Raw genomic sequence first — 115,343 nt, forward strand, 5'->3', positions numbered from 1 at the left:
CGGTGCTACGAAGTTGCCCACCAAGCGCCGCAACAGCGTCTGCGTTAGGTGTCGGATCTGAGACGTTGGTGCCGCCCGGCGTTGGCGGTGGCAAAGCAGCATAGTTTTCGGGTTCCTGCAGGGGTTTCGTCGGCAGAATAGAAAATTCATCCGGGCCTGCCTGGCTGGACCGCAAGTTCATCAACTGGGGATCACCGCCCCGCGAACAGGCAGTCAGAAAAATACCGGCGCAAAGAATGGCCAAAAGCTTCACGGAAAAAAATCGCATGTGACGAAAAACCCTCGTTTCCTACCGCTTCTTAGCCCATCTGGAAACGCGCGTCACGGGGTCTTCTTCGATGAAGAGAAGAGAACCAAACCAATCGCGCCCGCAAAAACGAAAATGTCAGCCACATTAAATGAAAACGGGTTCTGGATGCCGCAACACGACATGTTCAGAAAATCGACCACCGCCCCATAGTAAATGCGGTCAATGACGTTGCCCAACGCGCCGCCAACCAACAGCCCCGCGGAAACATTTGCCAACCGGCCAAGATTTTCTTTGCGGACCCAGACTATGACCCAAGTCGAAATCACAAGGCTGAGAGCAATCAACACCCACCGCATTGATGTGCCATCAGACCCAAACAAACCAAAGTTAATGCCGGTGTTCCAAGCCATCTGATAGACCAGATAGGGCGGCCAAATCTGAACCACGCCGACGCGATCCAGATTGAGGACATAAAGCGCATGATACTTGCTGCCCTGATCAAGCACCAAGGCCAAAACGGCGGCTATCAGTATCACACGCATGTCAGATCAGTGCCGGAAGTGGCGCATACCGGTGAACACCATGGCAAGCCCGGCGTTGTTGGCAGCGTCGATCACTTCGTTGTCGCGCATTGATCCGCCGGGCTGGATCACACAGCTGGCACCAGCGGCGGCGGCTTCCAGCAATCCGTCCGGGAAAGGGAAGAAGGCATCCGACGCGACTGCCGAGCCTTTGGCAAGGCTTTCCGGCAAACCAAGTTCGTCTGCCATGCGTTGTGCTTTGGCGGCGGCGACATTGGCGCTGTCTAGGCGGCTCATTTGTCCGGCGCCGACACCGACGGTTGCCTGATCTTTCACATAGACAATCGCATTGGATTTAACATGCTTGCCAACTTTCCAGGCGAACAGAAGATCGCGCAGTTGCTCATCCGTCGGCGCTTTTTCTGTCACGACTTTCAGATCTTCAAGGCCGATAAAGCCCACATCCTTATCCTGCACGAGCATACCACCGGACACTTGCTTATATGCGGTCAGCGGCGCGCGGGTGTCAGGCAATCCATCGGTCAACAACAGACGCAAATTTTTCTTTGCTGCAAAAATCTCGCGCGCTTCATCGGACGCGCCGGGCGCAATCACGACCTCGGTAAAAATTTCGACGATCTTGGCGGCTGTGTCTGCATCCAGCGGTTGGTTCAGCGCAACAATTCCCCCGAAAGCCGAGGTGCGGTCGCAGTCAAATGCCTTTTGATAGGCTTCGGCAAGCGTCGCTCCTTGCGCGACGCCGCAAGGATTAGCGTGCTTGATGATGGCAACAGCGGGGCCGTCCGCTGGATCAAATTCAGCGACCAGTTCAAACGCCGCATCAGTGTCGTTGATGTTGTTATAGCTCAGCTCTTTGCCCTGAAGTTGGGTTGCTGTCGCTACGCCGGGGCGGTTCGACCCGTCCGTATAGAACGCGGCTTTCTGGTGGCTGTTCTCGCCATAGCGCAAGGTCTGTTTCAGCTCGCCTGCAAAGGCGCGGCGGCGGGGTGCTTCCAGTTCAAGCGCATCCGCCATCCATGTCGACACGGCGGCGTCATATGCGGCGGTCCGGGCATAAGCGCGCTGAGCCAGCTTCTTGCGAAATTTCGGGCAGGTTTTCCCATCGTGCTGGTCCATGTCGCCCAAAAGCTTGTCATAGTCCTGTACATCGACCACCACATTGACGAAAGCGTGGTTCTTGGCAGCCGCGCGGATCATCGCGGGACCGCCAATGTCGATATTTTCGATGCAGGTGTCATAATCGGCACCCTTGGCGACAGTTTCTTCAAACGGGTAAAGGTTCACGACCAGCAGGTCGATCGCGCCGATCCCGTGTTCCTTCATCGACGCCACATGCGCATCATTGTCGCGCAGCGCAAGCAGGCCACCATGAACCATCGGGTGCAGGGTCTTGACCCGTCCATCCATCATTTCGGGAAAGCCCGTGATGTCAGCGACGTCCTTCACAGCCACGCCCGCATCACGCAACGCCTTTGCCGATCCACCTGTCGACAGAATCTCGACGCCGCGCTTTTCCAGCGCTTTGCCCAGATCAATCAGGCCAGTCTTATCAGATACGGAAATCAACGCGCGGCGCACGGGATGAAGGTCGGTCATGGCTTATGGGGCCCCCTTGGCTCTTAACTTGGCAGCTCCGCTGTATCGCCACGCTCAAGGTCGCGCAAAACCAATGGGGTTTCCTGCGCTTTGGCCAGCGTCCAGCGGATGCGTGTCGCATAATCCATTGCGACGCCAGATAGAACCACTTGTTTCGTTTTCCGGGGCTTCAAGCGCGTCTTTTCAAGATAAACGCTGCTTTCCAGCGCCAATTCGCCGCGCCCTTCAAAGCGGAAGACCCAAATTTCGCCCGATCTCAGTGCCATGGACACCGCCGTTCCACCCAGATCAAGCGCCGCATCCACATCCGGATGCAAATGAAACCGAATGCTGAACGGAATGCCCTGCAGCGCCACTTGATCCATTGCGCGGTCAAACCGGGCCTGATCGGCGTCGGACACCGCAGCCAGCGTATCCTCGCCAGACACACCGCGTCCGGTATCGCCCATTTCAATGCGCCGCATGTGGGTCAGGCCATGGCTTTTGATATATCCGTCATGGGCGGCCACCACGCCCGAACCGTTGTCTTCGTTCAAACGCTGCAAATGGACCTTGGCCGGGATTGAGGTCAAAAAAACCTTGGCACCACCACCATAGTTACGCGCCGCGCCAAGCTGCGAAGATGACAAACCTGCCAGCCCCAACACGGAATGCGAAGGCGTGGCCCGCCCGGCCTTGTGCCAGTCTGCGCCAAAATGCGCCCCGGACCCGCAATTCACCACCAAAGGCCGCCTGCCCGAGGTCAGTTCAAACGCAAGCGTCGAGGCATGGGCATTGGCAGACGCCATGCCGGCCGGCGGCGGCGCGGTGTCAACGATCAGGCTAGTCCGCCCGGCATTAAGCCGCGTGTAGCCCATCGACAACTCTGTCGTCTGCCCGGCGCGCACGCCCGACGTGGCCAGCGCGTGATCCAATCGCCCCTCAAGCCCGCGCCCACCACCATGGAACCGGGCCAAACCGCCATCGGCATGTCTTAGCGCACGCAATGTCGGCGCGATCCGCTCAATCGCCCCAACATGGTCCGCTGGCGCTTGCCGCCCGCTTTCCGACAATGCCAGCGCGGCCCAGTTCAGAAGCGTGAACACATCCAACAGCTCTTCTGGGTTGCGGGTGGGAATTCCGCCTTCATGGTCAATCTGTTCGGCACATTCCCGCGCAAGCGCCTTCACCGCAGGGGCGACATGACGCTCCATCCCCTCAAGCCCGAGCCCGGCATAGATCAAGCCGGTCAGTGCCTCAAACCGAGGCAACCCCGGCGTTGCGGCATGCCACCGACGCGACAGAAATATGGTTTGTTGACCGAGCGAGCGAAAAAAGGCGCGGCTTTGATCGGAGTCCATTCCGGCGATCAGGAAAATGGCATGGTTGATCCAGCGGATCAGCCGCCGACCTGTCAGATCTGGCGTCCAGCCATCGCCATCGCCTCTGCCGTAATTATCTATCCAGCCCAAGACCCAAGCTTGCGCGCGTTTTCGCGCCTCGCCATCTCCCACGCTGGCCAAATCATCCAACCAGATAAACCCCTGTGTTTCCTCGGAAAAGCCCTGACTGGGTGGCGGCACATCCCACAACCCGGCACTCGGAGAATTCACCAGATGACCGGCGAACAGATAATTGCCCGCAATCAACTGCTTGCCGCGGGCAAAAGCGCCGATGGTACGGGGTTCAGGTTGTGAAACAAAGCCCGTTGCCGGGCGCGCACGCGCTGCCCGCTTAGCCTGTAAGCGATTCGCGAAACGGGTTTTGAACCCGGAAAAACCGTCTTGATGCACCACAGGGACGCCTCGCCTCAATCATCCAACTTCGTTGAACTTCTGCCCCTCTGATGGGAGCTTTCCGGAAAAGCATACAGACCCGCATGACGAGAGTCATCGGTGAATTGCAGCTTCTGTGTCAGGCTTTCCGCAACGCTGTGATAAAGAAACCGTCCATCCCGCCCAGATCAGCGCGATAGTTTGGCATGATCCGCAGTCCTTCGGGGCCGAACCAGCTGACCTCAATGCCGGGAAGGCGCAAGGCATCCAGATCAACCTGAACATCCGGGTGCCGACCCAAAGCGTCGCGCACCTGTTCTTCGCCCTCGTCAATCAACAGACTACAGGTGCAAAAGACCAGTCGCCCGCCCGACTTCAGCAAGCCAAGCGCCCGGTCAATCATGTATTCCTGCAGCTCAAACAGGCCCGGAAACTCGCTGCCATCCTTGGCATGCGGCAGATCCGGGTGCCGTCGGATCGTCCCGGTCGCCGAGCACGGCGCATCCAACAAGATCGCATCAAACTGCGGCACATCGAATTCCAGCGCGTCGCCCACGACCATCTCCGCAGACAATCCTGTGCGCGTAAGGTTCTCAGCCACCCGCTTCATCCTCACCTCGGACACATCCAGAGCCGTGACATCAGCGCCCATTGCCGCCAACTGCATGGTCTTCCCGCCCGGAGCGGCGCACATATCCAGCACGCGATCACCTGTCTGAGGCGCCAGAATCTTCGCAGGCAGCGCCGCCGATGCATCCTGAACCCACCAATCACCGCCGTCATACCCGTCCAGTCCGGTCACTTGCCCGGCATCCTGCAATCGCACCGAACCGGTCGGCAAAAGCACTCCACCAAGCCGCTTAGCCAGCTCCTCGGGGCTGCCTTTGGCGGTCAGATCAAGCGGTGGGGTTTGCGCTTGCAGCGCTTCAATCTCTTCGACCTGCGCTTTGCCATAATCGGCAATCAACGGTTTACGCAGCCATTTCGGCAGGCGCGGTACCGGCAAACCGCCCCATTTTTCCGCTTCATCCGTGATTTTGCGCAGAACCGCATTGACCAATCCTGCCAACCGCTCAGTTTCGCGATTGGCACGCGCCACGCCCACCAGTTCATTCACGACGCCATGTGCGGCGCCGCCGGTGCAGAGCTCTGCCACACCCAAGCGCAGAATATTCAGGATCCGCGCAGGTGGTCGTTTTTTCAGATGTGGGCCCAGCATGCGATCTGACCGATCCATGTTCCGCAGCGCCAAAAGGGTCAGCCGTTGGGCGCGCGCGCGATCTTCTGGCGAAACTTTCGCCAGTCGCTTCGGCAATGCTTCGGACAGCAAACGATGCTCGTCCAGCACATCCCCCAACAGATCCACCGCGATGTGTCGCGGGTCTACAGCCTTGATCATCGCTGTCCCTTTGCGTTTCGTCTTCGCGCGACCTATATCATGGCACAGAAAGCCACAAGGATCAGGGTCATGTCAGACACACCAGCAAAACCTGAAACCAGCCCATCCCAAAAGAAGCGGGAACTTCCCCCGGCTGCGCAACGCGCTTTGGCTGAAGCCGCTGAACGCCGAAAGAAGTTTGAGGCAGAGGCCAAATCCCGCCCCACGGAACTGGGTGGTCGCGACGGCCCGGAACCAGTGCGCTATGGCGATTGGGAAAAGAAGGGCATCGCAATCGACTTCTGATCGCATGGATGCCCTTTAGAGCCGGCTAGTCAGTCGGGTGGTTTACAGTCCCAGAACGTCCATCATGTCGTATTCGCCGGGCTTTTTGCCTTGTCCCCACAGTGCGGCCTTCACAGCCCCACGGGCGAAAATCGCACGATCCGTTGCCAGATGACGCAAAACAATGCGCTCGCCCGGCGCTGCAAACATCACATCATGTTCGCCCACAATGTCGCCGCCGCGTACGGCGTGAAATCCGATGTCGCCCCGCTTGCGCGCGCCGGTCATGCCATCCCGCCCGCGGTCTGAAACGTCGGCCAGATTGACACCGCGCCCATCAGCGGCAGCTTCGCCCAGCATCAACGCGGTGCCCGATGGGGCGTCCACCTTGTGGTGGTGGTGGGCTTCAACAATCTCGATATCGAAATCTTCGTCCAACGCCTGGGCCACCTTGCGAGTCAGCTGCACCAGAAGGTTTACCCCAAGGCTCATGTTGCCCGCACGTACGATGGTGGCGTGGCGTCCGGCAAGCGCAAGTTTCGCCAGATCATCTTCGCTCAACCCAGTTGTGCCGATGACATGAACTGCACGCGCCTGCGCAGCGATCTCGGCCATGGCGACCGTTGCCGCCGGTGCTGTGAAATCGATGACCGCCTGTGCCTTCGCCATAACCTCCAATGGATCGTCAGAAACAGTGACGCCCAGCGCCTGCCTGCCCATGCACGTCCCAATATCCTTGCCGACCCAATCGTGGCCCGAACGCTCCAGTGCGCCGACAAGCCGTGCCCCTTCGTTCGCGTCTATTTCTCGGATCAGCATCTGGCCCATGCGGCCTGATGCACCCATCACCACTATGCCCGGCAAATCGCTCATCTTCGTCTCCTTCACTTCACCGCTGTCTAGCGCGCTTGCCCCATCTTGGCAAAGCCCTGTTGCGAAGCCGCGCAATCGGGCATAAATGGCCCCTATGGCAAAGAACCGTTTTCATGACACAGCCGGCCCAACGCAGCGACAGTTGCGCATCGCCGAGCTTATCCGCCGGACCCTGTCCGAAGCCCTGATGCGTGGCGATGTGCACGACCCCGATCTGGGCCGCATGTCGATCACAATTGGCGAGGTGCGCGTGACACCCGACCTAAGCATCGCCACCGTTTTCGCGTTGCCGCTGGGCGGCAAGGATGGCGACCTTGCGATTAAGGCATTGGCGCGCAACAAAGGTGAGCTGCGCCGCATTCTGGGCAAAGCGCTGAAGATCAAGCACACCCCAGATTTGCGGTTCATGGTCGACGAGACCTTCGACCAGATGGACCAAACCCACCGCCTGTTGTCTCAGGAAAGCGTTCAGCGCGACCTGAAGCCGAAAGACAATGATGACGAGGACGGGTCGGAGGACATCTGATGGGACGTCGCAAAAAGGGACGGGACATCCACGGCTGGCTGGTCGTGGATAAGCCTGCCGGTGTCAGCTCGAACGCTGTGGTCAACAAGGTGCGTTGGGCGATGGACGCCAAAAAGGCGGGCCATGCGGGCACGTTGGATCCGGAAGCCACCGGCGTTCTGGCCGTGGCGTTGGGCGAGGCCACAAAGACCGTGCCCTATATCACCGACGCGCTGAAGGCCTATGTCTTCACGGTTCGCCTGGGTCAGGCGACCAACACGGATGACACCGAAGGCGAGGTCATCGCTGAAAGCGATGCGCGTCCGACAGACGACGAAATTGAAGCCGCTTTGGGGCAATTCACCGGGCAGATCATGCAAGTTCCCCCCAAGTTTTCCGCCGTGAAGATCGACGGCGAGCGGGCCTATAAACTCGCCCGCGACGGCGAGGATGTCGAGATCGCCGCCCGCCCCCTTTGGGTCGAGGAACTGGTGATGTTGGAGCGGCCAGATGCTGATCACGTCACCCTTGAAATGACCTGTGGTAAAGGCGGTTATGTGCGGTCCATCGCCCGCGATCTGGGCGAAGCGCTGAGCTGCCACGGCCATGTGCGCGAACTTCGCCGTATTTGGTCGGGCCCCTTTGATTGCGAAGATGGTGTCAGTCTTGAGCAGGTCGAGAAGCTGGCAAAAACTACCGAGCTTGACGGTTTTCTTCAGCCACTTGAGATTGGCTTGACGGATCTGCCGGAACTGAAGGCAACCGACGAAGGGGCCGCCCGCCTGCGCCACGGCAACCCCGGCATGGTGATTGCATCAGACGTTGAATATGGTGACGAAGCATGGGCATCCCATGGCGGTAAAGCTGTTGCCGTCGGCATCTATCGCGCGGGCGAATTGCACCCGTCACGGGTGTTCAACCAATAATCGTGACCTGCGATACCCTCAGTCGATAATATCTCGCAGGACAGGTGCCGCAGCGGGATTGTCACCGATCGTATAGGCGGCCAACACCTGCGACTGCGCCATATCAGCGGCCTGTTCACTTCGGGCATGAACCAGTGCGATAGGATCGCCTTTTTCGACCTTGGCACCCAAAGGTAAAAGCCCGGTCAAACCAACTACCGGATCAACTTCGTCACTGGACACGCGGCGGCCGCCGCCCAGTTCAACCACTGCCAACCCGACATCTCGCGTTGAAATGGCGCTGACATGACCCGCATCAGGCGCAGGTATTTCACGCTGCAGGGGCGCAGTTGGCAGATGGGCCGCATAGTTTTCGACAAAATCTGATGGGCCACCCAAGGCCGCAACCATCTTGCCAAACAACTCAGCTGCCCGCCCATCGTCGAGCGCTGCTTGCGCCAGTTGACGTGCGCGGGTGCGGTCGGCCTCTATGCCTGCCGTCACCAGCATTTCGCCACACAGTCCAATTACCACCTCAAGCAGCCGAGCGTCACGACGCGCGCCAGTCAAAAACTCAATTGCATTGATCACCTCAACCGCGTTTCCAGCCGCGTCCGCAAGCGGTTGGTTCATATCTGTCAAAAGCGCATGGCACGGCAAACCAGCCGCGCGTGCGACGCCCGTGATCGACACCGCCAGGTCGCGCGCTTTATCAAAGTCCGACATAAATGCCCCATTGCCGAACTTCACGTCCATCACCAGCGATCCCAACCCGGCAGCAAGCTTCTTTGACAGGATCGAGGCCGTGATCAGCGGGATGCTTTCAACCGTCGCGGTCACATCGCGAATGCCATAGAACCGCTTATCGGCTGGTGCCAAGTGCGCCGTCTGTCCGATGATCGCACAACCCACCTCATTCACGACTTTTGAGAACAGATCATTGTCGGGTGTGGCCACATATCCGGGGATCGATTCCATTTTGTCCAATGTACCGCCTGTGTGCCCAAGCCCACGCCCTGAGATCATTGGAACATATGCGCCGCACGCCGCGACGATTGGCGCCAACATCAAGCTGACATTGTCTCCAACACCCCCAGTCGAGTGCTTGTCGACCACGGGACCCGGCAGATCAGACCAGTCAAATACATCGCCGCTGTCGCGCATTGCCAATGTCAGCGCCGCAGCTTCTTGCCGCTCCATGCCGTTCAGAAGCACGGCCATGGCAAAAGCCGCGATTTGCGCGTCGCTGGCGCTGCTGTCAGAAATACCGCGCACCATCTGGGCAATCTCATCAGAGCTCAGAACCAGCGCGTCGCGTTTTTTGCGGATGATCTCGGCTATCAGCATGGTGTGACCTTTCGTTGAAGGTCTAGTGTCCGACCAAATGCCACGCGGCGCAAGGGCTTGCTAATTCGACGCTCCACGTTCAGAACGCACCCATGATTACGCGCGAGTTTCAGAAGGGCGATGCCCATTCCGTTGCGGTCTATTCGGACTGCGAACAATACCGCTACCAGCTGACCCGTGTCTGGGAACCGGCGGGGCGCAAAGCGCTTTTCATTATGCTCAACCCGTCCACAGCAACCGAGGTGCAGAATGACCCGACCGTCGAGCGGTGCGAGCGACGCGCGCGGACTTTGGGGTTCGGCGCTTTTCGCGTCACCAACATTTTTGCCTGGCGCGACACGGATCCTCGAAACATGCGCGCCGCGTCAGACCCGGTTGGTCCGGCAAATGATGCAGCGATTGTTGACAGCTGCCCTTGGGCAGATCAGATCATTTGCGGTTGGGGCACGCATGGCGCTCACCTTGCCCGCGGCGCCCAGGTCGAAGTCTTGCTGCGCCACACCGGCAAGCCTGCCTATCATCTTGGCCTGACCAAAGATGGCCACCCCAAACATCCGCTTTACATTGCCTATGCCCAGCAACCAGAGCCTTGGTTCTGACGTGACTGTTTAGCTGTAAATTACCGGTGTCACTTCGACATAAACGTCTTGCGTTGTGGCACCAGGTGCACCCTTCAGGATGGCGACGATTTCGCCGTTGACCGTGACGATCCCATCCTCGCCTGTTTCAGACGGGTGGACATCATAATCCAAGGTGCCAGTATCCTGAGCGGGGTCCAAAGACACCCGAAGAAAGTCCTGACCGGGAACGAAATCCGTGACCTCGGCGTAGTCGTCGCCCGCATCTGCATCGGAATAGATCCAGAACACATCTTCGCCTTCGCCACCGGTTGCGATGTCGGAGCGATCCAATATCAAGGTGTCGTTACCGATGCCACCGTCCAACCGATCCTGATCACCATCTATGTGCCAGTCGAAATCATGTTGTTCCGCACTGCTGCGTTCCATCGCATGGCCCAGATGATTGATCGTGTCGTCGCCGTCGCCGCCCGACAAAACATCTGCTCCATAACCACCAAACAATTCGTCATTACCTGCACCGCCAACTAGAATATCGTCGTCAGTCGCGGGGTTTTCCATGTCGGCCGGATCTTCATGCTGGCCACCAAACAGCTGATCGTCGCCGTCGCCGCCCAGCAACATGTCATTGCCCGTCCCACCATCCAGAAAGCCATCAAGGCTTTTCGTGCCATCCAGCGTATCTTCCCCGCCACCGCCAAAAGCCGCCATCGCGCCTTCACCTGCGGTGATTGTGTCATCGCCATCATTTCCGAACAGGTATGATGCAGCGTCGCCCGCGGTCAGGATGTCATCGCCATCACCGCCATCAAGCACCTCGACGTCTGATCCATCGTCCGTGCTGACCACTGGCGTTCCATGAAAATCTGTGATTGTACCCGCCCCAGTGCCGTCAATACTGTCGTCGGAAAGCTCTGCGCGGTCATCTGACTCTGTCAGGATCGTCTCATCCACATCGTCAAGGAAATTGCCGATATCTTCGCGGCCATAATGCGAATCTGTCTCGGTACTCAAAAGTCGATCCAGCAATGAGCCGTCCTGATGAGGGCTGGCCCCATCACCCAAGCCGTTATTGGGTTCCAGCACATCGGTCGGCTCACCGATGCTGTTGCCAGCAATCAGTTGGCCGCCCGTGTTCGGCAACAACACCTCGTCATCCTCTGAAACACCGCTAACGCCGGGCGCATCAACAGCGATAAAATCACCGTACCCTGATGGCGGTGGTGGTTCGGTGCCGTAGCCCGCATCCTCATCATCGATGTCCTCAGGCGGCCCCTCTGCAAAGCTGTCCGCCATAAAGGCGACCGGTAGGAGGCCGAGAAATAGTAACGAAAACAACATATAACAGCTCGCTTCCCAAAAAAGCGCGATTGTGTTGGCCGGAAAACAACGGCCAAAGGCAGTGACTACTGCTTGCGATTGTAGCCGTCTGACACCAAACTCCTAGGAAATAGTAATTACAAACTTAAGTTAATGCTTGGTTAACAAATGGTTAACGACACCACGGCATCAAGTTGCAAAGGCTAAGGACATGGCAGAAAGCAAACTGGCAGAGCGTGAGAAAGCACTGTCTTTGGAGGTCCGCGCGCTTCGGGCCGAAGTCGAGCGCATGAACAATCACCGTTTCATAAAACTACACGACAGCCTTTGGAAACTTGGCCTGTTTCAGCTGTACCGCGGGCTTGCTTTCGGCCTTGGCTCCGTGCTCGGTGCGACTCTTCTGGTTTCGTTGCTTGCGTTTATGCTCGCGTCAGTGGATTTCGTTCCTGTCATTGGCGATTGGGCCAAGCAGATCCTCGAAGAGATACAGAACCAATAGCCCAACGCGTTATTTTGTACTTTTTCCTTTGCGTTTGCGGGAGAATCTTCTTATACGCGCCCATCTGCTCGCATCATGCGCGCGGATACCTCCATGGGCCTTGCTGGACGACATCCCGGCCTGCGCCATCAACACTAACCTTTAAAGGAGACCCCGATGTCGATTACGCCTGAAGAAAAAGCACGTCTGATCAAAGAGTTCGGAACCAAGGAAGGCGACACTGGTTCGCCCGAAGTACAGGTTGCAATCCTGTCCTCGCGCATCGCGACCCTGACCGAGCACTTCAAAACGCACAAGAAAGACAACCACGGTCGCCGTGGCCTTCTGAAAATGGTTGCTCTGCGTCGTAAACTTTTGGATTACGCCCGCGCGAAAGATGAGGCCCGTTACCAGGACCTGATCCAACGCCTCGGCCTGCGCCGCTAAGCGTCTTTCCAATATCGAGATGAAGGGGCTGTTTCGCAGCCCCTTTTTCTTTGACAGCATGCTCGCCACCTTTCTGCTTACGTCACGTCCCACTTGATCTGGTTTTGCATGTGGCGCCATGATCTTTGGATCAAGGGAGAACGACCATGCAAGCGACACTGGCAATTCTGATCAATATGGGCACGCTACACCGGCTGTTTCCGTTCTGGCTGGCCGGTATCGTGGCGCTGATCTACTGGTTCTCGCCATGGCTTCTGTTGGCAATCTGCTATGGGGTTTTGGCCCAGTTCTTCGTTGAATACGCCATGCACCGTTTCTTGCTGCATCGCGAACCCCCAACAGATCAGGGCGTCTTTAACGAGCTCTATCGAAGCCATATCGGCCATCATGAGTTTCCCAATGACGCCGAGTTCTTCACCGGCGGCGACCATTGGTATCCGCTTCGCTTTGGTACGATCTCGTTCATCGCGCACAGCCTGATCCTGTGGCCATTTCTTGGGCTTGGCCCGGCAGCATTGACCGCCTATGTCGCACTCTATGTTGGGTCAGTCAGCGCCTATACGTTCTATGAATACTGCCACACGCTTGCCCATGTGAATGTGCCCAAAGGATGGTTCGGCCAACGCATCACGCGTACCCATCTTGCCCACCACTTTCAGGATCACGAAGCGACCTATCACGTCAGTTTCGGGATGAACTGGATCGACCGCCTGTTCGGCACCAAGCACGACGCCCAGAAGGCACGCGCGCGCTATGACCGCGACACTATCTTATCGATGGGTATGGATCCAGAAGACCTGCGACTTGTAACAGCGCGCAAAGCCTTTGGCATAACCAAGGTTCCACGCGGGAAGTTGACCCGGACACAAGCCCCGCAGTCACAATAAGCGCTGGGGTGTGTGCGCAAACAATCCTGTTTCCAAACCCCTGCTTTTCCTATATGGACCGCCCATCTGAGACGTGACGCTTCGACCCCGGCGCATGACAAGGTAGAGGGGTCGGTGGCAATGGGGCCACCATGACAACGGAAGACCCGGAGGGCCGGGAGTGCTTCCAGCTAGGAAAACATAATGTTTGACGTAACTAAAAAATCGATGGAGTGGGGCGAAGAAACCCTCACTCTGGAAACGGGCAAAGTTGCCCGTCAGGCCGACGGCACCGTGATCGCCACACTGGGCGAAACATCCGTCATGGCCAACGTGACCTTCGCGAAGTCGCAGAAGCCCGGTCAGGACTTCTTCCCGCTGACAGTTCACTACAACGAGAAATACTATGCCGCAGGTAAAATCCCCGGTGGCTTTTTCAAACGCGAAGCGCGTCCGACCGAAAAAGAGACGCTGACATCGCGTCTGATCGACCGTCCGATCCGCCCGCTGTTTGTCCCCGGCTTCAAAAACGAAGTGCTGGTGATTTGCACCGTGCTGAGCCACGACCTTGTTAATGATCCTGACATCGTTGCCATGATCGCCGCCTCGGCCGCATTGACCATTTCGGGCGCGCCCTTCATGGGTCCGATTGCCGCGGCACGTGTTGGCTTTGAAGACGGTGAATACGTTCTGAACCCGACTTGCGACGACATGCACCAGCTGCGCAACAACCCAGACCAGCGTCTGGACCTTGTTGTGGCCGGTACAAAAGACGCCGTGATGATGGTTGAATCGGAAGCTTACGAACTGACAGAAGCTGAAATGCTGGGTGCCGTGAACTTCGCGCACAAAGAAATTCAGCCGGTGATCGACCTGATCATTGATCTGGCCGAAGACGCTGCGAAAGAACCTTTCGATTATCAGCCTGCTGACTACTCGGACCTTTATGCCGCTGTTAAAGCCGTTGGCGAAGACAAGATCCGTACAGCTTACGGCAACACTGACAAACAGGAACGCGTTGCGGCCCTGTCGGTTGCCAAAGAGGAAATCGTTGCCGCTCTGACTGAAGAGCAGCAGGAAGACGAGAACCTTGGTTCGGCTCTGAAGAAACTGGAAAGCTCGGTTGTCCGCGGTGACGTGGTGAAAACCGGCAAACGCATCGACGGCCGTGCGCTGGACACAGTGCGCCCGATCGTTTCGGAAGCAGGCATCCTGCCCCGTACGCACGGTTCGGCTTTGTTCACACGTGGCGAAACTCAGGGTCTGGTTGTGACCACTCTGGGCACCGGCGACGACGAACAGATGATCGACGCGCTGACCGGCACCTACAAGTCGAACTTCATGCTGCACTACAACTTCCCGCCCTACTCGGTCGGTGAAGTTGGCCGCTTCGGCTTCACAGGACGTCGCGAAATCGGTCACGGCAAGCTGGCTTGGCGTGCGTTGCAGGCGGTTCTGCCATCGGCCACCGACTTCCCTTACACGATCCGCGTTGTGTCCGAGATCACCGAGTCGAACGGCTCGTCCTCGATGGCATCGGTCTGTGGTGGTTCGCTGTCCATGATGGACGCGGCTGTTCCGCTGAAAGCACCGGTTGCTGGTGTGGCCATGGGTCTGATCCTGGAAGAGGACGGCTCTTACGCTGTTCTGACCGACATTCTGGGTGACGAAGATCACCTGGGTGACATGGACTTCAAAGTGGCTGGTACCGAAGACGGCATCACGTCCTTGCAGATGGACATCAAGGTCGCAGGCATCACGCCCGAGATCATGGAGAAGGCCTTGGCTCAAGCCAAAGAAGGCCGTCTTCATATCCTTGGCGAGATGAACAAGGCGCTGTCCGCTGGCCGCGAAGAGTTCTCGGCACATGCGCCGCGCATCGAAACGATGAACGTTCCAACCGACAAGATCCGTGAAGTGATCGGCTCGGGCGGCAAGGTCATCCGCGAGATCGTGGAAGTGTCGGGCGCGAAGGTCGACATCAACGATGACGGCGTTATCAAGATCGCATCGCCCAACGGCGACGCCATCCAGAAGGCCTATGACATGATCCACGCGATCGTGGCAGAGCCGGAAGAAGGCGCGATCTACACCGGTAAAGTCGTGAAGATCGTCGATTTCGGCGCCTTCGTGAACTTCTTCGGCAAGCGCGACGGCCTTGTGCATGTCAGCCAGATCGAAAACCGTCGCCTGAACCATCCCTCGGACGTCCTGAAGGAAGGCCAGGAAGTGAAAGTCAAACTGCTTGGCTTTGACGATCGCGGCAAGGTACGCCTGTCGATGAAAATCGTTGATCAGGAAACCGGCGAAGAGATCGCTCCTGAGCAGAAGAAAAAAGACGAAGACGCGTAATTCGCTGAACGTTTATTAAAGAAAGCCCCGGTGTTTCCACCGGGGCTTTTTTGTCAATGCTGGAAGAGCGACGCCGCAAAGGCTATCGGCACCAGACTTACTAGGCCACTTTTTTGCGGCGACGTGTCAAAGCCATACCACCAAGCGCTGTCAGCAGCAGTACGCCACCGGCCGGTACAGGAACAGGTGATGGCGTTTCACCGCCTGGCGTTGTTGTCACGTGGCTGAGACGACATTCCACTTCGCAGCCCGAAAGCAGCGAATTTGTTTGCAGATCAGTCCAGACCAGTTTGGTCAGGTCAGCGATGTTCTGGAAGAAATAGTGCGACACAGCCGCAGTTCCGCCAACTCCGAACTTCAAGATGAAATATCCGGGAGTATTCGGGCTAACATCAACGAAGTAATTCCCGACGTCATCACGCGAGAAATCCCCCGTTTCAATTTTGCTCTGAACAGAAAGCGTATTGACATCAACATTTGCGATTGATGCCAATGCGGCAAGTTCCGATGCATCCCCGGAATTGACGCTCGCTGCGCCAAGCAGCGTATCGGGCGTATAAGTCGCAGCGCTAGCTGCACCCACCATACTGAAAATTGACAGTACAGAGGTAACCGCAACACCCTTTAATGTGGTTGCTAGAGACATGGTCCCCTCCTTCAAATTTTAGGTATGTTGATCATAGCGCGCCACATTCTCGCCACAAACAACAATTTAACAAAAGGACCATTCATTGGAGATCGCGGGATACTAATACAATTTTAACAAGTAAAGTTGGGCCCTCAGCGCAAACAAGAGGTGAAATAAGGTAGTTTGCACATCTATGGAGAGCCTTCGCCCCCGCCGACGTCGAGTGATTCGCGCCGACACGGGACATCCAAACCGCATTTCATAAGCACCAGATTTGGGCGACTATTTGCTTCATGTTGAGGCAAGGCCCCGAGGTCGGGACCCTGCATTGTCGTTTGCTTAGTTGCTTCCGCCTTCGATATTGGACGGCGCGAACACTCCACCGAAGCCGGAGTTGTTCGACGTACCGTCATCAGACGGGACTGAACTTTCCTCTTCGTTTTGCAGCGTACCAGGTGCAAACACACCGCCAAAACCGGAGTTGTTCGAAGGCTTCGGGGCACCAGTTGCTCCACCATCAGCACCTTCCGCTGCTGCCTTGGCCGCAGCGTCTTTGGCACGTTGATCCCGCAATTCCTGAATGCGCTTCTGTGTCTCAAGACGCTTTTCTTCTTGCACGTTGGCGATGCACTGCTTGGGGCTATAGACGGTCGCCGTGCCGATCACTGCAATCGTCGCAATGGCGACCACAGCGAGGGTAACAGCCGCCGCATTGCCGGTGAAAAAGCCGGGAAGCTTTACGCCTCCGGTCACATCGCCAACCGTTGCACCTTCCTTGCGAGCCGCGGCAATCACCTCTTTGCGTTTGATGTTTGCCTCGTTGAAAAGGGCTGCAAAGACAGTCAGCACGACGATCATAAACGCCAAGGCCGAAATCGCTGGCGTAATGCCATATCGGACCTTTTGTGCCAGCTCGATGGTCAGCGTGGGATACTCACCGAAGGTAAAGGTTGTGGTGTTGTAGTTCTCGAACGACGCCAAGAACGCCAGCACCGCCGCAGACGCAAGTGCTGGACGCATGAACGGCAGCAAGATCTTGCGGAAGGCTTGGGCATGTGTCGCGCCCAAATCCAGCGCGGCCTCGGTCAGCGCCAAGTCGTAACGCTGCAAACGGGCCACCAGTACCAGCATGCAGTAGCTGGCGATGAAGGTGGATTGACCAATGATGGTCAGAAACAGCCCGTTTGACAGGAAGCTGTCGGCACCCAACCCCAGCATCCTGTTGATGCGATCCCAGAACACGAGCGTCGAGATACCAAGCACAACACCAGGGATCAGGATCGGCGCAATGATGATCGTATAATAGGTCGCGCGCAGCTTCGGCCAGATTTGCGTCAACATAAGCGCGCCCGCCAGTCCCATCGACACTGACAGGATGATCGTGCCAATCCCAACGAGGATCGAGTTCTTGATCCCGTTCAGAATACGCTCGTCCTGAAACAGGGCCGAGAACCATTCGAATGTCAGGCATTCCCACGGCGTTGCCCGCGGAAAGCTGGGCGAGTTGAACGCCGTGATCGACATGATCACAAGTGGGCCCAGAAGGTAGATAAAGAAGATCGCCAAATAGACCCAGATCGAGATACGTATGACAGAATTGTTCATTTGCCAACATCCCCCATGTTCACCTTGAACACCCGCATGACTGCCAGAACCAGCAGGATACAGGTCACAAGAAGAACAACCGCATAGGCGGCTCCTTGCGGCCAGTCGCTGTTGTCATTGAACTGCTGATAAATCAGCTGGGTGAACCACAGGCTCGACGGACCCCCAAGAATCTGTGGGGCGGCCAATGCACCGGCAGACAACATGAAGACCATCGTGCAACCGGAACTGATGCCCGGTTTCGCGTAAGGGATTACAACCCGTTTATGGATACGCCACCACGGCGCCCCAAGGTCGCGCGCCGCCTCGATCTGATTGTGATCCAGACTTTCGATCACGTTATAGATCGGGAAGATCATCAGCAGGATGTAGGCATATCCAAGACCCGCATAAAGCGCGATGTCGTTTCGAATGAAGTCAAAGGGTGTGTCGAATATCCCTGATCCGACCAGCATGGTATTCAGGACCCCGCTTTCCCCGAAAATGATCCTAAGGGCAAAGGCACGCAGAATTTCGTTGATCCAGTAGGGAATGATCAACATCAGCGCGAGTATGCGAATGTGATTGCCCTTGGTTTGGCCCAGATAATAAGCGATGGGGTAGCACAGGATAAGATTGAAGATGGTCACACAAACCGCCGCAACCAAAGTGCGGAAAAAGACCTTCAGATCAACCGCGTTATAATCCTGACCGCCGCCTTCCGGCCCGAAGATCAGGTATTTGTAGTTCTCAAGCGTATAAACGTCTTTCGGTCCGCCGATTTCGGGAGGCGGCAAGTTGGGACGGAAAGAGAAATCGAGCATCGACAGCTGCGGCAGAATGATCAGGCCAACAGTCCAGAACAGGACCAAGCCAAGCATCAGTGACCCCATCAGCGTGCCGTTCCGATTGAAGAATTCCTTCAGGAAACTGGGCATCTGGTTCACTCCTATTCCGCAGCAAGCTCGCCGGCGGGGACCACAACAGCGTTGTCGACCTCATATTCCAGCGTCATGGCTTGTCCGGTATGATCGTCGAAAGATTGACCAAGATTGGGGATCGCGACCTTGATTTCCTTGCCACCATCACCGGCCATGAAGATGTTGAACGTGTTGCCTTCAAATTCCTCATGGGTCACTTGTGCAGTGACAAAATTCGGACCTTTTGAGCCTTTCGGCGCGAGGTCGAGCGCTTCAGGACGAATGAACATCATCGCGTCGTCGCCAACCTTCATTTTCCCCTGATTCGCTGTCGAAATGCGCGACCGCAGATCACCCGACCGGTTAGTGCGGATTAACGCTTCGTTGCCGTTCACCTCAAGAATCTTGCCGCGAAACACGTTGTTCTCGCCAACAAATGAGGCCGCAAACGCAGTTGCAGGATCATTATAGATCGCCTTCCCGTCGCCGATTTGGTCGATCACGCCAGCCCGCATGACCGCGATATCGTCTGACATGGTCAGCGCTTCGCCCTGATCGTGCGTGATATAAATGAATGTAATGCCAACCCGCTTTTGAATTTCCCTAAGCTCGGTGCGCATGTGCTGGCGCAGCTTCAAGTCCAACGCGGACAATGGCTCATCCAACAACAGGACATGCGGCTCGGCGCACAGCGCACGCGCGATCGCCACACGTTGACGTTGACCGCCTGACAGTTCGCTGGGCAACTTGTCACCCTGATCCGGCAGCGCGATCATATCCAGTAATTCGTCGGCGCGTTTGCGGCGTTCTTTCGCAGAAGCGCCTGCAATTTCCATCGAAAATGTAATATTCTCCCAAACCTTCATCAGCGGGAACAGCGCGAGGTTCTGGAAGATCAGGGCCGTCGGCCGCTTGTTCGGCCCGATGCCCTTCATGTTTTTGCCACCGATCAGCACGTTGCCTTCGCTGGGCTCAAGAAACCCCGATACGGCGCGCAAGATCGTCGTCTTGCCACAGCCAGAAGGCCCAAGAAACGAAAAGAAATCGCCCCCATTGATGTGCACATTCGCGTCGCGCACCGCGACGAAATCCCCAAAGCGAATCCACAGATTCTCGAGATCAACGCCAACTCCGGCACTCATATGGTTTCTCCCCGTGCACGGTTTCATCACACCCTTCCATCCGGGTGTGGCACCGTGTTTTTTGTTTCAATCGGTATAAGGTCGCTCCCCCACCAGCAGGTGGGGGAGCGTTAACTCAAGGCGTTTATGCGCTCTTGAACTTGTTGACGAACTCGGTCCGCACGTCCGCATACCAAGGTGCTTCAGCAGGCCATGGGTTCAGATTGGCCAGGCTTTCACCCGGATAAGCTTCCGAGAAGTTCTTCTTGTAGGTGTCACCCGAATAGGTGTCTGCCCCAAGAACCGGCGAGTTATAGCCGTGGCTGTCAATCGCGACGCCGGCAGGTTCCTGACGATAGGCATACTCGATGAACGCATAGATCTGGTCCATGTTCTCGGCGCCCACTGGCATCGACATGCCGTCAACCCAGGCCATCGCGCCTTCAACCGGTGCCTGATAGTGCACAGGCTCGCCCGCAGACTTCAGTGCCAGCGGTGGGCCGTCCCAAGTCTGACCAACCACAACGCCTTCGTTTAGAAGTCCATTCTTCTGGGTGTCGGCGTCGTTCCAGATCAACTTGATCCGATCCTTGCGCGCCACACACCAATCGGTAACCTGACCCCATACGTTACGCATGGTTTCTTCGTCCTCATATGCCGACCAGATCGAGCCCGGCTCCATCTCGCCCGACGCTTCCATGTAAAGACCGGCACCCAGCATCATCGAATGGGCACGGCCCATGGTCTTACCAGCGTTTTCTTCCGACCATACGTCACCGTAGCTTGGTGCGTCACCGGCAGGCAGCCACAGATCGGTACGATAGGCGATACCCTCAGTACCCCAGATATGCGGCAGCCAATGGGCGCCTGCTTCACCGAAGTTCCACGCATCTGTGCCGATCTTAGCCATTGCTGGGTTCACGGCATCAATGTTGACTTTTGACAAATCAAAGGGCTGCAGAAGCTCAAGCGGGCCCCACTGAAGCGACCGGTTATTGGTCGGCGAAATAATATCGAAGCCTTGACCCTTGGTGGCCTTCATCTTGTTGATGATCTCTTCGTTCGAGCCGATGCCGGTATAGTTCACCTTGATCCCGGTCTCTGCTTCGAAGCCGGCGATGAATTCGGGCGGCAGATAGTCCGACCACATAAGAATATTAACTTCGCCCGACGACGCCAGTGCGCGTTTTACATAAAGCGGCGTTGCAAGGGCAGCAGCGCCCATGGTGGTTGCCCCTTTCAGCACCGACCGGCGGCTGAACTTGGTATCAGTTGTCATGTTGTTCTCCCGTTGAGTTTATTTTCTATTTCTTTTTTTGTGCCGCCAGTCTTTGTTATTCTCCCCAGATGAAATAGCGCCAGCTGGTGTCGCCCAATCAGTCCAGTTTGATACAAAACGCTGTTGGCATGGCTCAGGTAGCAGACAGCTCCCCGCAAGATATGCTTGGTTTTTCTGTTCGCCCCCACTCCTCTGCGTCCCAGTATTGGGGCGCCCTTCCCGGCGCGCATGCGCATCATTTATCAAGAAAGAATCGTTTTCATGACATGCGTGTCAGAGATGTAAGACAAGTGTCATGCGCCATGGCACGTTCTGTCAACACCTTGCCAATCAACTCTTTTTTGGCGATCCGCGCATCGACAGCCAGTTCGCAGCGACGATTTTCATCTACAACTCACCAGAAACCTCCAAGAAAATTCTTGCTGGTTCGCTGGTTTTACCCGAACGTCCACAAAGATGGTTGGGGCAACCATCGCGACGACTGCGCGGTAAAAAACAGCTTAATGCGGATCAATCGCCAGGGATGCAAATCGGGAATAACGGCATGAATGCGCAGCGAAATGTTCTATTCATCATCATCGACCAACTGCGCGCTGACTGCTTGCACGGCGCCCTGGCAGAATATGTTGATTTGCCCAATATGCGCGCCTTGATGTCTGAGGCCGTCACCTTCAAACGTCATTTCTCGGTCACCAACCCATGTGGGCCTTCGCGCGCGTCGATCCTGACCGGGCAATATGCGATGAACCATCGGTCGGTCCGCAACGGCACACCATTGCGCCACGACACACCGACCGTTGCCAGCGAAATGCGCAAAGCTGGCTATTTGCCGATGCTGTTTGGCTACACCGATACCTCTCATGACCCACGCGTTCATTCGCCGGATGATCCCGCAATGCACACCTATGAGTTCCCCATGGCAGGATTTTCCGAGCAGGTCGAAATGCGGCTTGAGATGTCTTACCCTTGGCGTTCCTATCTGCTGCGCAAAGGGTATCAGTTCGACAACTACTGGCAGCTCTATATACCCGGTGGCGATGGGGCCCGCCTAAACGCCCCTGCCGTTTATAGAGCCGACGACAGCGATACGGCCTTCTTGACGAACCGGTTTCTGGAGACCATGCCCGCCTATGCTGATGAAAGCTGGTTTGCCCACCTGACCTATATCCGCCCACACCCGCCGCTGGTCGCACCCGCGCCCTATAACGATATGTATGACCCCGAAACCCTGCCGCTGCCGACCCGCATCGGTGATCGCGCGGACGAAGCTGCCGTCCATCCATTCTTTGAGGCTGCGCTTGCGAATACTGCTGCCGCAAGCTTCGTGATCGGTTGTCCTAAAGTCACCCCCACCGATGAAACCATCCAGACCCTGCGCTCGGTCTATCTGGGTCTGGCGACCGAGGTGGATCACCACATCGGCCGGGTGATCGACTTTCTGAAAGACAGCGGACAATGGGACAATACCCTGTTGGTGGTGACCGCAGACCATGGCGAGATGCTGGGCGATCACCATGCATGGGGCAAGCACAACGTCTATGATGCCGCCTATCACACGCCGTTGATCGTGCGGGCGCCGGGTTGCGCCGCCGGACACAAAGTTGATGCCCCGACAGAGTCAATCGACCTGACCCCCACGATTTTGGATTGGGTGGGGCAAGCGGTGCCAAACTCGATGGACGGGCGCTCCCTGCTGCCCTTCCTTCAAGGTAGTACGCCCGATGATTGGCGCGATTATTCCTTCTCGGAACTGGATTTTGCAGAGCCAGAGGCTCCTTCACTTTGGCAAAAAAACCTTAGGACCGATCTCAGCAATTCATGCCTCGACATCCTGCGCGATGACCGCTTCACGCTGGTGCAATTTGCCGCCGATCTGCCACCGCTGTTGTTTGACCACCACGCCAAAGGCGAGATGGCGAATATCGCCGACGATCCCAGCTATGCCGCCGATCTTGCGCGACTAGCCCGACAGATGCTGCGCCATAGGATGCGGAATATGGACCACACACTGTCTCTGGATACGATCACCAGCGACGGCCCAAAAAGGCAACATCGGCATTAGCCCAAGGCGTAATCTGCCACATCCGTTAGACTTTTGCCGCGCGCATGCGGCTCGACGCCCAACCGTTCCATCGGTTGCTCATACCGGTTCAGCCAAATCGTGTGATACCCAAACCAAGTCGCCCCGCAGATGTCCCAGCAGTTCGAGGATACGAACAGGATGTCGCTGGCCGCGCAGCCAAAAGCGTCCGGCCCCATTTGATAGACTTCAGGCGCGGTCTTGAACTTGCCCACGCTGTCGACGCTTAGAACATGATCAAAGAACCCATCCAGTTTCGACGCCCCAAGCGCCGCCTTGATCATCGCGTCACTTCCATTGGTCAGTACACCCATCGGCAGCCCCGCCTCCTGAAGGCGCGTCAGTGTCGCTTGGTTCTCGGGAAACGCTGACAACTCTTCATATTCTGCCATCAGTGCGGTCCGGGCAGCGGCTGTCAGATCAACGCCCTGCGCTTCACACGCATAATCCAGCGCATCACCCGTCACCTGCCAGAAATCCACAAACCTGTCGCAAAGGGTGCGCAGCCGAGTATATTCGATTTGCTTGTCGCGCCACATGACCGCAATGGCCGCGCCTTTGCCGGGAAACAAGCGCTCAGCCAGCGCGCCGACGGAATAAACATCCAATAACGTGCCATACGCATCGAAAATAATGGCTTTGACGGTCATCTGACCTCCAGATTGTTTCAAGACTGGAGTTCATGAAACCACCTTGGGCTTCTTCTGGCCAGAAATATCCTGGGGTGAATGCGCAAAGCGCAGAGGGGCAACGCCCCTCAAAGGCTCACAACGTGAGCTGCCGACATCAGATCAGTCGATTTGGACATCACTCAAAAGCACCGCAAAACTCGCGCCATGCATGTCCCTGTCTTCCCGCGTGCCCTGGATCGCTGGTCGCGGCAGGCTGAACTTCACAACGTACAGATCCTGTATGTCAAATCGTTTCAACGCGGCCGGGTCAGCCTTGAACAACTGCGCCACCTTCGCCGTGTCCAACCCTTCCGAAATTCGGCTGAACGCAGCCTCTGACCCACAGAAAATATCCACCGTCAGCCAAAACGGACCCGCGTTCTTTGACCGAACTTTCTCGGCGATGTCTTTCAGGGCGGTCATTGTCCGACCTCCTCGGTCGTCAGGCGAAAGGCGTCCATGGGGTCCGCCAAGGCAAGAACATGGTTCAGGCAGAACTCATATACCGCACCCCGCGGCATTTCCGGCGGCGAGAACGGAAAGGCGAAGGTCGGCATCTCTTCCTGCTCGGTCAGCGGGTGGTGCAACAGATAGGGGTTCAGCATCTTGGCGACTTCACGCGACAGCGCCTCTGTCTCGGCGGTGACGATGCCCATAACGCCAAGTTCGCTTCCGGGGCGCGCATGGGTGTCCAACGCCCCAAGCGTGGCATCCGCTCCGATGATCCGCAGCTCTATCTGGAAATCGCCGTCGACCCGCGCCGACGCCTTGGCGGTGCATTTGGCGTGAATGTCATCGATCCACTTTCGGATATTTTCGACATAGTGCGCGTCACGCACAAAAACGAGCGACACGGTCTGAAACCCGACCCGCCGTGCGCCTTCTAACTTGACGGTGTAGGGTTGGGTTTGCACCCACTGGCTCCCCGTCACCCGCACGCGACGATCATCAAGCGCTTCGTATTGTGCGCCAGTGACGTCCAGATACCCGCCGGGCTCATACAGCCGGTAAGGGTCGCTGTTCTCATACAACATGTGCGCCGACACCGTGTGGGGCGTGGCGCGCGCATCCTTGCCCATGGGCGTGATGGTGAACCCATCCGCATCGAACTCGATCAAGATCGTGCCGGTGTTGGGACTGGTCGTCGCCAAAGCCCCACATTCGCCAATCTTCGCCCCGTGCCAGACGCCGCCCGCGTGGCATCCGCGCGCCAGCGGCAACGCCGAGATGATGGCGGTGTCCGTGGTCCGCCCCGCAATTACGATATCCGCGCCGGTCTCAAGCGCGGCCTGTATTTGCTCAGCCCCCGCCAGCGCCACGATATTCGTGCAGTCGCAGAGCAGGTCCGCTGCGATTTCGGGCGCTGGGGTCAGTGGTGTTATCCGCCCTTCTTCAAGTGCTTTTGCCATAGCATCGCCATCCTGCCCGCTTTTCAGCACCGCCAAAGACAAACGTTCACCACGCTCGGCGGCGATCTCGCGGGTGATCTCGACCAGCCAATCGACCGCATCATCCGCTCCACAGGTGCCTGCTGTGCCGATGACAAGTGGCACACCTGCCTCGGCCCGCGCGGCCATCAAATCAGCCCATTCGGCCTTTGTGGAATTGCGCGAATATTTCGACGTTCCGGTACCAAGGTAATGGGGCCCCGAGTCGGTCGAGCCCCCATCTATTGCAATAATGTCCGGTTGCGACGCAATCCCTCGGGCCAGAGCTTCCCGGTCATATCCCAGACCCAGCGCACCCGAGGGGATAAGCACTTTCACCATCAGTCCGTGACCCGCTGCGGTTTTTTCAGAACATTGCGCAGGAACATCGGAGCGACGAACCCAAGGAAGGCGACGACCCAAAGCCCGATGGAAATGTTCGACGAGAACAGGAATTTCCAATCCCCGCTCGACAGCACCATGGCGCGACGCAAGGCATCTTCCATATGGCCGCCCAGAAGGATGCCGAGGATAACCGGCACCGTGGGCACATCCAGTTTGCGCAGGACATATCCAAGCACGCCAAAGGCAACCATCAATACCAAGTCGAAATAGCTGCCCGAAAGGGAATAGATGCCAACAAAACTGATCATCGTGACGCCTGGCAGCAGCACCCAAGGTGGCACTGACAGGATTTTCACGAAAATCTTCACCATCGGCACGTTCATCAAAAGAAGTACGAAGTTCGCGATCAGAAGCGATGCGATCAGGCCCCAGACAACCTCGGGCCGTTCGGTGAACAGCATCGGGCCGGGGGTGATGTTAAGCGTCATCAACAGCGCAAGCAAAACCGCAGTCGTGCCGGACCCCGGAACACCCAACGTCAGCATGGGCACCAGCGCGCCACCAGCCGCAGCATTGTTGCCCGCCTCAGGTGCTGCGACGCCTTTTGGAACACCGGTGCCGAAGCCTCCGTTTTCACCGGCAATGGATTTCTCGGACATATAGGCCAGAAAGCTGCCCAAGGACGCGCCAGCCCCCGGCAGCACACCCGCGATGAAACCTACGACAGAGGACCGTAGCATGGTCCAACCAGACTCCATGATGTCCTTAACCGGGATCGTAACTTTTTCAAGCTTCACACCGATCGAGGTGTTCTTGCCGTGGCTTTCGATGAAGAAGAACACTTCGGCAATGGCAAACAGACCGACAATGGCGACCAAGAAGTCAATGCCGTCAAATAGGTGCATGTTGCCGCCGGTCAGGCGCGGCAGGCCGGAGTTGTTGTCCACCCCGATCATCGCGATGCCCAAACCGATACAGGACGCAATTGCAGCCTTGGCTTGGTTGTTCGACGCCATGCCGCCCAGCGTTGCGAAGGCCAACAGGTAAAGTGCGAAATATTCAGCAGGACCAAACAGGAACGCCACCCGCGCCAGCAAAGGGGCCAGCAGCATAAGCCCGATGGTTGCCAGAAACGCGCCAACGAACGAGGCAACACCGGACAGGACCAGCGCGTCACCAGCCCGGCCAGCTTTGGCCATTGGATAACCATCCAGCGTGGTCATCAACGCAGGCTCGTCGCCGGGAATGTTCAGAAGGATCGAACTGATCCGCCCACCATACATCGCGCCGTAGTAAACGGACGTCATCAGGACCAGCGCAGAGGTCGCATCCAGCCCCATGGTGAAGGTCAGCGGGATCAGGATCGCCACACCATTCGACGGGCCAAGACCCGGAAGCGCACCAATGATCGTGCCGATGAAGCAGCCGACCACCGCCAGCATCAAGGTGAACGGCGACAGCGCGATGTCAAAGCCGATCGCGAGATTAGAAAGCAGTTCCATGGGAATATCCTCAGCCGGTCAGGGACTTGGGAAAGGGCACAAGGCCAAGACCCAGCGCGAATTTGAAGATTATGAACAGGCCGATCGACAGGCCGATCCCGGCAAGCACAGCGCGGCTTGCGCGCGGCTCGATCTGATAGCTTAAGATGGCGGCAGTGATCGCGGTTGGAACGATGAAACCAAGCGGTTTCAGCGCATACGCGTATCCAACCAGCACAACGACAGCCAATCCAAGGGATCCGAACGTCGCCAAAGTCGGCCATTCAGGGTCGGGGTCCGGCTTGAAAACCAGAATGATCCCACACAGGGCCGCGACACATCCAACCAGGATCGGGAAGGTTCTCGGGCCTACCGGATCCGCCATGAAGCTGGACTGGATCTGAGTGGCGCTGGCAACATAAGCCAGCGCCACCAGGGTCACGACCGCTCCGAAGATACGGTCAGAGGCCATTACTGGATCACTCCGATCTCTTTCGACAGGGTGCGGATTTCAGCCACGACACCATCGACATAGGATTGGAAATCACCACCAACTTTGGTGAAGGGGGCCAGACCATTTGCGACCATGGCTTCCTGCCATTCGGCGCTGTCAGCAACCTTCTGTAGACGATCGGCCCACATGTTGAAGTCATCATCGCTGATGCCTTTGGGCACATAAAGACCGCGCCAGTTCACGGCAACAACATCGATGCCTTGTTCTTTCGCAGTCGGGATGTCGTCAAAACCCGGCACGCGTTCTTCGGTCAGAACAGCAATCGCGCGCACGTCGCCGGATTTCAGGAAACCCACAACCTCGGACATGTCGCCCGACATGGCTTGGGTGAACCCACCAACGGTTTGCGTGATCGCATCCGCACCACCATCGACGCCGATGTACTTCACGGCAGTTACATCTGTGACGCCAGCGCGCTGCAGAATCATCAATGGCTTCAAGTGGTCAAACCCACCAACAGCAGAGCCGCCTGCAAAGGCGATTGTGCCGGGCTCGGCCTTGATGGCGTCAACCAGATCGGTGAGGGACTGATAGGGGCTGTCTGCAGCGACAACAATCACACCCGGGTCAGCACCGATAGCTCCCACAAAACGAACCTGATCTGCCGTCATACCGGCATAGGCGTTCTGGGCCAGACGGGTCGAGGTCGCAGAAGACGCAGCAACAATCAGTTCGGCGTCGTCATTGCGTTCTGACACAACATGGTTGAAGGCAAGTCCGCCACCGGCACCTGCCATGTTGGTGACCTGAACAGGTTTGTCCACCGCCCCGATGTCATACATGATTTTGCCGATCTGACGGCATGTAAAGTCCCAGCCACCGCCGGGGTTGGCCGGTGCAATACACTCAGCAGCGGTTGCCGCCGTTGTGGCCCCAAGACCCAAAACAGCACTGGTCGCCAGCGCCTTGAAAAGACGTTTTGTCATTGTTTCCTCCCATTTGACACGGGCGTGTTGCCCGCTCATGCTCTAGCCAAACGCCCCAACCTGACACCAACCTGTCACGCACCGAAAAAGGCCCCCGCTCATGCGCTTCCTTCTGATCGAGGACAATTTGAAGCTTGCCGGCGTGATCGTGGAGCGTCTGCAACTTGATGGCCACGCGGTCGATCACGCGGGCACATTGGAAGATGCGGGCGACCTGTCTGCCGTGGCCGATTACGACTTGATATTACTTGATATTATGCTTCCCGATGGGGATGGCCGTGACTTTCTTGAACGTCAAAGGCAGGCTGAAAAACGCACCCCGGTGATTGTCATAACAGCGCGCTCTGCGGTGTCTGATCGGGTCGGGTTGCTCGATTTGGGTGCCGACGATTATATTGTCAAACCCTTCGATTTTTCCGAACTTGAGGCCCGGGTTCGGGCTGTTCTCAGACGTCAGGGGGGCGCGGCTGACAACGCAACCACCTTTGCAGAAACCACACTTGATTCGACGTCGGGCGAGCTTCGCTTCGACGGTCAGACCGTTCCGCTTCGCAATCGTGAACTCCGGCTTTTGGAGGTTTTCTTCGCTGCTCCGGGGCAGGTTTTTTCAAAAACCCACCTGATTGATCGGTTGTTCTCGCTTTCCGATGAAGCGTCGGAAAATGCGATCGAAGTCTATGTCGGGCGGCTTCGCAAACGGTTGGAGGGGTCCGGCGCACGGATCGAAACCGTGCGCGGACTGGGTTATCGGATGGTCGCACAGTGAGGTTACTGGGATCCATCCGCAGACGGCTTTTCATCCAGCTTGCGCTGGTCGCAGCGGTGCTGTCGCTGGCCTTCTTTCTGGTCGTGCGGGGTGTTGCCGAGCGGGCCGCCGAAGGCACGCAGGACGACATTCTTTCTGCATCCGCTACAGCCATCGCTGACAGTTTGCGCAGTGAAGGCGGGATCGTCACGCTTGACCTGCCCTATTCTGCACTGTCCATGCTGGGGTCAATCAACGAAGACCGGGTGTTCTATCGTGTTGTCTCTGAGGGAAATACGCTAACCGGCTATGCCGATCTGCCACAGCCAGAGGTGCCGCCCCGGCTGAGTTTGCCAAGTTTCGAGACGCTCGACTATCGCGGGGACGAGATACGTGCGGCCTCAGTCATTAGACCCGTTGGCACCGGCGCGCAGGCGGCACAGGTTGTCGTTACGGTTGCACAGACCCGTCAGGGCTTAGCTGCCATTTCCCGTCAGATCACCTCGACCGCCACCGGTATTGGCGTGGGATTCTTCCTGCTTGCCACGGCGCTTAGCCTTTGGGCGGCGGGGTCTGCGCTGGCCCCGATAACCCGCATCACGGGCTCGGTCACCCGGCGGGGTCCCAATGACCTGCGCCCGGTCAACGCCAATGCGCCGGATGAACTGGAGCCCCTGATCGACGCACTGAATTCCTTCATGGCGCGGCTCAGGTCATCGCTGTCACGAACCGAAGATTTCATCGCCGAGGCCGCACATCGGGTGCGCACGCCGCTTGCAACCGTTCGCGCGCAAGCCGAAATCACGCACCGCAAGCTGAACAAGCCCGAACACAAGCAAGCCATCCGCGAAATGATCCGTGCGATCGACGAAAGCTCACGCTCTGCCGGGCAGATGCTGGACCACGCGATGGTGACGTTCCGAGCCGACAGTCTGGCGCAGGATACACTCGATCTGCGAGCCTTGATGGTTGAGACCTGCGACCGGCTCGGTCCAACCGCCGACTTGAAGGACATCGCCATCCTGCGCGACATTGGCGCTGGTCCTGTGCCCTTCACGGGCGACGGTATCTTGTTGCAGGCCGCACTTCAGAACATCCTCGACAATGCGATCAAGTATTCGCCCGATGACAGCAACATTACCGCCCGCGTGGTGCTTGATGATGCCATCACCTTGTCATTCACTGATCAGGGGCGGGGATTTGGCGAAACGGATCTTACCGGCTTGACCACTCGCTATACACGCGGCGCCAATGTGGGCGATATCGTGGGGTCGGGCCTTGGGCTGACCATCGCCGACGAGGTCGCAAAAGCCCATGGCGGGCGGCTTGAAATATCCACCAATAAGAAGGGGGAAGGCGCATGTGTTTCGCTGGTATTCCCACGCGACTGATCGCTGCTTTTGTTACCTTCGCCATATCGGCAAGCGCAGCCCTAAGCTTCGAAATTGAAGACCGACGGCTTTATGAGGCAACGGCGGAGCGCACGCGCCTCAACGTCATCTCCACCGCGGATCTGGACGTTTTCGATCCAATCATCCGTGCGTTTCAAACCAGCTGGCCGGGGGTGTCGGTGGACTATACGGTGACCGGCACGTCCGACCTTATGATAGCCCTTTATGATGAAGGTGCTGCGTTCGATCTGGCGATTTCATCTGCGATGGACTTGCAGACGAAACTTGCGAATGACGGTTTCGCACAGAACCACACACCGGGTACATCAACCAACTTACCGGCCTGGGCCAGTTGGCGCGACCAGTTGTTCGCGTTCACTCAGGAACCGGCTGTGCTGGTCGTGTCCGACAAGTTTTTCGGCGAAGATGACGCCCCACAAAGTCGGGATGAGCTAATTGCCATCCTTCGCGCCGACCCGGATCGCTTTCAAGGCAAGATCGGCACATATGACGTGCGCAGCTCGGGCTTCGGCTACCTGATGGCCACGCAAGACAGCAGAAACTCTGACGCGTTCTGGCGTCTGATGGAGGTGATGGGTCGGTTGGATGCGGAACTCTATTGCTGTTCCAGTGACATGATCCGCGACGTCGCTTCTGGCAAGCTGGCATTGGCCTATAATGTTCTGGGCAGCTATGCAGCGGCACAACTCAAAAGCACCGGCGGTTTTCAGATCATTGAGATGAGCGATTATGTGAACGTTATGTCACGCACCGTCCTGATCCCGCAAACCGCTGAGAATGTCGAGGATGCCCGCATAATGCTGGACTTTCTTCTGGGATTGAAGGCGCGCAAAGATCTGGTCGACGCATCCGGTTTGCCCGCAATTGACGCGGCAGCGTTACGTGCAAACCCGTCTCTCAGACCCATCCGTTACGGGCCCGGATTGCTGGTGTTTCTTGATAATCTGAAACGCCAAAGCTTTCTTAGAAACTGGGAAAATTCGCTGCTTCAGAATTGAAAAAGGGCAGAGGTTTCCCCCTGCCCTTGGTGCTTCATTCCGGCATGGATCAGTCGATTACGCGGACGGCCCCTTTGGCAGCAGACGACGCCAGCAGCGCATAGGCCTTCAATGCCTTCGACACCTTGCGCTTGCGCGGTTCGGCAGGATGCCAGCCTTTTTCGTCCTGCGCAGCGCGACGGGCGGCCAGTTCGTCGTCGGACAAGGCCAAATGGATGGTGCGGTTGGGGATGTCGATCTCGATCTTGTCGCCTTGCTGAACCAGCCCGATCGCGCCCCCTTCGGCGGCTTCTGGCGAAACGTGACCGATCGACAGCCCCGAGGTGCCGCCGGAAAAACGCCCGTCGGTTAAAAGCGCACAGGCTTTGCCCAGCCCTTTGGATTTCAGATAGCTGGTCGGATACAGCATTTCCTGCATCCCCGGCCCCCCGCGCGGCCCTTCGTAGCGGATGACGACCACATCGCCTTCCTTCACTTTGCCGGTTAGAATGTCACTGACCGCCGCGTCCTGACTTTCGCAGACATGCGCGGTGCCGGTGAATTTTAGGATGCTAGCATCCACGCCCGCCGTTTTCACGATGCAACCGTCCAGCGCGATGTTGCCGAACAGAACGGCCAGACCGCCGTCCTGACTAAACGCATGTTCCTTCGAGCGGATCACGCCGCCTTCACGGTCCGTGTCAAGTTCCTTGTAACGGTTCGACTGGCTGAACGCCTGCGTGGTGCGCACGCCACCAGGGGCGGCTTTGAACAGGCTTTCAGCGTCGGGGTTGTTGGCGACCTTGATGTCCCATTTGGCAATCGCCTCGCCCATCGTCGAGGAATGCACAGTTGAGCAATCATTGTGCAAAAGCCCAGCGCGGCTGAGCTCACCAAGGATCGAAAAGATGCCGCCAGCACGGTGCACATCTTCCATATGCACATTGGCTATGTTGGGCGCGACCTTGCACAGGCACGGCACATGGCGGCTGAGCCGGTCCATGTCTTTCATGGTGAAATCGACCTCGCCCTCATGCGCGATAGCCAGCAGGTGGAGAACCGTGTTGGTCGAACCGCCCATGGCAATGTCCAGTGACATGGCGTTTTCAAACGCGTCAAAGGTTGCAATCTCGCGCGGCAGAAAACCTTTTTCTTCGTTCACATAGTGGCGCTTGGTGATCTCGACGATCTTGCGCCCGGCTTCCAGAAACAGGTTCTTACGGTCCGAATGCGTGGCAAGGGTCGAGCCATTGCCGGGCAGCGCGAGACCCAGCGCCTCGGCCAGACAGTTCATCGAATTCGCGGTGAACATGCCCGAACACGACCCGCAGGTCGGGCAGGCGTTTTCTTCGATATGCTGGACCTGTTCATCCGTCAGGTCCTCGCTTGCGGCAGCAACCATTGCATCAACAAGGTCGATCTTGGTCATATCAAGATCGGCGATGTCGATCTTACCCGCTTCCATCGGGCCGCCCGAAACAAAGATCACTGGAATATTCAAGCGCATTGCCGCCATCAACATCCCCGGCGTGATCTTGTCGCAGTTCGAGATGCACACCATCGCATCCGCACAATGCGCGTTAACCATATATTCAACGCTATCGGCAATCACTTCGCGCGACGGCAGCGAATAGAGCATGCCGTCATGGCCCATCGCGATCCCGTCATCTACGGCAATGGTGTTGAATTCCTTGGCCACACCGCCGGCCGCCTCGACCTCGCGCGCGACCATCTGGCCCAGATCTTTCAGGTGAACGTGGCCCGGCACAAACTGGGTGAAGCTGTTCACGATAGCGATGATCGGCTTACCGAAATCGTCATCGGTCATGCCGGTCGCGCGCCAAAGGCCGCGGGCACCGGCCATATTGCGGCCATGGGTCGAAGTTCTGGAGCGATAAGCAGGCATAGGGTCCCCACCTTGTCTGGAAATTGGGTTCAGAAAGCGGATTACCATTCCACGCGCAATGACACCAGCGCAGATTGGCGCGGCACGATCTAGCTTGGCGCTGCCCGATCTCCACGTTAGAAGCGACCAGAACGACACCCTGAAAGGCACTATCCCATGGCGCAGCGCAAAGTTTTGGTCACCGGGTCCGCCGGTTTTATCGGCTATCACCTGTCCAAACTTCTGCTGGCTGAAGGATTCCGGGTCCACGGCTACGACGGGATGACAGACTACTATGACGTCACCCTGAAACAGCGCCGCCATCAGATGTTGCTGCAAGACCCCGGTTTCTCCATGACCGAAGGGATGCTGGAAGATCAGGCGTTGTTTGACACGGTGGCGGACGACTTTGCGCCTGATGTGATCGTGCATCTGGCGGCCCAAGCTGGCGTGCGCTACAGCCTTGAAAACCCCCGCGCCTATCTGGACAGCAACGTGATTGGCACCTTCAACGTGATGGAGGCCGCCCGGCGGCATAAGGTCGATCACCTGCTGATGGCCTCGACCAGTTCGGTGTACGGCGCAAACACCGACATGCCGTTCACCGAGACCGATAAAGCCGACACTCAGCTCACAATCTATGCCGCCACCAAGAAGGCAAACGAAAGCATGGCGCACAGCTATGCCCATTTGTGGGATTTGCCGACAACGATGTTCCGGTTTTTTACCGTCTATGGCCCGTGGGGACGCCCCGACATGGCGCTGTTCAAATTCACCAAAGGCATCATCGACGGCACCCCCATCGACATCTACAACAATGGCGAGATGTTCCGCGATTTCACTTATGTCGAGGATCTGGTGCGTGGCATCCGCCTGTTGATCGACGCCGTGCCCGTGCGACCCGACAGCCCCGATGACATCGAAGATGGCGACAGCCTGTCGCCCGCCGCACCCTATCGCGTGGTGAACCTTGGCAATTCCGACAAGGTGCGCCTGTTGGATTTCGTCGATGCGATCGAGGATGCCTTGGGTCGAAAAGCCCAGCGCAACTATATGGAAATGCAGATGGGCGATGTTCCGGCCACATGGGCGGATGCAACGCTGTTGAAGCGGCTGACAGGCTATCGCCCCGCCACCGATTTTCGCGAAGGGGTCAACAGCTTCGTCGCGTGGTATCGAGACTATTACAAGGTCTGATACCCCGTGTGTGCGGAGCAAGAATACATGCCTTGTCGCATTTTACCTCTCTAGGTTGAGTTTTAACTTTCTTTTAACGGAATTTTACGCAATGTTACACCCGCAATGGTTGTGTTGTGGTTGGATAACGGACGCATTAGGCGATGAAAGACTTTCCGGACGTGGGACAGATCGCGGTGATCGGGTTGGGCTATGTCGGCCTACCGTTGGCGGTCGAGTTCGGCAAGAAGCGGCCAGTTATCGGATTTGACATCGACGCTGCCCGCGTTTGTGACTTGCAATCCGGCATCGACCGCACGGAAGAAGTAACAACGAACGACCTGTCCTATGCGCGCCATCTGACTTTCAGTAACAACCCGGACGCGCTGGCGAAGGCCAACATCTTCATCGTAACCGTGCCCACCCCCATCGACGCCCATAACCGACCCGACCTTACACCCCTGCGACGCGCCAGCGAAACCGTAGCGCGCGCGTTGTCAGCAGGCGACACCGTCATCTATGAAAGCACCGTGTATCCCGGCGCGACGGAAGAGGTTTGCGTTCCGATCCTCAAAGCCCTCTCGGGCTTGACCTTCAACCGCGATTTCTTCGTGGGCTACAGCCCCGAACGTATCAATCCCGGCGACCGCGACCACCGTCTGCCGACGATTGTGAAAGTGACCTCTGGCTCGACGCCGGAAGCCGCCGACTGCATCGACGCGCTTTATGCCCAGATCATCACGGCGGGCACCTACAAGGCAGAAAGCATCCGCGTGGCCGAGGCCGCAAAGGTGATCGAAAATACACAACGCGATCTGAACATCAGTCTGGTGAACGAGCTTGCGATCATTTTCAACCGGTTGGGCATCGACACCGGCGCGGTGTTGAAGGCCGCGGGCACCAAATGGAATTTCCTGCCCTTTCAGCCGGGGCTGGTCGGCGGTCACTGCATCGGCGTCGACCCCTATTACCTGACCCACAAGGCCGAGGAAATCGGCTATCACCCGCAGGTGATCCTGTCAGGTCGGCGGATCAACGACGGCATGGGGGCCTATGTCGCCGGGCAGATGATCAAGTCAATGATGCGCAAGGGGATCAACGTCGCGAAGTCGCGCGTGCTGATCCTCGGCCTGACCTTCAAGGAAAACTGTCCCGATCTGCGCAACACGCGCGTCGTCGATATTCTGGAGGAACTTCGCGATTATGGCGTTCAAGTGGATATCCACGATCCCTATGCCGACCCAGTCACGGCCTGTGCAGAATACGGGATCGACCTGACCGACACGCCCCAATCGCACCGTTATGACGGCGTGATTCTGGCGGTGCCGCACCGTGCTTATCTGGATCGCCCGGCGGGGTGGATCAATGGCTATGCCAAAAATCTGTCGGTGATCTATGACGTGAAATCCGCCCTGCCGCGGGAAATGGCGGATCTGCGGCTGTGATGATGCGAACCCTTGGCAAACTCTGGTCGCTTTTGACCCCGCGCGAACGGCGGCGCGGCACGCTGGTGCTGAGCCTTGCACTGGTCATGGCGGTGTTCGAGGTGATCGGCGTCGCCTCGGTCTTTCCGTTTTTTCTGGCCCTGTCAGACCCCAGCCTTGTTCAGACGAACTCCTACCTGTCCGCCGCCTATCAATGGGGCGGGTTCACCGATCACCACAGTTTCCTGCTCGCACTGGCGCTTGTCACCTTCACCCTTCTTGTCAGCGGCGCGCTGATCCGCAGTGCTGGCGAATACGCGATGACGCGGTTCGTCCAGATGCGCCGCCACAGTCTTGGAACACGGCTGATCGAACGTTATCTTCGCCAACCCTATGCGTTCTTTCTGGGCCGCCACACAGGCGAAATGGCCAAGAACATCCTGTCCGAAGTCGAGCAGGTCACGATGTTCGCGCTGGCGCCGGTGTTGCGGTTGACCACCTCAATGGTGACGCTTCTGGCGATGCTGGGTTTTCTTTTCGTCGTGGACCCGATCATCGCCTTCACCGCGATGACCATTCTGGGCACAGCCTACGCGATTATCTTTCTAACGATCCGGCGCCTTGTCACGCGCAACAGCGCCCGCCGTGTCACCGCCGATGAGGCCCGCTTCACCATCGCGCGCGAAGTGCTGGGCGGGATCAAAGACATTCGCGTATTGGGCAAAGAAGACGCCTATCTTGACCACTTCCGCGCCCCGTCGATAGAGGTTTCGCGGATGCAGGCCGCGAACCTCGTTCTGGGCCAGGTACCGAAATATCTGGTTGAGGCGATCGGCTTTGGCGGCATGCTGCTCTTGTGCGTGGCATTGCTGGCGACCCTTGGCCCGAATGCAAGTTCCGCGGCCATTCTGCCAAAACTTGGTGTTTATGCCTTCGCGGGCTATCGGATGCTGCCCTCGGTTCAAGGCATCTATCGCGCGATGGTCGAACTTCGCTTTGGCGCGGGTGCGGTGGATGTGCTGTTTGAGGACATGACCAGCTTGTCTGATGGTTTGCCACACTTCACTGGCCGACAACCGATGGGCCTGCGATCCCAGTTGGCGCTGAACCATGTCAGCTATTCCTACGACGGTGTGAGCCGCAGTCTTCACAATCTGTCTTTGCGCATCCCGGCAGGCGCGTCTGTCGGGATCGTCGGCGGCACAGGGGCTGGAAAAACCACGCTTATCGACCTGCTTTTGGGTCTTCTGGCGCCGCAAACAGGACAGCTTAGTGTCGATGGCGAGCCGGTAACCGAGGCAAATGTCAAAGACTGGCAGGCGTCGATTGGTTACGTGCCGCAGTCTATCTTTCTGGCCGACACAAGCGTTGCCGAGAACATCGCCCTTGGCGTACCCCGCACGCAGATCGACCGGCATCGCATCAAAGAATGCGCCCGAATGGCGCAACTGGATCGCTTCATCGAAACACAATTACCCGATGGATATGACACCAGGGTCGGAGAAAACGGCGTGCGGCTGTCGGGTGGTCAGCGCCAGCGCATCGGCATCGCGCGCGCGCTGTATCGCGACCCCGACGTGCTGGTCTTTGATGAGGCAACAAGTGCGCTCGACACTCAAACAGAACGGGAGTTGATGGCGGCGATTTCCGGACTGCAGGGCACAAAGACCATCGTGATGATCGCCCATCGAATTTCCACAGTCGAAGCCTGTGACCAGATCATTGTTCTTGAGGCCGGGCGCATCGTGGCGAGCGGCAGTTACGTCGAACTGATCGACCGGCATGACGGGTTTCGCGCCTTGGCCGGGGTGGCAGCATGAAACACGCACAAGCCTTCGCGCCCGCCCCGCAAACCGCGCCGAAACTGGCGTTCCTGTTGCCAGACCTACGCGGTGGCGGCGCGGAAAATGTGATGCTCACCCTCGCAACGGAAATGAAAAAACTTGGCTTCGCACCGCACTTTCTGTTGGCACAGGCCAACGGTGTTTTGCTGGCGGACGCCAAGCGCAGAGGCATCCCCATAACCGACCTCAATGCCGGCCGGTTGCGGGCTGTTGCCACACCTTTACGCCGCTGGTTGCAGCTCAACACGCCATTCGCATTGGTGCCTGCCATGTGGCCGCTGACCAGTATCGCAATCTGGGCCGCTCACGGCACACAGGTGCCTGTCATAACAACCGATCACGCCACCTTGTCAGACCAATACGCAGGCAAGGGCACGCTGCATCGCCTTGCGTTGCGCGCCAGCATTCGCGTGACCTATCCGAGAGCGCTGCAAAATGTCTCGGTCTCTGCCGGGTCGGCCCGCGATCTGGAGCGGTTGGGTCGGTTGCCCACCGGGTCGGTCACGGTGATCCACAATCCAGTTCCCAAACCTGATGTCCAAACGGGTCACGCAGATTGGCCCGCACAGGCCCAGCATCGGATTCTCGCCGTTGGTAATCTGCGTTGGCAGAAAGACTTTCCGACCCTGCTTCGCGCCTTTCGACTCCTTCTGGATAAGGGGTGCGATGCGGAACTGGTGATCCTTGGCGAAGGACCGGATCGCGCGTTGCTGACCGAGATCGTTCAGTCACTAGATCTGACGCGACGGGTTACAATGCCCGGGTTCACACCTAACACCGCAGCCTATTACGCCACCGCCAATTTTTTTGCCGTGAGTTCGCGCAGCGAAGGCTTCGCCAATGTGATCGTCGAGGCCTTGTCGCACGGGCTGCCTGTCATTTCGACCAACTGCCCCCATGGCCCAGCCGAGATCTTGAACACCGACGAAATTGGTTCTTTGGTCCCGGTAGGTGACGCTGTTGCCATGGGCGCCGCGTTGGGCGCCGCGCTGCATGCCCAACACAATCCAGACGCCGCACGCCGACGTGCCGCGGATTTCGCACCGGAAATTGCTGCCGGAAAACTCATTTCACTCCTCCCGAAACCACAATTTATTAGCACAAAGAGAGCTGTATGAGCGCTATTCGTTCGATCTTCATTACCAACAACGGACTGTCCGACCACATCGGAACGGCACAGATTCTGCCCTATCTGGAAGGACTGGCGGCGCGCGGCAATCAAATTGCCTGCCTTTCCGTTGAACACCCGTCCCGGCAGACCGAATACAACACGATGATTGCGCCGCGGTTGGAAAGCGCGGGGATCATCCACAGTCCGATCCTGCGTCGCAGTTTGCCATTGGCGGGAAAGCTCGAACGCTTCGCCATGCCCGGACTGATGCAAAGCCGCTTGGATAAGCTTGTCGAAACTTTTCGACCCGACCTGATCCACTGTCGCAGCTATATGCCTTTGGGCGCAGTGCTGCCCGTCAGCCAAAGACGCGGGCTGCCATTTGTGTTCGACATGCGGGGCTTCTGGGTGGACGAGCGTTGCGAAGCCGGTATCTGGCAAGGCCCGATGGGCCGAAGCCTTGCCCGTCACTTTCGCAAACTGGAAACGCGGGCAATCAACGGTGCATCAGCGATTGTCACGCTGACCAATGATGCGAAATCCGTGGTGGCGACGCGACGCCCGGTGGCCGGGTCGATAACCAGCGTTATCCCTTGCAGCGTTGATCAGAGCCGCTTTCGTGCCGACAAAGCTATGCGGGCGCAGGCGCGCCAGAACCTTGGCTTTTCGGCGAAAGATGTCGTGTTGACGCATCTAGGTTCGGCAGGGCCGCTGTATCAGATGGGCACGACTTATCGTTTGCTCGCGGCGCTTCAGGCACGGGGGATGTGGGCCCGGCTGCTGCTGATCGGCGACCACAACGTCAAGCATCATGTCACCGAAGCATCAAAGCTGGGCGTCACGCTGGACCCAAAGGATCTGACCTGTCGCAGCGTGCCGCATGATGAGGTGCCTGCCCTTCTGAACGCCGCTGATATTGGACTGTCCTTCCGGATCGCGAGCAAATCGAGCCTTGGGGTTTCCGCCACCAAAGTCGGTGAGTACCAGTCCTGTGGATTGCCCGTCATCAGCAACACGGGGATTGGAGACATCAACGACATCTTGCCGGACCGTCGTTTCGGTCTGGTGTTGGCGCACCACGACAGCGCCGCGATTGACCACGCTGCGCACACCATCGCATCCGCCCCTTTCGCACCGCGCACTGTCATCCGCACCCATGCCGCCGAGCGGTTTTCGCTTGAGCGGGCTTGCGATCAGTATGACGCGATCTACCGAATGTTTCTGGCTGAAAGGCAAGCCGCATGACGGAGAAACCCGGCATTCTGGCCGTAGATGTCTGCGGCACGCTTTATAGCACCAACACAACCGCTGGATTGATGATTTTTCATCACGCCCGTCGGGGTCACCGTTGGCGACATGCCGCGCTGACGGCTATGTCGCGATCCGGCCCGCTGCGTCTTGGGCTGGTTGTCGTTGCAAAACTGTCTGGCTTTGATCCCCATCGCGCCCTTGTGCTGGCAAGCCTCAGGGGGGAAAGACTGACCGCACTGCAAGCATCGGCCACGCGGTATGTCGCCGACCATCTGCCACAACACCTCATACCCTCGACACATGCCCGCGTGGCGCAGATGCGCGCCGCGGGGTGGCAACCGGTGTTGGTCTCAAACGCAATTGCGCCAGTGGTTGAGGAGATCGCCCGCCAGCTCGATCTGCCTTGCATTGCCTCACGCCCACAGCTGCGCGACGCCAAACTGACCGGGCGGCTGTCACAAGACCTTACCGGGCAGAAACGCAAAGCGGTCGAGGCATATCTGAACAGCTCTCTGAAAGATGTGAACTTCGCGGTGATTACCGACAACCGATCGGACGGAGATCTGTTGGCGGCTGCGGACCCAGCAATGCTGGTGGCTGCGGGCACGCCGCGAAAATGGATGAAGGATTGGGATGCCGAAACCCTGTGCCACTAGGCCATCACCTTTGATCCTACTTATGCCCTTTGGCTATGCATTCGTGTCCCGCTATCATTGGCCACGCGATTTTGTCGTAAACGCTTTGACGGCGTGGGTGCCGGGGCTCATCCTTGTGGCGCATCTGGGTGACCTGACATACGGCGTTGCCGCGATGACGTATCTGCTGGGATATCTCGCGTTCATCAGCATCTACGAGGTGGGATATCTGGCCAATGACACTTATGGGTTGCGCCACGACCCCACGCCCCGGCAACGCGTAGAGCTTATCCCATCGGCTGCCTTCACCCTCGCGTTTGTCGCCATTCGACTTACGGTGGTTCTGGCTGCCGCTGCAGCCTTGGGCGTCGCGATGGTGGGCCTATACTGGGCTTTCATTGCGGCCCTCGTTGCTGCGTTGATCGCCCATAACAGCCTGCGCGCTGTAGAGATGAAATTCTATACTTTCCTGCAATTGTCCCTGCTCAGATTCTCGCTTCCTGTCCTGCCGTTGCTGATTATCGCCGGGGATACGGTCGCCATACTGATCGTGTTTGCAACTGCACTTTTGCTGTTCAGCTTGCCGCGGTTCCTGACGTATCTGGACGCAAAGGGCCGGCTGTCTTTACCCGAGCGCAAGGCGCGTAGCTATCATCTTAGAACGCATATCGCTGTCTTCCCACTGATCACACTGTTGACCATTCTAACCGCCGAGCCTGCTCCAATGATCTGCTTGGTATGGGGGCTGGTCGTCCAAAGCATCTATGTGGCACGCGGCGCGGTGCCTTGGCGCGGGCAGGATGTGGCGCAACCGTGATATATGTCGCCATCTTCCTTGCATTGATTGCGCTTCGGCTTGCCACGGCCCGCCATCCCCGGCTGCGTGATCAAACCTATCCCATCCTATTGGCCACCTTGTTCGTTTTCGCGGCGTTCCGGCTTGAGGTTGGCTGCGACTGGAACGGGTATTACCGCCACTTTCTGATCCAACTCGACCTCGGCTTTACCGACGCCCTAAACAACCGCGAGCCAATATGGTGGGCGCTGGTGCAACTCATCGGGCAGTTGGGTTTAGGGTATCCATGGCTCAATGTCGCGTCGGCAGCGATTTTTTTCGCGGGCGTGCATGTCCTTGCGCGCCAGCAGCTCGATCGGCTGGGCTTCTTGATCCTTCTGTTTCCTGTCCTCACCCTCAACATGCCAATGTCCGGTATCCGGCAAGCAGCTTCGATTGGCATGATGTGCATGGCATTTGCGGCCTTCAATCAGGGTCGAACAGTGCGGTTCACCATTCACACCCTGATCGCCACCGGCATTCATGCGGGCGCAGGCGTTTTCTTGTTGATGGCCCCGTTGGTGGGGCGTGGCTGGATCAAAGCGCGGGTGTTTTCATCGTTGGTTCTGGCCGTGCCGGGTGTGTTCTTACTGGCTTCCGGCGACAGTGCTCAGCTTGCCATATCACGTTATGTCAATACAGGGGTCGACGCGCATGGTGCATTATATCGTGCGGGGCTGCTGGCACTGACGGCAGCGTTGTTTTTCATCATTCTGCGCCCCGCATGGCACGCGCGGTTTGGGTTTGACTACCGGCTATCGGTGCTGGGCGGATTGCTGATGCTGGCCACACTTCCGCTGGTTGGAGTCTCCAGCGTGATCGCCGACCGAATCGCCTATTTTCTTGTGCCGCTACAGGCCGTTGTTCTGGCGCGCATTCCATATCTTGGTCTCGGCACGGCGGGTGCCATCCTATCCGCAGCGTCTTACGCGGTGTTGTTGGTGATGCTGGCTGTCTGGGCGATTTACTCGACCCATTTTCATTACTGCTATCTGCCCTATGACACCTGGCTTTTTGCTTTGCCCGAGATCTATCAACTTCCAAACTGAGGTTATCCGATGCGAGTCCTATTGACCGTAAACGCTTCTTGGAATGCCCTGAATTTTCGGCGCCCGGTTATCGAGGCACTGCTGAAACAAGGTCACCACGTCACTGTTTTAGCGCCCCTTGACAACGCGGCGCACGCTTTGCGGGCGTTGGGGTGCGAGGTGGTGGACCTAAGCATGGACGTGCAAGGCTTGTCACCGCGCCAAGACGCCAAGTTGGTGGGGCGATTTACCCGGCATTTTGCGACCCTCAGGCCAGATGTAATCCTCAGCTATACGGTAAAGAACAACATTTTTGGTGCCGTCGCTGCGAAGCGGATGGGTATACCTTTCTTGCCTAATATTTCGGGCCTTGGGACGGGGTTTTTATCAGGCGGCGCGCTCAGGTTGGTGGTCGAAACGCTGTACCGCTTTGCTTTCCGAGGCCTGCCAGTCCTGTTCTTTCAGAACCCGGACGACCGGGATCTGTTCTTGAACCGAAAGCTGATAACGTCAAATCAACCGCGCCTTTTGCCCGGGTCCGGGGTTGATCTGAGCCATTTCGCGCCCGCGCCGCTACCGCGTAGCCGGGATACCGTCTTTTTGATGATTTCGCGGTTGCTGCGTGACAAGGGTGTAGGCGAGTATGTCGAGGCCGCGCGTCGTATCCGGGCCACCCGCAATGATCTGCGGTTTCAGATCCTAGGCTCGGTCGATGCGGCCAATCGATCTGCACTTTGTGTCACAGATCTGAACCGCTGGATAAAAGATGGCACTATCGAGCACTTGGGCGAACACTCCGATGTCCGACCCCATATCGCACAGGCGGATTGCGTGGTTCTGCCATCTTACCGTGAGGGGGCGCCACGCACATTGCTGGAAGCCGCAAGCATGGCTCGCCCCGTGATCACCACCGATGTGCCGGGCTGTCGGCATGTGGTAGACGATCAGGTCACAGGCCTTTTATGCGCCGTGCGTGATGTTGAAAGCCTGAGGCAAAGGGTCGAGTTGTTTGCTGACATGCCGACCCATGCCCGCCTTATGATGGGCGCTGCGGGTCGAGAGAAGATGTTGCGAGAATTTGACCAATCCATCGTCGTCGAGGCCTACTTAACGGCCATCGCGGATCTGACATCTGGCTCAGTTGGAACCACGCGCCAGACTGCGTCCCAATTGCGCGCATGAACCCTTGCCTACTCGATTACTGACGCGCCGCAATTCGGCAACACAATCGGCCGACCACACTTTCTATCAAAACAACCTATGGTTTTTTTAATGCCAATCTTTTGCAATCTTGATATGTATAGACCAAACACACAATCCCTGCTTGCCGGGACAGATTTCAGTCCTTGGCTCTGATCAACAGAGGAACCCATGCCCCATAACGGACTGCGCGCTTTTCTTCTGGGCACAAGCCTTCTTTTGATGGGATGCGGTGTGACCTATCACAGCCCGACGGTACAAAGTCAGGCCGCTGGTTTGAACGTGCAAGTGGTGCAGATCACCGCAAGCTCGGTCAAGCAAGCAAACCGCGCACCTTACAGCCCCATAGACCTGCCCGACGCGTTTCATTCGGTTGCCAGTGGATCCGGCATGCGCGGGATGGGCGCAATGCCCGACATCCCGCAAGGCCCTGGTCAATCGCGCCAAAAAATCGCCACCAATCTTCCCGCACAGGTGACCGCGCCTCGATACAAAATCGGAGTTGGCGACGTCGTGGTTATGGTGACCAAAAACTCCGCCAGTACAATCGAAGAGCTGGGCGGACTCCTCACCGCGCAGACTCAACGGCAGGGGTTTACAGTGCGCGACAACGGGATGATCTCGCTTCCCGACATCGGCCAGGTCAATATCGCCGGCAAAACTCTGGAAGACGCAGAAGACGCCCTATTCCAAGCCCTCGTTGCGAAAAAGATCGATCCGGCCTTCAGCTTGGAAATCACCGAGTTCAACTCGCAGCACGTCGCAGTTGGCGGGAAAGTTGCACGGACAGGTCTTGTGCCAGTCGCCTTGAAACCCCTGCGATTGGCCGACGCACTGGCGCAGGCAGGCGGCGTTACGGCGACCGACGTGGACACCACTCTGGTTCGGCTCTATCGCAACGGAACACTATATCAAGTGCCCGCCAGCGCTCTTCGTTCAGATGCGCGTGCCCGCGATCTGACCCTGCTGCCCGGCGACGCGATCTATGTTGATGAGAACTACAACTTTGACCGCGCGATGGCCTTTTACGAGACGCAGATTGCCGCGATAAGCATGAAACGCAGCGCACGCCTTCAAGCCATTTCGGAACTAGAAGCCGAGATGGCCGTGCAGCGCAGCGCCCTTGACGAACGACGCTCCAGCTTCTCTGCCCGCCGCGAGTTGGGGGCAGAGAAGCGTGACTATGTTTATCTTGCTGGCGAGGTCGCACAGCAGGGTCGCGTCGCCTTGCCTTATGGGCGTCAAGCAAGTCTGGCAGATGTGCTTTATGACGAGGGTGGATTTGATACGCGAACTGGTGACCCGGCTCAGATTTATGTGATCCGCCCCGGATCTGGCGCGGATGAAACCAAAGTCACCGCTTGGCATCTGGATGCCACCAACGTGATCAACCTGACGCTGGCCACCCGGATGCAAATGCGCCCCAATGACATCGTTTTCATCGAAGAACAGCCGATCACCAAGTGGTCGCGCGCCTTCGAACAAGCCTTCCCGATCCTGATCAACAAGTCAGTGAATGGCGACAGCGGCATCCCTTAAGGCGTTTCGTGCGTTTTGCCAAAAACTGGTGTCGCAGTTTTCTCGAAACGCTTTAGGTTGCGGAGTAATAGCCTTCAGCCACCCTGGAATATGCCGGGTTGGTTTCCCCGTATCCATACCGCGCCAATTCGACCGGCTTGACCTGAGACAAGACCATCCCTGTCACGCCACAGTGCGCCAACTCAAACTGCCGCAACCCTTCGGCTACCTGACGGCCTGTTGTCTTGTCCCAACCCACCATGAAAAGAACCGCATCGGCGTGGCGCGCGATCACTCTTGCGTCTGGCACTACAAGCACAGGCGGGCTGTCGATGACAATGATGTCATAGCTCGCGCGCGCCGTTTTCATCAGTTCTTCGAACCGACGCGAGGCAAAAATATCTGCGGCACTGGATTGCGACGTTTCCCCTAACAGCACATCGGCGACCAAGGCTGGAACGTGCTGCACGGCGTCTGATAGGGACACCTCGCCCGCCAATACGGAAACGATCCCACCTTTTGAGGTCGAAGGAAAATACCGCGCCAGTGTCCGGCGGCGAATGTCACCTTCGATCAACAAAACGCGCTTGCCCAGACCAGCCAGATTCTGCGCCAAAGCAACTGCGTGCGTGGTCTTCCCTTCACCTGGCAATGCTGAGGCCGTCAAGATGACTTGGGGCGGCTGGTCGATGTTCGACATCAAAAGCGAGGTGCGCAGGTTGCGAATGGCTTCGACGGAGGCGGCGGTGGGGTGTTGGGCCAGGAACTGCACCAGTTCACTACGATCATCGACGGGAAAGACAGGGATTTGCCCCATAACAGGCCTGCCGGTCGCTTCCTCCAATTCGTCCGCAGTCCGAAACCCGGAATGAATGAATTGCTTAGACAAAACATAAATACTCGCCACGGTCATCCCAACCAGCATCGACAGCAACATGATCCATGCCTTCCGGGGCGATTGATAAGTGCCCGCCGCCGCCGCCGAAAGCACACGCGCATCCGCCTGCTGCAATCCCCGAAGCGTACTGGCCTCTTTTAGCCGCGACAAAAGCGTTTCATATAGGACACGTGTCGCTTGGGCTTCACGTTCCAGCTGATGCAACTGGGCTAGGCCGTCGCCTTGTGTCGCGACGGTTGCCTCTAGCTCGTCAACTGACCGTTCAAGCGCTGACAGCTGCAACACCAACCGCTGCCGCGCTGTATGGAACTGGGCTTCGATCTGACCCAAGCGCACGTCAATCTGGGAAGCGTTTGCCAGGATTTTCTGGTCCGTAAGAAGGTTGGAAAGCTCTGCGTCGCTTGTCAGGGCTGCGATGGCGGCAATATCTCCAGACTGCCGAAACTGGTCAAATTGCTGCGCGTTGCTTTCAGCCTGTCGCGCCTTTTGGCTCAGGTCCGCCAGCCGCGCTCGCGCATCTTTCAGTCTTGCGTTGGTTAATGCCAGCGCTTCGACCGAGGTCAGCTCCATTCGCGCCTTGAGGCCAGAAATTGCGTCTTCACTCGCAGCCAAATCTTGTTGCAAGCTACCGACGCGCTGAGACAGCCACCTGACCGCATCCTCGGCTGCTGCAAATTTCGTATCCACCTGATCCTGAAGGTAAAGACGGGCCAGGCCATTGGCCATTTGAGCGGCCTTCTCGCGATCCTCAGACGTTATCGAAATCGAAAAAATGTGGGTGTTTCGTTGCACCCTTGCCGAGATGGCATCCCGCACATTTCGCACCACCTGATCCAGTTGCTCTGCTTCTAAAGCAACAGCAGTTGGACGCAGCGACGATGAAGTCGAGCCAGCGCTGCGCCGCAATACGGGATTGAATTCCGGATCACCAGCCAGCGCAAGCTCGTCAATCAGATCCAGTACCAGCCCTCGCGATTCAATAATGTGGAGTTCAGTGTTCATGTCGGTTTGATCTGCAGGCAAATCTTGAATGCCAACCGTCTGTCTGGTCACCGGATCGCTTGGTTGTTTTAGAACCAGCAAAGTCGTCGCCGCGTATTTGGGTCGTGCGACACCGAAACTGTAAATGCCACTTAACACCAGACTGAGCACGCCAACAGCAGCAATCAGTCTGCGCCCGCGCCAAAGGGCACGCGCAATGCGAACGAGATCCAGATCGTGGGTGCCAGGCTGGTCATGCTGCGCTACGGCACCATAAGGGCCCGCAAAGCCGTGCTGTATGTTCATTCAAGGACCCTCGTGAATTTTGTGACTATGGACGCGCACGCCGCTATCGTCCCTTAAGGCCGGTGACCGTCAGAAGCGTCCGCCAGAAGATCCAAGCTTCGAACCCTAGACTGCGATTGGCGATATAGTGGAGGTCAGCCTCAACCTTCTTAACCGTCGCCTCGGTGCCTTCTGCATAACCTATTTCGGTCTGCGCGAAGCCACTGATGCCCGGCAGCACAGCATGGCGGTCCCTGTAACCGGGAATGTTGTTTAAAAAAGTAATTGCGTGATCATAACAATCGGGCCGCGGGCCGATCAGGCTCATCTCCCCTCGCAAGACATTAATGATCTGGGGAAGTTCATCCAGCCGGCTCTGGCGCAACATCGCGCCCAAAAGGGTGATCCGCTCTTTTTCAAGCGGATCGTTCGCACCACGGCTGCGGCGGGATGGCGTCATCGAACGAAACTTCAACGCCATAAATGGAACGCAGTTCCGGCCCATCCGCGGCTGCATGAACAGGACTGGTCCAGGATTGACAGCCCAGTTCGCCAGCAAAAGAAAGGCCGCGACTACACATAGAATAGGAAGAAGAAGCAGGCTGAAACCGAGATCGAAAGCGCGTTTGCAAATGGCGAACCCTAACGGCGTACCAACGACAGGTTTCGCCTGTGTGGGATCCAAGCATCTTAATTGGCTCGGGGTTGTGCCGAAATCGTACATGAACTTTCTTATGGTTGTATTTTCTGTCTAAATGATCTCCTTTAGGTTGTTAGCACGATTTTAGTAAACTGCAAAACAATTTGATCTTCGCCAGACAAGCTGAGCTTTCTGCCGCAAACACGGCAGAAAGCGGCAATTAGTCCTCTGTCGGCACCGGGGACAGGCCAAGCAAGGGTATAGCCAACGCGGCATCAAGCCCGATGACGGCAACCAACAGATCAGCGCTCAGACTGGGAAAGCTGCCCGGGGACAGGGGCGACCAAATTTGCAGTGCGGCCTGAGCAATCGAAGCTGCAACAACATCCGCGTGTTGTGAATGGTCTGGTGCCCGCAATGGCTCTGCGGCCACTTGCGGAAAATGTGACCCGGCAAGCAGGGACGCCAACGCAAAGCGCTCGCCCTGACCATCTTCCCATGTTGCACTGCCAAAAGTCTTGGCATCCGCTGGAGTGTTGCCCACACACAAAGCGAACTGATTTGCCTCGGCAATCAAGTCTACGGGGCAAGCAATGGTGATACGAATGCTCATAGTGGTCCTTCCATCTGGGTTGCCAGCCACGCTTCAAGTTCAGCAATTTGCGCCAGATCGGGTTGCGTCGCTGCCGCAGTCCACACCTGCAATCCAAACAGGCGAAACGCGCCGGGGATACTGCCTGTTACAACGCCCAGCCCAACGCGAAGGGGGTGCAATCCAATGGACTGGGTAGTCAGATTTTGACTTGTGTTGATGACAACCACGCCATTCAGGCGCGCAGCAATATGACCAGCCGTTGCCTGAACCGTCACCACATTCCGTTCGTGATTTCCCCAAACCGACGGTGACGCAACATTGGTGGCCGACACACCCTGCTGTGCCATGCGGGAGTAATATTGAAAGCGGTCAATGTTTGGTCGAACGCCTGCTGACATGCCGTTTGTGCTTGAATGGCTGATCTCAGCAATATTCACGCGGGCTGTGCCCGACGTCGACAGCATTTGATATCCCAACACCATAGTTACCGGGTTTTTCACATCAAATGCAGCAGCGGTCAGAAGCCCATCATCGACGCCATCGGCCTCGACCCAATGGGTGGTGCCGTCCGTTCGATAGGTTGGTCGCGCTGCGCTGATCGCCTGTGACAGATCATGCCCGTTTGACGACAAATCTTTCCAAAGACCAACCGGCTGACTGTCAGCCGTAACAGCCAACGTGCCAGCCTGATCCTGAAACAATCCGTCAATCCGTGACGGGTCGAAAAAAACAGACGGAGAGAAGTCCAAGGGTGAAAACGGCGTCGGCGTGGACCCCGAAGGCCGGCGCAGTGCAAGCGCCGGAATATCATAGCCCAATCCCATCATCAGACGAGTACAAAGGCATGGATGCCAGAGGCAGTCGTCCCGGTGGCCAAAACCCGACTGACACCAACCGGCAGTATGGCATTGTCGCCGACAGCGACCACTCGATTGTGCCCGGCGACTGTTACGAAGGCGACTGCGCCGCCCGTTTCGACATAAAGTGCAACGGCAACATTGCTAAGATCTAAGGCATCAGAGGGCGTGACTGGCGCCATGTCGGTTGCGGGTCCACGTAAGGAAAGCGATCGGTTCTCGAAGGGGTTGGTCATCATATGCTCCTGACAATTTCGCACTTAGCTGCCCGCCATGCCGGAAAGACCGGCGGCGGTTTCGGATCGTCAGAGTCCTATGGCGAGAGTATTGAGGCGGTCTAACACGCCGGGGCGGGCGCTTTACGAACCGTTAAGCAACGACATCACAATTGAGCCTTTGTGATCGGTGGAATGACAGTCCGTGACGTTAGGTCGTGGCACAGTTGCGTCCACAATCCGTCCAACGTGCCCTTTCGGTTCTTCGGGTCGCGATAAATGCGCACCTCAAGATCGGTTGCCAGTCGTTCATCAACGATCGCCAACTGACCGACATCCAGCTCGTTTTTGCACAAACTCAGCGGAAGCCAACCCATGCCGAACCCTTCAAGAATCATTGCTTTGACGCTGTTGGCCAGTGCGTTTTGGTTCACAACAAGCAACTTTTGCGGTGTGATCGCCTGCTCTACAATAAAATCCTGAACAGCCCGCAACGCAGACACGGCTCCGTAGGACAGCAGCGGCATCGCATCCTTGCTTCCCGTTTTGAACTGGAATTCCGGTTCACCGCTCGTCTTGGTGCGGCACACCGGGACGAAGCGATCAACCGAAAGGGTCACGTGCTCGAAATTCGCCACTTCCAGCGGACCAAGAAAATCCATCGAGGGATGCCAATACGTCAAAATGACATCGCAATAGCTTTGCTGAAGCGCACTCACAAACTGGTCAGCGGCCCACGAGGTTGAATTCAGGTCCGTATCCACCCCACCCTTGCGAACCAAAGGCGCGATGAGGTTCTTGTAATGGGTCATGTAAAGAGACTGCGAGGTCGCAAACCGAATGACATTTTCGCTGGCTGCATCAATCGTCTGGCACCGTTCGATCGTCTCTTCAAATGTGCGCAGCATAATGCGCGCTTGGGACAGGAAAACCTCTCCTGCGGGTGTCAAAGCCAATGGCAGGGTTTCGCGGTTAATCAGCCGCACGCCAATCTCGTTTTCCAACGCACGAATACGTCGTGAGAAGGCAGGCTGGCTGACATTCCGTTCTTCCGCCGCGCGCGAGAAATTCTTGCACGCCACCAAAGCTTCAAAATCTCTGAGCCAAATAATATCCAACGACGCGGGTCCGTATCAGGCGCCGATCACCCCTCATCCAACCGGTTTTCTTCGACGGCGTGGCAAGCCACAAGACTGCCGTCGGGCTGGTGAATGGCTTTCGGCTTTTCACTACTACATCTGTTATTCGCAAACGCACAGCGGCTTTGGAAGGGACAACCTTGCGGCAAGTTGATCGGCGTCGGTATCTCGCCTTTCAAGCGGATATGGTTCGGCCGGTCATCCTTTAGCTGCGGCACTGCGGACAACAAAGCCCGAGTATAGGGGTGTTTTGGATTGGAAAACAGGGTGGCTGTCTCGGCGACCTCGCAGACCGACCCAAGATACAACACAGCAACCCGCGTGCCGAAGTGCTCCACAACGCTCAGATCGTGGGTGATGAACAGATAGGTAAGGCCCCGGCTTTCTTTGGCCTCAAGCATCAAATTCAGTACCTGCGCCTGAATGGACACGTCCAAAGCGCTGATCGGCTCATCCGCAATGATGAACTCGGGATCAACGGTCAACGCCCGCGAAATAGCGATCCTTTGCCTCTGCCCGCCAGAAAACTCGTGCGGATATCGCTTGGCCCAGGTTGGGTCGACACCGACGGACATCATCACCTCAACGACCTTGTCACGCACTTCGGCGGCCGAGAAAGACGGGTTATGGTGGCGAACTGGTTCTTCCAAAGCTTGGCGAATGGTCATGCGTGGGTTCAGCGATGCATACGGGTTCTGAAAGATCATCTGGATCTTGTTGCGCAACGGCTGCATCTGAGCGCGCGACAGATCGTCGATGCGCGACCCGTCGTAGTGGATCTCGCCTTTGGTTGGGGTCAACAAGCCCGCCACCAACCGCGCAACGGTGGATTTCCCACAGCCGCTTTCACCGACCACACACAGCGCCTCGCCCCGGTTCACATCCAATGTGACGTTGTTTACCGCATGCACGGCGCGCTTCTCGCGCGTGAACCGCCCATTGCGGAATTTGATCGTTTCAAGCCAGCCCTGATCTAGATCGAACTGTTTTTCGAGCGATTTGATTTCAACCAGCGGCGTTTGAACGTTCATGTCTTTCATGCGTTCTGCTCCTGTCGCTCACTGTCGGCCTGAAGGCGTTGAACTTCGTGGCAGGCCACCTGAACTTCGCCGTATTGCGCGATTTCAGGCAGGCGCGTGCGGCAAAGGTCAGTTGCATATTCGCAACGCGGATTGAAGGGGCAACCCGGCGGAATGTTCGTCAAAGACGGCATGTTGCCGGGTATCTGCCGTAACTTTTGTCCGGGCAACGTTTGTTGCGGCAGAGCGTTTATCAGACCCTGTGTATACGGGTGCTGCGGATCGTTGATGATCTCGCGCGTCCGTCCAGCCTCAATAATCCGGCCTGCATACATGACAAGCGTCCGCTCGGTCATCTGGCTGACAACGCCAAGGTCGTGAGTGATCAGGATCAGGCCGACTTTGTTGGACTGACACAGCTCCAGCAGAAGCTCCATGATGTCCGCCTGAATGGTCACATCCAACGCCGTTGTCGGCTCGTCTGCGATTATCAGCTGGGGATCAAGCAAAAGCGCGATTGCAATGATGATCCGCTGGCGCATGCCGCCCGACAATTCATGTGGGTATTGGTCCAGCCGCTCCTCGGGCGACGGTATGTAGACTTCGCGCAGTTTGACGATGGCAATCTGGCTTGCCTCTTCGCGGCTTAACTTGCGGTGGGCAAGCAAGGTTTCAATCATCTGCTGGCCGATGGTCAGAACCGGATTCAGCGTGACCATCGGGTCTTGAAAGATCATGGACATTTTGTCGCCGCGCAACTCACGCAGACGCTTGTCGCTCATCTTCACTACGTCTTCGCCGTCAAGCAAGATCTCGCCACGATCCACATAGCCGGGGCGGCTTATCAGGTTCATCAGCGAAAAGCCAGTGATAGACTTACCCGCGCCACTTTCACCAACGATGCCCAGACGCTCGCCCTTGGCCACATCGAACGAAATGCCGTTCAAGGCAGTTACGGTTTCGTCGCGCATGGCGAATTTGACGGTTAGGTCGCGAACTGAAAGCAATGACATCGCGTTACCCCTTATAAAGTTTCGGGTTCAGGACATCACGCATCCAGTCGCCCAGCAGGTTGATAACCAGCACAAGAATGACCAGCACAACACCGGGGATCACTGTAATCCACCAGCTGCCTGAAAAGATGTAGTCAAACCCGGATGAGATCAGCGACCCAAGCGACGGCTGGCTGGGCGGCATACCCAAACCAAGAAAGCTGAGAGAGGCCTCAGAAATGATCGCGTTGGCCACCTGAACGGTCGAAATGACAAAGATCGGCGACAGGGAATTGGGAAGAATGTGACGCACCATGATCCGTCCGGGCCCGAAGCCCAGCACACGGGCGCTGTCGACATATTCCTTCTTCTTCTCGGCCAGAACCGTGGCACGCACGGTCCGTGCATATTGCGGCCATTCAGCCACGCCAATCACCGCAATCAGGAAGAACACGGCGTAACGGTTGAACGTTTCTGTCCCGAACATCGCTTGCGTGACCGCCAGAAAGATGATGGCAACCATAAGCGTTGAAAACGAGAGCTGAATGTCAGCCATCCGCATCAACAGGTTATCCAACCGCCCGCCAATATAGCCTGCGATCAGGCCGATCGAGATGCCAAGGAAGGCTTGGAGCGCAACGGCGCAGATCCCGATCAACAAGGAAAGACGTGTGCCATACAAGATCGTTGACCAAAGGTCGCGCCCCTGGTCATCAGTGCCCAGAATGAATTCGGGCAGCGCCCCATTGACCCATGCCGGCGGATATTCCGAGTTCATGATGTCAATTTGTGCCGGGTCATATGGATCATAGGGTGCAATCAAGGGCGCAAAGAACGCTGCAATCGCGATCAATGCAAAGATGATCAGGCTAACCACAGCCACCGGGTTTCGCCGGAAACTGTACGCCATGTTCGAGTTCACGATTTTTGACCAACGCGAAGGCTCTGTGTTCGGGGAAATCGTCTCGGTGCTCATGCGCCCATCCTCGCCAGATTAACGGTTGGGTTGACCAGTCCATAGATCAGGTCGACGATCGTGTTGGTTACAACGAAGATGAACCCGACGACGATCAGATAAGCAACGATCAGCGGGGTATCGACGCGGTTCACAGCCTCAAGAAACATAAAGCCCATGCCCGGCCACTGGAACACGGTCTCGGTCAGGATGGTATAGGCCACCATGGTGCCGATCTGCACACCGCCAACGGTGATCACCGGCAACAACGTGTTTTTCAACGCATGCACGAAATAGATGCGCCATGGCCTAATGCCCTTGGCAACCGCGTATTTCACATACTCTGATTGAAGCACCTCCATCATTTCCGCACGGATCAGGCGGACAAAAAGCGGCAGCATGATCGATGCCAGCGCGATAGAAGGCAAAATGATGTGCATCCACCCGTCTGCAGTTGCGAAGTTGGTCTCCCAGTACCCCCACACCTGCACGACATCACCGCGCCCGAAGGACGGAAACCAGCCATAGTTCACTGAGAATACGAAGATCATTAGAATGGCGGTCAGAAATACTGGCACCGAAATGCCGATGATCGACAGGCCCATGATGATGCGGCTCAAGATCGTATCGGGTTTGATAGCGGTATAGACGCCAAGTGGGATCGAAAGCCCGATGATGATGATCGTGGCACCCAGAACCAATTCCAACGTCGCAGGTAATTTCTTCATGATCACATCAAGCGCCGGTTCTTTAAAGAAATAGGATGTGCCCAGATCCCCCTGAAGCGCATTTCCGGCAAAGCGCAGGTACTGCGTCATGAAACTGTCGTTCAGGCCGAGTTCATCGCGCAGCTGCTGACGAACTTCTTCGGATACAGACTGGCCAACCAACTCGCGCAGCGGGTCGCCAAGATTGCCCTGGATGGCAAAGGCAATCAGCGAGATGACGAACATCACGGCAATCGCCTGAAAAACTCGCTTCACGAGATAGGCAAACATGAGAACTACCTTATTCGATAGAGTTTGTGTTGCGTTGATCCAGCCAACAACTCGGAAATTAGGCCGTCACGCAACCAAAGCGCAAACCGGGCCAGTGTCACGCACCAGCCCGGTTGCTGTTTGTCTTATTCGACGACCATGTCACCGAAGTAAGGGAAGTTCAGGGCATTCACGATATCACCCGAGTTCATACCCGACTTTGAACCCCAAGCCAGATCCTGCCAATGCAGCGGGATAAAGGCGGCTTCTTCGTACAGAATGCCTTCCAGCTTTTGCAGCATCTCAGCACGTTTCGCCGGGTCAGTCTCGGTATTCGAGGCTTTCATCAGCTCGTCTGCTTCGGTGTTGCAGTAAGCACCCGAATTATACTGGCCGTTACCAGTCGCTTCGTCGGGACATGCCGACAGGAACTGGTGGAAGTTAGCCGAATCTTCCGTATCTGCATGCCAGCCAATCATCATCATATCAGCGGCGCGCTCATCGAACGCGGGCCAGTATTGCGCTTTCGGCATTGTTTGCAGGTCAACCTTGATATTGATCTGCGCCAGCATCGACGCAACAGCCTGTGCAATTTTGTCGTCGTTCACATAGCGGTTGTTCGGCGCCATCATGGTGATCGAGAAACCATCAGCAAAACCTGCATCCGCCATCAGCGCCTTGGCTTTTTCCACGTCGAAACGTGGGGTCAAAGCGGGGTCATGGCCCAGATAACCGGCCGGGCTCGCTTGTGCGCCAACAGTGCCAAAGCCACGCATGATGCGGTCAACGATACCTGCGTTGTTCACAGCATAGTCAATGGCTTGACGAACGCGTGCGTCTTTGAAGGCTTCTACGCGGTTCTGGTTCATTTGGAAGGTGATGATCCGGGTTCCCGGCATGGTGATCAGGTCAACGCCTTCGGCATCTGCCACACGTTGCAGATCGGTCGGCGGAACAGGCGCAATAAAGTCAACGTCACCCGACAGAAGCGCGGCCACACGGGTCGGGTCTTCTTTAATCGGGGTCAGGACGATCGTGTCCACGTTGCCTTTGCTGTCCGCATCCCAGTAGTCGGCGAAACGGTTGAACACGACTTTCACGCCCTGCTCGCGTTCGCTGATGGTGTAAGGACCTGTGCCCGAAACATTGCGCGATGCAAAGCTATCGCCATGCTTGACGATCTCGCCTTTGTCTTTGCCGTCGTCGGTCATACCGGTGTAATACGCGCTGTCCATCGGGAAGATGTACGTCGCGGTGTGCAGCACCAGTGGATAGGGCTCTGAGGTTTTCAGATCGAACGTCATATCGTCGATCACTTCAACATCAGTGAATTGTGCAAAGATGCCTTTGAAGTCGTCACTTGACTTCAAGCGATCAAAGGTCCAATCGACATCTTTTGCGGTCAACATGTTGCCCGAGTGGAACTTAACACCGCTCTTCAACTTAAAGCGCATGGTGGTGTCGTCGATCTGCTCCCAGCTTTCGGCAAGGCGCGGTTCGAACTGAAGGTCCTGTGTCCAGCGCACCAGCGGGTCAAAGACCATGTGCGACAATTGCAACGTGCCGCCCGAAAGCTGCTCGTGCGGGTCCAGCGAGACCGGGTCAGCGTCATAGGCGACGCGGACGGTGTTTTCGGCATAAGCTGCCGACGCCATTGTCGCCACAACGGCTGCAGCCGTCAGGCTTCTGACAAATTTCGTCATTGAGTTACTCCCCTGTGTTTGTGACCGCGACGCTAGCGCTCAGGCAGTGACAAGCGCAAATGCCGATAACGAATAGCCGATGCAAGGGACGCATGAGGCGCCTCAACTGCCTTCGACAGCAGACGGTTCGACCTCAATCTTTACGGAGAGGTCTTGAAACCTTTTACGGCTACGTGTAGTTATAGAGCTATAACTTTAGTGCGTGAGGCGCGCGATGAAGACGCATCTTTCCAAATCCGCCCGCTGGACCAAACCGATTGCGGTGATCGCTCTCATCTTTGGTGTCTTGACCGTCATTTCCGGTGGCAACGTGTTATTTGGCCCAGCCCAGGCACGGGAAATGGCGGGAAACTATCTGCCATTTGTCGTTTGGTTCAATTTCTTGGCAGGCTTTGCATATATAACTGCGGCAATCGGCTTGTGGATGGGCAAGGGCTGGGCAGTCTGGCTTGCCGGATTCATTGCGGCAGCGACCGCCGTCATCATCCTTGGGTTTGCCATCGCAATCATTCGCGGCAGTGCTTTTGAGATGCGCACGGTTGGTGCTCTTGCCTTCCGATTCTTATTCTGGACCTTGATTGCCGCCGCGATGCGACCACGGGCGACAGCGCAATGAGGGCGCGAAAGCCATCCGGGGACCGCAAGGCCGAAATCCTTGATGCGACCCTAAAGCTGGCTTTTGAGGTCGGTCCCGATCACGTGACAACGGGCAAAATCGCTGCGCAACTTGGATTGACGCAGCCGGCAATTTACAAACACTTCCCCAGGAAAGAAGACATATGGCAGGCCGCCACCGAAAAACTGTGTGCTGGTATCTCTGAAAACACCAGAATCGGCACCCAGCCTGACAGGCCACCGCTGGATTGCCTCCGGGGTCTGGTTCTGGGTCATCTGCGTCTGGTCACAGAATTCCCCGCCCTACCGGAAATAATGGTTACCCGTGACCCAACCGGAAGGCTGACTGACGCACGCCGTCGTATACAGGCCGCGATGAACGATCTTCGCGCGGCAATGACCCTTTGCTTGGAAAAGCTTCGTCCGGTTGGCGGGTTGCGCACCGAAGACTGCGTGACGCTGCTGTTTGGCGTTATCCAAAGCCTCGTGTTGCGGCTCATTGTGTCCCGCGACCCCAGCCAGCTCGTCGATCAGGGCGAACGCCTTCTTGACCTGCAATTATCGCTCTTGAAGCTCGAAGGAGACCCTCAATGAGAAACGGTCTTAAATTGGTCCTGATCACCCTTCCTATCGCGATGGTCGGGGCTGGCATACTGGCCTTTGTCATATCAAACAGTGCGCCTCCGAAGCAGATAGAGCTTGCCGAGCGCGCCAGCGCAGTGCGTGTGATCACCGCCGAAACACGGGTAATTTCACCAAAACTTGTCGGTTTCGGTGTCGTCTCCCCTGCCCGCACCTTTGATGCAATTGCCGAGGTCGGTGGCAAGATTGAATATGTAAACCCTGCGCTGCGCGACGGGCAGATCCTACCTGCCGGTTCTGTGTTGCTACGGCTATCGCCCACTGATTTTAATCTTGCTATCGCGCAGGCCAACGCGAATATCCGCGCCGCCGAAGCGCGTCTTGCTGAATTTGAGGTGTCAGAAGCGAACCAGCGCGCCGCCCTTGAAATTGAACGCGAGGCGTTGGCGTTGAAGGCATCCGAACTGGCCCGTGCTGATACATTGTTCAAGGCAGGGACCATGACACAAACGGCCCGCGACGGCGCTCGTTCAGCACATCTGGCGCAGCGGCAAAAGGTGCAAGGTATCGAAGGCACGCTTGCGCTTCTTCCGACCCAGCGTGCGGTGCAAACCGAACAGATCGCGCTTTATCGAACTAACTTGGAAACTGCGCAACTGAACCTTGAACGCAGTGAAATGACGCTGCCCTTTATCGCACGCGTGGCCACACACTCGGTCGAAGTTGGGCAATTCCTGAAAGTCGGTCAGTCCGCCGCCACTTTGGACGGTGTCAATCAAGCCGAGGTCGTCGTTCAGGTTTCCTTGGACAGCTTTCGCCGCCTGGTAACGTCGCGCCAATCCGGGACCGCCAACTTGCCACTGGATCCTGCGCAGATGACCGAAACGCTGCATGGGTTGGGGTTGACCGCGCGGGTGCGATTGCGTCTGGGCGACGAAGTGGTGAGTTGGAACGCAACCGTGGACCGGATCAGCGATGGCATTGATCCAAAAACCGGTACGGTCGGCGTGGTTGTGCAGGTCAACAACGCCTATGGCCAGTCCGGGAGCGGCAACCGTCCACCGCTCACCAAGGGCATGTTTGTCGACGTTACGCTAAGTTCTGCGCCGGTCACGGGCATTGTTCTACCGCGCAGCGCTCTGCGTGACGGACAAGTATTTATCGCCGACCCCGACAACCGACTGCGCATTGTCCCGGTTAAGCCGCTGCTGGTGCAAGGCGGGATCGCCATCTTTAACAACGATATTACTGAAGGCAGCAAAGTTGTCCTGACCCCACCCATCCCAGTGATCAAGGGCGCTTTGCTGGATCCGCACCCAGACACCGAATTGATGCGCATCCTTCTCGAAAAGGATTTGTCAGAATGATCCGTTTTTTCGCGGCTCACCCGACAATCGCCAATCTACTGATGATCCTGTTCCTGGCAGCTGGTCTGTTCGTCAGCCCAACGCTGCTGCGTGAAACGTTTCCACGCGCGACCCCGAGCGAAGTCGAGATCAGCGTACCCTATCCCGGCGCCCGGCCCGAGGAGGTCGAGACCGCCATTTGTGAGCGGATTGAAAACGCGATGAGTGCGGTGACAGGCATCAATCAACAGGCCTGTGAAGCGCGCGAGAACTCCGCGCGCGCGGTGGTTAAGATGCGCGAAGGCGATGACTTTCAAGCCTTTGTCGCCGACGTGAAATCAGAGGTCGACGCGATCACCGACTTCCCAGACCGCGCCGAGGCCGCCACGATTAGACCATTGGGACAGACCGACTTCGTCGCCTCCGTTGCGATCACTGGCCCCAAAAACCGCACCGACCTCAAGGACTACGCCGAGCAAGTGCGCACCGACATGCTGCGCTGGGGCGGCATCCCAAAGGTTGACATCCGCGGCTTTTCCACTCGTGAACTGCAAATCAATTTGCACCCCGGCGACTTACAGAAATTCGGTGTTTCTGTCTCAGATATCGCACGGGCCATTCAGGCCAGCAGCTTGGATCTGCCGGCTGGAAGCCTAGAAGCCATTAATGAAACACTTCTGGTCCGTGTGGCCGAGGAGCGGCGCGATACCGCCACTCTGGCCGCGTTGATCGTCCGGTCGTCTGAACAGGGCGGGCAAGTGCGCTTGGGTGACATCGCCGATATCACCGAAGGGTTCGCGCTGGATGATGATACGATCCTGTTCGACGGCGAACCTGCCGCGATCCTTGATATCACCAAAACGCGCGCCGAAGACAGCCTGCGCACAATGGACGCGTTAAAATCCTATCTAGACGCCGAACGCGCACAGGCACCGCCCGGCGTGACGCTTGAGATCACGGCTGACGGTGTTTCTGTTGTGCGGGACCGGCTTACCTTGGTGGTGGTCAACGGACTACAGGGGCTTGCGTTAGTATTCCTTGTACTTTGGCTCTTCTTCGGGTTCCGGTTTTCCTTCTGGGTCGCGATGGGTCTGCCTGTGTCATTCATGGGCGGCGTCGCTTTGATGGGCTTGGTCGGATACTCGCTGAACCTCATGACAACGCTGGGCCTGCTGATCGTGATCGGACTTCTGATGGACGACGCCATCGTGATCGCTGAAAATATCGCCCGTTTGCGTGAAAAGGGTCGAAGCGCACTGGACGCCGCTGTTGAAGGCGCTGCACAGGTATTTCCCAACGTGGTCGCCTCGTTCGGCACGACGGCAATGATTTTCGGGTCACTTGCTTTTCTGTCCGGTGACCTCGGCGCGGTGCTGCGCGTTGTCCCCGTAGTGATGCTGTTTGTCCTGATGGTATCACTGGTCGAGGCATTCTTGATCTTGCCGCACCACCTGATCCACAGTTTGGAGGTGTCCAGTCACACCACCGGTGTTCGGGTGCATGTCGAAAATGCGGTGACGTGGACGCGCGACCGGGTTGTCGGTCCATTGGTCGATCTGACAATCCGCTGGCGATATGCTGTTGCGGGCGCAAGCTTCGCGGTGCTGCTCATTGCAGCCAGTATGTTGGCAGGCGGGTATCTGAAGTTCACCGCTTTCCCAGAACTGGATGGCGATACCATCGTGGCGCGTGTGCTGCTGCCTCAAGGCACTCCCATCTCGCGCACAGAGCAGATCGTAGCTCAGTTAGAAGACGGTCTGAACGACGTAAATGCCACCCTGACACCCGAACAACCCGAAGGCGCGACCCTGATCCGTCATGTCACGGTCTTTTATGGCTTCAATCGGGATGCCTTTGAAACTGGCGCCCATGTGGTGACGCTCAGCGTTGATCTGCTGCCGTCTGCCAAGCGGGTCAGCACGCCAGACGAAATCATGGAGCTTTGGCGCGACACGGTCGGACCAGTGCCCGACGTGATCAGCTTGAAATATGCAGAATCCACCATAGGCCCCGCCGGGATCGCAATCGACTTGCATCTGAAGGGCGATGATCTGGGTGCACTCAAAGCCGCCTCGGTCGAGCTGCAAAACTGGCTTTGGCAATACCAAGGCGTGACGTCCATCTTGGATGACCTTCGTCCGGGCAAGCGCGAATTGCGCGTCACGCTTAAAGATGCCGCCGGACCGATGGGAATCACCGCTGCGACGGTCGCGGATCAATTGCGAGCGGCCTATCTGGGCACCACAATCAGCGAAATGCAGATCGCAGGCAGCCTTGTTGAAGTAACCGCTCAATTCGGCACGCAAGAACGTGGCAGTCACGATGTTTTTGACAATTTCAACATCACCCGCGCTGACGGCTCTTATGTGCCGCTGTCGGTCGTGGCTCAGGTCGAGATTGGTCAGGGTTACAGCCGCATCAACCGCGAGGACGGTGTCCGCAGTGTTACCGTTCAGGGCTCAATCGACACGCGCACCGCAAATGCCAATGCCATCGTTAGCGATACGATGACCCGGTTTGCCCCCGGCCTGTTGGAGCGCCACCCCGGCGTAACCCTTGATGTCGAAGGTCAGAATGCCGAAGCAGGGAAAACACAGCAATCCATGCTCAAAGGCTTTGTGATCGGGCTTTTGGGTGTATTCCTGCTGCTTAGTTTCCTGTTCCGATCTTACCTTGAGCCGATCGTGGTGATGCTGGTCATTCCACTTTCCCTGCCCGGCGCGATCTTTGGCCATATGGTGATGGGATTGGATTTCTCGATGCCCAGCATGTTGGGGTTCGTCGCGCTTGCTGGGGTTGTTGTGAACAACTCGATTCTGTTGGTGGATTTTATCAAACACGAACACGAAGGCGCACAAAACGTATCTCAGGCTGCGGCCCGTGCGGCACGAGCACGTTTCAGAGCAATTTTTCTCACCACCACCACCACGACTGCAGGACTATTGCCCATCCTGACGGAAACGAGTCTGCAAGCACAGATTCTTATCCCATTGGTGGCCAGCCTAGTCTTCGGCCTGCTCAGCGCCAGCCTTGTGGTCCTGTTCGTTCTTCCCGCCATTTACGCCATACTGGATGACCTTCACCTCAGCACACTGGCAAAAATGAAAACGGCTTGAGGCAGGAATATCCGATGCGCGCGCGACACCGATCAAAACCGGCAGCATCTTCATTGCTTTTTTGGTGTAAGATGACACGTGGTTTGTCTCCTAAAAATCGACCAAGCACCTGATTTCAAACATTTACCATAGGAATCTTTGACATCAAATCTGCGCTTTTTTGACAGTTCGTTTGGCGCTTTGATCAGAATACTCTGAAGTAGACCGGCTATGTACCGCCCCTAATTTTGCACGTCATACAAAAAAGCCCGCAGGGGAACCTGCGGGCGAAAGACTCGGAAAGTCCAAATTGAAGCTAGCGTAAGCTCTTTGTCTCGGCTCGAGAGTTCTTCGAGTTAGGTTATGCGCCCCGGTGGAAACAGATTTTCGAGCTCAGCGCTGCGACGATAAATCTTGCTGAACCGATCTCCCAACGGCAGAGGCTCAATTCCGGCCTTTTCTAGTCTGGTGGCGACGTGCTTTGCCTGCGTGTTGGCCGCATAAGCCATCATACCCAGCGTTGCGTATTCGTTCAAAAACGCGGACAACGCCTTTGAACTGATCAACCCCATCGGGCGACGTGACCGTGGATGCCGAACCATGCGGGCCGGAAGCAACGACTTTCGGACAAGCAAAGTCACCGTGGGGTCGTTGACGCGGAGCATCCGTTTTGCTTCCTGCTTTGTATGACCTTTGTGCGTCGGACCTTCGAGCTGATCTCGGAGATCTTCAAGATCGGCAAAGCAATCATGAATACTCCGTGCGCCGGCTGACCGACAAAGAGACCTCAACTTACCCGACTGTGCAATACGGATCACCTCCTCAAAATGGCATTTTGCATGTTGGCACAACCGAAAAAGCGGAATGCAGTTGGTCGAAACCTCTGGGACCACTTCAGCGTTCTCGAAGATCGACTGCTTAAATCGATCAAGGTCATCCGGGTGATAGACTGGTGCCATTGCTGGCAAGTCAAACCTCGGCTGCAGTAACGTCGCCTTCGCAAGACGCTGGAGCGCCTCTACTCTAATACCCAGCGATTTTGCGGCGGGCTTAGGACGCATACATTGTGCGAATTGCTCGAGCATTGGGTCATACTTTTGCGCCGGGAACTCGATGCGCTTCTGACGATCTTCGGTGCCGATACCCAACCCAACCGCCAAACTTGCCATTCTGGAGTAATTCAGATGGTGTTGTTTGGCCGCTGTCGTGAGATTGTGGACGTGGCGTTGATGACATTTCCTGCCAAAGAGCTCGTCCCCTTTTCCAAACGGATAATTCTCGAAAGCGAATTGGACGACGCAATCCAAAAGGTCAGCATATCTAGGACTGATATTGTCCAGACGATTCAACCACCTCGCCAGTGCGCCAAAGTCGGCATGAAATCCTGGTGTCGGGCTTGTGGATGCCATCCGCACATTTCGGAAGGCCTCATCCAAAGCGTCAGTCCCCTTTGCTATCACCGCGAAAGCCTTGGCAGTAGCGCTAGATTTCTCTTCCGGCGTAAGTCCAGATGGGTTTTTTGAGGAGCCGAATTTCATGACTGTTCCAAGAGACACAGCCAAGTGGCATGTGAGGTCGAGATCGAACCGGTCACACCAAACATGCGTTGGTTCGCCTCTAATGCGGTTTGCCAAATATGTCTCCCAGGCGACGTCGCCCACGACCAAACCATCTAATTTGGCCGTTTCCACTATGTGTCGCCAATGATCTCGGACCCGTTGATAGAAATCATGAGCGCATCGTGGGAACCTGGCATCAGGTACTGCAGCCAAAGGTTTTTTGTGGATGTGGCAGACCTGATAAGAATTGAGAAGCCATTCCACACGGCAATGCCGATCTAGATCGCCGCCTCTCTCAACATCTTCGATCAAACATGACGGGCACACCCTCAACGCCCGTCGGTCCAACGTCTTTGCTGTCAGGTATTGGTCGTTCAGATTGTAAATGTGATGCCCGCGATCTTGCACAGCAAAACGGCTGAGTTCCGCAAACGAAATGCCGACGAAGGCCGCCATTTCGGTGAGCGCTAGCCGCTCCCCATTTGCAATCTTGCGCCAAGATGCGTTCATATCCGCGCAGAAATCTTGCGCAAAACTGGCTCCGTTTCGGGCGGCAACTCTGCCAACAACTGAATTGGCCGGTTCGCCAGGAAAGGGGACAACCGATAATCGCAATCGCATCATTTCTTTTTCCGCGGCTTGCGAGGTGGAACGACGTCTGGTGACACGTCCTTGCTGCTTGGTAGGAGCCGCCTTGGATTGATAGCGGAGTAGTTCTTGCGGACAAAGGGGTTCAGGTCGTTGGCACAGCCAGTACGTCGTAAGAACTCAGCGACGAAATGATGCTTACCAAGTGTGGTCTCTTCTCGACGGAGGCAAATCTCGATCGCTCCAATTACAATTTCGATCAAGATCCCAAATTCACTTGCCGCAGAGTGTATCAAGCGTGCGATGAAGTCGTCAGACCTGAGCTCAGGCTCAAGGTCGATGCTGATTGCGGAACAATACTGTTCAAGCAAAGAACGTATCTGGCGACCGTCATCAATCTCATCGAGTTGGTCAAACTGGATGGGAGTGAACCGTCGCCCAAGCTGCGGGTCCAAGTTCAATAGTGTCAGGAGATCTGGTAGTCCGCTCAATATGATACTGACGGGCCAATGCCGATTTTGCATCACCGACTTGAGCGTGTTCACAACCGCCAGCATCTCACGTTCGCTTTGAGAACCCATCAGATCTTGCGCTTCATCGAGGTGAAGAAATATCACTTTGAGCTCGCGTAGATGGCTTTGCACAAGTTCCCAGATAATCCCGGCCGTTCGATCCCGCATTAGGGGATAACCGAGACCGCTCAGACACGAGATTCCAACACCTTTCAAAGTCGCGGGGGATGGAACAAGAAAACTGGCAACATCGGCTGTGTCGTTGCCATCTGCAAGAAGAGACAAAGTCTCACTCTTTCGGAAGAAATGTGCCACGCCAGTCGATTTTCCACTGCCTGAGTTTCCAATCACAGCAAGACCCCTGGCCTCTGGATGAAGGCCTTGCGATATCTCTGCCCGCCTCCGATCTTCGAGATTGCAGATTGCGTCAGACATATCGACAAAACACTTTCGCGGCATGAAACGCCCTCGAAGCTTGGCCAGTTTCACATGAATTTCCGGTGATAATCTTGTGTGTTTGGTCATGGTTAGTCCTCCAATGTCCACTCCGGCTCATCGCCGTCAGTGGGTTTGTTTTGCTTGGATTGTTGGGTGGTGTTTTCCGGTCCTGTAGGGTGCAGCGGCTCTATTTTTTTACCAAAGGGCACGTCACCATCGCCGATAGGCGGTGTCTCCGGATGATGGAAAAGCATGCCGGCGCACAGGTTGTCTTCGAGGTATTCAAGCCGCGCAGCCGTGTATTCGGGATCAATCAAGCCACCAAGTTCGCGGGCCTCATCGACGAGTTTGCGAATTTTCTGGATCGCTCGGTTTCTTTGCGGCAGCGTGAGCTCCGCCTCAGCCGCATACTTTTGCCGCAGCTCACGCATGACGCGGCTCCAATGAGCCATCGAAAGTCCCTCTAGCTCCTCACCGTTCAATGCTGGTGCATCATACCAAACGCGATCAATTTCGACGGAAACGGCACCAATGTTGTCCGGGTCAATTCGAATGCGAACCGGCTTTCCTTTATTGCTTCGGCGAAACTTCATCAGTTCTTTGCAATCATAATGATTGGAGAAAAGCACAACGCCTTGCTTTGACGGCGTGCGAACGTATTCGTAACCGAGCGCAACCCTGCGCGTATGTAGATCAGGCGGCTCGCTGACGTCGTAGGCCTCGACTAACTCTTTCCATCGGCTGGCGGGAGACTGGCCGCCGGGGAGACCACGATGTGGTTGATGGTGATAATGATCGACAACCCAAACAGTCAGGATTCGTGTCAGATCTTCATCGGTAAGAACCGTGCGCTCCTCTGACGGATAGTCGCCCCTCACTATTGGACTATTGAATGTTCGCCCTGGGAGGAGTGGCATAATCTTCCGCGCCATCGTTCCGAACGCGCGTTCGATCCTGCTCCGCAGCTCAGGGATCTTCACCGGTGGGAACAGCATTATCGCGCCAAGTGTATTCACCGATAGGATGAACATATTTGAGCTGAAAGCAGAGCCAGTATCGGTACAGATCAGATGTGGGCTGCCGAAGAAATCCCAAGAGCCTTCCGCCCCGGCAGCGCGCGCAAGCTCAGTTTTGTCAGTTAGAATTTGCGCCAGAATGCGCCTTGCGGCATCACTGTTTGGTTGCGAACAAACTGACAAACCCAAAATGCAACGCGATGCACAGTCGATGGCGACATAGATCCAGCGACGCCCATCGACAGGCATGTCTTTACGAATGTCTTCAGGAAGTTCGTTCCAAATCCCCAGTTGTTGGAATTTTACGCGAACATCGCCTTCCCATTCATCGATTTCGACCCGTTCTAAGGCGTAGAGCAGGTCAAGGCCGCCCGATGAGACTGAATGTTTGTTGCGTGCATGATCGATGCCATCACGCAGAACAGACACTTCGAATGGATCAAGTAGACCTATACGCCGGATAATCGTGCGCTCACATGGAACGCCCAAAAGCTTCTCGCCATTCCTGGCGCGCAGCTTATTTTCCTCAATCAACGCGTCGCGTGTATCTTTTGCGATAACGTTATCTTTGGGGTCTTCTAGATTGATCGACGCTCTGACAAATTTCCGAATGAACTGTTCAGTATCGGCGCAAAAGCCCAAGCTCTTTTCTTTGCCTGTTCGGTACTTTGGAACCAAAACACCGGGATCATATTTGTTTTTTCGCAGCTTCTTATAGAGCTTAAGTAGGGTCTCTGGTGCATGCGGTTTCCTCTGTTGCGGCAATTTGCTACCACCGCGACGGGGGCCACCATCGATGTTTCTAACCGCCTCTTGCGCAAGAAAGACGCCAAGAATGTCGTTCCAGTTTTCCTTGAGGCTGGTGGGCGTCAGGACGATGGCACCAGCGTTTCGAAAGAACTCAAGGTTCATGCATTCCATATAGGTAAAGATTGCCGCATCGCGATCGTTTGGATGCGCATCTCGTAGTGCTTTGCTTCCTGACTTGACCGCCCTATTCAAACGTTCTCGAGCTCTTGGACCGGGTAGGTAGCGCCAGTTGTTGCTGCCCCTCAAGAAATTGATTTCTTTGCGCGTAAGCGTCTTTGGAGGTCCAGAACCCTTCTCCTTGGGTTCGAAAATACAGAGTTTGTCATTCTGAAAGGAGCACCAATGAGCCACACCGAATATGATGAATGTGTCCGCTGGATCGTAGTTGAAGATCATGCCGGCACCTCAACAGATACTACCGTCTGCAGGCCAATCTTGCCAATTGTTAACGCCTTCAATCGACCCTCGACGACCGCACGGAAGGCTGCTCGGAACCCTCGGCGGCCAAGGCCACTTGCTGCGATTAAATTTGCCAGTGTCGTCGGAGCGGCCTGATGCTTGGCAGCACGAATAATGTCTTCGTCTGCTTCGTCATCCGTCTTCTTTGAAAACTCATGATATCGCTGAGCATTAAGAGCTTGTGCCCTCGTGAAATCCGCTTCACTCATCAGAATGACATCGTCAGCGAAATGGCCTGGCAATGCAGCGCGCACGTAAGCAAGCCTGACATCAAAGTCGTATTTCTCGACATGATCAATCGGCTTGACCGCGATGGCATAGCAACGCTCGTCAGCCAACGTCACCTGGTAGTCGAAAGTGTGCTCGTGTAGGCTGCCATCTGGGAGGAAGAACGGAACTGGCGCCGGCTGATCCCATACATCAACTACATCACCGCGTGAGCTGATCAGCAGAATGCACATCAATTCCAGCAAGCTTTCGTAGACGACAATCTTCTGGCGGCCGTTCAGTCTGAGGACCAGCGTTCCTCGGCAACTGGCGCGGGAGCGCCAGTTGATCTTTCGCGTGCTTCTGGATGGACTTGGTTCGACGAAGCCTTTGGTTTCAAATTCTGTCATGCCGCGACGCCCCCATAGGTGTGGAGAATCTTGCCATGAATACGCCAAATATGACGGCTCGCGCGCCGTCCGCATTTTATGAAGGTCATGGTGACCCCTTTCGATTGGTCAGATTTCTTGGCCCGGCGAAAGATCACTCACGCCAGATGGTTGACTTTTTTCTCGAGAAAGGGGATCAAGGACTTAGGTTAAGGGTGTCCATGATGCCCAAGATAAGGAAGGGCTGAGGGGTGCAACTCTCAGCCCTTTTTTTGACCGCTACATCTATGATTCCTCCTTAGTGTTCAGCAGATCTGGATACCGATCTGGCCAGATTTCTGAAGGATGATTTAGGCCCAAGTGTCGACAGATAGCATCTTGTATGGCGTGCGATTTTACACGTCCCTGACTCACAGCCGTGACTGTGCTGGGCGACTTTCCAAGTTCTCTGGAAATCTGCGACAGAGTCACGCCGCGCTTTTTTAGCCGGTAGCGAACGTCATCATGCAAATCTAGATCTAGTATCATGTCCACAACCACTGACTTGGTTTTGTGGGGTAAACGAATCACCCCTAGCCTGAGTATTAGGCTTGAAGAAACATTTTGAGAAGAAAAATATTTCAGCTAAAACAGTGAGTTATGCTAACATCAAAGTGTGAGAAAAAGTGTTAGCAAATCGCGCCAGAAACCGTTGAAAAACAAAGCGTGCGCTAAATGTGGTGCTATTGGTCAGAAATGTTTTTGATCGTTCGAACAAAAGAAGCTGCAACAACCGGCGAAAGAAACTTCGCATTTGCTGGTTCGGGCGAACGGACGGTCTCAAAACGACTAAAACCGCCATCCTCCGAGTGACAAAATGCTGCAGTGCAGCCACCCAAAAGCAGTCATGTGGGCATCGTGGGACATTAAGGTGCTCTAGTGCGCTATGGACGAACTGCGTTGACGAGGCAGACAGGCAAAAGCTACGTCAGTAGAAAAGAGATAGGCAGCCAAGTAATCGGCTCGTAGTCTCGATGCTTTCATGCAGCGTTGTGGGAGCTGCGCCAACCAGTCAAACTCCAACCCAATGCGAGTTTCAGTGAAGGCTGGCCTGGTAGCTCGTTGCGGTCAGTGTGACGTGGGCCTCTAAGGGAGGTCGCAATTCGAACGCTTTCACGTTCCGTGAGAAGTTCCAGAGCCTGAGAAGTGTCCAACGGTCACGGTTATCCTCCGCTATTGCTAATTCATTTCTGGAGATGTGAAACGGTGTACGCTCCCAACCGTTGGTTGTTTTTACCTCGATCAGGCGGCTTTGCCCTTCGGGTGTGAAACTCGAAATATCATACCCGGCACCATCGCCGTCTACCTGGCTAACCCACCGCACTTTCTTGGCAAGGTCATGTCGACCCGCACTGGCGAGAATGGCACGTTCATGATGAAGGACACGCTCCTCCCCAGCCTTACCAAGAGTTCTATTCCTTTCATCTCGACCCGCCACATCAAACTTCCTCGCCACAGCCAGCATTTGGGCCAGTTCGTCCGGCGGTGGCGTGTTCTGCATGGTGGGTGGAGTGCTAATCCAAATAGCCCCTGGAGGCTCTGATGCTTCTATTTGGGGTGTTGTTCTTAGTGTAAGCCAGCCACCGTGCTGCTCCAGACACCGAACAACAGCATCCTCCAGGGATTTCTGAAAATTGAAGGCGGGCTTGTATCCGTTGATCCAGGTTTCACCCAGCCCCTTAAGAATCGCCGAGATATTTTGGTGTTTGAATTCGATCGAACCTTTGGAGCGGCCAATGAGCTCTTGCAGGGAGCGGTTGTGAGCCGATTTGTTGTACCTCGTGCCCGACAACTCATCCGTGAGCATGGAAAAGTAGTCCGCCACAATGGCGTCATTCTCCCAATCTGACCATTCCTCTCCACTCATGGCGCCAGGCTATGCGAAGGAATTTCCGATGTCACGCATTGGAACCTCCGAGCTCGGTAGAGAGCGGACAAAGGAAGGGAGAAATGGAGCAAATGCGTTGTTTTCTCGATTAAACTGCCCTCTGGACACCCGGGTAGACATGTCATTTCCCGTCAAGAAATCTAAACAACTTTTCCTTTAGCGATATTTGCTCTTTTGTCTCGCACTCCCAGACTATCAGAACTTGCCACCCAAGAGCACATAGCTCCGAAACTTGCCGTTCATCACGACTAACATTGTCGGCAAATTTCTTCTCCCAAAATGCGGTTCGTGTTTTGGGGGTAGTTGTTCGAGAACAGTTTGCATGCCTGTGCCAGAAGCACCCATGTACAAATACGATCTTCTTGAGCCGCGGGAACACAAGATCGGGAGATCCAGGAAGGGTTTTGACATGAAGCCGGTAACGATACCCAAGCGAGTGGCATACGCGGCGAACTATCATTTCGGGTTTCGTCCCGCGTTGTCCAATTGATGCCATCATCTTGGATCGCTGAGGGTCAACAGGTTCCTGAAATTCGGGTTTCGCTTTGGCCATTTATTCGCGTCTGGAGAGGGGCGTTTCTCACTTATTCCTCAGATTTATTAATAGGCTGCGGTTCAAAGGAAAAATCGACGGCCTCGTCCAAACCGGATAGCCATTCTGCGATGGGTTTCAATAGCGCCACTCCGAGGTCGACGGGGACAGCGTTGCCTATCTGACGGCCTGCGGCAGTGAGACCACCCGAAAAGGCAAAATCGTCTGGAAATGTCTGCATTCGAGCGGCCTGTCGAACCGTGATCCCGTGATGCTCTGTCGGATGAACAAACCGCCCTTTCGATGGATTGATGCAGGCAGTTGTCATCGTCGGTCCTGGCTGGCCCGGATCAATTCTTCCATACACGTCCTTATGACCGTCGTGTTTCTCGTGGCACGGCAAAATCCTACCCGAGTCCTTGCGCGACCCGCCGTTGAGAGGTGTGTTTCGAAAGGCTTCGACCAATTCAGGTCCATGTTTCATGTGTATGTCATTGGGATCTTGGTCGCGTGTTTCTCGGAAAACCTCCTTGCAGTTTACCCAAAGGGGTAGATCGTCGTCACAATTGGAGTGACTCGGTGAGGGTGGCCATGAGAGAGCGGATGTTGGAAGGTCATTTCGTGTTCCCAATATGAACACCCGTTTTCGTCTTTGTGGAACGCCAAAGTCTCTTGCATCCAAAATAGAAGGAGAAAAAACTCTGTAGCCAGCCTCGGTGGCTCGCGAGCTGAACTCATCCAGGAACTTTACGTGGCGCGGCCACAATATCCCGGGAACGTTCTCCATAAGAAACGCACGGGGCTGCAGGGCTTCGACGAAATTGAAGTAGCTGAGGATAAGTCTGTTTCTTGGATCGTCAACCCCGGCATCGTTGATGCGATGAGTGGAAAAACCTTGGCAAGGCGGACCACCAAGAACGATATCGCATCCGAACTCGGAGAAGTGCTTCTTTGCAAGCCCTTCAGGCTTCAGATCATTGATGCTGCCATCGTAAAGAGTCGTTCTTAGCTGTCGCTTCCTGATGAAGTTTTCCCGGTAGGTATCGACAGCATACTTGTCGTTCTCAACCGCAAATTCCACATGAAAACCGGCCTTGAAGGCCGCAAGGGAAAACCCTCCAGCGCCGCAGAACAAGTCCACTGCCTGCAGTTGATTGATAGGGTTGTCCGCAGGTACCCGATTTAGGTTGTTTCCTCCGTCCAACCGAGGTCCTCCCTTTGATGACTTGATTGTCAATAGCTCATCGAAAACAGTTTCGCACTACCTTAAGGCGCTTAACATGATGTTCAAGAAAATGACGGGCGGGATGGTGTTGTAGCCAACACTTCCGAGCATATGCACAGGGAGAGACTATTGGCCCCCTCGGTGACAGGACTGGCTTGGGAGCAACCCGCGACTGGTTGGATGAATTGTCTGATTTAATTTGTCGGTTTGATGGAAGGTAACTCTCAGAGAAGCATCAAAAAACATCAACCGAGGGCGTTCGCGACGATGGGTCGCAGGAAGAGTGCTCGCAATCAAAAATTGATCGACATTTCCCCGTTAGCGCTTAGGGTTGCTGAAAGGTTGATGGGCTTTGCATGCTGGCACCGATAGGATCAGGCAAGTGGGCAGTCTTTTCAGAGAGGTGAAGAAAGTGAATCCTGGCCCCTATGGCCAATTTGAATGCGACTATCCGTCAAGAAATCGTATTGAGGCAATAAACACTGAGATTGACAACATTTCCAAGTCAATCGGAAAGAAGATAGATGGGTGGGAGAGCGTCCTGCCCGGTATTTCTGCGTGTTTGGTGGCATTTGCGGAATTGCGAGCCAGCAATGGCTATCAAGTTCTTGGATGGATACGCCTCGCTGCGGTTTTCAGACGTAAAGCGATAGAGGGCGATGGCACCGCTTGTGACGCATTTGCTGCTCTGTATTTCCTCAACCAATCAAGGAAATCCTGGCATAAAGAAGAGAAGCTGAGCGAATTGAACTGGGTCCAGGACCGGGCTCTTGATCAACTGGGGATGAATTTCGAAGGCGGTTGGATATACAACGCGATCACAAAAGAAGAAATGCACTCCATCCAGCAGACCGTACTCAGAACTGCCGAGATTGACAGGCGATGTGTCGGAAAAATTGCCAGCAAGATTTCCACTCAAGTCAAGACGATTCGAGGTCTAAAGATCATCGCGGACATCACCGATTTTGATCAGAAGTTGGAAGCATTGATCGAAGCGGCGGGGGGGGATGGCGTTGAATCCGGCTTAGCTCGGGCTGCGATCGTATATCTTGCGGAAACTGATGACGTCATACCGGACGACCTGGGGATATTAGGGCTTCTTGATGACCTCTATGTCATTGAATGGGCTTATGCCACTGTCGAAGAGCAAGCATACGGCCTTCCACATTTGAGCAGTTTGCAACAACGAATTCCCCACTTGGAAAGCTCCTATCTGACGGCGGGCGGTATGATGTTAGATCGCTTCGGCCAGTACGTCGTCGGAAATGCCCAAGCTGTCCTTGAAAGCACGGAAAATGACCATATTGCTTTGCGAGATGCAGATGTCTTTCTTGCACCTGTAGTCGGGGCACTCACACTTTCTGCAATGCATGAAAACGCCCAGACTGGCGCAAATGTAAGATGGGAAGAGGGCACAATCCTCAATCTGCTGAATTTCGGTCAGCGCCCAGAGCGTGTGCGATACTTAGGGCATAAAGTCATAGCAGGTGACGAGAAAATCGTTGTGGAGGTGAATTCATCTGGCCGGCTATACTTGCCTGTCAACTTGGCGACCTGCATGGAGACATCGCCTCGACAAGATTACAAAACCTTGTCGAACGGGTCTGCCGTTTCGACTTGGCAGCAACACCACTCTGTCGACCCACTACATTTTCTTTTGAAAGGACGACCCAGAAGCGATGCGCGGCGTGCCGTACTTGTGGTGGCTCCCCGCAACTTGTTGGAATACTACCTACCTTCCCTGCATTGTCGCGGCGAGGCAATTTCGAAAGTGGTCGGAGCCACCTGGGTAAGCGGAACCGAACGCGAAGAACCCATGTCACAAAGCGTTATTGATCGAGCGATGATCTATGCATGCGGGTCCGCGATGGTCGCGAGAAATCTGATCGAAAATCCCCCTGCGGGAGTGGTCGGGTTCGATTTGATAGCTTTCGGTTCGCAGGCCTACCGCGAGATAAATGCCGAATTCGTCGGTCGAGAAATTCCAAACCTCCGGATGCTTTGTTTGGCGGATATTTCGGAAGTACCTGGTCCACCCCGGGATGCACTGGTCATGGAGGATGACGTAGTTTTACCGTGGTCCTTGAGACCACGAGGTTTCAGGCAAACTGACCCTTTGGCCCGTGGGCTAAAGCGGCAATACAATCATTGGATCGTTGATCGACGTGTTCAGGTTTTCCCCAACCCAGCATTGTCTACAATCAACAAATTCCTGCAAGATCGACATGATGATCCGGAAGATGACTTCTCTCCGATTGTGCAGCAACTTAGGAGCTTCCTTTCCGATATGGGAAAGATGCCGCGTCCGGGTAGCTCCGTGTCGGCCAAACTTCGGGAACGAGCTTTAATTCTGTCGAGGGCAGCAAAGGCGGAGGCACTTTATGACCAGTCCTTGGTTGGTATTGCACACGCACTCGGTGAGCTTTCCGAGAATTGTAAATTCTCCCCTGATGTCTTTGGTGAGACGATCGCTAAGGAGGGCAGGCCTGTCACGATCCTCTGCCGGTCCCATCAAGAAGCCCAAGAAACCACTTCCTTGCTGAAGGAGAATGGTTTCTATGGTGCGGGCCTTACTGCACCGGAACTTTTTCGCGATGCTCCCGTAGAGCATTTGGTTGTTCCTGGCTGGCATGGTGCGGAAACAATGCGCCGGCTTGATACAATCAATCCAGCAATAAAGCTGGACTACCTGATGTTCGACTTTCAAGAAGAATGGCTCGAAAGAGTGACGGAGGGGGTGCGTAGGCGCGTCCGTTCTTTCAGCACTCCTATCGAACACTCAAATGAAGGGCGTGAGGCCAGCGGGGCAGGAGAGCAGTTGGTGTGGCCCAGCCCGAAGAGAAATAAATCTGCACCAAGTGAGGAACTATCAGAGTTCATCCCACCGACAGAGAAACGCCCCGACCTTGATGGATTGTTCAAAGGTATTCATCGGACCGCTAATTACGGGAGCGAAGCAAAGGTCAGCGGAATTCCTGTCATTCTCGATGACTACTCAGCTTACATGTTCTTGCCACCTCATGCTGATCTGGTTCTCTTGAACAGAGACGCTTCACGACCAGAAGATGCCTGTATACCCGTTAGCCAATTGCGAGAAGGTGATGTTTTTGTACTGAAGGATGGCTCTCACAGAGAGCTTTTCCAAGAACTTGCTCCCAACTATCTGAGGGATCCAAACACTACACTAAAAATGGCTGACCTTTGGCGGCAACCTCTTAAACAGGCCTATGCCGCAGGATCTGTTCCTTGGAGCAATTTTCGCAAACGGTTGGCTTCTGTTGGCTTGCATCGATCGGATATGGCGTATCGGAACTGGATCAGCGGGCAAACCGTCGCGCCAATGAACTATCGGGCAGTCATTCCGAAGATTTGCACCCTGTCCGACGATCCGGAAATTCAAAAGTCTGGCGAGGCTTCGGCGCAGGCCGTTTCAGCGCTGTATAGAGCTCGTCATGAAGCCGCGGATCACATCTTTGAGCAACTTGTAAAAGGAACTGCTGATCAAACCACAGGAAAATTGCGGATCGAAGTGGGGAGCACTTGCATCGACCTCAATGTCCATCGCGTGGAATATGTTGGTCAGGTGGCAACTTGTGCAGGTGTCCGTCGTCAGAGTTTTTCGGAATGCTGAGGCGTTTTCGTAACGGAGGCTCTGGTTCGGTTTCTGTTTGAGTTTAGGCGGCCGCGGCTTGGTGCTGCAACCGGCGTTTTTGGATTGTCTGTTTCTTGATCTCCTCTCTCCTCTTCAGGATCTTCGCGCCTCGTCCTTGGTAGACATCGGCGGGCGTCAGATTTTTCAGGCTCTCGTGGTAGCGGTGGTTGTTGTAGTGATCGACGAAGGCGCTGATCTGGCGTTCCAAGTCGCCGGGCAGGAAGTAGTTTTCCAAGAGAACACGATTCTTCATCGTCTGGTGCCAGCGCTCGATCTTGCCCTGGGTTTGGGGATGGTGCGGCGCACCACGAACGTGAGCCATGCCTTTACCCTCGAGATAATTAGCCAGATCGGCGGCGACATAGGATGAGCCATTATCACTGAGCAGCCGTGGCTTGTGCACGACGTTCGCGCTGTTGCAGCCAGATGCATCCAACGCCAGTTCCAGCGTGTCGGTGACATCAGCCGCTTTCATGGTGGTGCAGAGCTTCCAGGCGATGATGTATCTGCTGTAATCGTCCAGGATCGTGCTGAGATAAAACCAACCCCAGCCGATGACCTTGAGATAGGTGAAGTCGGTCTGCCACAGCTCGTTCGGTCTGGTTGTCTTGTCACGGAACTCATCGGCGGCGCAGATCACCACATGGGCTGGTGCCGTGATAAGGTCTTCGGCCTTGAGGATACGATAGGCCGAAGATTCCGAGACAAAATACCGTTTCTCATCGGTGTATTTGACCGCCAACTCACGCGGCGTTAGGTCCTCGTGGTCAAGTGCAAAGTCGACAAAGGCCTTGCGGATGGTGTCCGGGATGCGGTTCCATACCGACCTTGGCCGGTGTGAGCGGTCTGCCAGTGCGTCAACGCCACCTTCGACCCACCGCGCATACCAATCGTAGTAGGTGCTGCTGGGGATACCGATCATCTTCAGGGTCTGCCGGGTCGGCAAATGCGAGGCCTCGACCGTACGGATGATCTCAAGCTTCTCAGAGGCGGGGTATCTCATTCGTCGAACTCCCCATCCCCGATCATGCTTTTTTTGAGCAGGCGGTTCTCAAGCGTCAGCTCAGCAACCACCTCTTTCAGAGCGGCAGATTCCGACCGCAGGTCTTTGACTTCAGGAGATGTCGCTTGTCGCGCCGTGTCACCCGCCAGCCGGTTCTTGCCCGCTTCAAGGAACTCCTTCGACCAGGAGTAATACAGGCTCTCTGCAATCCCTTCGCGACGGCACAGCGCGGCGATGCTCTCCTCACCACGTAGACCAGCAAGGACGATCCTGATCTTCTCTTCGGCTGAGTAGTGTTTGCGTGTTTTACGTTTGATACCCCTGACCAGCTTGTCAGCGGCATCCTTCGATGTTCCGGACTTCTTGTTCATCTTCGCTCCTTAATAGCTTCGATGAACCAGAATTCCTCCGTTGTTCAAACCCTCAAATCTGTCCGGTAGGCGCTGACGTCAGACAGGTCGTCGTCGCGTATACACAGACAAAGAACCGAGATCGCTCCCACTACGAACGCTTCGTTGGGTATCACCAAAGCCTATATCGACACGTCGAACCTACCAGCGTCACGCCTTTCTCACCGCAGGCTCGTAGCCGCGGAATGCGGGGTCTCTTAGTCGCTGTTGCAAGGCACTTGTGCGGTTTCGAAAGTCCAAAAGACATTCAAAACTCCACCAAGGCTTTGAAGTTGGACAATGAATTAAGTTGGATCCTTGACCGGATTGAAGACATCAACGGAGACGAATGCGAAGATGCCAGGCATGAGCTGGATGATTGGGTCCGAGATTGGCGGCAGTATGCGCCACCTGCTTGGGGAAAAATGGCCGGAGGTGTTGATGAAGCATCCCTCATGCTACCCTTTGGCGCTCCTGCGGATGACCAACTCTTGCAAGCCGCTTGGCCGGTGATGACCTCAATGCGAAATGTGGACGGTAGCAGTTCGGCCAGCGTTCTTTCGATTTACCCAGAGCCGGATATGTAAAATGGCCAAGAATGAATTCAGAACATCCCAAGGGATTGTCCCGTTCGGTGTCGGTGCAATCGTTGATTTTATTGATGACACACTAATGATGGCGGGCCTCGATGCTTGGCCCGTGGCGCAGCCCGGTGCTGCTCTCGATCTGGAGAAATCAACGAGAGTGGTCGACAGTCGGTTGGCGCAACGCTTGAGCGCTGAAATGGGGCGCAAGATTTCTCACTTCTACACGCCATCGCTTGCTCGTGAAACTAACGTTCGTGGTATGGTGCCACAGGAAGACCGCGCACCGATGCCATTCGTTCGATTCCCTCGCTGGCACTATTGCCCGCGTTGTAGGCGCATGAAGAAGCTCGATTGGAATACGCAATCAAGAGACGAAAACATGCGGTGCAACAACGCAGAACGACTTGCAGGAGGACGGGGCAAGACCTGTGGGGAGTTGCACAAAAACGTACGTCCACGGTTGATACCGGTCCGCTTCGTTGTCGCCTGTGAAAGTGGTCACATTTTTGATTTTCCCTGGGAACGATGGGTTCACCGAGGCCACAACTGTTCCGACGGAGTAGCTGAGCTCTACTTTACCTCCACGACCCAACCTGGCACCGCTGGTATCCGTATTGTTTGTCGGACTTGTGGGGAGCGGAGGTCTATGGTTGGAGCCTTCAATCGTGGGGTATTGGCTGACACATTGAGTGAAGGCTGCCCAGGTGAACGACCATGGCTTGGACCCGAAAGTGCAGAACCCTGCCAGCATAGCGCAATGCAAACTATTCAACGCGGTGCCTCAAACGCGTATTTCGCCAAGTTGGCGAAATCTATCCTAATCCCTCCCCATTCTCAGCGTGTGATGAAGGTATTGTCCGAAAAGGGAGTATACAATATCCTCGAAGCGCTTCTACCGGATCCGCCACAACCAACCTTGGAGTACTTGGCTAAGGAATACGGCGTTGAAGCTGATGAACTCCTGAAAGGGGCGCTGGCACTGAAGGACGGGATATCGGGTACAACCTTAGTAACGGAAAACGCCTTTCGCCGAGCCGAGTATGACGCATTCACTGGCCCAAGACCTTTGCCCAAGGACAGGGAAGACTTCGACCTCCGTCCGATTCAGCTAAAGGATTATGGCACTTGGTTTGAAGATCACTTTGATGAGGTCGCACTTGTAACACGCCTCAGAGAAACACGAGTCCTGCAAGGTTTCACCCGATTGCTTCCGCCAGGCGCAAATGAGAATGACCTCGCCCCATTGTCCCTTGGCAAACCAGATTGGCTGCCGGGTGTTTCCGTTCGCGGTGAAGGCATTTTTCTCCGGTTTCGGAAAAGCCGGCTTGCGGAATGGGCAGCAAGCGAAACGGTGCAGGAACGATTTGAGCAGCTCCGCATTGCCCACAACACTATTGACGCAGAAATGGCGAGGGTTGATTTGGAAGGGGGAGTGACCAAGGTTTTGCTGCACAGTTTTGCTCACCTCCTCATTAGGCAACTTGCCTTCGACTCCGGTTATGACAGTTCCAGCATATGCGAGCGTATCTATGCTTCGGATGGCCCCGATGGAATGGCGGGAGTGCTGCTCTATACTGCAAGTGGAGACTCGGAAGGCACACTTGGAGGACTTGTTCGACAGGGGCGGCCAGAATACTTGCCTTCAACAGTTCATGCCGCACTAGAGAATGGGCGTTATTGCTCATCCGACCCGCTTTGCATCGAGAGTGCTGGTCAAGGCCTGAATTCGCTGAACTTAGCCGCTTGCCATGCTTGCTCACTTTTGCCAGAAACTAGCTGTGAAATGTCGAACATGTTGCTCGATCGGGCGATTGTCGTTGGTCATCCAAGCATCTCCAAATTGGCCTACTTCAAAGGATAGGATCAGTGCGTTTTGAGGCCGGATTCATTTCCTCATTTGGCTTGTAGTGCCGCTGCAGGACAAACCGATGCGGTCTTCTGCGGAATGTTTCGTGTTAAAGGCGATCTAAGCGCGCTTGTGAAAATGCTAAGCCGCGATCTCAGAAGATCGGTTCGCGTCGTTCTTTAGGGAGTAGCATATTAGATTCCCTCGGCACGATTGCAGAATGCAACCACCGCTTTGTCCCGCGGAGCAGAATTTTGGACAGAGCGTAGCTTCCTGCCGCTTAGGTAGGCTCAACGTCATTCCAATGCGCATTCATTGGCAAGCTCGCTGCTCTGGTCGCGATGTCGTCGTATCTGACAGGCATGAAATCCCAAACATCGACCCCGACATTTACCGAGTTTGATGACCCTTTCCAGTTGTCATGGACATGACCGAAGAACTGCAATGCCCCGCGTCTTGCATGGTTCCATGTAATCATCGGGTAGTGGCACAGGGTATTCAGTTGGTTCTGTGGCCCGTCACGCAATTCAATGAATGGTGATACAGTATCCCAGCCCAGTCCTAGCGTGGGCTGGAAATCGTGGTTGCCCGTGATCAGGTGCTTGCGCGCACCGGGTAGTCGGTTGAAGACCTCGGTCAGGAACGGGACATCCTTTGCCTTTCGACCAAAGGCGAAGTCGCCGATGATCCACAGATCGTCATCTGACCCCACACGGTCCGCAAGGTTTTTGAGCATGGTGGCATCCATGTCGTCGGTATTTGCGAAAGGCCTATTGCAGAACGTGATAATATTCTCATGCCCAAAGTGGGTATCCGCCGTATACCAATGCGCCATGAAGACTACTCGCTAAGAATCTTTCTGACATGAAGAAGGCGCCGACAATGGGTCTGACAAGAAACCATTGGGCATGCTTCTCATTCGGCAAAGCGTAAACCTTGCCGCCGCAACCCACAACTGGAAGATTTGCCTGAAAAACGACAAACCCCTGTCAAAAAAGACAAACTACGTGTCATCTTATATTTGGAAAAGTGGTGAGCCGTGATGGGTTCGAACCATCGACCTACTGATTAAAAGTCAGTTGCTCTACCAACTGAGCTAACGGCCCACACTCTGAGCGCGGTGACTATAGCCGTGGGTTTAGCAGGTCAACCCCATTTTCCACGGAATCGGTTCAATCTCTGGCAAAAGTTTTCGCAAGAGCTTATATCGCGCAACATGGCTTCTGACGGCACAATAAACCAAGCGCTCAACTTCATGAAATGGCATGGGGCGGGCAATGACTTCGTGATCATTGATTCACGGGGGAAAGATGCATTGATGAACCGCGAATTGGCGGCCGGACTTGGTGACAGGAATCGGGGTGTGGGGTTCGACCAACTGGCCGAAATTCGCAGCTCGGACGCTGCCGACATCGATCTTGATTTCTGGAATGCCGACGGCAGCCGCGCCGGGGCCTGTGGCAACGCAACACGTTGCGTCGCGCGGTATATGATGGATGCGACCGGCAAATCCGCGCTGACCATCCGCACAGCCCGTGGTGTGTTAGAAGCTCGCGCTGATGGCGATCAAGTCTCGGTGAACATGGGCACGCCTCAATTGTCTTGGGACGAAGTTCCTTTGTCCAAAGAGGTCGACCCGGCCCACTTGCCCTTGGATGGTGATCCTGTTGCTGTCGGCATGGGGAACCCGCACTGCGTATTTTTCGTCGACGATGCCGAGGCTGTGGACGTCGCGTTAATTGGTCCACGCATCGAACACGATCCGCTGTTTCCCGACGCCACCAACGTCGAATTCGCCGAGGTGCGCAGCCGTGATGACATCCGTATGCGGGTGTGGGAACGTGGCACGGGCATCACTTTGGCCTGTGGCTCAGGCGCCTGCGCCACCGCTGTCGCTGCCCATCAGCGCGGACTGACCGACAAACGCGTTCGGATGGAACTGGACGGCGGCTGGCTGACCCTGGATTGGCGCGACGACGGGGTCTGGATGACCGGACCTACCGCGTTTGTCTATCGGGGCCAGCTCACGCCGGCCTTCCTGAAAGCGCTGTAACATGGCCACCAAGCCCCCCATTTTCGCGACACTTGGCTGTCGCCTGAACGCCTATGAGACAGAGGCGATGAAACGCTTGGCCGACGAAGCTGGCGTTGAAGGCGCGGTGGTGGTGAACACCTGCGCCGTGACCGCCGAAGCCGTGCGCAAAGCCCGTCAGGAAATTCGTAAGCTGCGCCGTGAAAACCCCGACGCCAAGGTCATCGTGACCGGGTGCGCCGCGCAAACCGAGCCTGAGACATTCGCCGCGATGGACGAAGTGGATGCCGTGATTGGCAACCACGAAAAAATGGAGCCCGCAACTTGGGCAGGTCTCGCGCCCGATCTGATCGGCGAGACAGAGCGTGTGCAAGTCAATGACATCATGTCCGTGACCGAAACGGCAAACCACCTGATCGACGGGTTCGGCACCCGTTCGCGCGCCTATGTGCAGGTCCAGAACGGCTGCGATCACCGCTGCACCTTCTGCATCATTCCCTATGGCCGTGGCAACTCACGCAGCGTGCCAGCAGGCGTCGTGGTCGACCAGATCAAGCGGCTTGTGGATAAAGGGTTTAACGAGGTCGTACTGACCGGTGTGGACCTCACCAGTTGGGGTGCTGATCTGCCCAGAGAGCCAAGGTTGGGCGATCTGGTGATGCGCATCCTGCGCCTTGTGCCCGATCTACCACGCCTGCGCATCAGCTCGATCGACTCGATTGAAGCGGATGAGAACCTGATGTTGGCCATCGCATCCGAGCCGCGGCTGATGCCTCACCTTCATCTGAGCCTGCAACATGGTGACGACCTGATTCTGAAGCGCATGAAAAGACGACACCTGCGCGATGACGCGATTGCGTTTTGTGACGAGGCACGCCGCCTGCGCCCTGACATGACCTTCGGTGCCGACATCATTGCGGGGTTCCCCACTGAAACCGATGCCCATTTCGAAAACAGTCTCAAGCTGGTGGAGGAGTGTAACCTGACCTGGCTTCACGTCTTCCCCTACTCAAAGCGCGATGGCACTCCGGCAGCGAAGATTCCCACGCAGGTCAATGGCAACATCATCAAGGACCGCGCTGCTCGATTGCGGGCAGCTGGTACTGCGCAAGCAAGTCGCCACCTGTCATCGCAAGTTGGACGAGCGCACCGTATTCTGATGGAAAACCCGACAATGGGCCGGACCGAGCACTTTGCAGAAGTCACGTTCGACACGCCGCAGGCTGAAGGGTCTATCGTCAATGCCACACCGAACGGTGTGATGGACAATCAGCTTTTGGTCAGTGCAGAGTGAGACGGATCTTGCTGCACGAAAGGCAATGCCATGCACCCAAACCCTGCCTTTCGCGATGCGACCAACGAACAAAATCTTTCATTCGCCCGCGAACGTGCTTTCGGCACACTTGCGATCAATGCTGATGATGGGCCACTGATCAGTCATGTGCCGTTTATAATCTCGAATGACGGCACCTCCGCTGAGTTGCACCTTGTCCGATCCAACCCCATCGCACGTGCACTGACGACGTCTCGGCCCGCAGTGATCGCGGTCACGGGGGCAGATTGCTACATCTCTCCAGACTGGTATGAGACACCTGACATGGTACCCACATGGAATTATGTATCCGTCCATCTACGCGGACGGCTTGAGTTGGCAGACCCTGCCAGCCTTCGCGACCTTCTGATACGTCAGTCAGCCGCATTCGAGAATCGCCTACCGAACAAAGCCCCTTGGACCATGGACAAGTTGACTGACGCGCAAGCCGCCAAATTGATGCGGATGATCTTACCGCTGCGTTTGACGATCGACTCTGTCGATGGAACCTGGAAGCTGGGCCAAAATAGGGACCAAGTCGCGCGACTTAGGGCCGCTGAGCAGGTGCAGAACGGAATTGGGCATGAGCTTGCCGAAATCGCGCGTTTGATGACCAAACCACCGGCATAAGTGGACATATCCCGTTCGCCTCCCTACATTTAATGTGAAGGAGGATCACATGCCCCTACCGCTTGCCCCTATCGCAGCTATTGCCATCCGATATGGCACTGTTGCCGTTGCCACTTATGCGCTTGCCCGCTCCATTGAACGTGGACGACGAGATCAGCGCTATGAAGATGCATTGGATGATGTCCCGGAAGGCCTGACCGCCCGGCGCGACAACGATCAGGTAAACGCGACAGCACGTCTGCGCCGCGTGATTCGCTTTGGTGACAACGGGCCGGGGATCGAAATTGACGCCGTCAGTCTGACCCGCATACGCTTTCGAAAGGTCTGAGCCATGCAGTTGATCACTTCGCCTGCGTCACCATTTGCGCGCAAAGCCCGCATGGTTATCATCGAAACGGGTCAGCAAGACGATGTGGAGCTGGTTGACGTCGTTTCGTCGCCCACTGCCCCCAACCCGCAGCTGACAGCGGCGAATCCCATGTCCAAAATTCCTGCGCTGGTTCGCAGCGACGGACCAACCTTGTATGACAGCCGCGTGGTGACGCGGTATCTGGACGCAAGATCAGGCGGAGCGCTTTATCCTGAAAGCCGGATATGGGAGGTTCTTATCCTTGAGGCAACCGGAGATGCCATCATGGATGCGGGCGTGCTGATGGTCTACGAAAACCGGTGCCGACCAGAAGACATGCAGTTCGGTGGCTGGATGGATGCCCAATGGGGCAAGATCGAAGGCGCATTGGATGCCCTGAACACACGTTGGATGAGCCATCTGTCAGGTCCGCTTGATATCGGGCAGATTTCTGTTGCCTGTGCACTCGGGTATCTCGATTTTCGGCACGCCGAACGCGAATGGCGCAAAGGGCGTGACGCATTGGACGACTGGTTCGCGGTGTTCTCTGCGCGCGACAGCTTTAAAGCCACGATGCCCGTCTGAGTCGGCTGACCTTCAATCTGACGCTCTGATCCAACAGATTTATCGTGCTGCGCGCGCTAACATGCGGCAACATAACCTTGAAAAGCCGCCCCTGCGCCCTAATGACTTCTGGACTGAGCGCAATTCCTTGGATAAACAGCCGCGAAACGGACTGCTTTCTTGGGCGGTCTACTGTCGTGTCGGTTGCAATTCTGCGACCTAGCTAGGGAGATGCGCTCTTGTCACAAGCCGACGACCACCAAGGAACCCGCCGGGATTTCCTTTATTATGCCACGGGTGGTGCCGCTGCCATTACGGCCGGCGCCGCCGTCTGGCCGCTCGTTGACCAAATGAACCCATCAGCTGACGTGAAAGCGCTCAGCTCGATCCGTGTTGATATCTCGGGTGTCGAAGTCGGCAGCCAGATCACCGTGAAATGGCGGGGCAAGCCAGTTTTCATTCGCCGCCGCAGCGATGATGAGATTTCCGCCGCCCGCGCCGATGACGAAGCTGCACTGCCAGATGCCTTTGCACGCAACGACAACCGTGACTCGACCCTTTCAGCGGCTGACGCAAACCGCGCGATGGACGAAAATGGCGAATGGTTGGTCATGATGGGCGTTTGCACCCACTTGGGCTGTGTGCCTTTGGGTGACGGCGCCGGTGACTATGGTGGTTGGTATTGCCCATGCCACGGCTCGCACTACGACGCGTCTGGTCGTATCCGCAAGGGTCCCGCACCCGAAAACCTGCCCGTTCCCGTCGCCGAGTTTGTCGACGAAACGACGATCAAACTGGGCTAAGGGAGGCTTATATGTCCGGAATTCCTCATGATCATTACGAACCCAAAACCGGGTTCGAAAAATGGCTGAACAAACGGCTTCCCGTCGTTGGTCTGCTGTATGACACCCTGATGATCCCGACCCCGAAAAACCTGAACTGGTGGTGGATCTGGGGCATCGTCCTGACCTTTTGTCTGGTTCTGCAAATCGTGACCGGCATCATTCTGGTGATGCATTACACGCCGCATGTCGATTTGGCCTTCGCGTCGATCGAACACATCATGCGTGACGTGAACGGCGGCCATATGCTTCGGTATATTCACGCAAATGGCGCGTCACTGTTCTTTGTCGCGGTCTACATCCATATTTTCCGTGGCCTGTTCTATGGATCATACAAAGCACCGCGCGAAGTCACATGGATCATCGGTATGCTGATCTACCTGATGATGATGGCGACCGGCTTCCTGGGCTACGTTCTGCCTTGGGGTCAGATGTCCTTCTGGGGTGCAACGGTTATCACCGGCCTGTTTGGTGCTATCCCCTTCATCGGTGAAGGCCTGCAAACATGGCTTCTGGGCGGACCGGCCGTGGACAACGCCACGTTGAACCGCTTCTTCTCGCTGCACTATCTGCTGCCCTTTGTGATCGCCGCCCTGGTGGCTGTTCACATCTGGGCCTTCCACACCACGGGAAACAACAACCCGACCGGTGTGCCTGTTCGTACCGGATCAAAAGAAGAAGCTGAGAAAGACACCCTGCCCTTCTGGCCCTACTTCGTCATCAAAGACCTTGTTGGCCTTGGCATCGTGCTGATCATATTCTTCGCGATTGTCGGCTTCATGCCCAACTATCTGGGTCACCCCGACAACTATATCGAAGCCAACCCATTGGCGACGCCAGCGCACATCGTGCCGGAATGGTATTACCTGCCCTTCTACGCGATCCTGCGGGCCTTCACTGCCGATGTGTGGGCCGTACAACTGGTCAGCTTCCTGACGGGCGGTATCGTTGATGCGAAGTTCTTCGGCGTACTGGCCATGTTTGGTGCGATCTTCGTGATGGCGCTGGCCCCGTGGCTTGACACCTCGTCGGTCCGCTCGGGTCAGTATCGTCCGGCCTTCAAGTGGTGGTTCCGACTGCTGATCATCGACTTCATCGTTCTGATGTGGGTCGGTGCCCGTGACACGAACTTCCCGCATGACTGGATTTCGCTGATCGGCGCCACCTATTGGTTCGCCTACTTCCTTGTCATCCTGCCGCTGCTGGGTCTGTTTGAAAAACCGACCACGCCACCAGCCACGATCGAGGAAGACTTTAAAGCCCACTATCCCGGCGCAGCCGAGTGAGAGGATTGAAAACTATGATCAAGAAACTCACAACATCCGCCGCCGTCGCTCTGGCGCTCACCACTGGTGGCGCGCTGGCTGCAGGCGGAGAAGGCCACATCGAAGACGTTGCGTTCTCGTTTGAATGGCCCTTCGGCACCTATGACCAAGAGCAACTGCGCCGCGGTCTCAAGGTCTATACCGAGGTCTGCGCGGCCTGCCACGGTCTGAAATATGTGCCTTTGCGTTCGCTGGCTGACGAAGGTGGCCCGCATTACACCGAAGACGAAGTGCGCGCCTATGCCGCCGAGAACTTCTCCATATACGACGAAGAGCTGGAGGATGACCGCCCGCGTACGCCTGCGGATTTCTTCCCGACCGTATCTGGTGAAGGCATGGGCCCTGACCTGTCATTGATGGCCAAGGCTCGCGCTGGCTTCCACGGCCCGGCTGGTACCGGCCTGAACCAGTTGGTTCGCGGTATCGGTGGTGCGGAATACATCGCCAGCTTCCTGACCGGCTTCAACGGCGAAGAAACCGAAGTGGCTGGCAGCGTTCTGTATGGCAACACCGCCTTCCCCGGCGGTTGGGTGTCGATGCCGCCGCAGCTGGAAGACGGTCTTGTCGACTATGACGATGGTCACAACAACTCAGCGCATCACATGGCAGAAGACGTCTCCGCCTTCCTGATGTGGACAGCTGAACCCAAGATGATGGCCCGCAAGAAAGCTGGCTTTGTTGCGGTTATGCTGCTCGTGCTGCTGACTTCGCTTCTGTACCTCACGAACAAGAAGCTTTGGGCGCCTCACAAAGGTAAAAACCTCGACCTGTAAGTAATCAGAGTTCGCAGAATACCAAAGGGCGCCCCAGGGCGCCCTTTTTCGTAGGGGAACAAGCAGGTCAGTTCCCCAAATAATCACGCAATGCCTCGGGTGGGTCATCAAAGATCTTCTGGGTCGGCACCGGGGCGTGAGCCTGCCCGCCTTCGACAAGGATCACTTCGTCCGACAAAAGCCGAGCATCCTCGGGGTTATGGCTGACCATTAGCAGCGTCGCCTTGGTCTCAGCCGTCAATTCTCCGACAAGCGCCAACATCTCGGCCCTGAGCGCCGGCCCAAGCGCCCCGAACGGCTCATCCAGCAGCAACAGGGGGCGATCCCGTAAAAGCACGCGTGCCAGCGCCACGCGGGCAATCTGGCCGCCTGACAGCTGCGCGGGCTTTCGTGCGCCCATACCTGCAAGACCAACTCTTGCCAACGCAGCCTCGACCCGACTGGCCTCATCTTCAGTCAATCTGAGGTTCGGCCGGACGCCAAGCCCGACATTCTGTGCCACGGTCAAATGGGGAAACAAGTTGTTGTCCTGAAACACCATGCTGATGGGTCTGGCAGCCGGATCAACGGGCATGGCAGCCCCCTGCCACTTGATTACGCCATCTGACAGCGGCTGAAATCCAGCGATCATGGCCAGCAAGGTTGATTTGCCCGCGCCTGACGGACCCAGAATCGCAACGCGGCGCCCCGCTTCTACGTTCAGGTCAGCGGCAAGGGTGAAATCCCCCATGCCGATCCGTGCGTTTTCAATCGTCAGCATTTGCGCGACCTCCGCGGTCAAAAATCCAGAACAACGCAAGGGACAGGCCCAGCAAAAGAACCGCCGCCGCCGCCGCGTCATCCATACGGTACGCCCCCATCAGGCGGTAAAGTTGCAATGGCAACGTGACCCCCTGCGGGTCGGCAAACATCGCAATGACACCAAGATCGCCCATCGACAGCGCCGCAGCCAACCCAAGCGCAAACCCCAAAGGTCGCCGCAATCGGGGCAACCACAGAAGACGCACCCGTGTCAGCCCATGCAGCCCCATCCCATCCGCCAGTGCGCCATAGTCCCGCTCGACCGTTCTGAGCGCCGGCACAAGGGCGCGAAGGGCGAAAGGCAGGCTCATCGCTGCATTCACAACTGCCGTGACCGGAAGCGCAAGATCCGAGGGTTTGACGAAGGGAAAGAGGATCAAAAACAGCCCCGTGCCGACAACCAAAGGCGACGCGGCAATGGTTAGGTAACCCAACCCCTCGGCAACCCACGCGCTGCGCTGCACGACGAGCGCTGCAACTGGCAGTGCCAAAGCCAGCGTCAGGAATGCCGACCCAAACGCCACCAGAAGCGATCTGAGCGCGGCCTGAAACACCGACATCGGCAGAGACAGCAGCCCCGGCACACCGTCAATGATGACCATCGTCAGCGGCAATAGTAAAAACAGGCTGGCCAACGTAATGATAGCCACATCCAACACACGCTGAATCCTGCTGTCATCCCAGCGCTGCACCGCGCGATCCAGCCCGGCACCCATATTGCTGGGAAATGCGATCCAAAACGCAATCAACGCCGCGCCCACGCCCATAGTGAACTGGATCAAGGCAAGCATTGCCGCCCGGCCAAGGTCAAAGTCGAACTTGAATGCCTCATAGATCGCCAGTTCGACAGTTGTCGCTCGCGGGCCACCACCCAGCGCGAGCGCAATGGCAAATGAGGTCAAGCAGATCAGAAAGATGACCAGAAATGCACCCGGAGCTACTTCGCGCAACATGGGGCGTTCCAGTATACGCGCAATCTCGCGTGGCCCCATACCTAGCGTCGCAGCTAGGCGAAACCGTTCGGCAGGAATTGAAAGCCAGCCCTGCAGGATCAATCGGGTCGCCAAGGGCAGGTTGAAAAATACATGCGCCAGAATGACGCCATGATAGCCATAGACCGAGATCGGCTCGACCCCGAGCACGTCCAGCGCCGCACTGATAATCCCGCTCCGTCCAAAGACGGCGATCAGACCGAGAACGGCAACAATAATCGGCAAGATGAACGGCGCGCCCAGAAGGGTAACAAGCGCACGGCGACCCGGAAATTTACGCCGGGCCAGCGCACGCGCAACAGGAATGGCCAGCACAACGCTGATCCCCGCCGACAAGGCCGCCTGCCACAAGGTGAACCGAATGGCCGCCCACTCTGACGGCCCAAGGCCCCGGCCCCCTTCGGCACGCAGTGCCACTGCGATCAGTGTTCCGAACACCAAAACGACCAACAGCATAACGGCCAAAAGGCCGGGCCAATGCGACACCCAAAGGGGGCGAACTATCTGGCCCGACCGATACATTTTACTTCGAGAACGCCGCCAGCCATTCGTCCAACGCGGGTTTGCGCAGGGCTTCGGCGTCTGCTTCGGAATGGAAGATAGCTTTGCCCGGCACGCCCAGCAGGCTAAATTTCTCAGGCAACAGCGACGCATCCAGTTTCGACGGGTAAGACCAGTTTGAGGTCGGGATCGCTGTCTGGAAGTCCTCGGTCAGGACATAGTCCATGAACGTGCTGGCCAGCTCAGGTTGGTCAGATGTTTTCAGTTTCGCCGCCAGTTCCACGAACAGATAGTGGCCTTCCTCAAAAATCGCTGCCGACTTGGACATGTCGTCTTCTGCGATGATATGATAGGCGGGCGAGGTTGTGTAAGACAGCACCATGTCAGCCTCGCCATCCGTGAACATACCATACGATTCTGACCAGCCTTGGGTCACGGTCAAGATTTTCGGGGCCAGTTTCTCCCACGCGTCAGGCGCTTTGTCTCCATAGATCGCCTTGACCCACAGCAAAAGCGCCAGACCCGAGATTGAACTGCGCGGATCCTGAATGACGATCTTGACGTCATCGGACATGCCCAGCAACGCCTCAAAACTGGCGGGCGGCGTTTCCATTTTGGTGTTGTCATAGATGAAAGCGGTGTAGCCATAGTTAAATGGCAAAAACACATCGTCAGTCCATTCAATGGGCATGGTTAGGCCACTGATGTCCTGCCCATGCGGCGCGAACAGACCTGATGCGCGAGCACGCGCTGTGACATCGGTGTTCAGACCGATCACGACATCGGCTTCGGTGCGCTCGCCTTCCAGCAGGATGCGCGGCAGCACGTCGCCGGTGATGAACTGCAGGTCGCAACCGCAACGGGCTTCAAACCCCTGCTCGATTCCGGGACCAGGGCCCCATTCAGATGCAAAATAGTCAGGCGCATAGACTTGCAACACAGGTTTTTCGTCCGCAACGGCGGGCGTAACCATCATTGAAAGTCCTGCGACAAATGAAAGGGTCTGTTTCATGGTATCCTCCAAATGCGCCGGACGGAGTGGCATTTGGGGCATCCAAATTACCTTCCCTCCGCCGGTTCTAGCCGGTTCAGGTTCAACGGGTCCGCATGGGATGCATCTCAGCCGGTTAAATCCGGCCCCCCGAGGTGGCGCCATTCCTGACGGGTTTAGGCGGACTTGGCAAGCCCCCTTGACCTTAGGGCGGTGATCAGCGATGTGAACGCTAACATCCGCCAATACCGGAGTCGTTCATGTCGGACGCACATAATTCACCTGTCAGAGGGCTGGGCTTCGCTTTCGCCGCGTTCGCGGTTTTTGCGACGCATGACGCCGTGATCAAGGCGCTTGGCGTCAATTTTTCGGTGTTCCAGATCATCTTCTTTGCGATGCTGTTTGCCTTTGTCCCGATGTCAGTGCTGATGTTGGCCGACAAGCAAGTCGATAATTTCCGCCCGCGTCACCCTTGGCTGATCCTGTTGCGATCGGTCACAACAGTTATTGCCATGTCGACAGCCTTTTATGCGTTTACGGTGCTGCCATTGGCCGAGGTCTATGCCCTGCTTTTCGCAACGCCGCTTTTGATAACCGCTATGTCCGCGGTTTTGTTGGGTGAAACCGTGCGGGCGCAACGCTGGGCGGCCGTTCTGGTCGGCTTGATTGGCGTTATGATCGTGCTCAGGCCCGGCGTGACACAGATCACGTTCGGACATATCTGCGCGCTTGTTGCTGCTTTGTGTTCCAGCTTTGGGTCCGTCATCATGCGCAAGATCGGGAGCGAGGAGCGCACAGCCGTGATGATCCTTTATCCCATGCTGTCGTCGATCATCTTCATGGCCCTGATGCTTCCATTCGTCTATCGCCCGATGGACGTCGCAGAACTGGGATTGTTCGCCAGCGTCGGTGTGCTGTCTGTGGCGGCACAAGTAATGATCATCGCAGCCTATCGCATCGCACCTGCGGCGGTAGTAGCCCCCAGTCAATACAGCCAGATCCTTTGGGCGACCCTGTTCGGCGTTCTGTTTTTTGAGGAATTGCCCGATATGTGGGTAGGCGTTGGTGCATCTATCATCATTGCATCCGGCGTATTCATTGTCTGGCGGGAAAGCCGGCCGTCTGTGTCGATACGACTCCCGCTTCTGCGCAATGCCAACCCGCGCTATGACACCGGCCCCAGCCCGCAACCAAAGCACCGTCAGAATGACGGCAACGACTGACGCGCTTCCCTTTCGCGCACGCCTTCGCTATCACCCTGAGAACGAAGGAGTATGCGCATGTCGATGAACAGCTTTGGACATATCTTCCGCGTCACCACTTGGGGTGAGAGCCATGGGCCGGCCTTGGGTGCGACGGTCGACGGTTGCCCCCCCGGTGTGCCGTTGGAACCCGAGATGATCCAGGTCTGGCTGGACAAACGGCGCCCCGGCCAGAACAAGAACATGACCCAGCGCAATGAACCCGATCAGGTGCGCATCCTGTCTGGCGTTTACGAGGGCAAAACCACCGGCACACCGATTCAGTTGATGATCGAAAACACCGACCAACGGTCAAAAGACTACGGCGAGATCGAAAAGACTTTCCGTCCCGGACATGCCGACATCACCTATTGGCAGAAATACGGCATCCGCGATCCGCGCGGGGGCGGGCGCTCGTCGGCGCGTGAAACAGCGGCGCGTGTCGCTGCAGGTGGCATCGCCCGCGAAGCGTTGAAAGCGCTGCTTCCGGGACTTGAGATCAAAGGTTACATGACGCAGATGGGCGCGCTGCATCTTGATCGCGAGAAGTTTGACTGGGACGCGATTGACCAAAACCCGTTCTGGCTGCCTGACAACACCGCCGTGCAGGAGTGGGAAGATTACCTTCAGAGGCTCCGCACCAAGGAAAATGACAGCGTCGGGGCCGCGATCGAAGTGGTTGTGCGTGGGGCACCAGCCGGGCTGGGCGCGCCGATCTATGCCAAACTGGACACCGACCTTGCCGCCGCGATGATGTCAATCAACGCCGTGAAAGGCGTCGAGATCGGTGAAGGTATGGCTGCCGCTGGCCTGAGAGGCACCGAGAATGCAGACGAGATCTTCATGGGCAACGACGGCCAACCGGTATTCTCGTCAAACCATGCAGGCGGGATTCTGGGCGGCATTTCAAGCGGCCAGGACATCGTCGTCCGCTTTGCGGTGAAACCCACCAGCTCGATCCTGACGCCGCGCCAGTCGATCACCAAATCAGGCGAGCCAATAGAGGTTGTGACCAAGGGCCGTCACGACCCCTGCGTCGGCATTCGCGCCGTTCCTGTGGGGGAAGCTATGGCGGCCTGCGTCATTCTGGATCACGTCATGCTGCACCGCGCCCAGATGGGCGAAGGCGTGCGCGGTAAGATCGGGTAAAGGGCCGGGCTTCGCCCGGCAGATCAGAGGCCTCCGGCGGGGATACTTCACGCCAGAAGAAGCCTTAGGCTAAAGTGGCAGCAAGCGCCGTGTCCATCAGCGCTTTGATGTCACTTTTCGAAGTGCCCGCGACAATCCGGCCGAGTTCCTGATCACCTTTAAGAACGACCAGCGTCGAGCGGCGCGGAATACGGAGAGATTTCGCCAGTGCAGATTTCCCGTGCTGGTCCCAGTCGACATTGATGAATGTGATGGCCTTGTCGTAGGCGGGATTTTCAGCTTTCAAGGCATTGATCACCCGTTCTTGCGCCGCACATGTGCTGCACCAGCTGGCTTTGAAGTCCAGAAAGACGGTTTCACCGTTGTTCAGCGCTTTGGTCACGAGGCCGGGCGCATAATCTGCTGCGGCATAAGCCGCCCACGGTGCTAGCGTTGCAGCGGCTGTAAAAGTGATGAAGTCACGACGTTTCATGAGGGGGCTCCTTTCAAAGAGAGACAGAGAGGTCAACAAGCCATACGGGCAGGTTTTGTACGGCCCAGGCTTCGAGGCTATGGTGAAAACGAAATAGAATGGCCAAGCCGACGGCCAAAAAGATTGCGCCCATGATGGGGCGGGATTTTTGCGCGATGCGGCGCATCAAAGCCTGCCTGCGCATGATCGCAGACCGTGCGCCATAGCCCAAAACAAGGATGATGGTCGAGACGCCCAGCGCGAAAGAAATCATGATCGCTGCCGCCCACACAACGCTTTTGCCTTGCGACGCCAGCGAGATTGCACCGCCTAGTGTTGGGCCGATGCAGGGGCTCCAAACCGCGCCTAGCAAAATTCCACCAAGGAACTGGCCACCAAGGTTTGAGCGATCGATGTCATCAAAGCTTGTATCTGCATGAGCAGAGACGCTTGTGGTCGCCATTGCGAACCGCTCTGACAGGATCGGGGTCATGAGGATGAGGCCGAAACCAACCATCAAAATCGCGCCACCGCGTGCTACCATGTCTTCCGTCAAACCAATCGCATAGCCTGCGACCGTTACCACCAGACCCAGCGTTACGAAAGACAGGCTCATGCCTGCCGCAACGGCCAGTGGACCGTACCGGCTGGCCTGCAGGGCTGTGGCCAGCACGATGGGCAACACCGGCAGGACGCAAGGATTGATCAGGGTCAACAACCCTGCGAGGTATCCGAACACAAGTTCCATGCGGTTAAAGCTAAGGTGCCGAGCGCAAAAGTCACTTCACGATGCGTGCCAGTGGCTTCACGACTGTGTGGGCTTTTGTTTCGAAAGCTGCACAGCAAGAATGCCAATGGTGATGATTGCCACGCCAACAAAATCGGTGACCGTCAGGGCCTCGCCCAGCAGCAACCAAGCGGTTGTCACACCGAAAAACGGATTCAGGAAATGGAAGGTCGCTGCTTTCACCGCTCCAATCCGGCCCACCAACGAGAACCAGATCCAGGTGGCCAGAAGCCCCGGCGCGAGAACGGTATAGGTGAAAGCAAGACCCAGCTTCAGGCTTGGCGTAACCGTTGGCGTCTCAAAGATCAGCGCCGCAAGAAGCAATACCGCGGACCCTACAAACATCTGCAGCCCGACAATCATCATCAGATTGCCACCAGACGACGCTGTGCGGACCGAAAGCGTGGCCGCTGTCAAAGCAGCAGCGGCGATGAAACACATGATGACGCCTGTCAGATCGACACCACCGGACAAGCGCGACCCCATGATGAGGCTGACGCCGATAACACCTGCCACGAGACCCGCTACCGCCAAAGGGCGCAGCCTGTCCCCCAACACCGTCCAGCCAGCAAAAGCCACCATCAAGGGCATGGTAGAGGCGATGATCGCGGCCAGACCGGCTTCGATCCACTGCATGGCGACGAAATTCAGGCCCAGATAGAGCGCGTTTTGGCAAACGCCGAATATGATGACCGCCCGCCATTGGTTGCGGGTAAGGTTCCAGTTCTGTCCCAATGCGCGCGCAATGATGACGCCCAGCAGCCCCGATATGAAAAACCGCAGGGCTAGCGAATAAAGCGGCGCTGCGTCGGCCACAATGATGCGCGCAGAGGTGAAGGCCGAGCTCCAGATAAGCGCAAAGGCCAGCCCCATTAAGATTGCGCGAAAATCCATACTACCTCTGCCAAAAAGAAAAGGGCCGCCACTTGGGCGACCCTTTCCGAATTCATGTCCGGGAACAAGCCCCGACAGCACAAAGACTAGCCGTTAACGCTGTCTTTCAGTGCTTTTGCAATGGTCATTTTTACGACCTTGTCAGCATCCTTGTGGATCTGCTCGCCGGTGGCAGGGTTGCGCACCATGCGTGCGGGACGCTCACGGCAATAAATCTTGCCAACACCCGGAAGGGTCACTGCACCACCACCCGAAACTTCTTTGGTGATGATGTTGATGACACCGTCCAGCGCGCTCGACGCCGATTTCTTGTCCGAGCCCATTTCTTCGGCCAAAGCAGCGACCAGTTGGGTCTTCGTCATAGGTTTCGACATATAATACACTCCTCACATTTACCCATTTATTGGGCTTCATTGGGCGCATTTAACTGTATGTAGCTAGTCGACACAACAACTTGTTGTGCAGTTTTCCCCAATAAATAGCGCTTTTTTACGTGTTTTCCCCCAAATTTCCCTAAAGGAAAGCTGTCTCTTCGAAGCTTCGGAGCTTCCGACTGTGGATTCGTTCGATCGGCATATCGCGCAGGGTTTCCATGGCTTGAATGCCAATCAGCAGATGGCGAGAGACCTGAGATTTGTAAAAGTCAGACGCCATGCCGGGCAATTTCAGCTCTCCGTGCAGCGGTTTGTCAGACACACACAAAAGCGTTCCATAAGGAACCCGGAAGCGAAAACCATTGGCCGCAATCGTGGCACTTTCCATGTCCAGAGCAATCGCGCGGGATTGGCTAAGGCGTTGCACTGGTCCCGACTGGTCACGAAGTTCCCAGTTCCGATTGTCCAGCGACGCCACGGTGCCGGTCCGCATGATGCGTTTCAACTCATACCCTTCCAGCTCGGTCACCTTGGCCACGGCTTGTTCCAGCGCAATTTGAATTTCAGCAAGCGGTGGGATTGGCACCCAAAGCGGCAGATCATCGTCCAGAACTTTGTCTTCGCGGAGATAGGCATGTGCTAGGACGAAATCGCCCAAACGCTGGCTGTTTCGAAGCCCCGCGCAGTGGCCAACCATCAACCAGGCATGCGGACGTAAAACCGCAATGTGATCTGTCGCCGTTTTGGCGTTCGAGGGCCCCACCCCGATATTCACGAGCGTGATCCCTGAACCGTCTAAACGTTTCAGGTGATATGACGGCATTTGAGGTAACTTGTCTGGCGTCGGCAATGCCTGATCTGGCGTTGTGATCTGGTGGTATCCTGGCCCCACAAACGCCGTATATCCGCTGTCAGGATCGGCCAGCATTTGGCGGGCGTAGGCCTCGAATTCTTCGACATAGAACTGGTAGTTTGTGAACAGAACGTGATTTTGGAAGTCCGCTGGCTTGGTCGCGGTATAATGCGACAATCGAGCAAGCGAGTAGTCAACCCGTTGTGCCGTAAAGGGGGCAAGGGGTGCAGCGCCATCTTCGCCCCGCTGGGCGACACCATTTACGATGTCATCATTGGTGCTGGACAAATCGGGCACATCAAAGACATCGCGCAATGGAAAGCTCATCGCTCCTTCTTGCGGCACCGTGATGTCTGTTTCGTTTGCCACCGCAAAATGCACCGGGATCGGCGTGTCGGAATATCCGACCCAAACGGCAACCCCATGATGTTCCAACAACAGAGATATCTGTTGCGTCAGATAATTTTCAAACAAATCGGGGCGCGTGATCGTGGTGCTGTAAGTGCCCGGTGCGGACACATGGCCAAAGCTTAGTCGTGTGTCGATTTGCGCGTGACTGGTCGTGGTCAGGCTAATCTCAGGATAAAAAGCACGAAACCGCGTGTCGGGTTGATCACCAGACACCGATTGCTCGAACGTCTCGCACAGAAATTTACAGGCTTGCTGATAAAGCGCCTTCAATCGCTGAACGGCCGCTTTGGCATCCGTAAACGTTTCATGAGCGCCGCTGGGCGGCGTGATGACAGGGATAGAGTGTCCGCTGGAAGGCATTAATGTTCCTCAATCAAATTGGTCAGTTCAAATCGGGTCACATCAACAAGCCCCAGATCAGAAATGCGTAACTCCGGGATGACAACAAGCGCCAAAAGGGAATGTTGCATATAAGCGTTGTTCAGTGAGCAGCCACAAGCGGCCATAGCGTTAACCAGTGCATCTGCCTTCGCCGCGACGTCATGCGCGGGCGCGTCAGACATCAGGCCCGCCACCGGAAGTTCGACCAAGGCCAGCTCTTCGCTGTCCTTGAAAACGGTAATTCCACCGCCAACTTCGCCCAACCGGTTCGCAGCCAACGCCATGTCTTCGCGGCTTGTCCCGACGACAATCATGTGGTGGCTGTCATGCGCCACGGTCGAGGCGATCGCCATCCGCCCTGTATACCCGAACCCGGACACCAGACCGTTCACCACATCACCTGTGGCTCGGTGGCGTTCGACAAGGGCGATCTGGCACACATCTTGCGCCTCATCGGTTTGCACAAGGCCATCCACTACACCAAGGTCACGCGTAAGAGCCTTTGTCGGCGCTTGGTTTTCAACGACACCAATCACCTTGGCACGAACCGAATTCGCGCCGTCAGGCGCCGCGATCTCGAAATCGACATCCTCAAGCGTTTTGCCCAGATGCACTGTGTTACGCGCATATTCTGGCCAGCTCAAATGTGGGCAATCAACGGTGATTTGACCGCTTTCAGCAACAGTTTTCCCGCGTGCGATCACCCGGTTGATGGGCAAGCCAACCAGATCATCGGTCAGGATCAGATCCGCCCGGCGTCCCGGTGCGATAGAGCCTAACTCACGCTCCAAACCGAAATGGGTGGCCGTGTTGATGGTGGCCATTTGCAACGCCACCAGAGGGTCACATCCGCAGGCAATTGCGTGGCGCAAAACACGGTTCATATGGCCGTCATTCACCAATGTGCCAGAGTGGCAATCATCGGTGCATAGGATGAAGTTGCGCGGGTCCAACCCTTTTTCCGTGATCGCGGTGATTTGCGTTTCAACGTCATACCAAGCAGACCCAAGACGCATCATCGACCGCATCCCTTGACGCACGCGGGCGATGGCATCGGCCTCGCACGTACCTTCGTGATCATCCGCCGGCCCGCCCGCCACATACGCATGAAAGGCTGGACCCAGGTCCGGGCTCGCATAGTGCCCACCCACGGTCTTGCCCGCGTTCTGCGTCGCCGTAATCTCGGCCAGCATCTTCGGATCGCCGTTCACAACGCCGGGGAAATTCATCATCTCGCCCAGCCCGATGATACCCGGCCATTCCATCGCCTCGGCGACATCTTCCGCGGTAATTTCATAGCCGGTCGTCTCTAACCCTGGTGCGGACGGCGCGCAGGAGGGCATCTGGGTGAAAATATTGACGGGCTGCATCAGCGCCTCGTCATGCATCAGCTTCACGCCCTCAAGACCCAGTACATTCGCGATCTCATGCGGATCGGTGAACATGGTGGTCGTGCCATGCGGTATCACCGCGCGGGCGAACTCAGCCGGCGTCAGCATTCCGCTTTCGATATGCATATGGGCGTCGCACAAACCCGGGATCAGGTATTGACCGCCCGCTTCGATAACTTCTGTGGTGTCGCCAACACAATGGCTGGCGTCGGGGCCGACATAGGCAAACCGACCATCTGCAATCGCAACCTGCCAATCATCCAGCACCTCGCGCGTGTGCACATTCACCACGCGACCGCCGCGGATCACCAGATCAGCGGGTTCGCGTCCAGCCGCTACGGCGACCAGACGGGGCGCACATTCAGACCATGTTTTGAAAGTTGGATTTTCCATTGACCCATTGTTCAAATTTCCCATGTTAGCGCAACCCCCAAAAACACCATGACTTTTGCGCTTTTCAAACTTGTCGCCACGGCGATACTGCGCGCATGGACAAGACACTGTTTATTTTCGGCTTCGGATACTCTGCCCGTGCGCTCGCCGCACTGCTGCGCGACGATTTCACCATCATTGGCACCTCGCGAGAGCCGGGTGACGACGTGATCCGCTGGCCGGGCTCGGACATCACTGGGCCACTATCCAAAGCCACGCATCTACTGATCTCGGCGGGACCTGACACTGATGGGGACCCCGTTTTGCGGCAGGTTAGAGACGATATTGCCCGCATTGCGCCGCAACTTCAGTGGGCCGGCTATCTGTCTACAACAGGCGTGTATGGCGACCATAATGGGGGCTGGGTGTATGAAGAGACACCTCTTTCCCCCTCGACCAAACGGGGGCAACAACGGGTCGAGGCCGAGGCCGCCTGGCAAACCCTTGCCGCCGAAACAGGCCTGCCGCTGCACATCTTCAGGCTGGCAGGCATTTATGGCCCCGGTCGCGGTCCATTTGCGAAAGTGCGACGCGGCACGGCGCGGCGGATCATCAAGCAAAATCAGGTGTTTTCTCGTATCCACGTGGACGACATCGCGCAGGTTTTGGCCGCGTCCATAGCCAACCCAAATCCGGGGCGGGTCTATAACGTCTGCGATGATCTGGCCGCCCCACCAGAGGACGTGCTGGCCCACGCAGCAGATCTGCTTGGCTTACCCCACCCACCATCAGAAGATTTCGAGATGGCAGACATGACCCCCATGGCGCGGAGCTTCTATGCCGAAAGCAAACGAGTGCGCAACGACCGGATCAAGGACGAACTGGGCGTGAAGCTGCTCTTTCCGACCTATCAGGATGGGTTGGCTGCACTACTGGCAGCCGAGAGTTAGGCCCGCTTTTCGCCGATTTGCGCGATGCCCAGAACTTCAAGCACCTTCGCTTCGATGTCCTTGGCCGAAAGACCAGCCTCTTCATACATCCGCGCCGGATTGGCGTGATCGATGAACGTGTCTGGCAAAACCATAGAGCGGAATTTGAGGCCCGTGTCGAATACCGCCTCTTCCGCCAACAATTGTGCAACGTGACTGCCAAAGCCACCAACAGCGCCTTCTTCGATGGTGATCAAGGCTTCATGGTCCGCCGCCAATTTCATAATCAGATCACGATCCAACGGCTTGGCAAAGCGGGCATCGGCAATCGACGGACTGATACCACGTGCGGCCAAAGCCTCGGCGGCTTTCTCGACCTCGGACAGGCGCGTGCCAAACGACAGGATCGCCACACGTGACCCTTCGCGGATCATCCGACCTTTGCCGATTTCCAGAACCTCGCCCTGCTCGGGCAACTCGACTCCTACCCCTTCGCCACGCGGATAGCGGAAGGCGCAAGGACCATCATCGATGGAATGCGCGGTCGCGACCATGTGCATCAACTCGGCCTCGTCGGCGGCAGCCATTACGATCATTCCGGGCAGGTTAGACATGAAACCGATATCAAATGCGCCCGCATGGGTGGCCCCATCAGCGCCGACCAATCCGGCGCGGTCGATAGCAAAACGCACCGGAAGCCGCTGCACCGCCACGTCATGCACCACCTGATCATACCCGCGTTGCAGGAAGGTTGAATACATTGCGCAGAAGGGCTTCATACCACCAGCTGCCAGCGCCGCAGAGAACGTCACGCCATGCTGTTCGGCAATACCCACGTCAAAGCATCGCGACGGATACCGTTCCGCCATCAGGTTCAGTCCGGTGCCATCCGGCATTGCCGCCGTCACGGCGCAGACCTTGTCGTCTTTTCCTGCCAAGTCGACCAGCGTCTTCCCAAACACCGACGTGTAACTGGGCGCGTTTGACGGGGCCTTGTGTTGTTTGCCGCTGGCGACGTCGAATTTTGCAGTTGCATGACCACGATCACGCGCCGCCTCGGCGGGGGCATAACCTTTGCCTTTCTTGGTGATCACATGGATCAGCATCGGCCCGGTGGCCCGGTCATGTACTGTGCGCAAGATCGACAGTAAGCTTTCCATGTCATGCCCATCAATCGGCCCGACATAGGAAAAGCCCAGTTCTTCGAACAATGTGCCGCCAACAGTCATGGATTTGACCATCTCTTTTGCCCGGCGCGCGCCTTCCTGAAACGGCGTGGGCAGCAGGCTAACGGCCCCCTTCGCGGCAGCTTTCAGCTCCTGAAACGGCTCGCCTGCATAAAGTCGGCTAAGGTAACTGGACATCGCGCCAACGGGGGGCGCAATCGACATCTCGTTGTCATTCAGGATCACGAACAGGCGCCGTCCCAAATGACCAGCATTGTTCATTGCCTCAAACGCCATGCCCGCTGACATGGACCCGTCGCCAATGACGGCAATTGCATCACCGATGCCATGTTCCGGCGCACCACCCAGATCGCGTGCCACCGCAAAGCCCAATGCGGCAGAGATTGAGGTCGAACTGTGCCCGGCCCCGAACGGATCAAACGGGCTTTCCGACCGCTTTGTAAAGCCGGACAAGCCGCCTTCTGCCCGCAAGGTGCGAATACGGTCGCGGCGTCCTGTCAGGATTTTGTGTGGATAGCACTGGTGACCCACGTCCCAGATAATCCGGTCGCTTGGCGTGTCGAAGACAGCGTGCAGCGCCACGGTCAGTTCAACTACCCCAAGCCCTGCACCAAGATGCCCACCCGTCTCAGACACCGCCGAGATGGTTTCTGCCCGCACTTCTTTGGCCAACGCCAGAAGTTCGCGATCGGACAGAGTTTTCATGTCGGCTGGAACCGTCACGCGGTCAAGAATGGGTGTCTCGGGTGTATTGGCCATCTGCGCCCCGTTGCCTATCTGTCGCGCTGGATAACGAAACGGGCGGCTTCCCGCAAGGTATCGGCGCCCTTACCATACGGGGTTAAAGCGTCGCAGGCTTGTTCCATAAGCTCGCCTGCGCGAGTTTTTGCCGCCTGAAGACCCAACAGTGACACAAACGTCGCCTTGCCAGCATCGGCATCCTTGCCAACCGCTTTGCCGACGGCTTTTGCATCGCCTTCCACGTCCAGAATGTCATCGGCAATCTGAAAAGCCAGTCCCAGTGCTGTCGCATAGTCGCGCATTGGCGTGGGGTCCGCGTCTGCAAGCAATGCCCCAGCTTCAGCGGACCAGCAGATCAAAGCCCCGGTTTTTCCAGCCTGGAGTGCGATGATTTCATCCAGGTCCAAAGGTGCGGCGGCTGTTTCGGCTGCGATATCCAGCGCCTGCCCATGCACCATGCCAACTTGTCCCGATGCTTGCGCAAGAGATGCAATCAGGGCGACCCGTGCATCACCCACTGCTTCGTTGGTCAATAACTCAAAAGCGAGGGTCTGAAGTGCGTCGCCAACCAGAACTGCCGTCGCCTCGTCCCATTTTTTGTGAACCGTAGGCAAACCCCGACGCAGGTCGTCGTCATCCATGCAGGGCAAGTCGTCGTGCACCAGTGAATAGGCATGAATAGACTCTATTGCCGCAGCGGGCCAGACGGACCGTATGTCATCCACACCGTGCAGCCGCGCGCTTTCCATCACCAGAAACCCGCGCAATCCTTTACCGCCAGCCGTCGCATAGCGCATGGCGTTCGCTAGCGCGCCATCACCACGGATCGCGCCATGCAAACAAGCCCGCGCTTGCTCGCTTGTTTCCGTCAATCGTGATTGGAACATTTACAGCCCTTCGACCGGCGTCGCACCTGTTGGCGTGCCATTGGGATCAAGTGTGATCGCCGCAACCTTTTCTTCGGCCTCTTTCAGCTTTGTCTCGCAGCGCGCCTTCAGCTCGGCCCCGCGTTCGTAGAGCTTAATTGAATCCTCAAGCGCCACGTCGCCGCGCTCCAACTGGCCGACCACGGCTTCCAGCGCGCGCATGGCCTCTTCGAAACTCATTTCGCCTACGGGTTTGTCGCTCATGCGCCTCGCTCCATCATCACGTTTACATAGGCCCCGACGCTGTCGCCAAGTGCCTGAAGATCATAGCCGCCTTCAAGCGACGATACCACCCGGCCGTCGCAGCATTTGTCTGCCAGATCGCATATCCGGTGCGCCAACCATGCGAAGTCTTCGATTTCCCATTGAAGCCCTGCCAAAGGGTCGCGACGATGGGCGTCGAACCCTGCCGAAACAAGCACCAGTTGCGGCTCATATGGCTCTAACACAGCCGAAAACACGTTCTCCCATGCCTCTTGCATCACTTCGCCGCCCGTCGCTTCTTCAAGCGGTAGGTTGATGATCTGTCCGAATGCACCTTTCTGATGCAGCCCGCCAGATCCGGGATACAGCGGCATCTGGTGCGAAGACACAAAACGCACCCGCGATTCGTGCCACAACACATCCTGAGTGCCGTTGCCGTGATGCACGTCGAAATCCAAAACGGCGATACGGTCCATCCCGTGATGCTCTGCCGCATAGCGCGCGGCGATCGCGACCGTTGAGAACAGGCAAAAGCCCATCGGCGTTGCCTTCTCAGCGTGGTGACCGGGTGGACGGCAAGCAACGAACGCATTCTGCGCCTCGCCGGCCAAAACAGTGTCTATTGCCGCCACATTCGCCCCTATGGCGCGGAACGCAGCTTCAAGTGACCCGGGGGCCATGAACGTATCGCCGTCCAGCTGTGCCCAGCCTTCGACCGGGGCGGCGTTTTCAATTTTTTCGAAGTATTTCCGGGAATGCCCAAGGCGGACGTGATCGACCGTGCCCATCGGCGCTTCGCGGCGATCAAGCGCGGCAAATCCCGGCGTGGCCAACGCGGCTTCAATCGCCTCTAGTCGCGCGACTTGTTCGGGGTGGCCCGGCGGCGTCACATGCTCGTGGCAGACCGGGTGTGTATAAAGCAAAGTTGTCATGGCGCGACGCTAGGACAATACGAAGGGCACAACAAGGCGCTGAACAAATACTGGCGATCAATCCGGCGCAAGCATATATCCAGCGCCCCGTACCGTTTGCAGATACCGGGGTTGTTTAGGGTCGCTTTCCAGCTTGCGACGCAACCGGGTGATCTGAACATCTACGGCACGTTCCTGCGCTTGCCCCTGATCACGACCCAATTGTTCAACCAAAGACGCGCGACTGACCGCATCCCCCGGGGTGGTCGAGAAAATCTTCATCAATTGGGCTTCGGTCGCGGTCAGCCGGACAAGCTCTTCTCCGTGCCACAGCTCGCCCCGTTCGGTGTCATAGTGCTTTTCACCAAGATTGAGCACTTTCGGCGTAACCTCTTCGGTGACAATCGGCATACGACGAAGGATGGCATTTATCCGCAGCAGCAGTTCTTTTGGCTCAAACGGTTTCGCCAAATAGTCATCTGCCCCTGCCTCCAATCCCTTGATCCGATCCTCTGTGTCGCCTTTCGCCGTCAGCAGCAAAATGGGTGTGGTTAAACTGTCCCGCAAAGATCTGGTCAGGCTGATTCCATCCTCACCGGGCATCATGACGTCCATGACGATCAGGTCGAAATCCAAACCCTCAAGCAGCCGCCGCGCATGCGCCGCATCACGCGCTGCACTGACCCAAAACCCCTGACGGATCAGGTATTTTTGCAGGAGCCTGCGGATGCGCTCATCGTCATCAACGATCAGCAGGTGTGCTTCGGCCAGATCACTCATTGTGTTCATCCTTTGCCCGATTGAAATGGCGTCTTAATTCGGGGTCCATCATAGCTTCCAAAACGGCGCGAAAGCCCTGAACCGCTTCGGGGCCAGCCTCGCGATAGGCCTGCCGCATGCGTTCGCGTTGCGCGGTGGACAATTCTTGTTCCAACTCCACGCCACGTTCGGTCAGGAACAGATTTCGCTCGCGCTTGTCGCGTGTGCCAACACGACTTTCAACCAGATCATCTTCAACCAATGTGCGCAGGACACGGTTCAACGATTGTTTAGTAACACCCAAAATGGACAACAGGTTGTTCACAGTCGTGCCCGGTGCGCGGCTAATGAAATGCAGCGCCCTGTGGTGGGCTCGTCCCAACCTGTATTCGTCAAGAATCCGATCAGGGTCCGCGGTAAACCCGCGATAGGCAAAGAACATTGCCTCAATCCCTTTGCGCAACTGCTCATCCGTCAGAAAAAGCAGCGTCTGTCCGCCAGGTGCCTGCATATCCGCCATAGCTGACCTCATCACAATTCACGTTACAGGGTCTAGTTTTATGTCAGTGTTGTTGACTTTCCAAGAATCAATTGTTAGCGAAATGCTGATTTGACGTAATTTTATGTCCGCACCGGACCTAATTTGCGCAACATTCGAAAACAAGCCTACTGGCAACGAACTGGAAAGGACTGAGATATGAGCGGATATGATGACCGTGATGGCAAGATCTGGATGGACGGCCAGTTGGTCGATTGGCGCGATGCGAATGTTCATATTCTGACCCATGCGCTGCATTATGCGTCCTCCGTGTTCGAAGGCGAACGTCTGTATGACGGCAAGATTTTCCTGTCACGCAAACACTCTGAACGGTTGCTGAAGTCGGGCGAGATGATGGATATGCCCATCCCCTACACCGTCGACGAGATTGAGGCCGCGAAACAAGCCGTGGTCGAGGCGAACAACCTAACCAACGCATATGTGCGTGTGGTGGCATGGCGTGGCGTCGGCGAAGACATGGGTGTCTCATCCGCACGCAATCCGGTGCGCATGGCTGTCGCGGCTTGGGCTTGGGGTGACTATTACGGCGACGCAAAGATGCAAGGCGCAAAGCTGGACATCGCGAAGTGGAAACGTCCGTCACCGGAAACCATCCCGACAGCTGCCAAAGCCGCCGGCCTTTATATGATCTGCACCATGTCCAAACACGCCGCCGAGGCCAAAGGCTGCTCGGACGCATTGTTCATGGATTATCGCGGTTATGTGGCCGAAGCGACCGGGGCCAACGTCTTTTTTGTGAAAGATGGCGAGGTTCATACGCCGCTGCCCGATGCGATCCTGAATGGGCTGACCCGTCAAACGGTTATTGGCATGTTGAAAGACAAAGGCATCACCGTGCACGAGCGTTACATCATGCCAGAAGAACTGGAAGACTTTGAACAATGCTGGCTTACTGGTTCGGCAGCAGAGGTAACCCCCGTCGGCCAGATTGGCACGCACAAGTTTGAGGTCGGCGCGCTGACCCGCGACATAGCCGAAGCCTACGAAAAACTGGTGCGCAGCTAAGGCACATTAACATTTCGCGAACCTGCCTGCCCTATCCTGACGACAATCGGGGTAGGAGCAGAGCATGTTCGCGCAGCGCGGGGCCAGATTGCTGGCAATGATAATCGGCGTGGTCGCGCTGCCCAGCGCTGTGGCGTTGGGTTGGTATTCATATACCAAGGACCCAACACTTCGCCCGTTGAGCCTTACGAAAGCAGCGCTTACCGAACAGGCCATAGACAAACCGGCCGAGGTCGTCGCGTATGTTCAGTGGGACACCAAGGTCGAGCATCAGGCAGGTGATGCTTTCGCCCGGTCATTGGTGCAGGCCTTTGACATCAAAAATGTCGATCTGCGTGTGATCGTCACAGATGGTCCGGACCAAGGCACCTCGGTCGTTTATCAAGTTGGTGCGTCGCAGATTGGTCCGTTCCCAAAAGCCGCGGCAGTCAAAGGTGTGAACGCCGCAATCGGCGCGTTTCATATGCTGGAGGCCGGGCAGCCCGAGCCGGTCGCCGACTAGGCGCTGCTGGAAAGCTTCGTAACAGCCCAGCGTGCAGCATCTGACACAACAGCGTCCTCATGTTCGGTGTGTGCCTGTGCGTGCGAAAGCAGCGCCGGATCACCAGAGTTGCCAATCGCATAGAGCACATTGCGCAGAAATCGCGACAATCCGATCCGTTTGATCGGACTGCCCGAGAAATGCGCCCGGAACCCCGCATCATCAAATCCGGCCAATTCCGCCAACCGGGGGGCGATCAGATCGGCCCGCGCGGCGTATCGCATCTCGCTTGCCTCAGCCGCAAACTTGTTCCAGGGACAAGCCGCAAGGCAGTCATCGCACCCATAGATGCGATTGCCCAATTGCGATCTGAGCGGTTCATCAACCGGCCCTTTGTGTTCAATCGTCAGATAAGAAATGCACCGGCGCGCATCCAACTGAAAAGGGGCAGGGAAAGCATCGGTTGGGCAGGCCTCAAGGCACGCGGTGCAGCTGCCGCAGTTTTCGCGCGCCGGCAGATCAATGGGAAGGTCCAACGTGGTGAAGATCGCACCTAGGAAAAACCAACTGCCCAACTCACGTGACAAAAGGTTTGTATGCTTGCCCTGCCAGCCCAATCCAGCTGCTGCCGCAAGCGGCTTTTCCATCACGGGAGCCGTGTCGACAAACACTTTGATCTCACCACCAAAGCCTTCGATCATCCAACGGCCTACCCGCTTCAACCGCTTTTTCACGATGTCGTGGTAGTCGCGGTTTTGTGCATAAACGCTAATGGCGGCGCGATCAGGCTGTCCAATGACCTCCATAGGGTCATGTGACGGCGTATAAGGCTCGGCCAGCATGATGACCGTGCGCGCTTCAGGCCATAGAGCTGCGGGATTGCCCCGCCAATGCATCCGTTCAGCCATCCAGCCCATGTCGCCATGCCAACCGTTGCCTACATAGGTGGCTAGCCGCTCTGCAATATCGGGCACGCCATCCGGACGGCAGAATCCGACCTGCGCAAATCCCTCACTCAGGGCATTGTCGATGATGGCTTGCCGTATCTCGGCAGTCAAAAATCCAGGTCCGAATAGTGCGGCGGTTGTGGAAAGCCAGGGATCTGGTCAGCAAGGATAGACCGAAACGCCGGACGCGATTTGATCTTCGCATACCATTCGCGCACGTTCTCGTTCCGGTTCCAATCCACATCGTTAATATAGTCCAGCGATGACAGATGAGCGGCGGCAGCAAAATCGGCCAGTGTCATCGCGTTGCCTGCGAGCCAGCGGCGTTGCTCTAACAACCAGCCCATGTAGTCCAGATGATACTTGATCGCTTTCGCCCCGGCCTTGATGTTTCGGCTTTCTGGGTACCCTGCCCCCATCACCTTTTTGTTCACCCGCTCGTAAAGCAAGTTGGAAGTAACTTCGTTATGGAACTTGTCGTCGAACCAACTAACCAGACGGCGCACCTCGTACCGCCCTTCGGGATCGTCAGGCAGTAATGCAGGCGTCGGATAGCGCTCTTCGATATATTCGCAAATTGGTCCGCTTTCGGCCAGCAATTGACCGTCCATCTTCAGGATTGGCACTTTGCCCGCCGGGTTGCGCAGCAAAAAGTCTTTGCCACGCTCCCAATACCTTTCCTCGACCAGCTCGACCTCAATCTTCTTCTCGGCAAGGGACAGGCGCACCTTGCGGCAAAACGGCGATAGGGGGACGTGAAAAAGTCGGTTCATGGCGTGTATCAGAAATCTCTCTTTATCTCGTATTGCCGGTTTTGGGCCGAGGGATCAATCCTCGAAACACGAAGCACGCCCATCCGCGCGGATCGTAGCCGCCCCGTCCAAGATGGATTGCGCACGCTTGCGCACAAAAGGTGACGGTCGCGCGGCTGATCGTTCCTTGGGGTTGGGCAACAATGCCGCCAGCCGCGCAGCTTGAACAGCCGTCAAATTTTCCGGGCCGACGCCAAAATAATGTCGGGACGCGGCTTCGACGCCAAACACGCCTTCGTCAAACTCTGCGATGTTCAGATAGACCTCAACGATGCGGCGCTTCGACCAGAACAATTCGACAAAGGGTGTGATGCCGGCCTCTAGCGCCTTGCGCGGCCAAGACCGCCCATGCCAAAGATAGGCGTTCTTCACGACCTGCTGGGTTAGTGTCGATGCGCCGCGTGCCCCGCCTTCGTCAATCGCAGCCCGAATGGCGCGCATATCAAAGCCCCAATGCTGGCAAAAATTTGCATCCTCGGCGGCAACGACCGACCGCGCCATGACAGGGGCGACATCTTCCAGGTCGACCCATTGATGATCGGCCCAACCAAGTCGCAGTTTTTCGGCAATGATGTGGGGCGTGGTCGGCGGGTTGATAAACGCATACCCAACGATGCCCAGCGCGAAGAACGCCAAGATTGCCAGAAACACACGCTTTATCCAGAGCCTGACCCATTCGATAGGATGAAGCTTTATGCGCTTTTTCTTTGGCGCCTTCTTCTTGCCAACTGGCTTTTTTTTCGCTGCTCTTGCCACATGTCTTTCAGACCATGGGCGATGGGCAAAGGTCAAGATATGGATCAAAGCGCAGCCATCACTCCCGTGGTAAATTGGGAAAGGAGGATATCGATATGAAAACGAATTCACTTCCCTTCTATGACATGAGCGACAATCCAACTGGGTGTTGTCCCCGGTTCAAACCCGAAGGATGGGACGGCGTCGAACTGAAACTGCGTGACAAACCTTTTGTGCGCGCTGAGACATCATCCGTTCTTCATGTGCCACTGAATATGGGCAAGGTCATGTCGCGTGTGTTCGAGCATATGGAAGCGTCGGGTGCATATGACGAAACCGACTTCATCGTCATGAGCCGTGATTTATCGCCCTGGAAAGGCGAGCATTTATTCGCCGCCGGCAATCCCGTTGAAGATGAAGAGATGACGACCGTCTCAGGTGATTTCATCACCAAAGTGTTCGAAGGCAGTTACCGCGACGCAAAGCACTGGCACGACCAAATGCAGACCCTTGCTGCCGCGCGTGGTAACAAGGATGCCGAAGTTTGGTTCTTCTATACGACCTGCCCGAAATGCGCAAAAGCCTATGGCAAGAACTACGTCGTTGGACTGGCCAGACTCTGACGAAAAAGGGCGGCCTTGCGGGCCGCCCTGTCTGTTCTGGCTTTCCTCACTTACTCGGCAGGAATGGCTGCGTCTTCGATTGACAGTGGGGCAGGCAATCTTTCCAGCATTTCAATCGGGCAAACCTGAAGGAAGTTCCCCTTCTCCAGATCCCAATGACGCAGAATCTCTGTCGCCAGCTGACTTCCGGTCTCTTCGGCATGCCGTTCGACCAACGACAACAGCTGCGCTTCCCAATGGTCGACCGAAACCGGATTGGTCACAAGGCTTTCCATGTTCATATAGTTCTGCGCCACGCCATCCGGGTCATACAGATAGGCCATACCGCCGGTCATCCCTGCCCCGAAATTCGAGCCAATAGAACCAAGGATCACCGCGACACCGCCGGTCATGTATTCACACCCGTTCGAGCCACAGCCTTCGATCACTACATGCGCGCCAGAGTTGCGAACCGCGAACCGTTCGCCAGCGCGACCAGCGGCAAACAGGTAACCGTCCGTCGCTCCGTACAACACGGTGTTGCCGATGATCGTATTGTCACGCGCGACAAGCGGACTGGAAAGCGGCGGGCGCACAACGATCGTGCCCCCGGACAGACCTTTGCCAACATAATCGTTGGCGTCGCCTGACACCTCGATCTTCAGACCGGGTGCTGCAAATGCACCAAGGGACTGACCTGCCGAGCCTTGCAGCTTCACTGTCAGGTGGTCCGGCTGCAGGCTGTTGCGCATGCCAAAGCGTTTCACGATATGGCTGGAAATGCGCGTGCCGACCGTACGGTGCGTGTTCTGAACCGTATAGGACAGCTGCATTTTCTCGCCATCCTCAAGAAAACGGCTCGCATCGCGCACGATCTCGGCGTCCAGAGTATCGGGCACCGGATTCCGGTCGCGATTGCGGTCATAGACAATCTTGTCCGCGCCATCGACGACTAGAAGAAGCGGGTTCAGATCAAGATCATCCAAATGGGCGGACCCCCGGCTGACCTGGCTTAGCAGATCCGCACGGCCAATCACCTCGTCCAGCGACCGCGCCCCGATAGAGGCAAGTATCTCGCGCACTTCCTGCGCATAGAAGGTGATCAGGTTGACGACCTTGTCCGCGTTGCCAGTGAACTTCTTGCGCAGATCATCGTCCTGCGTGCAGACCCCAACTGGGCAGGTGTTCGACTGGCACTGACGCACCATGATGCAACCCATGGCGATCAGAGCCGCAGTGCCGATGCCGTATTCCTCGGCGCCCATCATTGCGGCCATGACGATGTCACGACCCGTGCGCAGACCGCCATCAGTGCGCAGCGTTACCCGGTCGCGCAGGTTGTTCATCGCCAGCACTTGGTGGGCTTCTGTCAGGCCCATCTCCCACGGCAGGCCTGCAAACTTGATCGAGGTTGCTGGCGACGCACCCGTGCCACCATTGTGGCCCGAAATCAGGATCACATCGGCCTTGGCCTTCGCCACACCGGCCGCAATCGTGCCGACACCCGACGCCGCAACCAGCTTCACCGTCACTTTACAGCGCGGGTTGATCTGCTTGAGGTCATAGATCAACTGGGCCAGATCCTCGATCGAGTAGATATCGTGGTGCGGCGGCGGTGAAATCAGCGTCACACCCTTGGTCGAGTGGCGCAGACGGGCAATAAGGTCCGTGACCTTCATGCCGGGCAACTGACCACCTTCGCCGGGTTTGGCACCTTGGGCGACCTTGATCTCTAGCTCTTCACACTGGTTCAGGTATTCGGCAGTAACGCCAAAACGACCCGAGGCCACCTGCTTGATCTTCGCCGACGGGTTGTCACCATTGGGTTCGGGGTGGAAATGCGCGGGGTCTTCGCCGCCTTCACCACTGTCCGACTTCGCACCGATCCGGTTCATTGCGACGTTCAAAGTTTTGTGTGCCTCGGGGCTCAATGCCCCCAGCGACATACCGGGCGTCACGAACCGCTTGCGGATTGCGTTGATGCTTTCCACCTCTTCGATCGGGACTTCTTTGCCCATCGGTTTGATGTCCAGCAAATCACGCAAGTGGATCGGTGGATTGGCGCGCATACGTGCCGAATACTGCTTCCACATCTGGAACGAGGCGCGATCACAGGCAGATTGCAGCAGGTGCATCGTCTGTGCTTCCCACGCATGTGTTTCGCCCGACTGGCGCGCTTTGTAAAACCCGCCAACTGGCAAAACCTTGTTCCCGCTGCCGAAGCCGGCTGCATGCACACCTTCCAGTTTTTTCTGGATACCGTTCACACCGATGCCCGAAATGCGTGATGTCATCCCAGGGAAATATTCGGCAACCATTGCGCGGCTCAGGCCAACGGCTTCGAAGTTCAAGCCACCCCGATAGGACGAGATAACTGATATCCCCATCTTGGCCATAATTTTCAGAAGACCCTGGTCGATGGCTTCACGATAGCGGTGCACGGCTTCCGAAAGCGTACAATCCAGCAACCCCCGTTCAATCCGGTCGGCCAGTGAATCCTCAGCCAGATAGGCGTTCACGGTCGTGGCACCGCAGCCAACGAGCACAGCGAAATAATGTGGGTCCAAACATTCTGCCGAACGTGTATTGATCGAACAGAATGTCCGCAGGCCCTTTTTCACCAACCAGCTATGGACGGCAGATGTCGCAAGGATCATGGGCATCGCGATACGGCTTTCGCCCTGATGCTGGTCTGTAAGGATAATATGTCCAGCGCCTGACCGCACGGCATCCTCGGCCTTCTCGCGGATTTCACCCAAGGCGATACGCAATGCGCCACCACCGCCGTCAACCGGGAAGGTGCAGTCAATTTCGACCATTTGGGCATTGAATATCTCGGTCATCTTCCCGAACTGCTGATTGCCGACAAATGGGCTTTCCAGCACGATAATCTCGGTCTGCGCGCTGCTTTCATCCAGCACGTTTTTCAGATTTCCAAAACGGGTTTTCAGCGACATGACGCGGAATTCGCGCAACGAGTCGATGGGCGGGTTTGTCACCTGGCTGAAGTTCTGACGGAAAAAGTGGCTCAGCGGGCGGTATTTTGTCGAAAGCACTGCCGACGGTGTGTCATCGCCCATCGAGGCCAGCGATTCCTTTCCGTCCTCAGCCATTGGCGCGAGGATCTGCTCCAGTTCCTCCAAGGTGTAACCAGCCGCCAACTGACGGCGACGCAACTCTTCGCCGCTATATAGCGGTTTTTCCTCGACCTCAGCAAAGCCTTCACCCAGATCATTGATCTTGCCAACCCATTCACCGAAGGGTCGGGAAACGGCCAGTTTGTCCTTAATTTCGGTGTCGTGGTACAATTTGCCTTCGACCGTATCGACAGCCAACAGCTGCCCCGGCCCCAGCGCACCTTTTTCCACGATGCTGGCTTCATCAATCGGCACCATACCAGCTTCCGAACCTGCGATCACAAGACCCTCGCCCGTCACCACATAACGCATCGGGCGCAAACCGTTACGATCAAGTCCTGCGCAGACCCAACGACCATCGGTCATGGCCAGTGCGGCAGGGCCGTCCCATGGCTCCATCACCGAGTTGCAATAGGAATACATGTCTTTCCATGCTTCGGGCAGTTCGATGGCCTGCTTAGACCAGCTTTCCGGCACTAGCATGGTTTTCGCCATCGGGGCAGAACGGCCTGCACGTACAAGCACCTCGAACACAGCATCCAAAGCGGCTGAGTCAGACGACCCGCCCGGAACGATAGGTTTAATGTCCTCCGCCAGATCGCCGAAGGCTGCGGACGCCATGCGGATCTCGTGGCTTTTCATCCAGTTCAGGTTGCCCTTCAGCGTGTTGATCTCGCCGTTATGCGCCAGCATGCGGAACGGTTGCGCCAGCCACCATTGGGGGAAGGTGTTGGTCGAATACCGCTGGTGATAAATCGCGAAGGTCGATTTGAACCGCTCGTCCATCAGGTCTGGGTAAAATTCCGCCACCTGCTCGGCCAGCATCATGCCTTTGTAGATAATCGACCGGCAGCTGAGCGACGCAATATAGAGCCCATTGATATGTGCGCTTGCCACGGCTTTTTCGATCCGGCGGCGGATCACATAAAGCTCGCGCTCGAAGGTGACTTCGTCCACACCTTTCGAGTTTGAAATCATGATCTGTTCGATCTCGGGCCGCGTCGCATTGGCCTTTTCGCCAAGGCAGGTGATGTCCACCGGCACGTGCCGCCATCCATAGATGTGGTATCCCATGCGCAAGATTTCAGACTCAACTATCGTCCGGCAGGCTTCCTGAGCGCCAAAATCAGTGCGCGGCAGGAAAACCTGACCGACTGCGATCAGCTGGTCTTCGCGCGGCTCGTGGCCGGTGCGACGGATTTGGTCATAGAAGAATGGAACCGGGATTTGCACGTGGATGCCGGCACCGTCGCCTGTCTTGCCGTCAGCGTCTACAGCGCCTCGGTGCCAAATGGCTTTCAGCGCAGCAATGCCTGCTTCGACGACCTCGCGTGACGCCTTTCCTTCAATCGAGACGACCAGCCCGACACCACACGAGCTGTGCTCGTCTTCTTCGCGATACAGGCTGTGTTCGCTCATAAATTTACGTTTGGCTTCCTCGCGGCGGACCCAATCGGCATCATATTTCGTCATGTCGGTTCTCCTCTCGGACGGGCGGGGGTGCAGTGACCCGGCTGGCCCGGAAAATTTGTTATTCGGCAGCAAGCGCGCGGGCGGCATTCAGCGCGGCAAGTATATCCGCGCCAGCTTCGCGCCCATCGCGGATCGCCCAGACCACCAATGATGCACCGCGCACGATGTCACCCACGGCCCAAATACCATCCAGATCGGTCCGGTGCGTCTCGAAAGTCGCCTTGATTGTGCCCCAGCGTGTGACCGTCAGGTCTTTTTCATCCCAGAGGGTGGGCAGGTTTTCCGGCTCAAACCCGAGCGCTTTGATCACCAGATCCGCATTCTCGGTGTATTCCGAACCCTCGATCACTTCAGGGCTACGACGGCCGGTTGCATCAGGCGCACCCAGGCGCATTTTCTGAACGATAACGCCTGTTACGGGATTGCCCGCGAAACCTTTTGGTGCGGACAACCAGACAAATTCGACGCCTTCTTCCTCGGCGTTCTGGGTTTCGCGCTGCGACCCGGGCATGTTCTCGCGATCGCGGCGATACAGGCACTTCACCGACGTTGCGCCTTGGCGAATGGCGGTACGTACGCAGTCCATCGCGGTATCGCCACCACCGATAACCACGACATTTTTGCCTTCTGCGTTCAGTTCTCCGTTGTCGAATGCGGGAACGCTATCGCCAAAGCTGAGCTTGTTGGAGCAGGTCAGATAATCCAGCGCTGGAACAATCCCCTTTGCGCCAGCCCCCGGCCCGGACAGATCGCGACCCTTATAGACACCGGTCGCCAGAAGAACGGCATCATGAATGGCGCGAATGTCCTGAAAGCTGATGTCTTTTCCGACATTGCAGTTCAGAACAAACTCGACCCCTGCATCTTCCAGCAGCTTCACGCGGCGCATCACCACATCTTTTTCAAGTTTGAAACCGGGAATACCATAGGTCATCAACCCGCCCGCACGGTCATGTCGATCATAGACGGTAACGTTCACACCAGCGCGCACCA

At 56.5% G+C, this 115,343-nt stretch carries 105 protein-coding genes, 1 tRNA gene and 1 riboswitch (2 of these 107 running past the window's edge); of the genes, 44 read left to right on the plus strand and 62 right to left on the minus strand.

The features are described from left to right. From K3556_RS14455 to K3556_RS14475, 5 genes are all read right to left on the minus strand, one after another. A protein-coding gene (locus K3556_RS14455; RefSeq protein ID WP_260517455.1) for a DUF3035 domain-containing protein crosses the window boundary here: on the minus strand, window positions 1-268 show its 5' portion. It extends 263 nt beyond the left edge of the window; the window shows 268 of its 531 coding nt (coding positions 1-268); the start codon lies at window positions 266-268; the stop codon falls past the left edge of the window. A gap of 53 nt (window positions 269-321) precedes the next feature. Then, window positions 322-792: a signal peptidase II gene (gene lspA, locus K3556_RS14460; RefSeq protein WP_260517456.1), complete on the minus strand. Its 471-nt coding sequence runs from the start codon at window positions 790-792 to the stop codon at window positions 322-324. Between the two features lie 6 nt (window positions 793-798). Further along, window positions 799-2,388 (minus strand): bifunctional phosphoribosylaminoimidazolecarboxamide formyltransferase/IMP cyclohydrolase, encoded by a 1,590-nt coding sequence (gene purH / locus K3556_RS14465; protein ID WP_260517457.1) that lies wholly within the window; start codon window positions 2,386-2,388, stop codon window positions 799-801. Window positions 2,389-2,411: 23 nt separating this feature from the next. Next, window positions 2,412-4,160, minus strand: a complete 1,749-nt coding sequence (locus K3556_RS14470; RefSeq protein WP_260517458.1) for a heparinase II/III family protein — start codon at window positions 4,158-4,160, stop codon at window positions 2,412-2,414. Between the two features lie 121 nt (window positions 4,161-4,281). Next, window positions 4,282-5,541, minus strand: a complete 1,260-nt coding sequence (locus K3556_RS14475; protein WP_260517459.1) for an RsmB/NOP family class I SAM-dependent RNA methyltransferase — start codon at window positions 5,539-5,541, stop codon at window positions 4,282-4,284. Between the two features lie 69 nt (window positions 5,542-5,610). Here K3556_RS14475 and K3556_RS14480 point away from each other — a divergent pair, with 69 nt between their 5' ends. Next, on the plus strand, window positions 5,611-5,826 hold the full coding sequence (locus K3556_RS14480) for a DUF1674 domain-containing protein (RefSeq protein WP_260517460.1): 216 nt from the start codon (window positions 5,611-5,613) through the stop codon (window positions 5,824-5,826). A gap of 42 nt (window positions 5,827-5,868) precedes the next feature. On the opposite strand, the gene dapB is transcribed toward K3556_RS14480, so the two are convergent. Continuing rightward, window positions 5,869-6,678: a 4-hydroxy-tetrahydrodipicolinate reductase gene (gene dapB / locus K3556_RS14485; RefSeq protein ID WP_260517461.1), complete on the minus strand. Its 810-nt coding sequence runs from the start codon at window positions 6,676-6,678 to the stop codon at window positions 5,869-5,871. 94 nt (window positions 6,679-6,772) lie between these two features. Here dapB and rbfA point away from each other — a divergent pair, with 94 nt between their 5' ends. Then, window positions 6,773-7,204 (plus strand): 30S ribosome-binding factor RbfA, encoded by a 432-nt coding sequence (gene rbfA / locus K3556_RS14490; protein WP_260517462.1) that lies wholly within the window; start codon window positions 6,773-6,775, stop codon window positions 7,202-7,204. Further along, complete coding sequence (truB, locus tag K3556_RS14495) at window positions 7,204-8,109, plus strand: tRNA pseudouridine(55) synthase TruB (RefSeq protein ID WP_260517463.1); 906 nt, start codon at window positions 7,204-7,206, stop codon at window positions 8,107-8,109. The genes rbfA and truB overlap by 1 nt, the downstream gene beginning before the upstream one ends. Window positions 8,110-8,127: 18 nt before the next feature. Here the strand turns inward: truB and deoA are convergent, their stop codons facing one another. Beyond that, window positions 8,128-9,435, minus strand: coding sequence for a thymidine phosphorylase (gene deoA / locus K3556_RS14500; RefSeq protein ID WP_260517464.1), 1,308 nt, complete (start codon window positions 9,433-9,435; stop codon window positions 8,128-8,130). 92 nt (window positions 9,436-9,527) lie between these two features. Here deoA and K3556_RS14505 point away from each other — a divergent pair, with 92 nt between their 5' ends. Further along, the gene (locus K3556_RS14505) at window positions 9,528-10,034 is read left to right on the plus strand and encodes a DUF1643 domain-containing protein (protein ID WP_260517465.1); all 507 of its coding nucleotides are present in this window, start codon (window positions 9,528-9,530) and stop codon (window positions 10,032-10,034) included. Window positions 10,035-10,043: 9 nt separating this feature from the next. Here the strand turns inward: K3556_RS14505 and K3556_RS14510 are convergent, their stop codons facing one another. After that, on the minus strand, window positions 10,044-11,309 hold the full coding sequence (locus K3556_RS14510; RefSeq protein WP_260517466.1) for a calcium-binding protein: 1,266 nt from the start codon (window positions 11,307-11,309) through the stop codon (window positions 10,044-10,046). Between the two features lie 235 nt (window positions 11,310-11,544). Here K3556_RS14510 and K3556_RS14515 point away from each other — a divergent pair, with 235 nt between their 5' ends. The 4 genes from K3556_RS14515 to pnp all read left to right on the plus strand — a co-directional run bounded on the left by K3556_RS14515 (window position 11,545) and on the right by pnp (window position 15,476). Continuing rightward, on the plus strand, window positions 11,545-11,832 hold the full coding sequence (locus K3556_RS14515) for a DUF5665 domain-containing protein (protein ID WP_260517467.1): 288 nt from the start codon (window positions 11,545-11,547) through the stop codon (window positions 11,830-11,832). Window positions 11,833-11,988: 156 nt separating this feature from the next. Beyond that, entirely contained in the window at window positions 11,989-12,258 is a 270-nt protein-coding gene (gene rpsO, locus K3556_RS14520; protein WP_260517468.1) for a 30S ribosomal protein S15, read from the plus strand. Window positions 12,259-12,404: 146 nt separating this feature from the next. Then, on the plus strand, window positions 12,405-13,145 hold the full coding sequence (locus tag K3556_RS14525; protein ID WP_260517469.1) for a sterol desaturase family protein: 741 nt from the start codon (window positions 12,405-12,407) through the stop codon (window positions 13,143-13,145). Window positions 13,146-13,328: 183 nt separating this feature from the next. Further along, window positions 13,329-15,476, plus strand: a complete 2,148-nt coding sequence (gene pnp / locus K3556_RS14530) for a polyribonucleotide nucleotidyltransferase (RefSeq protein WP_260517470.1) — start codon at window positions 13,329-13,331, stop codon at window positions 15,474-15,476. Window positions 15,477-15,576: 100 nt separating this feature from the next. On the opposite strand, the gene K3556_RS14535 is transcribed toward pnp, so the two are convergent. The 5 genes from K3556_RS14535 to K3556_RS14555 form a co-directional block, all read right to left on the minus strand. Next, complete coding sequence (locus tag K3556_RS14535; RefSeq protein ID WP_260517471.1) at window positions 15,577-16,122, minus strand: VPLPA-CTERM sorting domain-containing protein; 546 nt, start codon at window positions 16,120-16,122, stop codon at window positions 15,577-15,579. A gap of 321 nt (window positions 16,123-16,443) precedes the next feature. Next, a complete protein-coding gene (locus K3556_RS14540) occupies window positions 16,444-17,709 on the minus strand; it encodes an ABC transporter permease (RefSeq protein WP_260517472.1) in 1,266 nt (421 codons plus the stop codon). Continuing rightward, window positions 17,706-18,626, minus strand: a complete 921-nt coding sequence (locus tag K3556_RS14545) for an ABC transporter permease (RefSeq protein ID WP_260517473.1) — start codon at window positions 18,624-18,626, stop codon at window positions 17,706-17,708. The genes K3556_RS14540 and K3556_RS14545 overlap by 4 nt, the downstream gene beginning before the upstream one ends. An 11-nt stretch (window positions 18,627-18,637) precedes the next feature. Beyond that, the gene (locus tag K3556_RS14550; RefSeq protein WP_260517474.1) at window positions 18,638-19,750 is read right to left on the minus strand and encodes an ABC transporter ATP-binding protein; all 1,113 of its coding nucleotides are present in this window, start codon (window positions 19,748-19,750) and stop codon (window positions 18,638-18,640) included. Window positions 19,751-19,874: 124 nt separating this feature from the next. Next, entirely contained in the window at window positions 19,875-21,008 is a 1,134-nt protein-coding gene (locus K3556_RS14555; RefSeq protein WP_260517475.1) for a PotD/PotF family extracellular solute-binding protein, read from the minus strand. Between the two features lie 128 nt (window positions 21,009-21,136). On the opposite strand from K3556_RS14555, the gene K3556_RS14560 reads away from it, so the two are divergent. Further along, window positions 21,137-21,556, plus strand: coding sequence for a hypothetical protein (locus tag K3556_RS14560; protein WP_260517476.1), 420 nt, complete (start codon window positions 21,137-21,139; stop codon window positions 21,554-21,556). Next, entirely contained in the window at window positions 21,553-23,070 is a 1,518-nt protein-coding gene (locus K3556_RS14565; RefSeq protein ID WP_260517477.1) for an alkaline phosphatase family protein, read from the plus strand. The genes K3556_RS14560 and K3556_RS14565 overlap by 4 nt, the downstream gene beginning before the upstream one ends. On the opposite strand, the gene K3556_RS14570 is transcribed toward K3556_RS14565, so the two are convergent. From K3556_RS14570 to K3556_RS14595, 6 genes are all read right to left on the minus strand, one after another. Further along, window positions 23,067-23,738, minus strand: a complete 672-nt coding sequence (locus tag K3556_RS14570; protein WP_260517478.1) for a haloacid dehalogenase type II — start codon at window positions 23,736-23,738, stop codon at window positions 23,067-23,069. The genes K3556_RS14565 and K3556_RS14570 overlap by 4 nt on opposite strands. A 141-nt stretch (window positions 23,739-23,879) precedes the next feature. Next, window positions 23,880-24,182 (minus strand): DUF4387 domain-containing protein, encoded by a 303-nt coding sequence (locus tag K3556_RS14575; protein ID WP_260517479.1) that lies wholly within the window; start codon window positions 24,180-24,182, stop codon window positions 23,880-23,882. Further along, window positions 24,179-25,528: a DUF1446 domain-containing protein gene (locus tag K3556_RS14580; protein WP_260517480.1), complete on the minus strand. Its 1,350-nt coding sequence runs from the start codon at window positions 25,526-25,528 to the stop codon at window positions 24,179-24,181. The genes K3556_RS14575 and K3556_RS14580 overlap by 4 nt, the downstream gene beginning before the upstream one ends. Continuing rightward, on the minus strand, window positions 25,528-27,033 hold the full coding sequence (locus tag K3556_RS14585) for a tripartite tricarboxylate transporter permease (RefSeq protein WP_260517481.1): 1,506 nt from the start codon (window positions 27,031-27,033) through the stop codon (window positions 25,528-25,530). Before K3556_RS14585 ends, K3556_RS14580 begins: the two co-directional genes overlap by 1 nt. Before the next feature lie 10 nt (window positions 27,034-27,043). After that, window positions 27,044-27,484, minus strand: coding sequence for a tripartite tricarboxylate transporter TctB family protein (locus K3556_RS14590; protein ID WP_260517482.1), 441 nt, complete (start codon window positions 27,482-27,484; stop codon window positions 27,044-27,046). Further along, complete coding sequence (locus tag K3556_RS14595; RefSeq protein WP_260517483.1) at window positions 27,484-28,452, minus strand: Bug family tripartite tricarboxylate transporter substrate binding protein; 969 nt, start codon at window positions 28,450-28,452, stop codon at window positions 27,484-27,486. The genes K3556_RS14590 and K3556_RS14595 overlap by 1 nt, the downstream gene beginning before the upstream one ends. A gap of 100 nt (window positions 28,453-28,552) precedes the next feature. Here K3556_RS14595 and K3556_RS14600 point away from each other — a divergent pair, with 100 nt between their 5' ends. The 3 genes from K3556_RS14600 to K3556_RS14610 are packed head-to-tail and all read left to right on the plus strand — an operon-like array spanning window position 28,553 to window position 31,607. Then, on the plus strand, window positions 28,553-29,218 hold the full coding sequence (locus K3556_RS14600) for a response regulator transcription factor (RefSeq protein WP_260517484.1): 666 nt from the start codon (window positions 28,553-28,555) through the stop codon (window positions 29,216-29,218). Beyond that, window positions 29,215-30,588 (plus strand): sensor histidine kinase, encoded by a 1,374-nt coding sequence (locus K3556_RS14605; protein ID WP_260517485.1) that lies wholly within the window; start codon window positions 29,215-29,217, stop codon window positions 30,586-30,588. Before K3556_RS14600 ends, K3556_RS14605 begins: the two co-directional genes overlap by 4 nt. Then, window positions 30,558-31,607 (plus strand): ABC transporter substrate-binding protein, encoded by a 1,050-nt coding sequence (locus K3556_RS14610; protein WP_260517486.1) that lies wholly within the window; start codon window positions 30,558-30,560, stop codon window positions 31,605-31,607. The genes K3556_RS14605 and K3556_RS14610 overlap by 31 nt, the downstream gene beginning before the upstream one ends. A 49-nt stretch (window positions 31,608-31,656) precedes the next feature. Here the strand turns inward: K3556_RS14610 and ilvD are convergent, their stop codons facing one another. After that, window positions 31,657-33,492, minus strand: a complete 1,836-nt coding sequence (gene ilvD, locus K3556_RS14615) for a dihydroxy-acid dehydratase (protein ID WP_260517487.1) — start codon at window positions 33,490-33,492, stop codon at window positions 31,657-31,659. A gap of 156 nt (window positions 33,493-33,648) precedes the next feature. On the opposite strand from ilvD, the gene K3556_RS14620 reads away from it, so the two are divergent. The 10 genes from K3556_RS14620 (at window position 33,649) to K3556_RS14665 (ending at window position 45,514) form a co-directional block, all read left to right on the plus strand. After that, window positions 33,649-34,668, plus strand: a complete 1,020-nt coding sequence (locus K3556_RS14620; RefSeq protein WP_260517488.1) for an NAD-dependent epimerase/dehydratase family protein — start codon at window positions 33,649-33,651, stop codon at window positions 34,666-34,668. 143 nt (window positions 34,669-34,811) lie between these two features. Further along, window positions 34,812-36,092, plus strand: coding sequence for a Vi polysaccharide biosynthesis UDP-N-acetylglucosamine C-6 dehydrogenase TviB (gene tviB, locus K3556_RS14625; protein ID WP_260517489.1), 1,281 nt, complete (start codon window positions 34,812-34,814; stop codon window positions 36,090-36,092). Next, complete coding sequence (locus K3556_RS14630) at window positions 36,092-37,891, plus strand: ABC transporter ATP-binding protein (RefSeq protein ID WP_260517490.1); 1,800 nt, start codon at window positions 36,092-36,094, stop codon at window positions 37,889-37,891. Before tviB ends, K3556_RS14630 begins: the two co-directional genes overlap by 1 nt. After that, a complete protein-coding gene (locus K3556_RS14635) occupies window positions 37,888-39,033 on the plus strand; it encodes a glycosyltransferase (protein WP_260517491.1) in 1,146 nt (381 codons plus the stop codon). Before K3556_RS14630 ends, K3556_RS14635 begins: the two co-directional genes overlap by 4 nt. After that, the gene (locus K3556_RS14640; protein ID WP_260517492.1) at window positions 39,030-40,271 is read left to right on the plus strand and encodes a glycosyltransferase; all 1,242 of its coding nucleotides are present in this window, start codon (window positions 39,030-39,032) and stop codon (window positions 40,269-40,271) included. The genes K3556_RS14635 and K3556_RS14640 overlap by 4 nt, the downstream gene beginning before the upstream one ends. Then, a complete protein-coding gene (locus K3556_RS14645; RefSeq protein WP_260517493.1) occupies window positions 40,268-40,933 on the plus strand; it encodes an HAD family hydrolase in 666 nt (221 codons plus the stop codon). The genes K3556_RS14640 and K3556_RS14645 overlap by 4 nt, the downstream gene beginning before the upstream one ends. A gap of 43 nt (window positions 40,934-40,976) precedes the next feature. Next, window positions 40,977-41,729 (plus strand): hypothetical protein, encoded by a 753-nt coding sequence (locus K3556_RS14650; protein ID WP_260517494.1) that lies wholly within the window; start codon window positions 40,977-40,979, stop codon window positions 41,727-41,729. Next, entirely contained in the window at window positions 41,726-42,796 is a 1,071-nt protein-coding gene (locus tag K3556_RS14655; RefSeq protein ID WP_260517495.1) for an EpsG family protein, read from the plus strand. The genes K3556_RS14650 and K3556_RS14655 overlap by 4 nt, the downstream gene beginning before the upstream one ends. A 9-nt stretch (window positions 42,797-42,805) precedes the next feature. Next, entirely contained in the window at window positions 42,806-43,957 is a 1,152-nt protein-coding gene (locus tag K3556_RS14660) for a glycosyltransferase family 4 protein (RefSeq protein ID WP_260517496.1), read from the plus strand. Window positions 43,958-44,146: 189 nt separating this feature from the next. Next, on the plus strand, window positions 44,147-45,514 hold the full coding sequence (locus K3556_RS14665) for a polysaccharide biosynthesis/export family protein (protein ID WP_260517497.1): 1,368 nt from the start codon (window positions 44,147-44,149) through the stop codon (window positions 45,512-45,514). Between the two features lie 52 nt (window positions 45,515-45,566). Here K3556_RS14665 and K3556_RS14670 read toward each other — a convergent pair whose 3' ends face one another. From K3556_RS14670 to K3556_RS14720, 11 genes are all read right to left on the minus strand, one after another. Next, the gene (locus tag K3556_RS14670) at window positions 45,567-47,678 is read right to left on the minus strand and encodes a Wzz/FepE/Etk N-terminal domain-containing protein (RefSeq protein ID WP_260517498.1); all 2,112 of its coding nucleotides are present in this window, start codon (window positions 47,676-47,678) and stop codon (window positions 45,567-45,569) included. Window positions 47,679-47,721: 43 nt separating this feature from the next. Continuing rightward, complete coding sequence (locus tag K3556_RS14675; protein ID WP_260517499.1) at window positions 47,722-48,381, minus strand: sugar transferase; 660 nt, start codon at window positions 48,379-48,381, stop codon at window positions 47,722-47,724. A gap of 136 nt (window positions 48,382-48,517) precedes the next feature. Then, window positions 48,518-48,910, minus strand: coding sequence for a hypothetical protein (locus K3556_RS14680; RefSeq protein WP_260517500.1), 393 nt, complete (start codon window positions 48,908-48,910; stop codon window positions 48,518-48,520). Next, complete coding sequence (locus K3556_RS14685; protein WP_260517501.1) at window positions 48,907-49,716, minus strand: hypothetical protein; 810 nt, start codon at window positions 49,714-49,716, stop codon at window positions 48,907-48,909. Before K3556_RS14685 ends, K3556_RS14680 begins: the two co-directional genes overlap by 4 nt. 2 nt (window positions 49,717-49,718) lie before the next feature. Next, window positions 49,719-49,985, minus strand: a complete 267-nt coding sequence (locus K3556_RS14690) for a hypothetical protein (protein WP_260517502.1) — start codon at window positions 49,983-49,985, stop codon at window positions 49,719-49,721. 146 nt (window positions 49,986-50,131) lie between these two features. Continuing rightward, window positions 50,132-51,082, minus strand: a complete 951-nt coding sequence (locus K3556_RS14695; protein ID WP_260517503.1) for a LysR family transcriptional regulator — start codon at window positions 51,080-51,082, stop codon at window positions 50,132-50,134. 26 nt (window positions 51,083-51,108) lie between these two features. Further along, window positions 51,109-52,143, minus strand: a complete 1,035-nt coding sequence (locus K3556_RS14700) for an ABC transporter ATP-binding protein (protein ID WP_260517504.1) — start codon at window positions 52,141-52,143, stop codon at window positions 51,109-51,111. Continuing rightward, window positions 52,140-53,135, minus strand: coding sequence for an ABC transporter ATP-binding protein (locus tag K3556_RS14705; protein ID WP_260517505.1), 996 nt, complete (start codon window positions 53,133-53,135; stop codon window positions 52,140-52,142). The genes K3556_RS14700 and K3556_RS14705 overlap by 4 nt, the downstream gene beginning before the upstream one ends. A 4-nt stretch (window positions 53,136-53,139) precedes the next feature. Beyond that, window positions 53,140-54,090: an ABC transporter permease gene (locus K3556_RS14710; RefSeq protein WP_260517506.1), complete on the minus strand. Its 951-nt coding sequence runs from the start codon at window positions 54,088-54,090 to the stop codon at window positions 53,140-53,142. Continuing rightward, window positions 54,087-55,067 carry an ABC transporter permease gene (locus K3556_RS14715; RefSeq protein ID WP_260517507.1) on the minus strand — a complete coding sequence of 327 codons (981 nt, stop codon included), beginning with the start codon at window positions 55,065-55,067 and terminating at the stop codon, window positions 54,087-54,089. Before K3556_RS14715 ends, K3556_RS14710 begins: the two co-directional genes overlap by 4 nt. Window positions 55,068-55,192: 125 nt before the next feature. Further along, window positions 55,193-56,749: an ABC transporter substrate-binding protein gene (locus tag K3556_RS14720; RefSeq protein ID WP_260517508.1), complete on the minus strand. Its 1,557-nt coding sequence runs from the start codon at window positions 56,747-56,749 to the stop codon at window positions 55,193-55,195. 214 nt (window positions 56,750-56,963) lie between these two features. On the opposite strand from K3556_RS14720, the gene K3556_RS14725 reads away from it, so the two are divergent. Genes K3556_RS14725 through K3556_RS14740 form a run of 4 tightly spaced genes read left to right on the plus strand, consistent with a single transcriptional unit; the run spans window position 56,964 to window position 62,408 of the window. Beyond that, window positions 56,964-57,365 (plus strand): hypothetical protein, encoded by a 402-nt coding sequence (locus K3556_RS14725; protein ID WP_260517509.1) that lies wholly within the window; start codon window positions 56,964-56,966, stop codon window positions 57,363-57,365. Further along, on the plus strand, window positions 57,362-57,958 hold the full coding sequence (locus K3556_RS14730) for a TetR/AcrR family transcriptional regulator (RefSeq protein WP_260517510.1): 597 nt from the start codon (window positions 57,362-57,364) through the stop codon (window positions 57,956-57,958). Before K3556_RS14725 ends, K3556_RS14730 begins: the two co-directional genes overlap by 4 nt. After that, window positions 57,955-59,313, plus strand: a complete 1,359-nt coding sequence (locus tag K3556_RS14735) for an efflux RND transporter periplasmic adaptor subunit (RefSeq protein WP_260517511.1) — start codon at window positions 57,955-57,957, stop codon at window positions 59,311-59,313. The genes K3556_RS14730 and K3556_RS14735 overlap by 4 nt, the downstream gene beginning before the upstream one ends. After that, window positions 59,310-62,408, plus strand: coding sequence for an efflux RND transporter permease subunit (locus K3556_RS14740; RefSeq protein ID WP_260517512.1), 3,099 nt, complete (start codon window positions 59,310-59,312; stop codon window positions 62,406-62,408). Before K3556_RS14735 ends, K3556_RS14740 begins: the two co-directional genes overlap by 4 nt. 335 nt (window positions 62,409-62,743) lie before the next feature. Here K3556_RS14740 and K3556_RS14745 read toward each other — a convergent pair whose 3' ends face one another. The 8 genes from K3556_RS14745 to K3556_RS14775 all read right to left on the minus strand — a co-directional run bounded on the left by K3556_RS14745 (window position 62,744) and on the right by K3556_RS14775 (window position 72,028). Continuing rightward, window positions 62,744-64,570, minus strand: a complete 1,827-nt coding sequence (locus K3556_RS14745) for a TniQ family protein (protein ID WP_260517513.1) — start codon at window positions 64,568-64,570, stop codon at window positions 62,744-62,746. Beyond that, window positions 64,567-65,571, minus strand: a complete 1,005-nt coding sequence (locus K3556_RS14750; RefSeq protein WP_260517514.1) for a TniB family NTP-binding protein — start codon at window positions 65,569-65,571, stop codon at window positions 64,567-64,569. Before K3556_RS14750 ends, K3556_RS14745 begins: the two co-directional genes overlap by 4 nt. A 2-nt stretch (window positions 65,572-65,573) precedes the next feature. Next, window positions 65,574-67,706, minus strand: coding sequence for a Mu transposase C-terminal domain-containing protein (locus tag K3556_RS14755; RefSeq protein WP_260517515.1), 2,133 nt, complete (start codon window positions 67,704-67,706; stop codon window positions 65,574-65,576). Continuing rightward, window positions 67,703-68,386: a hypothetical protein gene (locus K3556_RS14760; protein WP_260517516.1), complete on the minus strand. Its 684-nt coding sequence runs from the start codon at window positions 68,384-68,386 to the stop codon at window positions 67,703-67,705. Before K3556_RS14760 ends, K3556_RS14755 begins: the two co-directional genes overlap by 4 nt. Window positions 68,387-68,650: 264 nt before the next feature. Next, on the minus strand, window positions 68,651-68,893 hold the full coding sequence (locus tag K3556_RS16460) for a transcriptional regulator (RefSeq protein WP_409557757.1): 243 nt from the start codon (window positions 68,891-68,893) through the stop codon (window positions 68,651-68,653). A gap of 547 nt (window positions 68,894-69,440) precedes the next feature. Continuing rightward, on the minus strand, window positions 69,441-70,271 hold the full coding sequence (locus K3556_RS14765; protein ID WP_260517517.1) for a DUF3883 domain-containing protein: 831 nt from the start codon (window positions 70,269-70,271) through the stop codon (window positions 69,441-69,443). Window positions 70,272-70,413: 142 nt separating this feature from the next. Then, complete coding sequence (locus K3556_RS14770) at window positions 70,414-70,845, minus strand: very short patch repair endonuclease (protein ID WP_312847267.1); 432 nt, start codon at window positions 70,843-70,845, stop codon at window positions 70,414-70,416. A 31-nt stretch (window positions 70,846-70,876) separates the two neighbouring features. Then, complete coding sequence (locus tag K3556_RS14775; protein WP_260517518.1) at window positions 70,877-72,028, minus strand: DNA cytosine methyltransferase; 1,152 nt, start codon at window positions 72,026-72,028, stop codon at window positions 70,877-70,879. 403 nt (window positions 72,029-72,431) lie between these two features. On the opposite strand from K3556_RS14775, the gene K3556_RS14780 reads away from it, so the two are divergent. Next, window positions 72,432-75,680 carry a DUF1232 domain-containing protein gene (locus tag K3556_RS14780; RefSeq protein WP_260517519.1) on the plus strand — a complete coding sequence of 1,083 codons (3,249 nt, stop codon included), beginning with the start codon at window positions 72,432-72,434 and terminating at the stop codon, window positions 75,678-75,680. A gap of 43 nt (window positions 75,681-75,723) precedes the next feature. Here K3556_RS14780 and K3556_RS14785 read toward each other — a convergent pair. Then, window positions 75,724-77,075 (minus strand): IS3 family transposase gene (locus K3556_RS14785; protein ID WP_260517520.1). Its coding sequence is split into 2 segments (ribosomal slippage): window positions 75,724-76,739 and window positions 76,739-77,075, totalling 1,353 coding nucleotides; the frame shifts between segments, so codons are not numbered across the junction. 257 nt (window positions 77,076-77,332) lie between these two features. Between K3556_RS14785 and K3556_RS14790 the strand changes: the two genes are divergently transcribed. Both K3556_RS14790 and drmB read left to right on the plus strand, forming a co-directional pair. Further along, window positions 77,333-77,680, plus strand: a complete 348-nt coding sequence (locus K3556_RS14790) for a hypothetical protein (RefSeq protein WP_260517521.1) — start codon at window positions 77,333-77,335, stop codon at window positions 77,678-77,680. Window position 77,681: 1 nt separating this feature from the next. Further along, window positions 77,682-79,541: a DUF1998 domain-containing protein gene (gene drmB / locus K3556_RS14795; RefSeq protein ID WP_260517522.1), complete on the plus strand. Its 1,860-nt coding sequence runs from the start codon at window positions 77,682-77,684 to the stop codon at window positions 79,539-79,541. A gap of 265 nt (window positions 79,542-79,806) precedes the next feature. Here drmB and K3556_RS14800 read toward each other — a convergent pair whose 3' ends face one another. Together K3556_RS14800 and K3556_RS14805 are read right to left on the minus strand one after the other, a co-directional pair. After that, window positions 79,807-80,262 (minus strand): metallophosphoesterase, encoded by a 456-nt coding sequence (locus K3556_RS14800; RefSeq protein WP_260517523.1) that lies wholly within the window; start codon window positions 80,260-80,262, stop codon window positions 79,807-79,809. Between the two features lie 294 nt (window positions 80,263-80,556). Further along, window positions 80,557-80,632, minus strand: a tRNA-Lys gene (locus tag K3556_RS14805). Between the two features lie 110 nt (window positions 80,633-80,742). Here K3556_RS14805 and dapF point away from each other — a divergent pair. From dapF to K3556_RS14845, 8 genes are all read left to right on the plus strand, one after another. Beyond that, window positions 80,743-81,579, plus strand: coding sequence for a diaminopimelate epimerase (gene dapF, locus K3556_RS14810; RefSeq protein ID WP_260517524.1), 837 nt, complete (start codon window positions 80,743-80,745; stop codon window positions 81,577-81,579). A 1-nt stretch (window position 81,580) separates the two neighbouring features. Continuing rightward, window positions 81,581-82,852, plus strand: coding sequence for a tRNA (N(6)-L-threonylcarbamoyladenosine(37)-C(2))-methylthiotransferase MtaB (gene mtaB, locus K3556_RS14815; RefSeq protein ID WP_260517525.1), 1,272 nt, complete (start codon window positions 81,581-81,583; stop codon window positions 82,850-82,852). Between the two features lie 30 nt (window positions 82,853-82,882). Then, a complete protein-coding gene (locus tag K3556_RS14820) occupies window positions 82,883-83,500 on the plus strand; it encodes an FMN-binding negative transcriptional regulator (RefSeq protein ID WP_260517526.1) in 618 nt (205 codons plus the stop codon). Window positions 83,501-83,549: 49 nt separating this feature from the next. After that, window positions 83,550-83,828: a hypothetical protein gene (locus tag K3556_RS14825; protein ID WP_260517527.1), complete on the plus strand. Its 279-nt coding sequence runs from the start codon at window positions 83,550-83,552 to the stop codon at window positions 83,826-83,828. 3 nt (window positions 83,829-83,831) lie between these two features. Next, window positions 83,832-84,434, plus strand: coding sequence for a glutathione S-transferase (locus tag K3556_RS14830; protein WP_260517528.1), 603 nt, complete (start codon window positions 83,832-83,834; stop codon window positions 84,432-84,434). A gap of 218 nt (window positions 84,435-84,652) precedes the next feature. Continuing rightward, a complete protein-coding gene (gene petA / locus K3556_RS14835; RefSeq protein WP_260517529.1) occupies window positions 84,653-85,216 on the plus strand; it encodes a ubiquinol-cytochrome c reductase iron-sulfur subunit in 564 nt (187 codons plus the stop codon). An 11-nt stretch (window positions 85,217-85,227) separates the two neighbouring features. Continuing rightward, the gene (gene petB / locus K3556_RS14840) at window positions 85,228-86,541 is read left to right on the plus strand and encodes a cytochrome b (RefSeq protein WP_260517530.1); all 1,314 of its coding nucleotides are present in this window, start codon (window positions 85,228-85,230) and stop codon (window positions 86,539-86,541) included. A gap of 14 nt (window positions 86,542-86,555) precedes the next feature. Continuing rightward, window positions 86,556-87,353: a cytochrome c1 gene (locus K3556_RS14845; RefSeq protein WP_260517531.1), complete on the plus strand. Its 798-nt coding sequence runs from the start codon at window positions 86,556-86,558 to the stop codon at window positions 87,351-87,353. A gap of 67 nt (window positions 87,354-87,420) precedes the next feature. On the opposite strand, the gene K3556_RS14850 is transcribed toward K3556_RS14845, so the two are convergent. From K3556_RS14850 to K3556_RS14860, 3 genes are read right to left on the minus strand one after another with little or no spacing between them, the layout of a single operon-like run. Beyond that, window positions 87,421-88,113 (minus strand): ATP-binding cassette domain-containing protein, encoded by a 693-nt coding sequence (locus K3556_RS14850; protein WP_260517532.1) that lies wholly within the window; start codon window positions 88,111-88,113, stop codon window positions 87,421-87,423. Further along, window positions 88,100-89,668 carry a thiamine/thiamine pyrophosphate ABC transporter permease ThiP gene (locus K3556_RS14855; protein ID WP_260517533.1) on the minus strand — a complete coding sequence of 523 codons (1,569 nt, stop codon included), beginning with the start codon at window positions 89,666-89,668 and terminating at the stop codon, window positions 88,100-88,102. The genes K3556_RS14850 and K3556_RS14855 overlap by 14 nt, the downstream gene beginning before the upstream one ends. Window position 89,669: 1 nt before the next feature. Next, a complete protein-coding gene (locus K3556_RS14860) occupies window positions 89,670-90,659 on the minus strand; it encodes a thiamine ABC transporter substrate binding subunit (RefSeq protein ID WP_260517534.1) in 990 nt (329 codons plus the stop codon). A gap of 36 nt (window positions 90,660-90,695) precedes the next feature. Beyond that, window positions 90,696-90,801, minus strand: a riboswitch (TPP riboswitch). Between the two features lie 97 nt (window positions 90,802-90,898). On the opposite strand from K3556_RS14860, the gene K3556_RS14865 reads away from it, so the two are divergent. Both K3556_RS14865 and aroC read left to right on the plus strand, forming a co-directional pair. Further along, a complete protein-coding gene (locus tag K3556_RS14865; protein WP_260517535.1) occupies window positions 90,899-91,861 on the plus strand; it encodes a DMT family transporter in 963 nt (320 codons plus the stop codon). A 57-nt stretch (window positions 91,862-91,918) separates the two neighbouring features. Then, window positions 91,919-93,028 carry a chorismate synthase gene (gene aroC, locus K3556_RS14870; protein WP_260517536.1) on the plus strand — a complete coding sequence of 370 codons (1,110 nt, stop codon included), beginning with the start codon at window positions 91,919-91,921 and terminating at the stop codon, window positions 93,026-93,028. A gap of 64 nt (window positions 93,029-93,092) precedes the next feature. Here the strand turns inward: aroC and K3556_RS14875 are convergent, their stop codons facing one another. The 6 genes from K3556_RS14875 to ade form a co-directional block, all read right to left on the minus strand. After that, window positions 93,093-93,500: a thioredoxin family protein gene (locus tag K3556_RS14875; protein ID WP_260517537.1), complete on the minus strand. Its 408-nt coding sequence runs from the start codon at window positions 93,498-93,500 to the stop codon at window positions 93,093-93,095. 13 nt (window positions 93,501-93,513) lie between these two features. Beyond that, window positions 93,514-94,227, minus strand: a complete 714-nt coding sequence (locus tag K3556_RS14880; RefSeq protein ID WP_260517538.1) for a cytochrome c biogenesis CcdA family protein — start codon at window positions 94,225-94,227, stop codon at window positions 93,514-93,516. Between the two features lie 57 nt (window positions 94,228-94,284). Beyond that, on the minus strand, window positions 94,285-95,160 hold the full coding sequence (locus K3556_RS14885) for a DMT family transporter (RefSeq protein WP_260517539.1): 876 nt from the start codon (window positions 95,158-95,160) through the stop codon (window positions 94,285-94,287). An 86-nt stretch (window positions 95,161-95,246) separates the two neighbouring features. Continuing rightward, window positions 95,247-95,534 (minus strand): HU family DNA-binding protein, encoded by a 288-nt coding sequence (locus K3556_RS14890; RefSeq protein WP_248364775.1) that lies wholly within the window; start codon window positions 95,532-95,534, stop codon window positions 95,247-95,249. 139 nt (window positions 95,535-95,673) lie between these two features. Further along, window positions 95,674-97,158 carry an AMP nucleosidase gene (locus K3556_RS14895; protein ID WP_260517540.1) on the minus strand — a complete coding sequence of 495 codons (1,485 nt, stop codon included), beginning with the start codon at window positions 97,156-97,158 and terminating at the stop codon, window positions 95,674-95,676. Continuing rightward, window positions 97,158-98,963 carry an adenine deaminase gene (gene ade / locus K3556_RS14900; protein WP_260517541.1) on the minus strand — a complete coding sequence of 602 codons (1,806 nt, stop codon included), beginning with the start codon at window positions 98,961-98,963 and terminating at the stop codon, window positions 97,158-97,160. The genes K3556_RS14895 and ade overlap by 1 nt, the downstream gene beginning before the upstream one ends. A gap of 95 nt (window positions 98,964-99,058) precedes the next feature. On the opposite strand from ade, the gene K3556_RS14905 reads away from it, so the two are divergent. Beyond that, complete coding sequence (locus tag K3556_RS14905; RefSeq protein WP_260517542.1) at window positions 99,059-99,892, plus strand: SDR family oxidoreductase; 834 nt, start codon at window positions 99,059-99,061, stop codon at window positions 99,890-99,892. Here the strand turns inward: K3556_RS14905 and dxs are convergent. The 6 genes from dxs to K3556_RS14935 are packed head-to-tail and all read right to left on the minus strand — an operon-like array spanning window position 99,889 to window position 105,119. Next, entirely contained in the window at window positions 99,889-101,817 is a 1,929-nt protein-coding gene (gene dxs / locus K3556_RS14910; RefSeq protein ID WP_260517543.1) for a 1-deoxy-D-xylulose-5-phosphate synthase, read from the minus strand. The genes K3556_RS14905 and dxs overlap by 4 nt on opposite strands. Window positions 101,818-101,831: 14 nt before the next feature. Further along, window positions 101,832-102,686: a polyprenyl synthetase family protein gene (locus K3556_RS14915; protein WP_260517544.1), complete on the minus strand. Its 855-nt coding sequence runs from the start codon at window positions 102,684-102,686 to the stop codon at window positions 101,832-101,834. Further along, on the minus strand, window positions 102,687-102,929 hold the full coding sequence (locus K3556_RS14920) for an exodeoxyribonuclease VII small subunit (protein ID WP_260517545.1): 243 nt from the start codon (window positions 102,927-102,929) through the stop codon (window positions 102,687-102,689). Further along, complete coding sequence (locus K3556_RS14925) at window positions 102,926-103,861, minus strand: histone deacetylase family protein (protein ID WP_260517546.1); 936 nt, start codon at window positions 103,859-103,861, stop codon at window positions 102,926-102,928. The genes K3556_RS14920 and K3556_RS14925 overlap by 4 nt, the downstream gene beginning before the upstream one ends. Before the next feature lie 57 nt (window positions 103,862-103,918). After that, the gene (locus tag K3556_RS14930) at window positions 103,919-104,620 is read right to left on the minus strand and encodes a response regulator (protein WP_260517547.1); all 702 of its coding nucleotides are present in this window, start codon (window positions 104,618-104,620) and stop codon (window positions 103,919-103,921) included. After that, window positions 104,613-105,119: a MarR family winged helix-turn-helix transcriptional regulator gene (locus K3556_RS14935; protein WP_260517548.1), complete on the minus strand. Its 507-nt coding sequence runs from the start codon at window positions 105,117-105,119 to the stop codon at window positions 104,613-104,615. Before K3556_RS14935 ends, K3556_RS14930 begins: the two co-directional genes overlap by 8 nt. Window positions 105,120-105,296: 177 nt before the next feature. Between K3556_RS14935 and K3556_RS14940 the strand changes: the two genes are divergently transcribed. Beyond that, the gene (locus K3556_RS14940) at window positions 105,297-106,163 is read left to right on the plus strand and encodes a branched-chain amino acid aminotransferase (protein WP_260517549.1); all 867 of its coding nucleotides are present in this window, start codon (window positions 105,297-105,299) and stop codon (window positions 106,161-106,163) included. 64 nt (window positions 106,164-106,227) lie between these two features. Further along, a complete protein-coding gene (locus tag K3556_RS14945) occupies window positions 106,228-106,665 on the plus strand; it encodes a hypothetical protein (RefSeq protein ID WP_260517550.1) in 438 nt (145 codons plus the stop codon). Here the strand turns inward: K3556_RS14945 and queG are convergent. Genes queG through mtgA form a run of 3 tightly spaced genes read right to left on the minus strand, consistent with a single transcriptional unit; the run spans window position 106,662 to window position 109,159 of the window. Continuing rightward, window positions 106,662-107,702: a tRNA epoxyqueuosine(34) reductase QueG gene (gene queG, locus K3556_RS14950; protein ID WP_260517551.1), complete on the minus strand. Its 1,041-nt coding sequence runs from the start codon at window positions 107,700-107,702 to the stop codon at window positions 106,662-106,664. The genes K3556_RS14945 and queG overlap by 4 nt on opposite strands. After that, window positions 107,699-108,364, minus strand: coding sequence for a glutathione S-transferase family protein (locus K3556_RS14955; RefSeq protein ID WP_260517552.1), 666 nt, complete (start codon window positions 108,362-108,364; stop codon window positions 107,699-107,701). Before K3556_RS14955 ends, queG begins: the two co-directional genes overlap by 4 nt. 54 nt (window positions 108,365-108,418) lie before the next feature. Further along, complete coding sequence (mtgA, locus tag K3556_RS14960; RefSeq protein WP_312847268.1) at window positions 108,419-109,159, minus strand: monofunctional biosynthetic peptidoglycan transglycosylase; 741 nt, start codon at window positions 109,157-109,159, stop codon at window positions 108,419-108,421. Between the two features lie 95 nt (window positions 109,160-109,254). Here mtgA and K3556_RS14965 point away from each other — a divergent pair, with 95 nt between their 5' ends. Next, on the plus strand, window positions 109,255-109,761 hold the full coding sequence (locus K3556_RS14965) for a hydrolase (protein WP_260517553.1): 507 nt from the start codon (window positions 109,255-109,257) through the stop codon (window positions 109,759-109,761). Window positions 109,762-109,811: 50 nt separating this feature from the next. Here K3556_RS14965 and gltB read toward each other — a convergent pair whose 3' ends face one another. Then, a complete protein-coding gene (gene gltB, locus K3556_RS14970) occupies window positions 109,812-114,350 on the minus strand; it encodes a glutamate synthase large subunit (RefSeq protein ID WP_260517554.1) in 4,539 nt (1,512 codons plus the stop codon). Between the two features lie 58 nt (window positions 114,351-114,408). Continuing rightward, window positions 114,409-115,343, minus strand: the 3' portion of a protein-coding gene (locus K3556_RS14975) for an NAD(P)-dependent oxidoreductase (protein ID WP_260517555.1). Its footprint extends 499 nt past the window's final position; the window shows 935 of its 1,434 coding nt (coding positions 500-1,434); its start codon lies off the right edge, out of view; the stop codon is at window positions 114,409-114,411.

The organism is Aliiroseovarius sp. M344 (assembly GCF_025140835.1).
Taxonomy (GTDB): domain Bacteria; phylum Pseudomonadota; class Alphaproteobacteria; order Rhodobacterales; family Rhodobacteraceae; genus Aliiroseovarius.

Bases quoted from the DNA above. Each gene is read 5' to 3' on its own strand.
- K3556_RS14735 (WP_260517511.1), top strand. From the start codon at position 57,955: ATGAGAAACGGTCTTAAATTGGTCCTGATCACCCTTCCTATCGCGATG.
- dxs (WP_260517543.1), bottom strand. From the start codon at position 101,817: ATGGCCAATACACCCGAGACACCCATTCTTGACCGCGTGACGGTTCCA.
- K3556_RS14855 (WP_260517533.1), bottom strand. From the start codon at position 89,668: ATGTATCGGTCGGGCCAGATAGTTCGCCCCCTTTGGGTGTCGCATTGG.
- K3556_RS14710 (WP_260517506.1), bottom strand. From the start codon at position 54,090: ATGAGCACCGAGACGATTTCCCCGAACACAGAGCCTTCGCGTTGGTCA.
- petB (WP_260517530.1), top strand. From the start codon at position 85,228: ATGTCCGGAATTCCTCATGATCATTACGAACCCAAAACCGGGTTCGAA.
- K3556_RS14800 (WP_260517523.1), bottom strand. From the start codon at position 80,262: ATGCTCAAAAACCTTGCGGACCGTGTGGGGTCAGATGACGATCTGTGG.
- purH (WP_260517457.1), bottom strand. From the start codon at position 2,388: ATGACCGACCTTCATCCCGTGCGCCGCGCGTTGATTTCCGTATCTGAT.
- K3556_RS14905 (WP_260517542.1), top strand. From the start codon at position 99,059: ATGGACAAGACACTGTTTATTTTCGGCTTCGGATACTCTGCCCGTGCG.
- K3556_RS14560 (WP_260517476.1), top strand. From the start codon at position 21,137: ATGGCTCAGGTAGCAGACAGCTCCCCGCAAGATATGCTTGGTTTTTCT.
- K3556_RS14720 (WP_260517508.1), bottom strand. From the start codon at position 56,749: ATGACGAAATTTGTCAGAAGCCTGACGGCTGCAGCCGTTGTGGCGACA.
- K3556_RS14505 (WP_260517465.1), top strand. From the start codon at position 9,528: ATGATTACGCGCGAGTTTCAGAAGGGCGATGCCCATTCCGTTGCGGTC.
- K3556_RS14555 (WP_260517475.1), bottom strand. From the start codon at position 21,008: ATGACAACTGATACCAAGTTCAGCCGCCGGTCGGTGCTGAAAGGGGCA.
- K3556_RS14935 (WP_260517548.1), bottom strand. From the start codon at position 105,119: ATGGCGGATATGCAGGCACCTGGCGGACAGACGCTGCTTTTTCTGACG.
- K3556_RS14715 (WP_260517507.1), bottom strand. From the start codon at position 55,067: ATGTTTGCCTATCTCGTGAAGCGAGTTTTTCAGGCGATTGCCGTGATG.
- ilvD (WP_260517487.1), bottom strand. From the start codon at position 33,492: ATGCCTGCTTATCGCTCCAGAACTTCGACCCATGGCCGCAATATGGCC.
- K3556_RS16460 (WP_409557757.1), bottom strand. From the start codon at position 68,893: ATGATACTAGATCTAGATTTGCATGATGACGTTCGCTACCGGCTAAAA.
- dapB (WP_260517461.1), bottom strand. From the start codon at position 6,678: ATGAGCGATTTGCCGGGCATAGTGGTGATGGGTGCATCAGGCCGCATG.
- K3556_RS14920 (WP_260517545.1), bottom strand. From the start codon at position 102,929: ATGAGCGACAAACCCGTAGGCGAAATGAGTTTCGAAGAGGCCATGCGC.
- K3556_RS14600 (WP_260517484.1), top strand. From the start codon at position 28,553: ATGCGCTTCCTTCTGATCGAGGACAATTTGAAGCTTGCCGGCGTGATC.
- K3556_RS14565 (WP_260517477.1), top strand. From the start codon at position 21,553: ATGAATGCGCAGCGAAATGTTCTATTCATCATCATCGACCAACTGCGC.
- K3556_RS14580 (WP_260517480.1), bottom strand. From the start codon at position 25,528: ATGGTGAAAGTGCTTATCCCCTCGGGTGCGCTGGGTCTGGGATATGAC.
- pnp (WP_260517470.1), top strand. From the start codon at position 13,329: ATGTTTGACGTAACTAAAAAATCGATGGAGTGGGGCGAAGAAACCCTC.
- K3556_RS14820 (WP_260517526.1), top strand. From the start codon at position 82,883: ATGCACCCAAACCCTGCCTTTCGCGATGCGACCAACGAACAAAATCTT.
- K3556_RS14575 (WP_260517479.1), bottom strand. From the start codon at position 24,182: ATGACCGCCCTGAAAGACATCGCCGAGAAAGTTCGGTCAAAGAACGCG.
- K3556_RS14595 (WP_260517483.1), bottom strand. From the start codon at position 28,452: ATGACAAAACGTCTTTTCAAGGCGCTGGCGACCAGTGCTGTTTTGGGT.
- K3556_RS14940 (WP_260517549.1), top strand. From the start codon at position 105,297: ATGAGCGGATATGATGACCGTGATGGCAAGATCTGGATGGACGGCCAG.
- rbfA (WP_260517462.1), top strand. From the start codon at position 6,773: ATGGCAAAGAACCGTTTTCATGACACAGCCGGCCCAACGCAGCGACAG.
- K3556_RS14930 (WP_260517547.1), bottom strand. From the start codon at position 104,620: ATGAGTGATCTGGCCGAAGCACACCTGCTGATCGTTGATGACGATGAG.
- K3556_RS14590 (WP_260517482.1), bottom strand. From the start codon at position 27,484: ATGGCCTCTGACCGTATCTTCGGAGCGGTCGTGACCCTGGTGGCGCTG.
- K3556_RS14685 (WP_260517501.1), bottom strand. From the start codon at position 49,716: ATGGGATTGGGCTATGATATTCCGGCGCTTGCACTGCGCCGGCCTTCG.
- ade (WP_260517541.1), bottom strand. From the start codon at position 98,963: ATGGAAAATCCAACTTTCAAAACATGGTCTGAATGTGCGCCCCGTCTG.
- K3556_RS14545 (WP_260517473.1), bottom strand. From the start codon at position 18,626: ATGCCCAGTTTCCTGAAGGAATTCTTCAATCGGAACGGCACGCTGATG.
- K3556_RS14750 (WP_260517514.1), bottom strand. From the start codon at position 65,571: ATGACCAAACACACAAGATTATCACCGGAAATTCATGTGAAACTGGCC.
- K3556_RS14550 (WP_260517474.1), bottom strand. From the start codon at position 19,750: ATGAGTGCCGGAGTTGGCGTTGATCTCGAGAATCTGTGGATTCGCTTT.
- K3556_RS14955 (WP_260517552.1), bottom strand. From the start codon at position 108,364: ATGAACCGACTTTTTCACGTCCCCCTATCGCCGTTTTGCCGCAAGGTG.
- truB (WP_260517463.1), top strand. From the start codon at position 7,204: ATGGGACGTCGCAAAAAGGGACGGGACATCCACGGCTGGCTGGTCGTG.
- K3556_RS14630 (WP_260517490.1), top strand. From the start codon at position 36,092: ATGATGCGAACCCTTGGCAAACTCTGGTCGCTTTTGACCCCGCGCGAA.
- K3556_RS14765 (WP_260517517.1), bottom strand. From the start codon at position 70,271: ATGAGTGGAGAGGAATGGTCAGATTGGGAGAATGACGCCATTGTGGCG.
- K3556_RS14510 (WP_260517466.1), bottom strand. From the start codon at position 11,309: ATGGCGGACAGCTTTGCAGAGGGGCCGCCTGAGGACATCGATGATGAG.
- K3556_RS14690 (WP_260517502.1), bottom strand. From the start codon at position 49,985: ATGACCAACCCCTTCGAGAACCGATCGCTTTCCTTACGTGGACCCGCA.
- K3556_RS14660 (WP_260517496.1), top strand. From the start codon at position 42,806: ATGCGAGTCCTATTGACCGTAAACGCTTCTTGGAATGCCCTGAATTTT.
- K3556_RS14620 (WP_260517488.1), top strand. From the start codon at position 33,649: ATGGCGCAGCGCAAAGTTTTGGTCACCGGGTCCGCCGGTTTTATCGGC.
- drmB (WP_260517522.1), top strand. From the start codon at position 77,682: ATGGCCAAGAATGAATTCAGAACATCCCAAGGGATTGTCCCGTTCGGT.
- aroC (WP_260517536.1), top strand. From the start codon at position 91,919: ATGTCGATGAACAGCTTTGGACATATCTTCCGCGTCACCACTTGGGGT.
- tviB (WP_260517489.1), top strand. From the start codon at position 34,812: ATGAAAGACTTTCCGGACGTGGGACAGATCGCGGTGATCGGGTTGGGC.
- lspA (WP_260517456.1), bottom strand. From the start codon at position 792: ATGCGTGTGATACTGATAGCCGCCGTTTTGGCCTTGGTGCTTGATCAG.
- K3556_RS14480 (WP_260517460.1), top strand. From the start codon at position 5,611: ATGTCAGACACACCAGCAAAACCTGAAACCAGCCCATCCCAAAAGAAG.
- dapF (WP_260517524.1), top strand. From the start codon at position 80,743: ATGGCTTCTGACGGCACAATAAACCAAGCGCTCAACTTCATGAAATGG.
- mtaB (WP_260517525.1), top strand. From the start codon at position 81,581: ATGGCCACCAAGCCCCCCATTTTCGCGACACTTGGCTGTCGCCTGAAC.
- K3556_RS14860 (WP_260517534.1), bottom strand. From the start codon at position 90,659: ATGAAACAGACCCTTTCATTTGTCGCAGGACTTTCAATGATGGTTACG.
- K3556_RS14760 (WP_260517516.1), bottom strand. From the start codon at position 68,386: ATGACAGAATTTGAAACCAAAGGCTTCGTCGAACCAAGTCCATCCAGA.
- K3556_RS14845 (WP_260517531.1), top strand. From the start codon at position 86,556: ATGATCAAGAAACTCACAACATCCGCCGCCGTCGCTCTGGCGCTCACC.
- K3556_RS14755 (WP_260517515.1), bottom strand. From the start codon at position 67,706: ATGATCTTCAACTACGATCCAGCGGACACATTCATCATATTCGGTGTG.
- rpsO (WP_260517468.1), top strand. From the start codon at position 11,989: ATGTCGATTACGCCTGAAGAAAAAGCACGTCTGATCAAAGAGTTCGGA.
- K3556_RS14540 (WP_260517472.1), bottom strand. From the start codon at position 17,709: ATGAACAATTCTGTCATACGTATCTCGATCTGGGTCTATTTGGCGATC.
- deoA (WP_260517464.1), bottom strand. From the start codon at position 9,435: ATGCTGATAGCCGAGATCATCCGCAAAAAACGCGACGCGCTGGTTCTG.
- K3556_RS14880 (WP_260517538.1), bottom strand. From the start codon at position 94,227: ATGGAACTTGTGTTCGGATACCTCGCAGGGTTGTTGACCCTGATCAAT.
- K3556_RS14830 (WP_260517528.1), top strand. From the start codon at position 83,832: ATGCAGTTGATCACTTCGCCTGCGTCACCATTTGCGCGCAAAGCCCGC.
- K3556_RS14700 (WP_260517504.1), bottom strand. From the start codon at position 52,143: ATGAAAGACATGAACGTTCAAACGCCGCTGGTTGAAATCAAATCGCTC.
- K3556_RS14875 (WP_260517537.1), bottom strand. From the start codon at position 93,500: ATGAAACGTCGTGACTTCATCACTTTTACAGCCGCTGCAACGCTAGCA.
- K3556_RS14770 (WP_312847267.1), bottom strand. From the start codon at position 70,845: ATGGCCAAAGCGAAACCCGAATTTCAGGAACCTGTTGACCCTCAGCGA.
- K3556_RS14475 (WP_260517459.1), bottom strand. From the start codon at position 5,541: ATGATCAAGGCTGTAGACCCGCGACACATCGCGGTGGATCTGTTGGGG.
- K3556_RS14535 (WP_260517471.1), bottom strand. From the start codon at position 16,122: ATGTCTCTAGCAACCACATTAAAGGGTGTTGCGGTTACCTCTGTACTG.
- K3556_RS14745 (WP_260517513.1), bottom strand. From the start codon at position 64,570: ATGATGCGATTGCGATTATCGGTTGTCCCCTTTCCTGGCGAACCGGCC.
- K3556_RS14610 (WP_260517486.1), top strand. From the start codon at position 30,558: ATGTGTTTCGCTGGTATTCCCACGCGACTGATCGCTGCTTTTGTTACC.
- K3556_RS14670 (WP_260517498.1), bottom strand. From the start codon at position 47,678: ATGAACATACAGCACGGCTTTGCGGGCCCTTATGGTGCCGTAGCGCAG.
- K3556_RS14515 (WP_260517467.1), top strand. From the start codon at position 11,545: ATGGCAGAAAGCAAACTGGCAGAGCGTGAGAAAGCACTGTCTTTGGAG.
- K3556_RS14850 (WP_260517532.1), bottom strand. From the start codon at position 88,113: ATGCTGACGATTGAAAACGCACGGATCGGCATGGGGGATTTCACCCTT.
- K3556_RS14740 (WP_260517512.1), top strand. From the start codon at position 59,310: ATGATCCGTTTTTTCGCGGCTCACCCGACAATCGCCAATCTACTGATG.
- K3556_RS14635 (WP_260517491.1), top strand. From the start codon at position 37,888: ATGAAACACGCACAAGCCTTCGCGCCCGCCCCGCAAACCGCGCCGAAA.
- K3556_RS14730 (WP_260517510.1), top strand. From the start codon at position 57,362: ATGAGGGCGCGAAAGCCATCCGGGGACCGCAAGGCCGAAATCCTTGAT.
- K3556_RS14865 (WP_260517535.1), top strand. From the start codon at position 90,899: ATGTCGGACGCACATAATTCACCTGTCAGAGGGCTGGGCTTCGCTTTC.
- K3556_RS14895 (WP_260517540.1), bottom strand. From the start codon at position 97,158: ATGCCTTCCAGCGGACACTCTATCCCTGTCATCACGCCGCCCAGCGGC.
- K3556_RS14705 (WP_260517505.1), bottom strand. From the start codon at position 53,135: ATGTCATTGCTTTCAGTTCGCGACCTAACCGTCAAATTCGCCATGCGC.
- K3556_RS14825 (WP_260517527.1), top strand. From the start codon at position 83,550: ATGCCCCTACCGCTTGCCCCTATCGCAGCTATTGCCATCCGATATGGC.
- K3556_RS14925 (WP_260517546.1), bottom strand. From the start codon at position 103,861: ATGACAACTTTGCTTTATACACACCCGGTCTGCCACGAGCATGTGACG.
- K3556_RS14570 (WP_260517478.1), bottom strand. From the start codon at position 23,738: ATGACCGTCAAAGCCATTATTTTCGATGCGTATGGCACGTTATTGGAT.
- K3556_RS14965 (WP_260517553.1), top strand. From the start codon at position 109,255: ATGAAAACGAATTCACTTCCCTTCTATGACATGAGCGACAATCCAACT.
- K3556_RS14725 (WP_260517509.1), top strand. From the start codon at position 56,964: ATGAAGACGCATCTTTCCAAATCCGCCCGCTGGACCAAACCGATTGCG.
- gltB (WP_260517554.1), bottom strand. From the start codon at position 114,350: ATGACGAAATATGATGCCGATTGGGTCCGCCGCGAGGAAGCCAAACGT.
- K3556_RS14890 (WP_248364775.1), bottom strand. From the start codon at position 95,534: ATGTCGAAACCTATGACGAAGACCCAACTGGTCGCTGCTTTGGCCGAA.
- K3556_RS14640 (WP_260517492.1), top strand. From the start codon at position 39,030: ATGAGCGCTATTCGTTCGATCTTCATTACCAACAACGGACTGTCCGAC.
- K3556_RS14885 (WP_260517539.1), bottom strand. From the start codon at position 95,160: ATGGATTTTCGCGCAATCTTAATGGGGCTGGCCTTTGCGCTTATCTGG.
- K3556_RS14585 (WP_260517481.1), bottom strand. From the start codon at position 27,033: ATGGAACTGCTTTCTAATCTCGCGATCGGCTTTGACATCGCGCTGTCG.
- K3556_RS14665 (WP_260517497.1), top strand. From the start codon at position 44,147: ATGCCCCATAACGGACTGCGCGCTTTTCTTCTGGGCACAAGCCTTCTT.
- K3556_RS14675 (WP_260517499.1), bottom strand. From the start codon at position 48,381: ATGTACGATTTCGGCACAACCCCGAGCCAATTAAGATGCTTGGATCCC.
- K3556_RS14945 (WP_260517550.1), top strand. From the start codon at position 106,228: ATGTTCGCGCAGCGCGGGGCCAGATTGCTGGCAATGATAATCGGCGTG.
- K3556_RS14915 (WP_260517544.1), bottom strand. From the start codon at position 102,686: ATGTTCCAATCACGATTGACGGAAACAAGCGAGCAAGCGCGGGCTTGT.
- K3556_RS14645 (WP_260517493.1), top strand. From the start codon at position 40,268: ATGACGGAGAAACCCGGCATTCTGGCCGTAGATGTCTGCGGCACGCTT.
- K3556_RS14525 (WP_260517469.1), top strand. From the start codon at position 12,405: ATGCAAGCGACACTGGCAATTCTGATCAATATGGGCACGCTACACCGG.
- K3556_RS14680 (WP_260517500.1), bottom strand. From the start codon at position 48,910: ATGAGCATTCGTATCACCATTGCTTGCCCCGTAGACTTGATTGCCGAG.